General features: G+C 63.6%; 103 protein-coding genes, 3 pseudogenes and 1 riboswitch. Of the genes and pseudogenes, 54 read left to right on the forward strand and 52 right to left on the reverse strand.

Annotated features, from left to right (window positions below):
• Window positions 1-34: 34 nt before the first annotated feature.
• On the reverse strand, window positions 35-634 hold the full coding sequence (locus tag LB523_RS24320) for a sulfotransferase family protein (protein WP_224607727.1): 600 nt from the start codon (window positions 632-634) through the stop codon (window positions 35-37).
• Between the two features lie 34 nt (window positions 635-668).
• Window positions 669-1,568: a VOC family protein gene (locus LB523_RS24325; protein WP_224607730.1), complete on the reverse strand. Its 900-nt coding sequence runs from the start codon at window positions 1,566-1,568 to the stop codon at window positions 669-671.
• A 145-nt stretch (window positions 1,569-1,713) separates the two neighbouring features.
• Here LB523_RS24325 and LB523_RS24330 point away from each other — a divergent pair, with 145 nt between their 5' ends.
• The gene (locus LB523_RS24330; RefSeq protein ID WP_095768322.1) at window positions 1,714-2,013 is read left to right on the forward strand and encodes a hypothetical protein; all 300 of its coding nucleotides are present in this window, start codon (window positions 1,714-1,716) and stop codon (window positions 2,011-2,013) included.
• 549 nt (window positions 2,014-2,562) lie between these two features.
• The gene (locus tag LB523_RS24335; protein WP_224607733.1) at window positions 2,563-4,158 is read left to right on the forward strand and encodes an alpha/beta fold hydrolase; all 1,596 of its coding nucleotides are present in this window, start codon (window positions 2,563-2,565) and stop codon (window positions 4,156-4,158) included.
• Window positions 4,159-4,246: 88 nt separating this feature from the next.
• On the opposite strand, the gene LB523_RS24340 is transcribed toward LB523_RS24335, so the two are convergent.
• On the reverse strand, window positions 4,247-5,077 hold the full coding sequence (locus tag LB523_RS24340) for an aldo/keto reductase (RefSeq protein WP_224607736.1): 831 nt from the start codon (window positions 5,075-5,077) through the stop codon (window positions 4,247-4,249).
• A 145-nt stretch (window positions 5,078-5,222) separates the two neighbouring features.
• Window positions 5,223-5,819 carry a TetR/AcrR family transcriptional regulator gene (locus LB523_RS24345; protein WP_224607909.1) on the reverse strand — a complete coding sequence of 199 codons (597 nt, stop codon included), beginning with the start codon at window positions 5,817-5,819 and terminating at the stop codon, window positions 5,223-5,225.
• A 580-nt stretch (window positions 5,820-6,399) separates the two neighbouring features.
• Here LB523_RS24345 and LB523_RS24350 point away from each other — a divergent pair.
• From LB523_RS24350 to LB523_RS24360, 3 genes are read left to right on the forward strand one after another with little or no spacing between them, the layout of a single operon-like run.
• On the forward strand, window positions 6,400-6,852 hold the full coding sequence (locus LB523_RS24350) for a (2Fe-2S)-binding protein (RefSeq protein ID WP_318011996.1): 453 nt from the start codon (window positions 6,400-6,402) through the stop codon (window positions 6,850-6,852).
• On the forward strand, window positions 6,849-7,832 hold the full coding sequence (locus LB523_RS24355) for an FAD binding domain-containing protein (RefSeq protein ID WP_224607739.1): 984 nt from the start codon (window positions 6,849-6,851) through the stop codon (window positions 7,830-7,832). The genes LB523_RS24350 and LB523_RS24355 overlap by 4 nt, the downstream gene beginning before the upstream one ends.
• On the forward strand, window positions 7,829-10,123 hold the full coding sequence (locus tag LB523_RS24360) for a xanthine dehydrogenase family protein molybdopterin-binding subunit (protein ID WP_224607742.1): 2,295 nt from the start codon (window positions 7,829-7,831) through the stop codon (window positions 10,121-10,123). The genes LB523_RS24355 and LB523_RS24360 overlap by 4 nt, the downstream gene beginning before the upstream one ends.
• A 161-nt stretch (window positions 10,124-10,284) precedes the next feature.
• Here the strand turns inward: LB523_RS24360 and LB523_RS24365 are convergent, their stop codons facing one another.
• Together LB523_RS24365 and LB523_RS24370 are read right to left on the reverse strand one after the other, a co-directional pair.
• A complete protein-coding gene (locus tag LB523_RS24365; RefSeq protein ID WP_095768316.1) occupies window positions 10,285-10,974 on the reverse strand; it encodes an outer membrane protein in 690 nt (229 codons plus the stop codon).
• 251 nt (window positions 10,975-11,225) lie between these two features.
• Window positions 11,226-12,398 carry a helix-turn-helix transcriptional regulator gene (locus LB523_RS24370; RefSeq protein WP_224529526.1) on the reverse strand — a complete coding sequence of 391 codons (1,173 nt, stop codon included), beginning with the start codon at window positions 12,396-12,398 and terminating at the stop codon, window positions 11,226-11,228.
• Between the two features lie 256 nt (window positions 12,399-12,654).
• On the opposite strand from LB523_RS24370, the gene LB523_RS24375 reads away from it, so the two are divergent.
• From LB523_RS24375 to LB523_RS29300, 3 genes are all read left to right on the forward strand, one after another.
• Window positions 12,655-13,617 carry an AraC family transcriptional regulator gene (locus LB523_RS24375; RefSeq protein ID WP_224607746.1) on the forward strand — a complete coding sequence of 321 codons (963 nt, stop codon included), beginning with the start codon at window positions 12,655-12,657 and terminating at the stop codon, window positions 13,615-13,617.
• 225 nt (window positions 13,618-13,842) lie between these two features.
• Complete coding sequence (locus LB523_RS24380; protein ID WP_263493168.1) at window positions 13,843-17,577, forward strand: autotransporter outer membrane beta-barrel domain-containing protein; 3,735 nt, start codon at window positions 13,843-13,845, stop codon at window positions 17,575-17,577.
• A gap of 20 nt (window positions 17,578-17,597) precedes the next feature.
• A complete protein-coding gene (locus LB523_RS29300; RefSeq protein WP_318011997.1) occupies window positions 17,598-17,855 on the forward strand; it encodes an autotransporter domain-containing protein in 258 nt (85 codons plus the stop codon).
• A gap of 181 nt (window positions 17,856-18,036) precedes the next feature.
• Here the strand turns inward: LB523_RS29300 and LB523_RS24385 are convergent, their stop codons facing one another.
• On the reverse strand, window positions 18,037-19,047 hold the full coding sequence (locus tag LB523_RS24385) for a zinc-dependent alcohol dehydrogenase family protein (RefSeq protein WP_224607750.1): 1,011 nt from the start codon (window positions 19,045-19,047) through the stop codon (window positions 18,037-18,039).
• Window positions 19,048-19,144: 97 nt separating this feature from the next.
• Here LB523_RS24385 and LB523_RS24390 point away from each other — a divergent pair, with 97 nt between their 5' ends.
• A complete protein-coding gene (locus LB523_RS24390) occupies window positions 19,145-20,074 on the forward strand; it encodes a LysR family transcriptional regulator (RefSeq protein WP_224529533.1) in 930 nt (309 codons plus the stop codon).
• Between the two features lie 101 nt (window positions 20,075-20,175).
• Here the strand turns inward: LB523_RS24390 and LB523_RS24395 are convergent, their stop codons facing one another.
• Window positions 20,176-20,559, reverse strand: a complete 384-nt coding sequence (locus LB523_RS24395; protein ID WP_224607753.1) for an SgcJ/EcaC family oxidoreductase — start codon at window positions 20,557-20,559, stop codon at window positions 20,176-20,178.
• A gap of 116 nt (window positions 20,560-20,675) precedes the next feature.
• On the opposite strand from LB523_RS24395, the pseudogene LB523_RS24400 reads away from it, so the two are divergent.
• Both LB523_RS24400 and LB523_RS24405 read left to right on the forward strand, forming a co-directional pair.
• Window positions 20,676-20,807 (forward strand): annotated as a pseudogene (locus tag LB523_RS24400) (VOC family protein); the annotation flags it as partial.
• Window positions 20,808-20,889: 82 nt separating this feature from the next.
• Window positions 20,890-21,375, forward strand: coding sequence for a hypothetical protein (locus tag LB523_RS24405; RefSeq protein ID WP_224607756.1), 486 nt, complete (start codon window positions 20,890-20,892; stop codon window positions 21,373-21,375).
• Between the two features lie 36 nt (window positions 21,376-21,411).
• Here the strand turns inward: LB523_RS24405 and LB523_RS24410 are convergent, their stop codons facing one another.
• From LB523_RS24410 to LB523_RS24425, 4 genes are all read right to left on the reverse strand, one after another.
• Complete coding sequence (locus LB523_RS24410) at window positions 21,412-22,170, reverse strand: slipin family protein (RefSeq protein WP_224607759.1); 759 nt, start codon at window positions 22,168-22,170, stop codon at window positions 21,412-21,414.
• Window positions 22,167-23,531 carry an NfeD family protein gene (locus LB523_RS24415; protein WP_224607762.1) on the reverse strand — a complete coding sequence of 455 codons (1,365 nt, stop codon included), beginning with the start codon at window positions 23,529-23,531 and terminating at the stop codon, window positions 22,167-22,169. Before LB523_RS24415 ends, LB523_RS24410 begins: the two co-directional genes overlap by 4 nt.
• A 215-nt stretch (window positions 23,532-23,746) precedes the next feature.
• The gene (locus LB523_RS24420; protein ID WP_224607765.1) at window positions 23,747-24,052 is read right to left on the reverse strand and encodes a hypothetical protein; all 306 of its coding nucleotides are present in this window, start codon (window positions 24,050-24,052) and stop codon (window positions 23,747-23,749) included.
• A gap of 284 nt (window positions 24,053-24,336) precedes the next feature.
• Window positions 24,337-25,767, reverse strand: coding sequence for an MFS transporter (locus LB523_RS24425; protein ID WP_224607770.1), 1,431 nt, complete (start codon window positions 25,765-25,767; stop codon window positions 24,337-24,339).
• Window positions 25,768-25,899: 132 nt separating this feature from the next.
• On the opposite strand from LB523_RS24425, the gene LB523_RS24430 reads away from it, so the two are divergent.
• Window positions 25,900-26,829: a LysR family transcriptional regulator gene (locus LB523_RS24430; RefSeq protein ID WP_224607773.1), complete on the forward strand. Its 930-nt coding sequence runs from the start codon at window positions 25,900-25,902 to the stop codon at window positions 26,827-26,829.
• 469 nt (window positions 26,830-27,298) lie between these two features.
• The gene (locus LB523_RS24435; protein WP_095768306.1) at window positions 27,299-27,526 is read left to right on the forward strand and encodes a hypothetical protein; all 228 of its coding nucleotides are present in this window, start codon (window positions 27,299-27,301) and stop codon (window positions 27,524-27,526) included.
• An 81-nt stretch (window positions 27,527-27,607) separates the two neighbouring features.
• Here the strand turns inward: LB523_RS24435 and LB523_RS29305 are convergent, their stop codons facing one another.
• Window positions 27,608-27,730, reverse strand: coding sequence for a hypothetical protein (locus tag LB523_RS29305; protein ID WP_263483512.1), 123 nt, complete (start codon window positions 27,728-27,730; stop codon window positions 27,608-27,610).
• Window positions 27,731-28,563: 833 nt separating this feature from the next.
• On the opposite strand from LB523_RS29305, the pseudogene LB523_RS24440 reads away from it, so the two are divergent.
• Window positions 28,564-30,544, forward strand: a pseudogene (locus LB523_RS24440) (acyltransferase family protein).
• Between the two features lie 381 nt (window positions 30,545-30,925).
• Here the strand turns inward: LB523_RS24440 and LB523_RS24445 are convergent.
• Entirely contained in the window at window positions 30,926-31,279 is a 354-nt protein-coding gene (locus LB523_RS24445; RefSeq protein ID WP_095768304.1) for a cupin domain-containing protein, read from the reverse strand.
• Window positions 31,280-31,529: 250 nt separating this feature from the next.
• Between LB523_RS24445 and LB523_RS24450 the strand changes: the two genes are divergently transcribed.
• From LB523_RS24450 to LB523_RS24465, 4 genes are all read left to right on the forward strand, one after another.
• Complete coding sequence (locus LB523_RS24450; RefSeq protein ID WP_224607776.1) at window positions 31,530-31,841, forward strand: hypothetical protein; 312 nt, start codon at window positions 31,530-31,532, stop codon at window positions 31,839-31,841.
• A gap of 151 nt (window positions 31,842-31,992) precedes the next feature.
• Window positions 31,993-32,319, forward strand: a complete 327-nt coding sequence (locus tag LB523_RS24455) for a hypothetical protein (protein WP_224607779.1) — start codon at window positions 31,993-31,995, stop codon at window positions 32,317-32,319.
• A 145-nt stretch (window positions 32,320-32,464) separates the two neighbouring features.
• Entirely contained in the window at window positions 32,465-32,797 is a 333-nt protein-coding gene (locus LB523_RS24460; protein ID WP_224529568.1) for a hypothetical protein, read from the forward strand.
• Window positions 32,798-32,903: 106 nt separating this feature from the next.
• Window positions 32,904-34,184: a DUF763 domain-containing protein gene (locus LB523_RS24465; protein WP_224607783.1), complete on the forward strand. Its 1,281-nt coding sequence runs from the start codon at window positions 32,904-32,906 to the stop codon at window positions 34,182-34,184.
• A gap of 226 nt (window positions 34,185-34,410) precedes the next feature.
• Here LB523_RS24465 and LB523_RS24470 read toward each other — a convergent pair whose 3' ends face one another.
• The 3 genes from LB523_RS24470 to LB523_RS24480 all read right to left on the reverse strand — a co-directional run bounded on the left by LB523_RS24470 (window position 34,411) and on the right by LB523_RS24480 (window position 36,465).
• Window positions 34,411-35,010 (reverse strand): DUF6456 domain-containing protein, encoded by a 600-nt coding sequence (locus tag LB523_RS24470; RefSeq protein WP_224607786.1) that lies wholly within the window; start codon window positions 35,008-35,010, stop codon window positions 34,411-34,413.
• 121 nt (window positions 35,011-35,131) lie between these two features.
• Window positions 35,132-35,953 carry a GcrA cell cycle regulator gene (locus LB523_RS24475; RefSeq protein ID WP_224607789.1) on the reverse strand — a complete coding sequence of 274 codons (822 nt, stop codon included), beginning with the start codon at window positions 35,951-35,953 and terminating at the stop codon, window positions 35,132-35,134.
• A 113-nt stretch (window positions 35,954-36,066) separates the two neighbouring features.
• Window positions 36,067-36,465, reverse strand: coding sequence for a hypothetical protein (locus LB523_RS24480; protein WP_141245380.1), 399 nt, complete (start codon window positions 36,463-36,465; stop codon window positions 36,067-36,069).
• A gap of 204 nt (window positions 36,466-36,669) precedes the next feature.
• On the opposite strand from LB523_RS24480, the gene LB523_RS24485 reads away from it, so the two are divergent.
• Both LB523_RS24485 and LB523_RS24490 read left to right on the forward strand, forming a co-directional pair.
• Complete coding sequence (locus LB523_RS24485; RefSeq protein ID WP_095768299.1) at window positions 36,670-37,302, forward strand: helix-turn-helix transcriptional regulator; 633 nt, start codon at window positions 36,670-36,672, stop codon at window positions 37,300-37,302.
• 149 nt (window positions 37,303-37,451) lie between these two features.
• Window positions 37,452-38,324: a DUF2167 domain-containing protein gene (locus tag LB523_RS24490; protein ID WP_176477074.1), complete on the forward strand. Its 873-nt coding sequence runs from the start codon at window positions 37,452-37,454 to the stop codon at window positions 38,322-38,324.
• Between the two features lie 58 nt (window positions 38,325-38,382).
• On the opposite strand, the gene LB523_RS24495 is transcribed toward LB523_RS24490, so the two are convergent.
• The 4 genes from LB523_RS24495 to LB523_RS24510 all read right to left on the reverse strand — a co-directional run bounded on the left by LB523_RS24495 (window position 38,383) and on the right by LB523_RS24510 (window position 41,890).
• Entirely contained in the window at window positions 38,383-39,393 is a 1,011-nt protein-coding gene (locus tag LB523_RS24495) for an ABC transporter substrate-binding protein (protein ID WP_224607792.1), read from the reverse strand.
• On the reverse strand, window positions 39,390-40,163 hold the full coding sequence (locus tag LB523_RS24500) for an ABC transporter ATP-binding protein (RefSeq protein ID WP_095768296.1): 774 nt from the start codon (window positions 40,161-40,163) through the stop codon (window positions 39,390-39,392). Before LB523_RS24500 ends, LB523_RS24495 begins: the two co-directional genes overlap by 4 nt.
• The gene (locus LB523_RS24505) at window positions 40,160-40,945 is read right to left on the reverse strand and encodes an ABC transporter permease (RefSeq protein ID WP_224607911.1); all 786 of its coding nucleotides are present in this window, start codon (window positions 40,943-40,945) and stop codon (window positions 40,160-40,162) included. The genes LB523_RS24500 and LB523_RS24505 overlap by 4 nt, the downstream gene beginning before the upstream one ends.
• A gap of 336 nt (window positions 40,946-41,281) precedes the next feature.
• Entirely contained in the window at window positions 41,282-41,890 is a 609-nt protein-coding gene (locus tag LB523_RS24510; RefSeq protein WP_224607795.1) for a Ykof family thiamine-binding protein, read from the reverse strand.
• Window positions 41,881-41,993: riboswitch (TPP riboswitch) on the reverse strand. Its footprint overlaps the gene before it by 10 nt.
• Before the next feature lie 195 nt (window positions 41,994-42,188).
• Here LB523_RS24510 and LB523_RS24515 point away from each other — a divergent pair.
• Entirely contained in the window at window positions 42,189-42,533 is a 345-nt protein-coding gene (locus LB523_RS24515) for a hypothetical protein (RefSeq protein WP_224548528.1), read from the forward strand.
• Between the two features lie 543 nt (window positions 42,534-43,076).
• Here the strand turns inward: LB523_RS24515 and LB523_RS24520 are convergent.
• From LB523_RS24520 to LB523_RS24535, 4 genes are all read right to left on the reverse strand, one after another.
• Window positions 43,077-43,619, reverse strand: a complete 543-nt coding sequence (locus LB523_RS24520) for a dihydrofolate reductase family protein (protein WP_224607798.1) — start codon at window positions 43,617-43,619, stop codon at window positions 43,077-43,079.
• A gap of 87 nt (window positions 43,620-43,706) precedes the next feature.
• On the reverse strand, window positions 43,707-43,961 hold the full coding sequence (locus tag LB523_RS24525) for a DUF2934 domain-containing protein (RefSeq protein ID WP_140845423.1): 255 nt from the start codon (window positions 43,959-43,961) through the stop codon (window positions 43,707-43,709).
• A gap of 108 nt (window positions 43,962-44,069) precedes the next feature.
• Window positions 44,070-44,279: a hypothetical protein gene (locus tag LB523_RS24530; RefSeq protein ID WP_095768291.1), complete on the reverse strand. Its 210-nt coding sequence runs from the start codon at window positions 44,277-44,279 to the stop codon at window positions 44,070-44,072.
• 128 nt (window positions 44,280-44,407) lie between these two features.
• Complete coding sequence (locus LB523_RS24535) at window positions 44,408-44,707, reverse strand: DUF1236 domain-containing protein (RefSeq protein WP_140541659.1); 300 nt, start codon at window positions 44,705-44,707, stop codon at window positions 44,408-44,410.
• Between the two features lie 214 nt (window positions 44,708-44,921).
• On the opposite strand from LB523_RS24535, the gene LB523_RS24540 reads away from it, so the two are divergent.
• Complete coding sequence (locus LB523_RS24540) at window positions 44,922-45,272, forward strand: DUF982 domain-containing protein (RefSeq protein ID WP_095768289.1); 351 nt, start codon at window positions 44,922-44,924, stop codon at window positions 45,270-45,272.
• Between the two features lie 181 nt (window positions 45,273-45,453).
• Here the strand turns inward: LB523_RS24540 and LB523_RS24545 are convergent, their stop codons facing one another.
• On the reverse strand, window positions 45,454-45,675 hold the full coding sequence (locus LB523_RS24545) for a hypothetical protein (protein ID WP_140541743.1): 222 nt from the start codon (window positions 45,673-45,675) through the stop codon (window positions 45,454-45,456).
• A 215-nt stretch (window positions 45,676-45,890) separates the two neighbouring features.
• A complete protein-coding gene (locus LB523_RS24550) occupies window positions 45,891-46,190 on the reverse strand; it encodes a DUF1236 domain-containing protein (RefSeq protein WP_224529617.1) in 300 nt (99 codons plus the stop codon).
• Window positions 46,191-46,440: 250 nt separating this feature from the next.
• On the opposite strand from LB523_RS24550, the gene LB523_RS24555 reads away from it, so the two are divergent.
• Together LB523_RS24555 and LB523_RS24560 are read left to right on the forward strand one after the other, a co-directional pair.
• Window positions 46,441-47,334 carry a DUF1236 domain-containing protein gene (locus LB523_RS24555; protein ID WP_224607801.1) on the forward strand — a complete coding sequence of 298 codons (894 nt, stop codon included), beginning with the start codon at window positions 46,441-46,443 and terminating at the stop codon, window positions 47,332-47,334.
• Window positions 47,335-47,619: 285 nt separating this feature from the next.
• Window positions 47,620-47,967: an exopolysaccharide production repressor protein gene (locus tag LB523_RS24560; protein ID WP_224529620.1), complete on the forward strand. Its 348-nt coding sequence runs from the start codon at window positions 47,620-47,622 to the stop codon at window positions 47,965-47,967.
• Window positions 47,968-48,264: 297 nt separating this feature from the next.
• On the opposite strand, the gene LB523_RS24565 is transcribed toward LB523_RS24560, so the two are convergent.
• Window positions 48,265-48,672, reverse strand: coding sequence for a hypothetical protein (locus LB523_RS24565; RefSeq protein WP_140845421.1), 408 nt, complete (start codon window positions 48,670-48,672; stop codon window positions 48,265-48,267).
• Window positions 48,673-49,020: 348 nt separating this feature from the next.
• Window positions 49,021-49,515, reverse strand: coding sequence for a cytochrome b (locus LB523_RS24570; RefSeq protein WP_224607803.1), 495 nt, complete (start codon window positions 49,513-49,515; stop codon window positions 49,021-49,023).
• A 243-nt stretch (window positions 49,516-49,758) separates the two neighbouring features.
• Here LB523_RS24570 and LB523_RS24575 point away from each other — a divergent pair, with 243 nt between their 5' ends.
• Window positions 49,759-50,301: a J domain-containing protein gene (locus tag LB523_RS24575; RefSeq protein ID WP_224529647.1), complete on the forward strand. Its 543-nt coding sequence runs from the start codon at window positions 49,759-49,761 to the stop codon at window positions 50,299-50,301.
• Window positions 50,302-50,936: 635 nt separating this feature from the next.
• On the opposite strand, the gene LB523_RS24580 is transcribed toward LB523_RS24575, so the two are convergent.
• From LB523_RS24580 to LB523_RS24605, 6 genes are all read right to left on the reverse strand, one after another.
• The gene (locus LB523_RS24580) at window positions 50,937-51,779 is read right to left on the reverse strand and encodes a hypothetical protein (RefSeq protein ID WP_224607806.1); all 843 of its coding nucleotides are present in this window, start codon (window positions 51,777-51,779) and stop codon (window positions 50,937-50,939) included.
• Window positions 51,780-52,102: 323 nt separating this feature from the next.
• Window positions 52,103-52,354 carry a hypothetical protein gene (locus LB523_RS24585; RefSeq protein WP_224548515.1) on the reverse strand — a complete coding sequence of 84 codons (252 nt, stop codon included), beginning with the start codon at window positions 52,352-52,354 and terminating at the stop codon, window positions 52,103-52,105.
• A gap of 119 nt (window positions 52,355-52,473) precedes the next feature.
• The gene (locus tag LB523_RS24590) at window positions 52,474-52,773 is read right to left on the reverse strand and encodes a hypothetical protein (protein ID WP_224607809.1); all 300 of its coding nucleotides are present in this window, start codon (window positions 52,771-52,773) and stop codon (window positions 52,474-52,476) included.
• Window positions 52,774-52,875: 102 nt separating this feature from the next.
• Window positions 52,876-53,292 carry a TadE/TadG family type IV pilus assembly protein gene (locus tag LB523_RS24595; protein ID WP_224529651.1) on the reverse strand — a complete coding sequence of 139 codons (417 nt, stop codon included), beginning with the start codon at window positions 53,290-53,292 and terminating at the stop codon, window positions 52,876-52,878.
• Entirely contained in the window at window positions 53,282-53,731 is a 450-nt protein-coding gene (locus tag LB523_RS24600; RefSeq protein WP_224548500.1) for a TadE/TadG family type IV pilus assembly protein, read from the reverse strand. Before LB523_RS24600 ends, LB523_RS24595 begins: the two co-directional genes overlap by 11 nt.
• Window positions 53,728-54,978 (reverse strand): pilus assembly protein TadG-related protein, encoded by a 1,251-nt coding sequence (locus LB523_RS24605; RefSeq protein ID WP_224607810.1) that lies wholly within the window; start codon window positions 54,976-54,978, stop codon window positions 53,728-53,730. The genes LB523_RS24600 and LB523_RS24605 overlap by 4 nt, the downstream gene beginning before the upstream one ends.
• 280 nt (window positions 54,979-55,258) lie before the next feature.
• Between LB523_RS24605 and LB523_RS24610 the strand changes: the two genes are divergently transcribed.
• Window positions 55,259-56,476 carry a TadE/TadG family type IV pilus assembly protein gene (locus LB523_RS24610; protein ID WP_224607815.1) on the forward strand — a complete coding sequence of 406 codons (1,218 nt, stop codon included), beginning with the start codon at window positions 55,259-55,261 and terminating at the stop codon, window positions 56,474-56,476.
• Window positions 56,477-56,515: 39 nt separating this feature from the next.
• On the opposite strand, the gene LB523_RS24615 is transcribed toward LB523_RS24610, so the two are convergent.
• Window positions 56,516-56,746, reverse strand: coding sequence for a hypothetical protein (locus tag LB523_RS24615; RefSeq protein WP_140845461.1), 231 nt, complete (start codon window positions 56,744-56,746; stop codon window positions 56,516-56,518).
• Between the two features lie 72 nt (window positions 56,747-56,818).
• Window positions 56,819-57,052 (reverse strand): polymerase, encoded by a 234-nt coding sequence (locus tag LB523_RS24620; RefSeq protein ID WP_140845413.1) that lies wholly within the window; start codon window positions 57,050-57,052, stop codon window positions 56,819-56,821.
• 380 nt (window positions 57,053-57,432) lie between these two features.
• Between LB523_RS24620 and LB523_RS24625 the strand changes: the two genes are divergently transcribed.
• The 5 genes from LB523_RS24625 (at window position 57,433) to LB523_RS24645 (ending at window position 62,330) form a co-directional block, all read left to right on the forward strand.
• Window positions 57,433-57,813, forward strand: a complete 381-nt coding sequence (locus LB523_RS24625; protein ID WP_224607817.1) for a cupin domain-containing protein — start codon at window positions 57,433-57,435, stop codon at window positions 57,811-57,813.
• A gap of 269 nt (window positions 57,814-58,082) precedes the next feature.
• Window positions 58,083-59,345 (forward strand): DNA polymerase IV, encoded by a 1,263-nt coding sequence (dinB, locus tag LB523_RS24630; RefSeq protein WP_224607820.1) that lies wholly within the window; start codon window positions 58,083-58,085, stop codon window positions 59,343-59,345.
• A gap of 224 nt (window positions 59,346-59,569) precedes the next feature.
• Window positions 59,570-60,808 (forward strand): patatin-like phospholipase family protein, encoded by a 1,239-nt coding sequence (locus tag LB523_RS24635; protein ID WP_224607823.1) that lies wholly within the window; start codon window positions 59,570-59,572, stop codon window positions 60,806-60,808.
• Window positions 60,809-60,933: 125 nt separating this feature from the next.
• A complete protein-coding gene (locus LB523_RS24640) occupies window positions 60,934-61,593 on the forward strand; it encodes an outer membrane protein (RefSeq protein WP_224607825.1) in 660 nt (219 codons plus the stop codon).
• 296 nt (window positions 61,594-61,889) lie between these two features.
• A complete protein-coding gene (locus tag LB523_RS24645; protein WP_224607829.1) occupies window positions 61,890-62,330 on the forward strand; it encodes a GFA family protein in 441 nt (146 codons plus the stop codon).
• 323 nt (window positions 62,331-62,653) lie between these two features.
• On the opposite strand, the gene LB523_RS24650 is transcribed toward LB523_RS24645, so the two are convergent.
• Window positions 62,654-63,715: an IS4 family transposase gene (locus tag LB523_RS24650; protein ID WP_224607832.1), complete on the reverse strand. Its 1,062-nt coding sequence runs from the start codon at window positions 63,713-63,715 to the stop codon at window positions 62,654-62,656.
• A gap of 195 nt (window positions 63,716-63,910) precedes the next feature.
• Between LB523_RS24650 and LB523_RS24655 the strand changes: the two genes are divergently transcribed.
• Window positions 63,911-64,615, forward strand: a complete 705-nt coding sequence (locus LB523_RS24655; RefSeq protein WP_224607835.1) for an SDR family oxidoreductase — start codon at window positions 63,911-63,913, stop codon at window positions 64,613-64,615.
• Window positions 64,616-64,653: 38 nt separating this feature from the next.
• On the opposite strand, the gene LB523_RS24660 is transcribed toward LB523_RS24655, so the two are convergent.
• Together LB523_RS24660 and LB523_RS24665 are read right to left on the reverse strand one after the other, a co-directional pair.
• Complete coding sequence (locus tag LB523_RS24660; RefSeq protein WP_095768274.1) at window positions 64,654-64,884, reverse strand: hypothetical protein; 231 nt, start codon at window positions 64,882-64,884, stop codon at window positions 64,654-64,656.
• A 157-nt stretch (window positions 64,885-65,041) separates the two neighbouring features.
• Entirely contained in the window at window positions 65,042-65,485 is a 444-nt protein-coding gene (locus tag LB523_RS24665; protein WP_095768273.1) for an SRPBCC family protein, read from the reverse strand.
• Between the two features lie 574 nt (window positions 65,486-66,059).
• On the opposite strand from LB523_RS24665, the gene LB523_RS24670 reads away from it, so the two are divergent.
• From LB523_RS24670 to LB523_RS24680, 3 genes are read left to right on the forward strand one after another with little or no spacing between them, the layout of a single operon-like run.
• Window positions 66,060-67,484: a family 16 glycosylhydrolase gene (locus LB523_RS24670; protein WP_224607838.1), complete on the forward strand. Its 1,425-nt coding sequence runs from the start codon at window positions 66,060-66,062 to the stop codon at window positions 67,482-67,484.
• A 12-nt stretch (window positions 67,485-67,496) separates the two neighbouring features.
• Window positions 67,497-69,242, forward strand: coding sequence for a type I secretion system permease/ATPase (locus tag LB523_RS24675; protein WP_224607841.1), 1,746 nt, complete (start codon window positions 67,497-67,499; stop codon window positions 69,240-69,242).
• Window positions 69,239-70,555: an HlyD family type I secretion periplasmic adaptor subunit gene (locus LB523_RS24680; protein ID WP_224607844.1), complete on the forward strand. Its 1,317-nt coding sequence runs from the start codon at window positions 69,239-69,241 to the stop codon at window positions 70,553-70,555. Before LB523_RS24675 ends, LB523_RS24680 begins: the two co-directional genes overlap by 4 nt.
• A 116-nt stretch (window positions 70,556-70,671) precedes the next feature.
• Here the strand turns inward: LB523_RS24680 and LB523_RS24685 are convergent, their stop codons facing one another.
• From LB523_RS24685 to LB523_RS24700, 4 genes are read right to left on the reverse strand one after another with little or no spacing between them, the layout of a single operon-like run.
• Window positions 70,672-72,450, reverse strand: coding sequence for an ABC transporter ATP-binding protein (locus LB523_RS24685; protein WP_224607848.1), 1,779 nt, complete (start codon window positions 72,448-72,450; stop codon window positions 70,672-70,674).
• Window positions 72,447-73,466, reverse strand: a complete 1,020-nt coding sequence (locus LB523_RS24690) for a glycosyltransferase family 2 protein (protein WP_140845403.1) — start codon at window positions 73,464-73,466, stop codon at window positions 72,447-72,449. Before LB523_RS24690 ends, LB523_RS24685 begins: the two co-directional genes overlap by 4 nt.
• Window positions 73,463-74,572, reverse strand: a complete 1,110-nt coding sequence (locus LB523_RS24695; RefSeq protein ID WP_140845402.1) for a glycosyltransferase family 2 protein — start codon at window positions 74,570-74,572, stop codon at window positions 73,463-73,465. Before LB523_RS24695 ends, LB523_RS24690 begins: the two co-directional genes overlap by 4 nt.
• 2 nt (window positions 74,573-74,574) lie before the next feature.
• Complete coding sequence (locus LB523_RS24700; protein WP_224607914.1) at window positions 74,575-75,729, reverse strand: acyltransferase family protein; 1,155 nt, start codon at window positions 75,727-75,729, stop codon at window positions 74,575-74,577.
• Between the two features lie 457 nt (window positions 75,730-76,186).
• Between LB523_RS24700 and LB523_RS24705 the strand changes: the two genes are divergently transcribed.
• The 4 genes from LB523_RS24705 to LB523_RS24720 are packed head-to-tail and all read left to right on the forward strand — an operon-like array spanning window position 76,187 to window position 80,193.
• Window positions 76,187-77,065 (forward strand): ABC transporter permease, encoded by an 879-nt coding sequence (locus LB523_RS24705; RefSeq protein WP_224607851.1) that lies wholly within the window; start codon window positions 76,187-76,189, stop codon window positions 77,063-77,065.
• A complete protein-coding gene (locus LB523_RS24710) occupies window positions 77,062-77,904 on the forward strand; it encodes an ABC transporter permease (protein WP_224607854.1) in 843 nt (280 codons plus the stop codon). The genes LB523_RS24705 and LB523_RS24710 overlap by 4 nt, the downstream gene beginning before the upstream one ends.
• Window positions 77,901-79,043 (forward strand): ABC transporter substrate-binding protein, encoded by a 1,143-nt coding sequence (locus LB523_RS24715; protein WP_224607857.1) that lies wholly within the window; start codon window positions 77,901-77,903, stop codon window positions 79,041-79,043. Before LB523_RS24710 ends, LB523_RS24715 begins: the two co-directional genes overlap by 4 nt.
• Window positions 79,036-80,193, forward strand: coding sequence for an ABC transporter ATP-binding protein (locus tag LB523_RS24720; RefSeq protein WP_224607860.1), 1,158 nt, complete (start codon window positions 79,036-79,038; stop codon window positions 80,191-80,193). Before LB523_RS24715 ends, LB523_RS24720 begins: the two co-directional genes overlap by 8 nt.
• A 32-nt stretch (window positions 80,194-80,225) precedes the next feature.
• Here the strand turns inward: LB523_RS24720 and LB523_RS24725 are convergent, their stop codons facing one another.
• Window positions 80,226-80,567, reverse strand: a complete 342-nt coding sequence (locus LB523_RS24725; protein WP_224607864.1) for a hypothetical protein — start codon at window positions 80,565-80,567, stop codon at window positions 80,226-80,228.
• A 188-nt stretch (window positions 80,568-80,755) separates the two neighbouring features.
• On the opposite strand from LB523_RS24725, the gene LB523_RS24730 reads away from it, so the two are divergent.
• The 5 genes from LB523_RS24730 (at window position 80,756) to LB523_RS24750 (ending at window position 84,843) form a co-directional block, all read left to right on the forward strand.
• Window positions 80,756-81,001 (forward strand): DUF1127 domain-containing protein, encoded by a 246-nt coding sequence (locus LB523_RS24730; protein WP_181174876.1) that lies wholly within the window; start codon window positions 80,756-80,758, stop codon window positions 80,999-81,001.
• Window positions 81,002-81,238: 237 nt separating this feature from the next.
• Window positions 81,239-81,817: an OsmC family protein gene (locus tag LB523_RS24735; RefSeq protein WP_224529713.1), complete on the forward strand. Its 579-nt coding sequence runs from the start codon at window positions 81,239-81,241 to the stop codon at window positions 81,815-81,817.
• A gap of 59 nt (window positions 81,818-81,876) precedes the next feature.
• The gene (locus LB523_RS24740) at window positions 81,877-83,103 is read left to right on the forward strand and encodes a flavin-containing monooxygenase (RefSeq protein ID WP_224607867.1); all 1,227 of its coding nucleotides are present in this window, start codon (window positions 81,877-81,879) and stop codon (window positions 83,101-83,103) included.
• 10 nt (window positions 83,104-83,113) lie between these two features.
• Window positions 83,114-84,391, forward strand: a complete 1,278-nt coding sequence (locus tag LB523_RS24745) for an NAD(P)/FAD-dependent oxidoreductase (protein ID WP_224607869.1) — start codon at window positions 83,114-83,116, stop codon at window positions 84,389-84,391.
• Window positions 84,388-84,843: a MaoC family dehydratase gene (locus LB523_RS24750; RefSeq protein WP_224548433.1), complete on the forward strand. Its 456-nt coding sequence runs from the start codon at window positions 84,388-84,390 to the stop codon at window positions 84,841-84,843. The genes LB523_RS24745 and LB523_RS24750 overlap by 4 nt, the downstream gene beginning before the upstream one ends.
• A 19-nt stretch (window positions 84,844-84,862) precedes the next feature.
• Here LB523_RS24750 and LB523_RS24755 read toward each other — a convergent pair whose 3' ends face one another.
• From LB523_RS24755 to LB523_RS24775, 5 genes are all read right to left on the reverse strand, one after another.
• Window positions 84,863-86,407: an alpha/beta fold hydrolase gene (locus tag LB523_RS24755; RefSeq protein ID WP_224607872.1), complete on the reverse strand. Its 1,545-nt coding sequence runs from the start codon at window positions 86,405-86,407 to the stop codon at window positions 84,863-84,865.
• Between the two features lie 184 nt (window positions 86,408-86,591).
• Entirely contained in the window at window positions 86,592-87,548 is a 957-nt protein-coding gene (locus LB523_RS24760) for a DMT family transporter (protein ID WP_224548411.1), read from the reverse strand.
• Window positions 87,549-87,652: 104 nt separating this feature from the next.
• Window positions 87,653-87,934, reverse strand: a complete 282-nt coding sequence (locus LB523_RS24765) for a hypothetical protein (RefSeq protein WP_095768257.1) — start codon at window positions 87,932-87,934, stop codon at window positions 87,653-87,655.
• 212 nt (window positions 87,935-88,146) lie between these two features.
• Window positions 88,147-89,319, reverse strand: coding sequence for an NAD(P)/FAD-dependent oxidoreductase (locus tag LB523_RS24770; RefSeq protein WP_224607875.1), 1,173 nt, complete (start codon window positions 89,317-89,319; stop codon window positions 88,147-88,149).
• Window positions 89,320-89,336: 17 nt separating this feature from the next.
• Window positions 89,337-90,656, reverse strand: coding sequence for an aspartate aminotransferase family protein (locus LB523_RS24775; RefSeq protein ID WP_224607879.1), 1,320 nt, complete (start codon window positions 90,654-90,656; stop codon window positions 89,337-89,339).
• A 556-nt stretch (window positions 90,657-91,212) separates the two neighbouring features.
• Between LB523_RS24775 and LB523_RS24780 the strand changes: the two genes are divergently transcribed.
• Window positions 91,213-92,094 (forward strand): hypothetical protein, encoded by an 882-nt coding sequence (locus tag LB523_RS24780; protein WP_224607882.1) that lies wholly within the window; start codon window positions 91,213-91,215, stop codon window positions 92,092-92,094.
• A 57-nt stretch (window positions 92,095-92,151) separates the two neighbouring features.
• Window positions 92,152-92,922: a hypothetical protein gene (locus LB523_RS24785; protein ID WP_224607885.1), complete on the forward strand. Its 771-nt coding sequence runs from the start codon at window positions 92,152-92,154 to the stop codon at window positions 92,920-92,922.
• A 33-nt stretch (window positions 92,923-92,955) separates the two neighbouring features.
• Here the strand turns inward: LB523_RS24785 and LB523_RS24790 are convergent, their stop codons facing one another.
• Window positions 92,956-93,936 (reverse strand): GlxA family transcriptional regulator, encoded by a 981-nt coding sequence (locus LB523_RS24790; protein ID WP_224607889.1) that lies wholly within the window; start codon window positions 93,934-93,936, stop codon window positions 92,956-92,958.
• Window positions 93,937-94,237: 301 nt separating this feature from the next.
• Between LB523_RS24790 and LB523_RS24795 the strand changes: the two genes are divergently transcribed.
• The 8 genes and pseudogenes from LB523_RS24795 to LB523_RS24830 all read left to right on the forward strand — a co-directional run bounded on the left by LB523_RS24795 (window position 94,238) and on the right by LB523_RS24830 (window position 105,519).
• The gene (locus LB523_RS24795; protein WP_224607893.1) at window positions 94,238-95,098 is read left to right on the forward strand and encodes an FAD binding domain-containing protein; all 861 of its coding nucleotides are present in this window, start codon (window positions 94,238-94,240) and stop codon (window positions 95,096-95,098) included.
• Window positions 95,098-95,574, forward strand: coding sequence for a (2Fe-2S)-binding protein (locus LB523_RS24800; protein ID WP_140631856.1), 477 nt, complete (start codon window positions 95,098-95,100; stop codon window positions 95,572-95,574). The genes LB523_RS24795 and LB523_RS24800 overlap by 1 nt, the downstream gene beginning before the upstream one ends.
• Before the next feature lie 2 nt (window positions 95,575-95,576).
• Complete coding sequence (locus LB523_RS24805; RefSeq protein WP_224607897.1) at window positions 95,577-97,841, forward strand: xanthine dehydrogenase family protein molybdopterin-binding subunit; 2,265 nt, start codon at window positions 95,577-95,579, stop codon at window positions 97,839-97,841.
• Window positions 97,842-98,076: 235 nt separating this feature from the next.
• Complete coding sequence (locus LB523_RS24810) at window positions 98,077-98,322, forward strand: MoaD/ThiS family protein (protein WP_095768248.1); 246 nt, start codon at window positions 98,077-98,079, stop codon at window positions 98,320-98,322.
• Window positions 98,323-99,329: 1,007 nt separating this feature from the next.
• Window positions 99,330-99,506 (forward strand): hypothetical protein, encoded by a 177-nt coding sequence (locus LB523_RS24815; protein ID WP_224548393.1) that lies wholly within the window; start codon window positions 99,330-99,332, stop codon window positions 99,504-99,506.
• 283 nt (window positions 99,507-99,789) lie between these two features.
• Window positions 99,790-99,978, forward strand: a complete 189-nt coding sequence (locus LB523_RS24820; RefSeq protein ID WP_224607900.1) for a hypothetical protein — start codon at window positions 99,790-99,792, stop codon at window positions 99,976-99,978.
• Window positions 99,979-100,052: 74 nt separating this feature from the next.
• A pseudogene (locus tag LB523_RS24825) lies at window positions 100,053-100,274 on the forward strand (MoaD/ThiS family protein); the annotation flags it as partial.
• A gap of 331 nt (window positions 100,275-100,605) precedes the next feature.
• Window positions 100,606-105,519 carry an NACHT domain-containing protein gene (locus LB523_RS24830; protein ID WP_224607903.1) on the forward strand — a complete coding sequence of 1,638 codons (4,914 nt, stop codon included), beginning with the start codon at window positions 100,606-100,608 and terminating at the stop codon, window positions 105,517-105,519.
• Between the two features lie 57 nt (window positions 105,520-105,576).
• Here LB523_RS24830 and LB523_RS24835 read toward each other — a convergent pair whose 3' ends face one another.
• The gene (locus tag LB523_RS24835; RefSeq protein WP_224607906.1) at window positions 105,577-105,999 is read right to left on the reverse strand and encodes a DOPA 4,5-dioxygenase family protein; all 423 of its coding nucleotides are present in this window, start codon (window positions 105,997-105,999) and stop codon (window positions 105,577-105,579) included.
• Window positions 106,000-106,428 lie beyond the last annotated feature (429 nt).

A 106,428-nucleotide genomic window follows, 5' to 3' on the forward strand; every position in this document is an offset into this window, starting at 1 on the left:
ACTCCCCTACTCCCCTACTCCCCTACTCCCTCACCTACAGCGACAGCGCCGTCCGAAACTCCTGGGTCGAATTGCGGGCGGGATAGGGCTCGTCCGGCACCGGGACGCCAAGGTGGGCGCAAAGCGGTGCCCAGCCGTCGCCGAGCTTGTGGATCAGCAGGCGCTCGGCCGGCACGGTGGTGAGCACCGCCTCGACATTGGCCTCGTAAACGGCAATTGCATGCGCGCGGTCCTGCGGGCGGCCGCCGAAGACCTGTTTCGAGACGAGGGCGACGCCGAGCGACTCTTGATCTTCGCTGTTGGCAATGGCGGGCAGAATCGTCTTGGCAAAACTCTCCCACCAGCTTTCAGGCGAGCGCCAGGTCAGGATGACGCGCGCCTGGGGATAGATTTCGATCAGCTCGCGCCAGTAATGCGCCGAGGGCCAGTCGACGCAGGATCTATAACCGGCAAAGAGCCTGTCCCAGTCGGGCGCGGCGCCCTTGGCCAGCGCCCGCCAGAGCAGCTTCTGCTCCTCATGCGCCATCACCTCCCACATATGATGGCAAGGGCCGAAACCCAGCATGGTCAGCGCCTCGCGCATCGAATCCGTCCCGGTCCGGCCGAAGCCGGTTCCAATTACCTTGAGCGACATTTCCCCTCCTCCTCCCGTCTTCAAGCGGCTGCGATCAATCTCCCTGTACCACGAGCCGCAGGCGGTTGCCTTCCGGATCGGCGGTCGAGACAACGCGACCGTCCCTTTTCACCGGTATGTCGGCCGCTTCGAGCCTGCGCGCCACGGCGGCGAGCTCCTGCGCGGAGCCAAGCTCGATGGTGAAATGGTCGAGGCCGGCTGCACCCGGCGGCGGCTCGCGCAGCTCGTCGCGCGCCCAGATGTTGAAGGCCACCATATGGGCGCGGCGCTCCGTGCCGCAGTCGAACATGCCGAAGGTCCGGGATTGGATATGCGGCCGGAAGCCGAGCACGCCGAGATAGAATTTCATCAGCATCTCGGGCGCGCGGGCGCGCAAATGGATGTGGCCGATAAAGGCATCCTGCGCCATCTTCGGCTCGATATAGCCGGAGTTGCCGAGGTCGCGCAGCAGGCCCGATACGTCCAGCGGCTCGAGCCCCGAATGCGCGCTGCCGTCGGTGGCAATCAGCGTCACGCGGCCATTGGGCGACACTTCGCGGCGCAGCAAGCGCTCCGGCGTGTCGAAGCAGATCTCGATGCCGTTACCGGAGGGGTCGGAGACATAGAGCGATTCCGAAACCAGGTGATCCTGGGCGCTGAACCGTAGGCCAGATGCCTTGAGGCGGGCGGCTGTATGCGCGAGATCGCGGCGACTGGTGATATGGATGGCGACATGGAAGAGATCGCGCGACTTCTGCGGCAGCGGTGCCTCCGCGCCGGCATGGAGCACGATCAGCGTCCGGCCGCCGGCGCCAAGCTCCGCCATGGTGGCGTCCTCGCCAAGCAGCGCCAACCCAAGCGCGTCGCGCCAGACATTCAGGGCCGCCGGCACGTCGGTCACCTTGAGATGGACCGGCCCGAGACGGGTCACCGGAGACAGCAATCCATTATCCATCGTCGTCTGTCCGATTGCGGCCAATGACATATTAGCTTCGAATGAATTGCCTGTCGCGCTTCAAGTTCGGGTTGACCCCTTCCCGGCGGACGGCGACTATTGCGACGGCCGGTTTTCTGGAATTGGTTCAGCAGGAGGAGATCGCATGGACGAGACCGAACAGTGGCGCAACATGGCGAGCGCGCCGCGGGACGGCAGCCGCATCCTGGTGACGGTGCGTTCCTCCGAGCAGGGACCGGCCGAGGTCGACATGGCCTACTGGTCGCGCGCCGACCAGTTCGGCGAGGAAGGCTGGCGGGCGTCGGACTCCTCGCCCGGCCGCATCGTCGAATATGCAGAACCGGAACTCAGATGCTGGATGCCGCTGCCGACCGCAGGACGCGGGACGATGCCCAGCCCGTGGGAGGGAGATGACGTGCCGTTGGTGGACGGGGAGGGAATTTAAGGTCAAGCCCGCCGTGGCTCGGAAGGCCGGCTTTCAAAGCCGAAACGAGGCGGGTCCTCGCCCGGCACGCCGGCGAGAGAGCGCTGCACGGGCCGACGCTGCCACGGCAAGAAGCCTGCTCACGAGCACTGGTAGACTTATCCCGGGAGCGCCGGGAAACCGTTGAGCTAACTGCTGCTCCAAGTACCGCGCCTGGGCGATGTCGTGACGAAAGATTGCGGGTGGGCCTTGGAGCCGGTAGAAACCGTCATCTTGGCGGAAGGGCCAGTCGGTCGGGCTGAATGGCAGCATTGAGGTTCTCCCACGTTTCAGGTTCGGCCAACTCTCTGGCGCGACCGTGATAAAGCTGGAGAAGGCAGCGTGATCGAAACGTGAAAAAGACCGCTTGGGACAGATAGCGGTTGAATTACCAGGGGCGAAGCGAAAGAATTGCCATAATCGTGGCCGGGGCCGAACTCAATGAAAGGGCCTCATCTTTATCTTCTGGGCGGATTTGATCTCGCCGGTACTGGCGCGGCTGCTCCAACCTTGAGTCGCAAGGCACGGGCGATGATGGCCTATCTCGCCCTGCAAGCCGGACAGGCACAATCGCGCGAGAAGCTGGCCGCCCTGCTCTGGAGCCTGAATGGCGAAACCCAGGCCCGGATGAGCCTCAGGCAAGCCGTTTCGGCCATCCGAAAGGCCATGCGCAAGTGCGACAGCGGACGGTTTCTGACCGACGGCGTCAGTGTCGGCCTGCATCTGGACGAGATCGACTTCGATGTCGCCCGGTTCGAGACGCTTGCGACAGGATCGTCGCCCGAACACCTCGAGCAGGCACTTGCCGTCTACCGCGGCGACCTGCTCGACGGTCTTGGCGTGAAAGAGGAGCCGTTCGAAGATTGGCTTCGAATTGAACGCGAGCGGCTGAGAACGATCGCGGTTGCAGCGCTGGACAGGCTGGTGGCGCATTACAGCGCGTCGAAGGACCTTTCATCCTGTGCGCGGACGGCTGCGCGACTGCTCGCAATGGAGCCTCTGCGCGAAGATATCCACCGGGCATTGATGAGGGCCTATGCCGCGCAGGGCCGCATCAACCTTGCTCTTAAACAGTATGAGCTCTGCCGTGAGGCGCTGGAGAGAGATCTTGGGCTGCAGCCAGAATTGGAAACGCGCCAACTGTACGAGGCTCTGCGGACACGCCGGATGAGTTCATCGCCTCACTCAACACGTCCGGTTGCGGCCGCCGAGCCGGCGGCCGGTTCGGGGGCAAATGCCGGTGGGAGCCTTTCCGGCGGCGAGCCGATGCCACCGACCACCCACTACGTCAAATCGGCAGGAATCAACATCGCCTATCAGGTGACCGGCGAAGGGCCGATTGACCTCATATACGTGCCCGGCTGGGTTTCCAATCTCGACCTTGCCTGGGGCTCGCCGCGCTTCGCGCATGTGCTCAAGCGGCTCGGCACCTTTTCACGCCTGGTCCGATTCGACAAACGCGGCACCGGTCTATCCGACCGCAATGTCGGCCTGCCGACGCTGGAAGAGCGCATGGAGGATGTGCGTGCGGTGCTGGACGCAGTCGGCTCCACCCGAGCGGTGCTGTTCGGCAGCTCGGAGGGCGGTCCGATGTGCATGCTTTTCGCCGCCACCTATCCCGAGCGTACGTCCGCGCTGGTGCTTAACGGAACCTACGCCAAGGGCACTTGGTCAAAAGAGTATCCCTGGGCCAGAACTGTGGCGCAGGTGGACGACGACATAGCGGCCGTCGAGAGACAATGGGGCAAGCCAGCCGACATGAGCAACGCAGCGCCGAGCCTGACCGAAAACATGGTCGAACGCGAATGGTTCGCCGCCTATCTCAGGAATTCGGCCTCGCCCGCCGATGCAATCGCGCTCTGGCGCTGGGGTACCGAAGTCGACGTTCGCGACATCCTGCCGGCGATCCGCGTGCCGACGCTGATCGTGCAGAGGACGGGCGATCGCTGGGTGCGCCCCGAGGAAGGGCGTTACTTGGCAACCCACATCCAAGGCGCCAGATACGTCGAGCTGGCCGGCAGAGACCACGTGATCTGGGGTGAAGATTGCGACAGTCTGGTTGACGAGATACGAAGCTTCGTCACCGGATCGACATCCCGAAAGACCGTCTCTGCGCTCACCGGATGAGCGGCGGCATGTCGTCGGCAGAACTGCTCATTTCCCCATTCGTGGGAAGATTGGCGGTTCCGACGCCGCGCCAAAAGGGGTGCAGCCCTCAGAACAAGAACGCCGCCGTGGCCGGATCGGGTCCCGTCCGGCCGTCGGCCGAATCCAGACCGTGAACGGTCTGCATGTCGTCCGCGTCCAGCTCGAAGCCGAAGACGTCGAAATTGCCGGCGATGCGCTCCCGGTGGATCGACTTCGGAATGACGACCAGCCCTTCCTGCAGGTGCCAGCGGATGATGATCTGCGCCACCGACTTGCCGTGCTTCTTCGCGATCTTCTCCAGCGTCGGATCGGCCAGCAGCCGGCCGCTGCCCAGCGGGCTCCAGCTCTCGATACGGATGTTGTGCCTGGCGTGAAAATCGCGCTTGTCACGCTGCTGGAAGCGCGGATGCAATTCGATCTGGTTGACGACCGGCGTCACGCCGGTCTCGCCGATGATGCGCTCCAGATGGTCCTGGTTGAAGTTCGAGACGCCGACAGACTTGATACGGCCGGCCTTCCGCAGTTCGACCAGCGTCTTCCAGGCCTCGACATATTTGTTCTGGCTGGGCACCGGCCAGTGGATGAGGAAAAGGTCGATCTGGTCAATGCCGAGCTTCTGCATCGTATCGTCGAAGGCGCGCAGCGCCGCGTCACGCTGATGCGCGCCGTTGCGCAGCTTGGAGGTAATGAACAGCTCCGCGCGCGGGACGCCGGCAGCACGGATCGCCTCGCCGACGCCTTCCTCGTTGCGATAACCCTCGGCGGTGTCGATCAGCCGGTAGCCGGCCTCGATGCCCCAGCGCACAACCTTGGCCGTGATCTCCGGATCGACCTGCCAGACGCCCAGCCCGATCTGCGGGATGGTGGCGCCGTCGTTCAATTTGAGCTGTTCGGGCATGGGAGGTTCCTTTTGGAAGGGAGGGTGGTGCCGCCTATGTAGGCCACGGGTCGGGGAATGCCAGTCAGGGAAAGGTTGGCGAGACAGCAATCCCTCTGTCCTGCCGGACATCTCCCCACGAGGGGAGATTAGCAGCTGCGGAGGCTCAGCCCCTCGCCCCGAACCGCAGCCCATCCATCAAGAGCTTCACCAGCCGCCCCGACCGCTCGCGCCAGTCTGGCGTGTTCGGTGCCGAGTAGATGCCGCCCAGCGCATGCATCACATCGGAGGCGTCGACGTCGGCGCGGATTTTTCCCGAGGCGGCGGCGGCCTCGATCAGGCTTCGCATGGCGCCCGAGACGCGGCCGGACGTGTCGGAGAACAGCGTCGAGTTGGTGGTGAGCAACAGGCGCAGGCTGGTGGCGAGGCCGCGCTTGGTGGCGATGTAGTCGACGAAGCGCTGCATCCAGAGCTCCAGTGCGACATCGGCAGTGTGCTGCCGGGCGAGTTCCTCGGCGGCGTGGCAAAGTCCTTCCACCTCGCGGCGATAGACGACCTCGACCAGATGCTCGCGGGTTGGAAAATGGCGGTAGAGCGTGCCGATGCCGACCCCTGCCCGCCTGGCGATCTCCTCCAGCGAGGCGTCGACGCCATCGGTGGCGAAAGCCTGCGCCGCCACCTCGACCAGCCTGTCGCGGTTGCGTTGCGCATCGGCGCGCAGCGGCTTTGGCGCATGCGCGTCGCGCTTCGCTTCAGCGGTCATTTCCTGGTCAGGCACTTTTTTCTCCACCGAACGCAATATGGGGTTGAACCATGACCGGCCAGACCCCACGTAAATAAACGGAGGCGCCTCCGCTTTGGTGGAGTGCTTTTATCATATAACCAGGGGAAGCGGTATGTCACGTAGAGAAGGACGGGAAACGCACCCTGGTTGGTGGAGCGCGGCGATGAGGCTGCTGATCTCCCCCCTTGCGGGGTCCGGCAGGACAGAGGGGGGTGCTGTCCCGCCAACGTCTCGGCAAGTGACAGGCGCTTCCTTCCTGGCGCTATCTAGCGGATCGCAGAAACGGCAAACGCCCCGTTCCGTCACACCCCCCTCTGCCCTGCCGGGCATCTCCCCCGCAAGGGGGGAGATTAGTCTCCCCGCCGACGGCGCCTTCCTCAAACGTTGCCCTTGCCCCTCCCCTGCCAAGTCCCATTTCCATCCCTAGCGTCCAGCAATCGGAGCCCGACGCCCCATGACCAGCCAGACCATCATCGATCCTCCCGAAGACGGCCATTTCAGGAACGGTCTTGCCGCCAACGGTTCAACCCTTAGTCCCACCACGCTTTCACTCCACCTCATCATCAATGGCCAAGCCCACGCGCTGGAAATCGAACCGCGCGTGACGCTCCTCGATGCGCTGCGCGAACGGCTCCACCTCACCGGCACCAAGAAAGGCTGCGACCAGGGTCAGTGCGGCGCCTGCACCGTGCACGTCGACGGCGAGCGCGTGCTGGCCTGCCTGACGCTCGCGGCCCAAGTCGAAGGGCGCTCGATCACCACTATCGAGGGCCTTGCCGGCGAGGACGGCACGCTGCATGCCGTGCAGGCCGCCTTCCTAGAACAGGATGCCTTCCAGTGCGGTTATTGCACGCCGGGACAGATCATGTCGGCGGTGGCCTGCATCCGCGAGGGCCATGCCGGTTCCGACGATGAGATCCGTGAATACATGGCCGGCAATCTGTGCCGCTGCGGCGCCTATCCGCACATCGTCGCCGCCGTCCGCCAAGCCGCACAGGAGCTGCGCTCGTGAGAGATTTTTCCTATATACGCGCCGACAGCGTCGAGGCCGCGCGCAACGCCGCCGCTCTTCCCGGCGCCATGCTGCTTGCAGGCGGCACCACGCTCATCGACCTCGCCAAATGCGGCGTCGCCGAACCCTCGACCGTCATCGACATCAGCCACATCGAAGGGCTCAACGCCATCGATGTCACCGCCGACCGCGCCGTGATCGGCGCGCTGGCCAGGATGAGCCATGTCGCCGACCATACTTCCGTGAAGAGTTGCTTCCCGGCCGTATCGGAAGCCCTGTGGCAGGCGGCCTCGGCGCAGTTGCGCAATATGGCGACCATCGGCGGCAACCTGATGCAGCGCACGCGCTGCCCCTATTTCCGCGATCCGCAAAACTTCCCGGCCTGCAACAAGCGCGCGCCCGGCAGCGGCTGCTCGGCGATCGGCGGCGCGACGCGCGGCCATGCGGTACTCGGCGTGAGCGAGGCCTGCATCGCCACCTATCCGGGCGATCTCGCCGTGGCACTCGTCGCCTTCGACGCCGAGGTCGATCTCGGCGGGCGCAAGCTGAAGGTCGAGGACTTCTTCCTTGCGCCGGGCGCCACCGCCGAGCAGGAGCACGACATCCGCCCCGGTGAAGTGATCACCGCAGTAGAGATCCCAGGCTCGGCCGCGGCCAGACGCTCGACCTACATCAAGGTGCGCGACCGCCAGTCCTATGAGTTCGCGGCGGCAAGCGCGGCGGTCGGACTGGAGCTTGAAGGCGACGGCCGCATCATCCGCGACATCCGCGTCGCGCTTGGCGGCGTCGCCACGAAACCGTGGCGGGCGCGCGCCGTCGAAGAGGCGCTGAAAGGCAAGCCGCTCGACGATGCCACGATCCGCAAGGCGAGCGAGCTCGCCATGGAGGGCGCCGTCGATCATGGCGCCAACCACTACAAGATCGCGCTGGCGCCGCGCGTGATCGCGCGCGCCATCCTCAAATTGGGAGAGACGGCATGACCGTTCATGACATGAAACACGCCGCGTCCGACAGCGCGCGTCTCGAAGCGGTCGGCGGGCGGCTGTCGCGCGTCGACGGCCCGGCCAAGATCACGGGCGCAGCGAAATATGCCTTCGAGCAGCAGCTCGAAGGGCTGACGCATGCGGTGCTGGTCGGCGCAACGATTGCCGCCGGCAAGGTGACGGCGATCGACGCCCGCGCGGCCGAGACCGCGCCCGGCGTGCTCGCCGTGCTGACGCCCGACACCATCATGGAATTGAGGGGCGCATCGGACTGGCTCGGCAACCCGCCGTCGCAGCCGACCTACGCGCCGCTCGTGCGCGAGGTCACCTTTTCCGGCCAGCATATCGCGGCGGTGGTGGCCGAGACATTCGAGCAGGCGGTCGCTGCCGCGGCGCTGGTCAAGGTGTGGTATGACGAGAGGCCGGCCATCGTCGACCTGAGCGACGGCAAGGCGGGCGACGGCATCCCGATCGACGCCATGACCAAGGAATGGGGCGACGCTGAAGCCGCCTTCGCCGAAGCGCCTGTGCGCATCTGCGCGGCCTACAACACGCCGCGCGAATTCCAAGCCGCGATGGAGCCGCATGGGCTGATCGCGCGCTGGGAGGGCGACGAGCTGACCATCTGGGAGCCCAGCCAATGGCTCGACGGCATGGCGCGCACCTATGCCGAGTGGTTCGGCCTGCCGTTCGAGAATGTGCGGCTGATCTCGCCCTACATCGGCGGCGGCTTCGGCTCCAAAGCGCTGGCGCTGGCGCACAGCGCGGTGGCGGCGGCTGCCGCCAGGATGCTCGACCGGCCGGTGAAGCTGGTGCTCACCCGCCCGCAGAATTTTACGTCCTATGGCGGTCGCGCGGCGACGCGTCAGACCATTGCGATCGGCGCCGACAGGGATGGTAAAATCCAGTCGATCGTGCATCGCGGCGTCAACGAGACAGCGGTCGACGGCATGTGGGTTGAGCCGCTCGGGTCGGTCACCTCGATCATGTATGCCACGCCCAACTTCTCCTCGAAGCAGAATGTCGTGCGGGTCAATACGGTGGTGCCGGGCGCAAAACGCGCGCCGGGCGAGAACCCGAGCGCCTTCGGCATCGAAAGCGCCATCGACGAGCTTGCCTATGAGCTCGGTATCGATCCGCTGGAGATGCGGCTGATCAATTATGCCGTGCAGGACCCGCATGCGAAGAAGGCGTGGTCGACACGCCAGTTGCGCGAGGCCTTTGCCGCCGGCGCGGAAGCGTTCGGCTGGGCGAAGCGCAGCAACGCGCCGCGCTCGATGCGCGACGGCCGCCAGCTCATCGGCTGGGGTGTCGCGGCGGGCACCTATCCGGTGCGACGCGCGCATGGCGAGGCGGTGGTGAAGCTGCTTTCCGACGGTTCGGTCGAAGTCGAAAGCTCGTCCATCGACATGGGCCAAGGCACTTACACGATCCTGGCGCAGACCGCGGCCGAGACGCTTGGCGTGCCGGTGGAGCGGGTGTCGGTGAAGCTCGGCGACTCGCATTTCGCCCGCGCCGGCGTCACCGGCGGCTCGCGACTTGCCGGCGTCATGACCGGCGCCGTCCACAAGGCGGCAGGCCAGGCGCTGGACGAGTTGATCGGGCTGGCGCTTTCCGACCCGCGCTCGCCGTTCCAGAAGCTGCAGGCGAACACGCTGCAAGTGAGGGATGGCCGCATCGCCTCGCCGCGCGGCGAAGGGCCGGACCTGTCGATCGCTGACTTCATGATGGCGATCGGCCGCGACCAAATCGAAGCCAAGGGCGACACGCTGCCGGCCAGCACGACGCCGGAAGAGCGCTACAAGAACTACACCACTATAGCCATGTCGATCCCGCACACCGAGGGCGACTATTCGCGCCATTCCTGGTGCGCGCATTTCGTCGAGGTGCGCGTCGACGAGGATTTCGGCACGGTGCGCGTGTCACGCGTGGTGTCGGCGCTGGATTCGGGCCGGCTCTACAACCCGAAGCTGGCGGAGAGCCAGTGGAAGGGCGGCATCATCATGGGCATCGGCCAGGCGCTGCTCGAGGAAGGCATCGTCGATCGTCGCCACGGCCGCATCGTCAACGGCAATTTCGCCGACTACATGCTGCCGACCAATGCCGATATCCCAGACATCCAGACCATCTCGGTCGGCATCCCCGACCCGCACTCCTCCGCCCTTGGGGGCAAGGGCGTGGGCGAACTGGCAATCGTCGGCATCGCGCCGGCGATTGCCAACGCAGTGTTCCACGCGACAGGGAAAAGGGTGCGGGATCTGCCGATCACGCTGGAGAAGCTGATCTGAGGTCGACGCCAGGGACGGCCTCCGCCCTGGCCGGCGGCACGTGTCGCGCCGACGGGCCGAGCGCGCGTCGTCATCGTCTCGGCCCGCGCCGGCGGACGTGAATGCCTTTACGACACGAGCAAAACCCCGGCGCGAGGCCGGGGTTTGTTCGGTCTGTCAGATCAGAACTTGTAGCTGAGGCCGACCCGCAGATCGTGCGTCTTGAGATCGATGTTCGCAACCGTGCCAGGACCGAACAGCGGCACCGAAACATCCTTTTTGCCGAAGTCGGAGTAGCGATATTCGACGCGCGCGATCCACCTGTCGGTGAAAGCGTGCTCGACGCCGGCTCCAACCGTCCAGCCAAGATGGGTTTCGTCGTGGATCGGTATTGAACCGCTGGTGGCGATCACAGTCATTTCATACTTGGCCGCGGCCACGCCCGCGGTGATGTAAGGCAAGGTCCGATCGAAAGCGTAGCCGGCCCGCAGCCGCGCCGAACCCGACCACTTGAGTTCGGTCTTGAGCAACGCACCGGCACCGGTGAAGGTCCCCACCCCATCCACATTGCTGTAAGCAATGTCCGCCTCGGCGCCGAGCACGAAGCGGTTCGCCATTTCCTGATCGAAGCCGATATGGATGCCGCCAATGAACCCATCCGGGTCGAGGGGCGCGTTAACGTCGGCACCCCCAGGGCCAGCGTCGGCGATGAAGAGATTGGACTTTCCGGCGACGTAGCCGAAGTGAGCGCCAGCATAGAGGCCGGACCAGTCGTAGTCGGCGGCAACGGGCAAGGTTTCATTGATGTCCGCCGCCGACGCGATGCCGACAGGCGCCAGAATGAAGGCTGTGGCGAGAAGAACCGTTTTCACTGTTTGCTACCCCAATGTTGCTTCCCCAGCCGCGAAATGCTCGGCGGCGATCCGGGTGTCGTCGAGGTTTTGCATTGTTCGCCAGCGGCGTCTTGGGCTGGACCGCACCTGAATTGTCCTGGAGAGCGCCGCAACGCTTTCCCGGTCGGTGTGGCCATACAGCCTCAGTCGATTGCCGGTCTGGACGCAGCGATTGGGTGTGAGTCTACCTGGCACCGCCCGGCGCCGACGAGGAATTCGGCGCGGTCAGCTCAGCGGCGGGCGGCAGCCTGATCAGTTACGAAAGGCATGCCTATGTCCGAAATCAGTTTGACGAGATCTGCTTGGCGCCTCGTGCCGGTCTTGGCGAATATCCGGTTGAGATGGGTCTTCAACGTGTTTTCACTGATGCCGAGCAACGAGGCGCTCCTGGACGCGGGCAATCCGCTGCCGATCCGCAGGAGGACCCGTGCCTCCGCGGGAGTAAGATCGAACAGCGTCGTGAGAACGGCCTCCGGCAGCGGAGAAGAGGACGTCGTGGTCGATACGAAGACGGCAGCGCAGGCGGGCCGGAAAGCCGCGCGCGCAGTTCCTTCGGTCAGCGGCAACACATAGGCTACGGCGGGCGGTTGACCCGGCGCTGAAACGGGCAGCCCTATGCCGCGAGAGCCAAGCGAAGCATCTGCGCCGGCAGCGCTTGCTAATGCTTCCGCCAAAGCGCGGGCGACCACGGGGTTCTGCGGTTGGAGCAGGCCCTTCCTGGAAAGAATGGGACCCTGCCCGGAAAACATCCGGTCGGCAGCCCCATTCGCATGGAGGATTGCTCCGTCGGCGCCGGCAAAAACGATAGGCACGGCGAGATGGTCGAGCGCTTCGCGATAGAAATTGGCGGTAATGCGGGTCTGATCGAGCAGATCTCCAATCAGGGAAGCGCGACGCAGATGCGGCGAGAGCAATGCCAGGAACCGCTGCTCTTCAACGGTTATGATACCCCTGTTGGCACGCGTGGTGCAGCCCATGAGACCAATCCGGTCCGGCGTGTGAACGAATTTGGTGATGCAAGCCTCGCGCAATCCCTGCGGTCCGGCCCAATTCTGGAAGAACGGCGTTTGCTGGAGCTCGGCCTCGCTCATATGCGACAGCGTCGCAACAGGCGTGTCGATGTCGCCAACGACCGCGGCCTTCAATCCAGGAATTTCGTCAAAGTCATAATCTTCCTGGAGCGCGCGCATTTGCACCGGATCCCAAGCTGATTGAGCCGCGAAACGGCCCTGATTGTCAGCGGTGCTGGCCAGCGCGACAGTGGTATAGGCAGCGTCGACAGCTTCGGTGACCCGGGTCATCACTCCGGTCCAGCCTTCCGGATTCAAAACGCAATCATAAATTTCACCGATAATCGAATAAAGGACTTCGCTGCCCAGCCTCTCCACCACGCCCCCTGACATGCCCTGCCCCGCATGAGGGATGAGCGAAAAAAGATGAATACAGCAACAAATTGACAGCCGCCCGGCGCAAAAACGCCGATCCGTCTGGAAGGATTTCGCGACGTCATACTTTGGGGTGACGCCACGCCTGGATGAACTCGATTAAGGGTCTAATGCGATCGGTCGAACGCCGAGCGATCAATGTCGCTTGTTATTCCCGGATTGGAAAGCATCGCGTTCGACAATTTTTGAAGCTGTAGCTTTTCGAGGTGTTCGATTGTCGCGAAAGACGGTGTTTTCATCGGCTCTGTTGCCCTCGCATCTCAATGAACGCGATCGGTTTTCCCTCTGGCAGGATATCCATGTCGCGGAGATATGGTCGGTTGAATACGGCATATCCGCAGACCTGCCTTTCGAGGCGGCGATAGAAGCCACGGCTGTCGGATCACTGGTTCTCGGCCAGATGTCCGGAACGATCAGGCATGCAACGAGGAAAGCAAGCAACATTGGCGACGACGGCAATGACGGATATCTCCTTCTGATCAATAAGGCCGACACCGTTTTGACCGGGGCGCAGGTCGGCCGCGAGTACGGCGTCGGCAAGGGAGAAGCGGTCCTGGTCACGGCATCGGAAGCACTGAAGATGGTCGGTGCCGACCGGAATGTGTGGTCGAACGTGGTGGTCCCACGCGCCGTCCTCGTACAGGCCTTCCCACAGATCGATGACAGGCTGGCGTTGAAGATCGATGCCGACAACGAGGCTCTCGATCTTCTCAAGCGTTATTCCCAACTTCTCGAGACCGGCCCGCCCCTCGTCTCGGCCGACCTCAGCATGCACGCAACGGACGTGATCGTCGATCTGATCGGTCTGGTGACGGGCGCGAAAGGTGAGGCTGCCGAATTGGCCGGCCTGCGCGGCCTGCGAGCGGCTAGGCTGCGGGCGGTCCTGGCCAACATCGCAGACAATTTCGCCCATCCTGGCATCTCCGCGCAGGGCGTCGCAAAGGAACTCCGTCTGTCGACGCGCTATATTCACGACATCCTCCAGGAGACGGGTATCAGCTTCTCCGAGCGTGTGCTCGAGCTGCGCTTGCAAAGCGCACATAAGATGCTCGCCCAAAGACACAATGACGGTATGCGGGTCAGCGAAATTGCGATGATGAGCGGTTTCAGCGACGTGTCCTACTTCAATCGCTGCTTCCGCCGTCGCTTCGGCTACACGCCAACAAGTGCCAGATAGATGCGGACGGCTCCGGCAATGGCCAGGCGACGCGATTCAGGTTCCCTCTGCGCCGAGGCAATAGGCGACGCTGACGCGATCGATGATGCAGAACCACCACGACGCGCAGAAAGTCCATGGCACTTCTCTTCAGTCCAATTCCGGTGCTGTCCCGCCCAAGACAGTATCCTGGCTCCAATGACATATCGACCTCAGGGCGAAACAACAGTCATCTCAGGGGATTGAATGCTGCGGAATACATTTGCCGGCCGCAAGGCCACGCCAACTTCGACCGCGCTGACGAGTTACCTCAATCCTTTACGCAATCCTCAGCATATGGCCAGCGTCAGTTCGCTCGCGCTGATGATCGCCACCGCGGGAGCGATGCTGCCGGCAGCGGCGGCGGACGCGGTCTGGAGCGGCGCAACGTCGAGCGATTGGTCCGATCCCGGCAACTGGACTCCGAATGGGGTGCCCGACGCAGCTACTTGGGTTACGCTCGGCACGCTCACGCCGAACTCCACCGTGATAAGCGGGCTTAGCGCCAATGGGCTCGTGGTTTTCGTGGGGAGGAATGCCGGTGACGTCGGTTTGCTGACAATCACCAACGGCGGAACTCTTAGTGATTCACAAGGGGCCGTTGCCCGATTCGCAGGCTCTACCGGTACGGTCATGGTGGACGGCGCTGGATCGGCATGGCTGCATGCCGACGATTTCTATGTCGGGGCCGAAGGCACCGGGACGGTCTCCATTCTCAATGGTGGCTTGATCAGCAATGTAGGAGGCATCCTGGGCGACAGCGACGACGCCGTTGCGGTCCTGTCCGTCGACGGCGCGGGTTCGACCTGGACCAACAGCTCAACCTTGGCGGTTGCGCGTTTCGGCACCGGCACGCTCAACATTTCCAATGGCGGAACGGTCAGCGACACCGATGGGTCCATCGGCAAGGGCATTGCTTCGAACGGCACGGTCTCGATCGACGGCGCCGGCTCCACCTGGACCAACAGCGGCTCGCTGACCGTGGGCGACAACGGCATTGGCCATCTGACAATCACCAACGCCGGTTCAGCCACCACCGCGATCGGTACGATTGGTTGGCATGAAGGCTCCACCGGCACGGCGACGGTCGATGGCGCCGGTTCGACCTGGACAAACAGCTCCAAGCTGATTGTGGGCGATTTCGGTAAAGGCGCCCTGGCGATCAGCCAAGGCGGCGCCGTCAGCAACGACACGGCCTACGTCGGCAACTCGGCGGGCTCGACCGGCACGGTGTTCGTCGATGGCTCAGGCTCGAGCTGGACAAACAATTTCGACCTGTTCGTCGGCAACCAAGGCACAGGCACCTTGGCGATCTCGCATGGCGGCACGGTCAACAATGTCTCTGGGACTATTGGCGCGGAGGCAGGCTCGACCGGTATGGTGTTTGTCGACAACGCGGGCTCTACTTGGACAAACAGCGGATCGCTGACCGTCGGCGATTTGGGCACGGGCACGCTGGGGATCTCGCACGGCGCCGTCAGCAACGGCTCTGGGGTTATTGGCGCGAATGCCGGCTCGACCGGCATGGTGTTCGTCGACGGTGCCGGCTCGACCTGGACCAACAACTTGAGCCTCACTGTCGGCTATGCCGGCGCTGGCACGCTGAATGTCTCGAACGGCGCTGGGGTGACTAGCGACTCGGGCTATGTTGGCTTTTCCTTAGGTTCTGCTGGCGCTGTGACGGTAAGCGGCCTGGGCTCGACCTGGACCGCCGGCTTGGAGCTTCTGGTCGGCGGCTCCGGCACCGGTGCGCTAACGATTTCGAACGGCGGGGCGGTAAGCAGTGGCGGTGGCTTTGTGGCGTTCGGCAACGGCGTTGGCACGGCGACGGTCGACGGCGCTGGCTCGACCTGGACCAACACCGGCGACCTTGATGTCGGCGAATTCGGCACGGGCACGCTGACGATTTCGAACGGTGGCACAGTCAGTAATGACTCTGGAACTATTGGCGCGCAAGCGGGCTCGATCGGTGCGGTGACCGTGGATGGCACGGGCTCGACCTGGACAAACAGCTTGAGTCTCGCTGTCGGGTCTGCTGGCGCTGGCACGCTGAACGTCTTGAACGGCGGTGGGGTGAGTGGCGACTCAGGCTATATTGGCTTTTCCTTAGGTTCTGCTGGCGCGGTAACGGTAAGCGGCGCCGGCTCGACCTGGACCGCCGGCTTGGAGCTTTTAATCGGCGGCTCCGGCACCGGAGCGCTAACGATTTCGAACGGCGGGGCGGTAAGCAGTGGCGGTGGCTTTGTGGCGTTCGGCAACGGCGTTGGCACGGCGACGGTCGACGGCGCTGGCTCGACCTGGACCAACACCGGCAACCTTGATGTCGGCGAATTCGGCACGGGCACGCTGACGATTTCGAACGGCGGTGCGGTTTCGGTCGGCGGCATCGTGACCATTGCCAGCCAGGCAGGCTCAATCGGCACGCTCAATTTCGGTGGCGTAGCCGGAGCGGCGGCATCGGCGACCGGCATACTCAATGCTGCGGCTGTCCAGTTCGGCGCAGGCACCGGTACGATCAACTTCAACCACACCGACACGAACTACACCTTCGCGTCGGCGATCGGCGGTGCCGGCACGATCAACCAGATCGCCGGCAACACGAATCTCACCGCCGATTCTAGCGCCTTCACCGGCGCGACCAATGTGAGCGGCGGGCGGCTGGCCGTGAACGGTTCGCTGGCAGATTCGCTGGTGACGATCTCGGGCGGCATACTTGGCGGCAACGGCACGGTGGGCGGCATCGCGGCGCACTCGGGAGGCATCATCGCGCCGGGCAATTCGATCGGCACGTTCAACGTCGCGGGCAACATCGACCAGGCGGCCGGTTCGATCTACCAGGTCGAACTGACTTCGACCGGCCAGTCCGATCTTCTCCACGCGACCGGCATGGCGACGATCGCCGCCGGATCGGTCGTCGACGTGGTCAAGACGGATGCCGCGCCTTACGTAGCGGGCACGCATTACACGGTGTTGCAAGCCGATGGTGGCGTCGCCGGAAACTACTCGCTCACCGGCGATATCGGCACGGCTTTCCTCGGCCTCGTCGACAGCTATGACGCCAATCACGTCTATCTCGATGTGGTCCAAAAGACCTTCGCTCAGGTTGGCCTGACGCCGAACCAGATCGCCACCGGCGGTGGCGCCGAAAGCCTGGGGGCTGGCAATCCGCTCTACGACGCAATCGCCGTGCTGCCGACAGAGGCAACCGCCCAGGACGCCTTCGACCAGCTCTCGGGAGAGATCCATGCCTCGGCCAAGGGCATGCTCCTCGAGGACAGCCGCTTCATCCGCGACGCCGCCACCAAGCGGATCAGCGCTGCGTTCGGCGATGCCGACGCAGCCGCATTGCCGGTCATGGCCTATGGTGAGGGCGGCCCGGAAATGGTCGCGGCCGACACCGATCGCTTCGCCGTCTGGGGCCAAGCCTTCGGCTCGTGGGGACATACCGGCAGCGACGGCAATGCCGCCGCCTTCGATCGTTCGACCGGCGGCCTCCTGGTCGGCGCCGATAGCCTGGTAGGGGACTGGCGCGTCGGTGCCATAGGCGGCTACAGCCATTCGACTTTCGACGCTGACGCTCGCCGTTCCAGCGGCGCCGGCGACAATTACCATCTCGGGCTCTACGGGGGCACTAACTGGGGCGCCATCGCCTTCCGCACCGGCGCCGCCTACAGCTGGAACAGCATCTCGACAAAGCGCGCGGTTGCCTTCAATGGCTTCGCCGATCAACTGTCGGCCGACTACGATGCCGGCACGGCACAGGTGTTCGGCGAACTCGCTTACAAGGCCGATGCTGGGCGCTTCAAGTTCGAGCCCTTCGCCAATCTCGCCTACGTCAGCGTTCACACCGACGGCTTCACCGAGAAAGGTGGCGGTGCAGCCCTGACCAGCGCAAGTTCAACCCTCAACGCGACCTTCACCACGCTCGGGCTGCGCGCCTGACCGACCTGACGCTTGGCAGCATCGAGGCGACCGCGCGCGGCACGCTCAGCTGGCGCCATGCCTTCGGCGATGTCACGCCGACTTCGACTTTCGCCTTCGCCGGCGGCGATGCCTTTACAATCGCCGGCGTACCTGTCGCCAGGGACAGGGTGGTGATCGATGCCGGTTTCGACCTGCCGATCTCGGCCAATGCCACGCTCGGCCTGTCCTACACCGGTTGGTTCGGCTCCCATAACGCCGACAACGGCGTCAAGGCCAACCTCGACCTCAAGTTCTGACGGCGAAAGGTGAGAAGGATCGGGAGTAGCGTGAGAACGCTCGGTCGACGGAGCCCGGCCGAATACGGCAAGGGCTCGGGCGGCGAGGCGGATTGAAGCTCCCACATCTTCCTGTCAGGGAAGTCGGCTTCAGGGAGACCGAGAGATTCATCGCTTTCGCCCACTCCAGCGCCGGCTCTTCCTACCAATCCAAGCCGAATACCAGCTTGCCGAAATGCAGGCCGCCGGCGGCCATGTAGGTGTAGGCTTCGGTCGCCTCGTTTTGTGAAAACACCTTGTCGACGACCGGCTCGATCCGGGCGGCGCCGATGGCACGGGCAGCGTCGCGCAGGTCCGAGACCGATCCGGTGTTGTTGCCCACCACCTTCAGCGCCTTGATGATGATCGGCAGCAGATTGACCGTGGCCTCGGCGCCGGTGACGAAGCCGATGGTGAACAGCGTGCCGCCGGGCGCGGTGGCGTTGACGGCGCGCGCGAAGGTGGCGGTGCCGCCGGTCTCGACGACGAGGTCGGCGCCGAGGCCATCGGTCAGTTCCAGCACCTTGCCGTCCCAATCCGGTGTCGCGCGGTAATTGATTAGGTGATCGGCGCCGAGCGCCTTGGCCCGGTCGAGCTTCTCGTCCGAGGACGACGTGATGATGACGGTGGCCCCGGCCGCCTTGGCAAGCTGCAGGGTGAAGATCGAGACGCCGCCCGTGCCGAGCAGCACGACGACGGAGCCCGGCCCGACATCGGCGGCGCGGATGGCGTTCCACGCGGTGGTGCCGGCGATAGGCAAGGTCGAGGCCGCCCCGAAGGAGAGATGCGCCGGGACCGGCACGACCGAGTTGGCTGGCAGCGCGACATATTCGGCCAGCGACCCGGGCAATGAGATGCCGCGCATCTGCGTCATCTCGTGGGGACGCGGCCGGCCGCCGATCCAGCGCGGCTTGGCGTGGGCAACAACGCGGTCGCCAGTTTTGAATGTCGTCACGCCCTCGCCCAGCGCGACGATCTCGCCGGCGCCGTCGGCCACGGGAACGAGCGGAAACACCGGGCCGGGATAATTGCCGCTCGCAACGGCGACATCGACGAAGTTCAGGCTCGCCGCACGCTGGCGGATCAGCACCTCGCCGCGTTGCGGTTCGGGCGTGGCGATGCTGGTGGCGCGGAAGGCGTCGAGCCTGGGTTGGCTGAGTTCGATGGCTTTCATGGTTCACTCCGTGCGTGGTCGATGGACGATTGAGCGAACCTAGCTGCTGCGCTAATACTCGATAATCGTCGGTCTTTGCATTTGAGTATTGCAAATCATGCAGCAATCAGTTGAGCCTTCCGCCCTTGCCGAAATGGCGGCCTTCGCGGCCGTCGCCGAGGCGTGCTCCTTCACCAGGGCGGCAGCGAGAGTCGGGCGCGACGCGACCATCCTGTCGCGCCGTCTCCAATCGCTGGAAGAGCGGCTGGGGGTGCGGCTGCTCCACCGCACCACGCGCAGCGTGTCGCTTACCGAGGCGGGCGCGGAATTCCTGTTGCGCGTGCGCGCCATCCTTGCCTCGGTCGACGAGGCCGAGGCGGCCGCATCGGCGCATGCCGCCGGCGGGCCGCGCGGCCTGCTCAAGCTGGCGCTGCCGGGGACCTTCGGGCGCATGTGGATCGGGCCGCTCTTGCCGCAATTCCTGGCGGAGTTCCCCGAGGTCCACATCGAGGCAGAGTTCTCCAACCGCTTCGCCGATCTCGTCGCCGAGAATTTCGACGTCGCCGTACGGCTGGGCAGCCTGGAGGACTCGCGCCTGGTGGCGCGCAAGGTGGCGACGCGGCGCCGGCTGCTCTGCGCCGCGCCCTCCTACCTCGCCAGAAGGGGCAGGCCGGAAACGCCGCAGGCGCTGCTGGAGCACAGCTGCCTGGGCTTCTCCGGCTTCCAGACCTTTCCGGCCTGGGAGATGACCGACCGCGAGGGCCGGCGCGTGCGCGTCGAGGTTTCGGGGCCGTTGGTCAGCGACGACGCCGAGGTGCTGGTCGAGGCCGCAGTGCAGGGTGTCGGCCTGATGATGAGCACCGACTGGCTGGTCGGGCGCGAGCTCGCCGACGGCCGGCTGGTGCCGATCCTGGAGGACTGGACGCTGGCCGACGAGGGCGCGGTCTATGTCGTCATGCCCTCGGCCAAGGGCCAAGCCGCCAAGACCCGCGCCTTCGCCGACTGGATCGGCAAGCGCTTCGCGCCTGAGCCGCCGTGGCGAAAGTAAGGGCGAGATAGCGGGCATTCGCGCCGGCGATCGCGAACGCCGCGTTCGCAGGACAAGGTTCCTCGCCTCAGAAGGGGATAGGCAGTTCCGGCGACCGCGCCCTACCCTTTTGCCGCCAGCAAATTCGCATCCCGCGCCAGCCGCCAGCGGCCGTCATTCTCCTTGCGCAGCAGCGTCAGCGTATAGCCGGACCGCCGCACCGGCTCGCCGCCGGGCGGTGTCGCCGTCATATCGATGCGGTTGCGGATATAGGCCCAGTCGCCGAGCAGTTTGAGCTCGACGATCTCGCTGTCACCGTCGATCCTGGTCTCGCCCATGTTCCTGGAGGCCGCGGCGAAGGCTTCCTTGCCGAAGGGCTCCTTGCCGGGAACCATGAAGACGACATCGTCCGTCATCAGACCAAGCACGGTCTCCAGATCGCCTTTCCGGCTCGCCGCCATCCAGGTCTCGACCACCTGGCGGATCGCGGTTGCGTCATCGGTCATCGGTTTACTCCTTGCAATCGTCGGCAGTCGGATTGTCGTCAATACCTGGTGCAATCGCCGTCGCCGGCAACGCCGCGGACGAACCCGAGCGCTATCGCGCGCGTCTTGCGACGAAGGAGGTCGCCCGGTTGCGCGCGGGCCTCAACTTCCGCAATGAAATCGTGACGGGACCGGGCGGCTCGCAGATCTTGCTGGACGATCCTTCCGGCAATCTGCTGGAATTGTTCGAGCCGGCCAAGAGCACTTAAGCGAGATCCATTCAGGAGAGATTGGCCGCTCGCCGGCTTTCGCCAATCTCTATATGATGCCCGCCACGAAGGGGGATCGACTATGAAAAGCGCACTGGCAATCGTCACACTTGCCCTTCTAGCCACCCCTTCCGCCCATGCCGCGCCTTGCGCCTGGTCCGCCCGGATGGAGGAGGACGAAGGCGGCAGGGTGATGACGGCTTCGGTGCGCGGCGGGCCGAAGGGCGATGCGCATCTGATGCTGGCCTGCTTCGATAAGCCGGTGCTGAGCTATGATCTCGGCGCCGCGGGCGGGCAGCTGGAGCCCGGCATCGGCGGATCCTTCACCTTCAAGGCCGGCGGCAAGAGCGTGACCAAAAAGCTCGAGCTCGAGGCGATGTACAATTACTTCACGGCAGACCTGTCCGGCCCTTCCGACCCGTTGCTGGCGCTGCTGCGGGGAAAGGGCGAGGTGACGATCTCGGCCGACAAATACGGCACGGCGAGCTTTCCGCTGAAAGGCTCCGGAGCCGCGATCGGCAAGGTGCTGGCAGAATGCGGCAAGGATTCGGACGGCGAGGCTGATTGACTCTGCCGACGAGGGAAGACCGGCAGCGTCAATGGCTCATTTGCCCTGCCCTTTCATGAACTGCCCGAGCAGTTCCACCGGCAGCGGGAACACTACCGTGGACGAGCGCTCGCCGGCGATGTCGTGCAGAGCCTCGAAATAGCGCAGCTGCATGGCTTGCGGCTCGGCCGCAAGCATGCGGCCGGCCTCGACCAGCTTCGCCGCCGCCTGCTGCTCGCCGTCAGCGTTGATCACCTTGGCGCGGCGCAGCCGCTCGGCCTCGGCCTGCTTGGCGATGGCGCGGATCATGCTCTCGTTCAGGTCGACATGCTTGATCTCGATATTGGAGACCTTGATGCCCCAGGCGTCGGTGCGCTGGTCGAGGATCTCCTGGATGTCGCTGTTGAGCTTGTCGCGTTCGGCCAGCATCTCGTCGAGCTCGTGCTTGCCGAGCACCGAGCGCAGCGTGGTCTGCGCCAGCTGGTTGGTCGCGGCCATGAAATCCTCGACCTGGATGATTGCCCGCTCGGCGTCGACGATGCGGAAATAGAGCACGGCGTTGACCTTGACCGAGACGTTGTCGCGCGAGATGACATCCTGCGGCGGCACATCCTGGACGACCACGCGCAGATCGACCCGCACCATCTGCTGGACGAAAGGGATGAGGATGATGAGGCCAGGGCCCTTGACCCCGGTGAAGCGGCCGAGCGTGAAGACCACGCCGCGTTCATATTCCCTCAGGATGCGGATGGCGGCCGCCAGGAAGATGACCACCAGCAGCGCAATGATGAGATAGGCCACGTAACCGACCATCATTTCACTCCGTTGTTGCTCGCATCACGACGCCGCACGGTCAGCACGAGGTCGCTGACGTCGATCACCTCAACGCTGTCGCCGGGTGCGACCGGTTCGTCGGCCCTCGCCCGCCAACGCTCGCCCAAAGCCAGCACATGGCCCTCACCGCCCTGCCAGTCGACGATCTCGACGGGCAGGCCGCGCATCGCCTCGCCGCCGACGCGCGGCGGTTTCCTGCGCGCCGCCCAGACATAGGTTCCGGTGAGCAGCGCCAGCCCGAGCGTCAGCACGGCGGCGGGGCCGATGACCGCCCACGACATGGCAAAGCCCGGCCCTTCGATCCTGAGCAGCATGGCCGAGCCGAGCAGGAAAGCGGCGACGCCGCCCAACCCCAGAACCACGGTGGGGTTGAAGGCCTCGATGATCAGGACGGCGATGCCGAGCACCATCAGCGCCAGGCCGGTATAGTTGATCGGCAAGAGGTTGAGCGCATAGAGCCCGAGCACCAGGCAGATGGTGCCAATGACGCCGGGCGCCACGGCGCCCGGGCTGGTGAACTCGAAGACGAGGCCATAGACGCCGACCAGCATCAGGATGACGGCGGTGTTCGGGTCGGTGATGACGGAGAGCAGCCGTATGAACCAGCCAGGCTCAAGCGTCTCGACCGGCAGCCCTTTCGTCGCCAGCACTTTCTTGGCGCTGGCGACATCGACGGTGCGCCCGTCGGCAAGCTGCAGCAACTCGGTAGTGTCGCGGGCGACGAAGTCGATGACATGCTCCTGCAGGGCGGCGTTGGCCGACAAGCTCGCTGCCTCGCGCACCGCCTTCTCGCCCCAGTCGCCGTTGCGGCCGCGCATCTCGGCAAGCGAGCGGATGAGCGCGACCGCGTCATTGGTCACCTTGGCCATCATCTCGTCGCCGGGCGGCTCGGCGACACCCTTCTGGTTCTTGTCCTTGTCGCCGCCCGGCAGCGACGGCAGCCCGCCCATCTCGACCGGCGTCGCCGCGCCCAGATTGGTGCCCGGCGCCATGGCCGCGACATGGGTTGCGTAAAGAATGTAGGTGCCGGCGCTCGCCGCATGGCCGCCGGCCGGCGCGACGTAGCCGATGACGGGCACGGGCGAGGCCAGAATGTCGGCGATCATCTCGCGCATCGAGGTGACCAGGCCGCCCGGCGTGTCGAGCTGAAGGACGAGCACTTCGGCGTTGCGTTGAGCAGCAGTATCGAGCGCCTCCTCGAGCTGCCTGGTGCTGGCCGGCCCGATAGCGCCGTCAATGGCAACGCTCAACGCGACCTTCCCGCTCCCGGTCGAGGAGAAGGAAGAAACGGCAGCCGCCGCCAGGAGGGCAACGGCGAAAAGGGCCACCCGCGCGAAGGTCACGCTCGAAGCTCCATGAGCTCAAATATGGGTTGTGCCGTGGCGAAGTCCAATGGGCGTCGAAGGGCGCCTGCGCCAATCGTCGGCGGCTGCGGTTGGGCGCCATGGTTCAGGCCAGCGAGCTGAAAGCGCTGCGCAGCGGAATCGGTCCTGAAGAGACAAATCGGAAAAAAGCGCTCCCGGCCCGTGTCTGATCGCACGAGCCGGGGCGCGGGGCGTCAATAGTCGGAGCCGCCCTCGACGACGACCCGACGATGATGGTGCCGGTGGATCGAACTCGTGACGACCACGTCCTGACGACGGTGATGGCGATAACGCCAGCTACGCTTGCCATTGTCATAGAAGGCGACCGTGCCGTGATGGCGGTGATGCAAGCGATGGCCCTCGTCATTGATGACGATGGCGGGGCGGTGATGGTAATGATGCCTGTGATGCGTCCTGATGACGACATCGGCCTCGGCCGCCGAAGCGACGGCGGGTGCGGCGACGCAGAGCGCCAGGGCAGCAAGAAGCACTGTTTTCATTGCTTTATTCCTGATTCCTGAATCATCCCTTCGGCTGGGTAAACCGCTGCCTGTCGCTTTGGTTCCGGGGAGGACGACATGCGCCATCCGCTCCGGCGCGCGGTCGAGATCGGGTGGGAAGATGGGCCGGCGCCGCAGTGGGCGGGGGTTCGTTGGGGGTAGCTGAGGCACCGGCCGAAGGCGGAATGGGCACCGCCGCGTGTCAGAATATGCTCCCCGTGCGGTGACGAAATTGCGCGATCGCGGAAGGAAGGGCGCGGCGCCGAGCTGCCGCTCTCCCCAAATCATGCGATCCGGCCTCTCCGCCCAGCCACCGCTATCGCGGCCGCCAACGCCACCACCCCCGTGGCCGCCGCGAAGGTGAACACCATGCCGCCGGCGACCGCTGCCGGCGCTGCCGTCGCGACATCCTTGGTGCCCACGGCGAAGGCGAACACCGCGCCCATCACCGCCGTGCCGGTGACAAGGCCGAGATTGCGCGACAGGCTCAGCATGCCCGACACCACGCCGCGCTCGGAGCTGTCGACGTCGGCCATGACGGCGGTGTTGTTGGCCGCCTGGAAGAGCTGGTAGCCGGGCGTCAGCAGGATGATCGCCGCCACGTAGCCGACGACACCGAAGACGCCCGGCAGCACGGCGAGCGCGACGCAGCCGGCGAGCATCAGCACCAGCCCGGCCATGATCATCGCGGCCGCGCCGAGGCGGTCGACGACACGCCCGGCAATGATGCCGCAGAACGCCGAGACCACGGGCCCGATCGACATCACGGCTCCGGTCGCAGCGTCGCCGAGGCTCAGCGCACGCGACAGGAAAAACGGGCCGACGACCAGCGTGGCCATCATCACCGTGGAGACCAGCGCGTTCATGGCGAGGCTCGGCGCCAGCACCGGGTCGCGCAACAGCGCGAGCTTGACCAGCGGCGACGCCACCTTGGCCTCGGCGACGACGAACAGCGCCGCGCCAACAATTGCCCCGCCGAGCAGCGCCATGTTCAGACCACCGAAATGACCGCGCCCCATAGTCATGGCCAGCGCGTAGGCGGCAAGCGTGGCGGCAAGCAGCAGCGTCCCCAGCATATCGAAACGCGCGGCTCCCTTCGCCTCTGCGCGGTCGATGCCCGACCCTTTGTCGCCCGGTAAAAAGCGCCAGGCGGCCAGCAGCGCGACGGCGCCGAGCGCGGCATTGATGAGGAAGATCGAGCGCCAGCCGAGAGCTGCGATCAGCACGCCGCCGAGCGAGGGGCCAAGCGCAGTGCCGATCGCCGACATGGTGCCGAGCAGGCCCATGGCGCTGCCGATGCGTTGCTTCGGCACCGTCTCGCCGACGAGGGCTAACGTCAGCGCCATCATCACCGCGGCGCCCAGGCCTTGCACGGCGCGGGCTGCGATCAGCATCGCCAGCGACGGCGCGAGCGCGGCGGCAAACGAAGCGGCGCTGAAAAGCGTCAGGCCGGCGATCAGCAGCAGCCGGCGGCCGACGACATCGCCGAGACGCCCGACGCTGACGATCAGCGCCGTGATGGCGAGCAGATAGGCAAGCACCACCCATTGCACCGCCGCAAACGACGCGGCGAAGGCCGCGCTCAGCGTCGGCAGCGCGACATTGGCGATGCTGGTGCCGAGCGAGGAGACGAGCATGGCAAGCGACAGGCTGGCCAACGCGCCCGCCGTCGAATGGCGCAGGGGCGCAGCGCGGGTTTGGGCAATGTCGGCCATGATTTCTTCTCCGTCGGTTGAACTTGCGGGGAAGATAGGAGCGCGCATGACATGGCGGAACACGCAGCGTATGCACTTGAATAGTGCATCAGACGCCATGCCGCGTTGACGAATCCGTGCTATGGTCGCGCCATGTCGCGACCCGATCTCAACCTGCTCGTCACGCTTGACGTGCTGCTTGCCGAAGGCAGCGTCGCCAAAGCCGCACGGCGCATGAAGCTCAGCCCTTCGGCAATGAGCCGGGCCCTGGCGAGGCTGCGCGAGGCGACCGGCGACCCGCTTCTGGTGCGTGCCGGGCGCGGCCTGGTGCCGACGCCGCGCGCTGTCGAGCTCGGCGGGCAGGTCGGGCGGCTGGTGAAGGAGGCGGAAGCGGTGCTGCGGCCTGCCGAGCGGCTCGACCTCGCGCGGCTTGGCCGCAGCTTCACGCTGCGAAACAGCGATGGTTTCGTCGAGAATTTCGGCCCGGCGCTGCTCGCCCGCGTGGCTGAGGAAGCGCCGGGCGTGCAACTGCGTTTCGTGCCCAAGCCCGACAAGGACAGCGGCCCGATGCGCGAGGGCGCGGTCGATCTGGAGACCGGCGTGGTGGGCGGTTCGACCGGGCCGGAGGTGCGCGCGCAGGCGCTGTTCCGCGACCGCTTTGTCGGCGTCGCGCGGGCCGGCCATCCTTTGTGCGAAGGCCGGATCACCGCCGCGCGCTTCGCCGCCGGCCGGCACATATTGATCTCGCGCCGCGGCCTCGACCGCGGCCCGGTGGATGACGCCTTGCAACTCGCCGGGCTGACGCGGACCGTCGCGACCGTGGTCGGCGGCTTCGCCGAGGCGCTGGCGCTAGCGCGTGGCTCCGACCTCATCGCCACGGTGCCGGAACGCTATACCGGAACGCTGCGCGAGGGCCTGTTCACCTTCACGCTGCCGGTGAAGCTCGCCGCGCTGACGGTCTCGCTCTTGTGGCACCCGAGGCTCGACGCCGATCCGGCGCATCGCTGGTTGCGCGGGCTGGTGAAAGAGGTGTGCCGCCTTTCCTCTCCGCCGTTTCGCGAGGGCGAGGAACCCATGCCCTGATACGCCGCGGCACCGCGGAACCAACCGCGCGTTGCAGGCGATGCCTTTATCATATTAGCCATTACTAACATGTACTATCGTGCGCAGGACTAACCGTGTCTGTCATGGAACCCGCGGCATAGTCAGCGCGTTGCCGGGCGCGCGTGAAACAGCCGGAGGCTCGCTTGAGCGAATTCAGGAAGTTCGCCTGCCCCCGGTGCCTGGGCGCCGGCAAGGTGTTCGAGTGCGAGAAACAGGTGGCGTCGAACGGCGCATGCTGTCCCTCTGGCGCGTTGCGCCACAATTGCCCTGGACAACGGGCTTCCTGCCAAGCCTGCAACGGAACCGGCCTGCGCGGCTACGGCGCGCCCTCTACTATAGAGGACTAAACCCGGCCGGCTTCGCTTTCGCTACACCCGGGAGTCTTGCCTTTCATTCGTAACTTCTAATAAAATGTATAAGGGCGAGAGCGGAGCGACGGGCGCCCCGCATGACAATCTATCGTGTCGAGGAAATGGACGGCGAAGCCGTCGTCGCGGTCCATTCGGCCGCAGCAAAGACGCCTTTCGAGGCGGCTGAGAAGGCGCTTGGCCAGAAAGTCACTTTGCGCGCCGGCGCCGACAGATGGGTCCGCGTCGTCGATCTCACCGAGCGGCCGAAACCGGTCAGGCTCAGGCCCACGACATTCGAATTCAAGGCTATAGGCCAAAGGAAATAGCGCGCTCCGTTTTGCACTGGCGCCAGTGTGCAAGAAGGGCGGCGAAGTCGCCGAGCAAACCGCCACGCACTTTTCCTGGCTTTAAGTGCTGGCGCCGCCCATCAGCGCGGCGACCAGGGTCGCCAGGAACACGAGCAGCCCCAAAGCGACCCGGTCCAGCCATGACCGCCGTCTGGCAAGAACCTCGAACAACCGTTTGGCCATCGCAACTTCCCCCATTCGGCGACACTCTATCACGTCTTTCATGAGCGGTCATGAAACGGCTCACAGATAGATTCGATGCCGCTTTCAAGCGGAATCCCGTCGTCGCCGGGCATCAATGCTGTACTGCCGAATTGCACCCAAAAAAAGTCGGGGTCGAAGCGATATGCCGGCCGGCGAAAAATCAGCCTATTCAAGCGGATAGGATATGCGCGGGGCTGCTTGGTGGATGTCTGAAAAGCCCGGAATTCTGCCATTTCGTGGCTTTCGCCGTGTCCCCGGCACGGCTGCAAAGCGTGCTTCGAGGACGAAAAGGCGGCTAAAAAGACGCTTCCGGGGCGCTGTCCGGCGGCGTTGACAGGGCACCGCGCCAATGGCACTCGGCAAGCACTGGTCACGCCATGACCGTTGCTGTTGGGGACGGACGGGGTTTCAGCAGCTTGGCGGCGGCGCCGGACGGGCGGGCATCTTCGAGGTGTACCGCCCGCTCCTGGCCAGCCTCAATTTTCAAGCCGGATGTCGCGGGACCAAGCCGGAGCGTCACCGCCTCGATTCAACGCTTGACCGACAACGGCACCACGGCTGCCAATTCCCGGCGCCTGTCCGGCATCGGCCTCAAATATCGCCCAACCAGGCCTACCGACGGCATCGGCGCGTGATCGGATCGGATCTCAGAACGTGAAGTCCGAGGATGGCACTGCGGCCGTCACCGCCGAAAGCCTGTCACGCCCTCCCTTTATGTTGCACCGCGTTAGATTTGTTGCATTGCGATATGAGCCCGCAGGCGCAAGTCTTCCCCAAGGCGGGATACGAACGAGCTTGCGAGGTTCGTATTCGTGTCAGCATCAGCGCAGGATTTCCGGCCCGACATAGAAGGGTTGCGCGCGGTGGCCGTGGCGGGCGTCATCGCCTACCATTTCGGCCTGACCGCGCTGCCCGGCGGCTTTGCCGGGGTCGACATCTTCTTCGTCATCTCGGGCTATCTGATCACCCGCCATCTGGTCGCCGAGATTTCCGGCACCGGCCGGCTCGACCTTCTGCGTTTCTACGCCCGGCGCGCGCGGCGCCTGCTGCCGGCGGCACTTTTCGTCATCGTCACCACACTTGCCGCCGGCGCGGTCATCCTGTCGCCGGAAGAACAGGCGCTCTATTCCAAGGGCGCCATGTTCGCCTCGGCCTACATGATCAATCTGTGGCTGATCCGCTGGTCGTTCGACTATTTCGCCAATGACGCCGCGAGCAACCCGTTCATCCATTACTGGTCGCTGTCGGTCGAGGAACAATTCTACCTCGCCTGGCCGGCGCTGCTGATGCTGGCCGCCTGGCTGAAGCCGGGCAAACGCTCGATCGTCATTGCAATCGCCGCGGCCGGCTTCGTCTCCTTTGTCCTCTGCGCCTGGCTGACGAGCGTATCGCCACCCTGGGCGTTCTACTTTTCGCCGCTGCGCGCATGGGAATTTGCCGCCGGCGGCCTCGCATCGATGGTGCCGGCGCGGCTGTTGCAGGAGCGTCCGCGGCTGGGGCGGGCGTTGAGCCTGGCCGGACTGGCGATGATCGGGGCCGCTTATCTCACCTTCAGCGAGGACGCTCCCTTCCCCGGCTTTCTGGCGCTTCTGCCGGTGGCCGGCACAGTCCTTCTGCTCAAGGCGGGAGCGGCCGGCGTCAGGGACGGCACTCCTCGTTTGCGCAATTCCGAACGGAACTGCGTGAACGCCGCCCTGGCGCTGCCGCCTTTGCAATGGATCGGCAGGCTCTCCTATTCGCTTTATCTCTGGCATTGGCCGATCATCGTCTATGCCGGCATGCTGGCGCCGGAGCTGACGCCCGCCGAGCGGCTCTGTTGCCTTGCGCTGACACTCGCGCTGTCCATCCTCAGCTACCACCTCATCGAGAACCCGATCCGTCGCAGCGGCTGGCTGATGGCCAATGCGGCGCGGGCGCTGGTGCCGGCCCTCCTCCTGACCGGCACCGGCGTCGCAGCCGCCTATGGCAACGCCAGGCTCGCCGCGCATGATCTCGACCCGCGGCAGCGCATCATCGCCGCGAGCGCCGCCGAACCCTCCACGGCCCGCGCCAAAGCAGGCTGCGTGCTGGACTACGAGACGGTCACGCCGATCCCCTGTGTGTTCGGCGACGGCGGGCGCACCATAGCCCTGTTCGGCGACTCCCACGCCGACCACTGGTCGACGCCGCTGATCGAGGCGGGCCGGAAAAACCGCTACCGGGTGATGACTTGGCTGAAAAACTCCTGCCGCGCCTCGCGCATCAGCGTCTGGTCGTCAGAGCTGAAGCGCGCCTACGCAGAATGCGACCGCTGGCGCGAGCAGGCGATCAAGGAGATCATCGAGGCGAGACCGGCGCTGGTGGTCATATCGGAACTGGCGCTGAGCAGCGGGCGCAAGATGGCGGGGCGCGACGGCGACACGGACGGTCAGGACGCCGACTGGCGGGCCGGCCTGCGCTCCACGCTCACCAGTCTGAGCCAAGCCGGCCATCCGCGACGTGCCATTCAATAACGCGAATGTCGACACCTGCGTGGCGCGGGCGCTTTGGCGGAACGAAACACCCTCGCGCTGCGACCAGACGCGGGCCTATGCCGCCAACGACAAGATGGCGGCGGTGGAGCGCGATATTGTCGACAGCATCCCCAACGCTGCTTACGTCGACCTCACCGACCGCTTCTGCAGCGCCACCATTTGCCACGTCTTCATCGACGGCAAGCTCGCCTTCCGCGACCGGCACCATATGGCGACACCCTTCGCGAAATCGCTGGAGCCGGACGTGGAGAAGAGGGTGATTTCCAAAGTGGGAAGGTGATGCTGCCAATCTCCCCCTTGTGGGCTACGGCATGCACACATTTCCAACCGGCTGGCCTTTGGCGATAGCGTGCATGGCAGCTTGGCGCATGCATTGGCTAATGTAGCGCTGGTCGACCCCCACTCCGTCTCGGCTTCGCCGAGCCACCTTTCCCCCGATCGACGGGGGGTAGAGGAAAGGCGCCAAGCTTTTGCCGTCAACGTCCGTCCAGCAACGCTCCCTTCCTTTCCCTCCGGAGGGGGGAAAGGTGGCGCTGCGAAGCAGCGACGGATTGGGGGAACCACCTGGCAATCAAGCCTCGGCCTGATCAGTCACGCCAGTCACAGAGGTTGTGTGCGTAGCGTAGTCGTTGTGGGGAGAGATCAGCAGCTCATGCCCCCCTCACCCCACCACAACGACAAAATGCTTCGTCACCGGCTCGAGGATCTTCCACGTCCCTTTGAAATCGGCTTCGACCACGAAAGCATCGCCAGGACCGACCTCGACCGGCTCGCCGCCGTCGGGCGTGATGATGATGCGGCCGGCGATCATGTGGACGAATTCATAGTCGGTGTAGGTGGCGTGATAGGTGCCGGGCGAAGCGCGCCAGGTGCCGGACATCACCTTGCCGTCCCCGGTGGTGTGCTGCACGGCCGTCTGCATGGTCGGCCTACCCTCCACGACGATCCAGCCCGGCAGGTCGCCGGCCTCGGCATGCTCGACGGCGCCGAATTTGAGAATGGTCTGCTTGGTCATGGGAGCTCCTGCGGTTGAGATTTACGTCAGGTGTGGCATAGCCGATGGCGCCAAGGTGCGCGAGTGATGCTGCGACATCGCGCAACGCGCTATTCCCCCTGGTCCGTGCAGCCTTGCGGGCGAAGCGAGCGTTTTCCCGCATTGCGAATGGGCTCGTCCCCGAGATAGGGCCGCGCATTTCCTCGGAACACCGGCCCCGTCGAAACCGTTTATCCCCTGAAGGGGCGTCCTGCAACTCAAGGAGGCAGCGATGAAAAAGCTTCTGCTTGCTTCGATGATCGCCATCGCCTCGGCGTTCGCGATTGCGCCGGCCAGCGCCGGCAGCGTGCAACTCGGTATCGGCGTCGGTCCAGGCTATGACGACGACTATTATGGCGGATACTACCCTCACCGCTATTACCGGCATGTCTACGATGATGACGACTACTATGTCCCGGATCGTGAGCGTTATGTGGTCCGCTATCATAGCCGGTATTATGGCGACAAATGCCGGGTCAGGATCGTGAAGCACTGGCGCCATCACCACCGCGTCATCGAAAAAATCCGCATCTGCGAGCGTTGACCGAGCGGTGCCCATGATTGGCTGATCTCCTACTCGCGAGGGAGATGGCCGCCCGCCCATCCCAGGGATGGGCGGGCGAATATTAGCGATTTGGAACATAACCTCCCTCCGGCGCGTTTATGGGGTGATCAACTCCAGGGAGGAGGTAGTCATGAAAACGCTCCTGCTCGCCTCCGTGATAGCCATAGCGTCGGCATTCGCCGTGATCGGCCCGGCCAATGCCGGACGCCTAGAATTCGGGATCGGCATCGGGGACGGTTATTACGACGACGATTACGACGATTACAGTCCATACTACGGTGACTATTATGGTGACCGCTACCTGTATCGGCCGTATTACAACCAATATTACAGCTACAGGCCGCATTACCAGCGGAATTACTATTTCCGGCATCACAGGCGCTGCCAAGTCGAATATGTGAGACACTGGCGTCATCACCACCGGGTCTACGAGGCGATCCGCGTCTGCAGGTATTGAATCTCGCTGGCAACGAGGGGCTGGCTTGTTAGCCGTTTTTGCGACCTATCCTCGAAGGTGACCACGCGCTGCGAATATTAGTGATCGGGAACATACGCTTGCAGCGACCGTTTATTTGGTAATCGGCCTTCAGGAGGAGGTTGCCATGAGAAAACTCTTACTTGCTTCGGCGATTGCCATCGCCTCCGCCGCAGCCACGGTCGCGCCTGCGGATGCACAGTTCTTCGGGCCGTTCGGCGGCTTCAGCCCGTTCTTCGGTGTCCCGTTCTACGGCGGCGGCCCGTTCTACGATTACGGCGGCCGCTATTACGGCCCGCGCTACTACGATGACTACTATCCCGGCTACGTGGTCCGCTATCCGCACTACCGGTACCATCGGTATTACAGGCACTACTACATCTATCCCCATCGGTACCACCACAGGCATCATCATCGGCACCATCACAGGCATCACCACGGGTATTATTACCGGTATTAGCGGGCCGGCGGACTGATCTCCCTCCTCGTGGGGGGAGATCGTGTCGGCGCCTTGCAAATTCCCGGCAAAATGCCATCTAATTCTCCGGCATCCACGGAGAACATCCTTGACGCAGCGAAGCGGCAGCGCCGACCTGCCGCTGCATGGCGGGCGGGTCCCGAAGTGGCTGGGCGATCGGATGACGAAGCTCGGCGCAGTGCTGTGCGAGGCGATCATCCACCACCACGGCCGCGATGAGCTTTTGCGGCGTCTGGCGCATCCCTTCTGGTTCCAGTCCTTCGGCGCCGTGATGGGCATGGACTGGCATTCCTCCGGCATCACCACCTCCGTCATCGGCGCGCTGAAGCGGGGGCTCAATCCGCTCAGCAATGAGCTCGGCATCCATGTCTGCGGCGGGCGCGGCGCGCATTCGCGCAAGACGCCCGGCGAGTTGCTGGCGATCGGCGAGCGCGTCGGGCTGGACGGCGATGCCCTGGCCACCGCCAGTCGGCTCGTCGCCAAGGTGGACAGCGCCGCCGTGCAGGACGGCTACGACCTCTATCTGCACGGCTTCATTGTCACCGATGACGGGCGCTGGGTGGTGGTGCAGCAAGGCATGAATGGCGATGCTCGCCAGGCACGCCGCTACCACTGGCTGTCGGAGGGGCTCAAAAGCTTCGTCGACCAACCGCATGCGGCGATCGAAGGCGAGCGCCAGGGCGAGATCGTCAACCTGACCGACCGTCGCGCCGAGAAAGCCCGCGGCGGCCAGATCGCGCTACTCAAGACGATGAGCCCGGAAAATATCCTGACCGAGCTGGCCGCGCTGGAACCGCGGTCGGAGCCTGAACCGGCCGCGCAGCCGCTGCTGCCCAACCTCGTCATGCCGGCGCATCACGACGTGCGCGAAAGCGACATCGTCATGCGCCGCCTGCATGGTAACATCGCCTCGGCCATCGAAAGCGGCCCGAAGGATTTTCCTGAATTGCTGCTGGTCCCCGGCGTCGGCCCGCGCACGGTGCGGGCTCTGGCCATGGTGTCGGAAGTGGTGCACGGCGCGCCCTATCGCTTCTCCGACCCGGCCCGCTTCTCCCTCGCCCACGGCGGCAAGGACCGCCACCCCTTCCCCGTCCCGCTGAAAGTCTATGACGAGACGATCACCGTGCTGAAATCGGCGGTGGGCAAGGCCAAGCTCGGAAGAACCGAAGAGTTGGAGGCGCTGAGGCGGCTGGACGGCGAGTCGCGCAGGATGGAGCGCTATGTGACGGGGCCGAGTCTGAAGGAGATTGTCGCCGGCGAGATGGACCAGTCGCATTTGCTGGGCGGACGGAGCGTGTTCGGGTGGGAGGGGAAGCCTGAGGGTGGCGAGGAGCCAACCTCCAAAACGCACACCGGACTCCGCAAATAACGTTGAAGGTCAGCGCTGCCCCTCATTGCCCTGCCCGGCAATTTCTCCCCGTGAACTGGGAGAAAGCGACCGTCGCCGATGCCGCGCTTCTCCTTCGCCCCGTTTACGGGGAGAAGGTGCCCGAAGGGCGGATGAGGGGCAGCGCCGAGCCTCTGCAAGTTCGCGTCAGCCACCTCACATCGTGATTCACTTTGCTTTGCTAAGTGGCCGCGTCCATGCCGCCCCCCTACCCAACCTTCTTCCCCATCATCATCCCGTAGTGCACCGCCAGCAGATCCAACCCCACCTTCAGCAGCTTCACCACCACGTCGCGGCCGTCGCCGCTGCGCTCGGCGATGGCCTTCACCGACTGGCCTTCGAGGCAGATTTTTCGGGCCACTTCCGCCACTTCCCAATGGGCGAGCGCAGCGGCAGCGTGGGCATACGCCCGGCCGGCTGAGAGCACCCGGTCCGGGACGCCGCCGCCGATCCGGCCGCTATCGACGCGCTCGCTCCAGGATTGCGGCTGCAGGCCTTCGCGCTGGCTACGCTCGAAATCGTCGCGGAAGCGCTGGCCGGCCTCGCGCTGCTGGCGGCTAAGCGAGGTGATGCCGGTGAGCGGATCGACATTGCGCAGGCGCACGACGCCGCCGGTGGAGGTGTAGCCGCCGTTCGACACCTCGTAGATGCGGCGCGCTTCCGCCGTGCCGGTGGTGAGGCGCTGGCGGCCGAAGCCGTCGGGCTTCAGCGCGAAGTCGTGACCGACGTCGCGGCGGATGCGCACCTGCTCGGCCTCGCCCTTGGGTAGCTTTGGCGGCTGGGGTTTCTTGGCGGCTTTGCGGGGCATGGTGCGGTCCTTGGGTTGGAATTCTAGAAATGTTGGCGCGAGACACCCTCATCCGGCTCGGCGCAGAGCGCCGAGCCGGATGCTCCCACAAGGGGAGAAGGGAGAGCCTGGCGCCCTCACATCACCTGCCGCGATGGCCGTGAAACCTTGCATGGTGATGGGCGCAGTAGGAGCGCGTGGCCGACGTCGGCAGACCGCAGCAGAGCATGTCCGGTCCCGGGCGCACGCCTTGCGGGTCGGCTTCGGCATCCTCGCGCAGCGCGAGATCGAGCGGTGCGCGGCAGCGGCCGAACAGGCAATCGAGAAAGCGCATGGCCGCGACATGCGGCTGGCGGCCGGGGTTCACCGGAGGCGGCGGCGCCGGGAGCTTGTAAAGATGCGCTTCGGATTTTTCGCGGGTGCCGGGGGCGAGCCAGGCGGGCGGCAGGGTGCGCGCGGGTTTGCGCGGCTTGGGATTTTTGAGCTTGGGCGGAATGCGGGCAGTGACGACATTCGCTTGCGTGACGGTTCCATCGACGGACAGGTCTGCGGGACAGCACCCCCTCCGTTCTGCCCGTCCTCCGCAGCAGCTGCGGAGGGTGGACCGGACATCTCCCCCGCAAGGGGGGAGATTGGCTGTGGCAGCGTCGGTGTCTTCCACTTGCCGCGCAAGCGCAGCCGGCTCGGAGAGCGTCACGCCTCCGGCCGCCGCCCTGCCCCGCCTGCCCGGACGATCCGGCCGGGCGTGCTTCCTCGGCCTGCCGCCGGCGCGGCCGCCTTTGGGATTGGCGAAGCCGATGGCGCTCAAACCGGCGTTGCGGTGGACGATGCCGATGATGGCGTTGCGCGAGACCGGGCTGCCGCGCAGCGCGCTGAAGCGGCCGGCGATGCGCGAGGCCGACAGCCCCTCCTTCAGCAAAGCGGCGATCTCGTCGATTTCCTTCTCGGTGTAGGCGGCTGCCATCTGCTCATTCCGTTGATTGCGAAGCGCTTGGGGCGAAGCGCCAGGCTTCAGGCCAGGCGCCAGGGTTCGGCCGCGAGGCCGTTTGGTGGTCAGGTCAGCGAAGGCGTTGAAGGTCAGGCGGCGCCGGCAGCGTTGTCTTGGCGCAATTCCGGACGGAAAACCGCTTCGCACTTTTCCTGGAATTGCTCTGGCGCCGCGCCGGTCAGTCGGAGAAGAGCGGCCTCGGCCGCAGCCCGCGTCAGGCCCGACACCGCGCGGCCCGTCTTCCGGTCGAACAGGATGACGGTGCCGTCCTCTGTGCGGATGCAGCTTATGCCCGAATTGGGGGCCGGAGCCGGGGGAGGAACGGCTCCGGCCGTTCCGGTGAACCGGGGTGCGGGCGGTTCAGCCGGATCCGGGGCAAGCGCCCCGGAATGCGCCCGGACCGGGGAGGAGGACGGCCCGGACGATTGGAATTCGACAGGCGATTCGAACGGGAAAGACGGTTCGAATTGGAAAGGCAACGCGTTCATGCCGCCTCCTTTTGCGTGGCGGCGAACGCGTCGATGCTCCGCCAGGAATCGATAAGCCCTGAGATGCTCGTCGGCGGCACCGGATCACCGGCTGTGCGGAAATGCTTGCGGGATGTTCATTCATGCGCTAAGCGTACGTTATGTACGAAATACGCGCAAGCGAAATCGTACACTTTGGACGATAATTTTCAGGCATTTTGTACGATGATGGATTCTCGGCACAGATTGCAGCAGGCGCGGGCCCAGGCCGGCTATGCCTCGCCCAGCGATGCGGCGCGGGCCTTGCGCGACATCAACAAGAACACGCTGATCAGCCACGAGAACGGCAACCGGCCGCTGTCGCGCAAGGCGGCGGAGAAGTACGGCCGGCTGTTCGGCGTCGATCCCGGCTGGCTCTTGTTCAACGGGGATGGCGCAGAGGCGGCGCCGGTCAATTTCGCCCCCTCGCCCGTCACCATCGATGTGCCGATCGTGTCGTGGATCAGCGCCGGCGAGCTCGGCAGCCAGGACAGCGTCGTCAACCTCTCCGACTATCCGACCATCCCCACCGCCGACCTCGAGGAAGGCGAGTGGATCGCGCTGCGTGTCGACGGGCCGTCGATGAACAAGATCTCGCCGCCGGATTCGATCATCTTCGTCAACCTGCGCGACAAGCGGCTGGTGACCAATGGCTGCTACGTGATTTCAGACGAGACGGGACGCGCCACCTACAAGCGCTGGCGCCCGAACGACAACCCGCCCTTCCAGCCGGCATCCTACCTCGACATTCCGCCGCCGGAGCTGGAGGGGGCGATCACGATCATCGGACGGGTGAAGCGGTCGATGATCGATATGTGAGGGCTGGGCGGCGGCATGTCGCCTCAAGAGCAGTGCGGCAGGGCTATGGTTGAGGCAAAGAACAAAAAGAGAACTTTTCGTCTTGTGCTTGTCCTCGAAATACTCTTATATCACGGATGCGTGAGGTTGGGTCCATAGGGGAGGGGGTAATGAACAAGTCGGTCAGGGAAAACCTGATATTCATTATGGTGGCGCATGCCTGCTTCCTGGCGCAGCCGGCCATCGTGCATGCCGAGGATACGGACTATCATCCGCAAAATTTTATCCAGCCTCTGAGCGCCGCCAGAGGCACAATCACTCCGGCTGGCGGCGCCGCCTTCTACCTGAAGCCGGAGGACCGCTGCAACCTGGTGGTGAAGGAGTTCGGCTGGGACCGCGACCAGTGCGGTACGATCGACCAGTTGATCTTCGGCTTCACGCCGGAGATCGATAATCTCACCGTCGAAAAGCCCGTGTCGGACGGCTATGTCAGCCTAGCGGACTGGGACAGCGCCGACCGCAACGAAGAAATTAGTTCCCTGGAGGAGAGCTTCAAAGAGTCGGTCAAAGCGCAGTCGCAACGGCTTGGACAGGACATCCGCTTCGACGGCTGGCTCCTTTATCCGCAAATCGATAAGGGTAAGAATATCCTTTACTACGCCAACATCCTGAACTGGGCCGGCGACAGGACGATCAACATCTCGGTCTCGGTCTTCGACCGCCAGGGCTATGTCCCAATCAAGATCGTGCCGGTGAACGGCAACATCACGAGCGATGCCGTGCAAAAGATCGTCGAGGCGTCGGCCGACGCCTACAAGCCAAAGGCCGGCAGTTCCTATTTCGAATTCTCCAGCGGCGACAAGGTGGCCGGTTACGGCGCGCTGGGCGTCTTGGCGACGATGCTCGGGGTCAAATACGGCAAGGCCGCCGGCGTCGGGCTGATCGCGCTGGCGCTGCTGGTGCTGAAGAAGGGCGCCTTCCTCGTGCTGTTGCCGCTGGTGTGGCTGAGAAGGCTGTTCAGCCGCAAGAAGGCCGATAGTTGAAGTGAACTTGCGGGCCTCCTGAGACATTGAGTTCCTTCGTGCCCACTCAGGGGTGGCCCTACCCCACAAACTCATTCGTGAAATAGGCCCCGAGATTCGGCCGCTCCTTTAGCACCTTGCCGTCGCCATCAAGCAATATTCCCGAGGCGAACAGATACCCGCCCATCGCCTCCATCTTGGCCTTGTCCATCGTGCCGATGGCGCCGTCCGCGCTTTTCAGGAAGTGCCCGTCGTTCAGCGCCTTGAGCGAGGCGTGCACCAGCGCCGGGTTGGTCAGCGTATCCTTGTTCGCGGCGATCAGCAGCTCGCCCGCCTGCTGCGCATGATCGACGGCGAATGCGTAGCCGCGCCGCGTCGCCTGGACGAAGGCCGCGGCCGCCTGTCGGTTGGCGGCGAGGAAGGCGTTGCTGGAGACGATCAACGTGGTGTGCTCGTCCGGCACGCCATAATCGGCATAGCGGAAGCTGCGCTGCTTGAGGCCTTTCAGTCCGGCCTCGACGCCTTCCCAGGTCGAGACTTCCAGCGTGAAATCGACCGCGCCGCTGGCCAATGCCTCATAAGCCGAGGTACCCAGCGTCACAGTGGAAAACTCACCTTTGCCGCCGTCATGGCGGATGATGGTCGATATCAGCGCGTTCTCCCAGGCGCTGCCGAAGCCGCCATAGGTCAGGCCGTCGAGATTTTTCGGAGTCTTGATGGCGGCGCGGTCGGCGTTGAAGACGACGCGGCCGGTCTCCGACTGGACGACGGCATAGACGGCCTTCAAATCCGCGCCTGCGCTCTTTTGCGTGAACAGGCCGAGCGAGCCAGAAATGCCGAAATCGGCGACCTGGCTGGCCACCAGCGTGCCCGAGCCGGTGTCGGCATAGGGCAGGATTTCGACCTCGATGCCCGCATCGCGGTAAAAGCCCTTGTCGCGGGCGACGAACAGGCCGATGTGATTGGTGTTGACGGTCCAGTCAAGCGCGACGGTGATTTTTTGCGCGGCGGCCCGGGCACGTGCAGCAGTCCCGGCAAATGGCAGGCTGGCGGCCAGAAGCATCACTTGGCGGCGGGTGAAATCGGTCATCGGTTTTCTCCATCGGATGGTCGGGAAATCGGTTCGGCGGCGCCGAGCAAAATGTCGAGGATGCCGGCCTCGATCGCGGCCGCCTTGCGGGCAAACGCCGTGCTCTCGGTGCGCGGGCGCGGCAGCGGCACAGCCACCTCACGCACCACGCGCGCGGGCCGCGCCGACAGCACATAGATACGGTCGGACAGAAGCACCGCCTCGCGCACGTCATGGGTGATGAGCAGCGCCGTCCAGCGATGGTTTCGCCACATCGTCTCCAGCCAGCGCTGCATGGCCGCGCGGGTGAGCGCGTCGAGCGCGCCGAACGGCTCGTCGAGGAGCAGCATGTCGCGCTGCTGCACGACGGTGCGCAGCAATGCCGCGCGCTGGCGCATGCCGCCGGACAGCTCGGCCGGCCAGGCGCGCTCGAAGCCGGCAAGGCCGAACTCGGCGAACAACGGGGCCACGCGCTCGCGCGCCGCGCGGCGCTTCATGCCCTGCACCTCTAGCCCCAGCGTCGCATTGTCGATGACGCGCCGCCACGGCATCAGCGCATCGCGCTGCGGCATGAAGGCGAAGCGGGCGCCATCGAGCGGCGCGCCGTCGAAGCGCATCTCGCCCTCGCCCCGGATCGCGCCGGTGAGTAACTGGAACAGTGTCGACTTGCCCGCGCCGGAGGGGCCGAGGATCGAGACGAACTCGCCCTCTTCGACATGCAGCGAAATGCCTGCCAGAACCTCTAGCGCGCCGAAGTTTTTTCGCATGTTGCGGAGCTCGAGCCGGGTCATGGCCGGCCCTCCCGGGAAGGCTTGTCGCCATAGCGCCCCGCCCTTTCGCTCTTTGCATTTTCCCAGGGCATGGCGAGACGCTGGGCGAGCACGGCGAGGCCGAACAGCGTGAGCGTCAGCGCCGAGCTGACCGCGACGGCGGCGAGCACCAGGTCGGGGCGGAAATTGTTCTTGGCGCTGAGCATATAGATGCCGAGCCCTTTGGCGGCACCCGCATATTCGGCGAAGATGGCGCCGACCACCGCATAGGTGATGGAGATGCGCAGTCCAGCGAAGAAATAGGTCAGCGCCGACGGCAACCGAGCGAGCCAGAAGATGCGCCGGCGCCCTGCTCCCATGGCGGCGAGCATCTGACTGATTTCCTTGGCTGTGGCGGCATAGCCCTCGACCAATGCCACCATCATCGGAAAGAAGGTGACCAGCGCCACGAGCAGGATCTTCGGCAACAGCCCGAAGCCGAACCAAAGCACCACCAGCGGCGCGATCGCCACCAGCGGCAAGGTCTGGCTGGCGATCAGGAGCGGGAACAGCGCGCGGCGCAAGGGGGCAAAGAAGTCAACCAGCGCCGAGAGGATGAAGGCGGCAACGAGCGAGCATGCAAAGCCCGCCAGCGTGGCGCAGATGGTGGGAAGCGTGTTGTCGGCCAGTGCCGCTCGGTTCTCCCAGGCCTGCGCCAGCACGCGCGAGGGTGCAGGGAGCACGGTGGGGGCGATGCCGCCGAGGCGTGCGCAGAGTTCCCAAGCGACGAGAAGGAGAGCGAAAGCCAGCGCAGCGGGGAAGATCTTCGCGACGGTCGTGGTGAAGGCTGATCTCCCCCCTAGAGGGGGAGATGGCCGGCAGGCCAGAGGGGGGCGCGAAGGAACGCCGGCTTTCGAAACTTGTGCGAAAGCAATTAGCGAACGCCGCGCGCGCAACCAGTTGAGAGGCCGGCGGGACAGCACCCCCCTTTGCCCTGCCGGGCATCTCCCCCGCAAGGGGGGAGATTGGCCGTCACCTCGGGTTTCGCCAATCGCCGAAGGTTCCCCTCTCTCCTGCGAGATGGGACTGGGGGCATCTCCCCCACGCGATGGATCAAGCCAAACAGCCACGACATCTACCTCGATAGATCGAGCTTGCGCTCAAGCCGCGGTCGGGCTGTTCGCCGAAATGGTGATGTCGAGCGTCACGTGACCGGCGCCCGGCCCGAAGCGGCAGAAGGCTTCGTTCAGCGTGGCGAACACCGCGCCGGCGTCACCGCGCAGCTTGGTGCAAAAATGCTTGGAGCGTTCGAAGACGCCCGACCGTTTCAGGAAGTCGATGCAGCCATAGATCTCGTCCATGTGGTCGCCGGTGCCCATCACATAGAGCGAGAATTGCGCCGCCACCGGCTGGTTGGTCGAAAGCGTGGCCCCGACGGCGCGCAGCGCGGCGCGCTTGCGTTCGTCGAGCGGGATCGCCGGGCCGCCGATCTCCTCGGAGCGGCAGATCGGGTCATCCGGCTCGCCGGGGCAGCCGCGCGAGACGGCGGCCGACAGCACACAGTGCCTGCCGCTTTTGGCGGCCGCCACGAACAGGTCGCGCATGGCTGGGAACAGCACCTCGGGCGGCCCGACCAGCAGCGTCGAGATATCGTCGGTTTCGATCCTCAGCCTGTCGCGGTAAGGATCGAGCGCGCCAAGCGCGCCAAGGATCACGCCGACGAAATCGTCGGCCATGGGATAAAGGGAAATCTGTGCGCCGGAAAACATGGCCCGCCTCGCTCCGCTGGTATTATCCAGATCAGCTTTAGGGTCCGGAGGCTTGCCGCCACCATCTCAGCCCCGACCGTACGGAGCACCCCTGTGGATGGCGGGGTTAAAGCACTGTTTGCGGTGCTGGGAAAGCGGTTTCTTGCGGTGTCAGTTGGGCCAGGCGCCCATCTCCCTATGGGAGATGCCGGTTATAACCGTTTTATCTAACCTATTTTGTCGTTCAAATTGTACGAATCTCGCTTGATTGCGTTTCGTACGTAAAGTACGATACTTGCCTTCCTTTGAGGGAATTTGCTTGAACACCGCGAACCATGCCGCTTTTGCCGACCTCTCCCATCCGTTGTTGTCGCCTTTGCCGCTCGCCGAGCGCGAACGCCTTGCCGGTGCCTGGCGCATGGCCAGCCAGGACATCGCCGACGACATCCGCTTCATCCGGCAATATCTGAAGGTGATCGCCGAAAAGGAGGAGCGGCTTTCGACCGGCACGCTGGTGCATGGCCGCGCCTATGTCGAGGCGTGCGCGGCCTGGCTGCCGGAGACGGCGGCGCGGTATTTGCGCAACCTCAGGCTGATCAGCGAATGCGAAAGCGCGATGATCGCCGCGGGGGTCAGGTTTGCCCGATCGAGCGATGCGTGGTGAGAGCGTTCTGACCTCTTCCGTTAGAGAAGGGAGGAACTCCAAGGCCGCCAGCGACGCGAACAATCATGCCGCTGCAACCCTCGGCTCTGGGCCTCGAAAAATGCATCGTTTCACACAATCGCCAATTGGTGGACGCGGGCGAGCGGCCGGGCGTTAATTCTGCGCAGGCGAAGGAGGGTAAAGCCGTATACCAGGGAGGAATTTCGCTTTGATGGACCAACAAATCGACATCGGCATACAGCCTGACGATCAGCCCTACGAAGTCACTTCATTCGCCCGCAAGCATGGCCTGACGGTCCCGGTTGCCGACGCGGTCCTTTTCGCCAAAGGTCCGTCGCCGTCACGCGCAGCTTGCGACATGGCAGCGCTTGCCTTCCTCTGCGCGGTCGCGCGATACGCCGGAAAGCAAGGGACGCGATAGCCTCCTCTTATAGCTTAATTGCAACCCGCATGCCGCCGGCGTGGCTGCTGGCGGCGGCGATGCCGAGCGTGCCGGTCAGCCGGTCGCCATGGTCGAAGCCTTCGCTCAGAGGTCGTGACGGTTCAGCGGGGAGCGTAGATGCGAAGCATGGTGCCGTTATCGTAAGCGGCCGTCACGAGGACGTTTAGCTTGAGCGCGTCCGTCAAACCGCTGAATAGCGGTTTGCCACCGCCATAGGCGATCGGCCGAGTCAGGATGACATACTCATCAATCAGACCTGCCTTCGACAGCGCCTGAGCGAACTCTGCGCCGCCCCATGCAATAATTTCGCCGCCGGGTTGCTTTTTCAATTTAGCGATTTCCTCGTGCAGGTCACCTTTCGCAATAGTGGACTCTGGCCAAGTCGCCTCTTTCAGCGTTTTCGAAAACACGACCTTGGGGATGTCGTTCATCGGCGCGGCATAGGCATCCTCGGATTTTTGCCAGTACGGCCCCATTTCCTCGTAACTCACGCGGCCCATGATGTGTGTGCCAGCGCGACTGATGCGATCGAGTTTCCACCACTTGAGCTCTGCCGGTTCAGGAAAACCGCCCGTCGACATTCCCACCGGCCCTACGACATATCCGTCGACCGACATGGTCATGATCAAGACGACTTTGCGCATGGTCGGTATAGCCTCCGGGCACAGTTCTCACACGGAGCGTCGCACCGTCACATGATCGGTGAAAAGGGGGCAGGCCTTGGCTGGCGGTCAGCCCTTGGTCTTCCTGGCGGGGGACTTTGCCTTGGCCGGGCCCTTGGCGGGCTTCTCCGCCTTGGCCGCTTTCGGCTTGTCGGCCTTGGCGGCGGCGGCCTTTTTCGGGCTCTTGGCTTTCGGCTTGCCGGCCGCATCGACTTCGGCCGTCGCCTGGTCCCAATGCTCCTTATGAGCGCCTTCGGGCCGGCCGGCCTGCTCCCAGATCTCGTGCGCGCGCTGGCGAATGCGTTCGTGCCTGTCGTCCGTCACTGTCGCCTCCTGATGTTGGGACGGTTCCCCGGCGCGAACATTAGCCGAATTTTCGCGTGTCGTCTTCGGTATCACGAACAAGCGACCCGACCTGGACGGCAATTTCGCTCAGTGTCCGTCGGTAACGACCGCGATGCCCAGATGCGCTGCCTTTTTTGTAATCAATCCGGCTAAATCCGCGTCAGAGCGGTCGGTCCCCGTGCGCTGGCGTAGCAGGGTAATCGCCTCGTGCATCGACAGCAGGCCAGTCCTATGCTCGGCCAAAAGCTTGTCGACTTGGCGTGCGATGTCAGGTGATTCGACGTGTGGATGATGCATGGCAACGACTCCTTCCGCGCTTCGTTGCCTCCCAAACCACTGCCCTATCTTAGGCCTTATGCCCGGATGCGAAAAGAGCCCGATCCTTGCCCAGTGCTTCGGAGGATCGGGCTCTTCCAGGGCTGGATCTACTCGATCACCTGAACAACGCGGCGCGTGCCGGGATCGATCAGCACCGTATGGTCGTTGACGACCGCATAGCGGTACTGGACGTCCGGAACCTGCTGCAACTCGACGGTGTCAGGCACGGTCGAGCCGACGCCAAGCTCAAGGCCGAGCACATTGACCGAGGCGATCGGATGCTTGTGGACATATTCCTTGACCACGGTCTGCTGCTCGGGGGTGACGATCACCTCGTCCGCGGCCGCGATGCCGATGCCGGCCATCAGAGCCAAGCCGGCGACAGCTGGAATGAGGGTGGTTTTCATCGTTTCTCTCCTGTTGCGTTGGTGAGCTCCGCCCTGCCTCCGCAGGGGCGGAAACACGAGCAGGTCGAACATGGGAGCTCCCGGGGCAAACGCCGCCGGCAGGGTGTTGTTCCGTCAGCGGCGACTAATTGATTTGGCGGAACCTTCGCATCGGCTCCGCATTGGAAGGCATTGAAACTGCCCAAGTCTTTGAAATCCTAAGGATGCCGCAGTCATGCAGGAAGGCTCCATCAGAAGCGACATCGAACTTCGCCCCCCCGTCGCCATCGCGGTGGGTGCCGGCTTCAAGCGCGAGATCGCCTCTCTTACCGCTATGCAGAACTTTCTCAAGGAATGGCCCCAGGCCATGCGGGGCGGCAGCTACGCCAACGCATTCCGCGCCTGTGAGGCGGCGCGGAGCGGAGAGATCGATCTCGACAAGGCGCGACAGGCGTTCCTGGTCTTCGCGCGGAAGGCCGGGATCGAATGGACGGGCGCCGATCCCGTCGCGGTGCTGCGCGAAGCAAAGATCAGGCGAATCCGGGCACGCGAAAGCCGGGCACCAAACCGGCACGTGCCTGGCTAGGCCCAGCCTCGACGCGTTCGGCACACCATGTGATCGGCGTTGTCCTGCAAGTTTTGGGATTTGGCCGGCCGATCCTGGGAGCAAGCTCGGCGCCTCCTGACGTCCATCTTGCCTGCCGACCGCCGCCTTCCCGGCTGACGGTCGGGCTGAAACGATCCGGGATCTCGACTGGTAGCCGCTGTCAGTTCGGCGCCGATTCGCCCAGCGCCTCGGCAACGAAGGACGCGGCGATCAGATCGTCGGCCTCAATGCGTAGGGAGCCCTCGCCGCCCCCCATGATCGCCGCGACCTTCTGGAAAGCCTTCATCTCATGCTCGGTGATCCGGGCGTCTTGCATCCTGGCCTTGAGATGGGCGACACGCATCCCGAGCGAACGGGATGTTCCGATTTCTCGTTTCGACATGTTGGTCAAACTCCTCCTCGCCCCGCCCGTACTTGTTCGCCACCGCCCGTATCACGTTGCCATTGGTTTGTGTTGTCTATGAGACAACGTGAACCAGAGCCGCTAACTCAAGCGCTGAGGGAAGGTTCCGTTAGCACATGGTAACAAAATAATAATCGGTTAATGGCCCGTCGCCGTAACCAGGCGGCGGGCCATCCGATTTGATGCGCTATCGATCAATCGAGGACCTTGACGATCTTGCGGGTACCGGGGTCGACGATCACCGTCCGGTTATCGACGACGACGTAACGGTATTTGACGTTGGGCACTTCATGTAATTCGACCGTGTCGGGAAGCGTGCTGCCGATATTCAGCTCGACGCCCGGAACCTTGACCGAGGCCAACGGCTGTTTATGCACGTATTCCTTGATGACGGTTTCCTGCTCCGGCGCGATCACGACATCCTGCGCGGCAGCCGCGCCGATACCAGCAAGCAGCAGGAAGCCAGCGGCGGCGGAGGTGAGGTGCATTTTCATTGGTCGTCTCTCCTATGTGGATCTGAATCGAATCGCCTGAATGCTGCGCCTGCGATTTTCCACAGCGGGTCGGCATTGCCGTAACGCCGTTCGCCTACCCTTGTTCCTGCAAAACTGGACCGGCGCCTGCAAAAACAACTGCCGCCGTGTTCCGCGACCATCGCCTCCGACCGTGGCAACAATTTCGGAACAATGCGTTTCGGGCTGGGTTACCCATCCGAAGGGACCGACTTTCCGAGGAGAAAATCCAATGAAACATCTGCTGATCACAAGCATGATCGCGCTCGGCGTCGGTTGCGGCGCCGCGATGGCGCAGACCGAATCCGCGCAGCCGAGCGGCGGCGACAATAATTGCACGGCCGGCACGGCCGATTGCCAAAAGGGCGGCAAGGCGGGCGGCCAGGCCCAGGGTGAGATGAAGTCGCAAACCCAGCAGAACGCCCAGGGCAAGGCCGGCGCAAACACCGAAGAGCAGGCTCAAGGCAAGACCAAGATGAAGACCGAAGAGCAGGCTCAGGGTCAGTCAGGCGCCAACACTGACCAGAACGCCCAGGACAACACACAGCTGAAGAAGAAGCAGCAGGCGCAGGGCAAGACTGGCACCAGCACCGAACAGAACGCCCAGGGCACCACCAAGATGCAGACTGAGCAGAACGCCCAGAGCAAGACCGGTACGACGACCCAGCAGAATGCCCAGAACAAGACGAAGACCCAAACCGATCAGCAGGCTCAGGGTAAGACCGGCACGACCACCGAGCAGAACGCTCAGGGCACCACCAAGATGCAGACTGAGCAGAACGCCCAGGGCAAGACCGGCACGACCACCCAGCAGAACGCCCAGGGCAACACCAACGTCGAGACCGACCAGAACAAGACGGCGTCGATCAATAACGTGACGGTGGAACAGAGGACGCAGATCACGCAGGTCATTCATGAGAGTCATGTCGAACCGGTTCGCGACGTCAGCTTCGACATCTCCGTCGGCGTCGAGGTGCCGCGCCACAAGGTGCGTCTGCACCGTCTGCCGGCCCGGATCGTCAAGATCGTTCCGGCTTATGAAAACTATGAGTATTTCGTCTTGGCCGATGGACGCATCGTCATCGTCGACCCGGACACCTACAAGATCGTAGTGATCCTGAGCTGATCCGGTCAGCATAGCGGATAAGGGCCCGCCCAGGCGGCGGGCCTTTCTGCGTGGAGAGGCATCTTAAACCCGGCAGGCAGTCGCCCGCATGCGCTGCGGTCCATTAGGCATGACTTGAATGTCGCCGGCTCGGGAACGATCCGGCGCAATTGCCAGTTGTCACAGCGGAAGTCCTGCGTCCGTGGTCCCTGTCGGGGCCGGACGAAAGGGCAATGGGGCCGCCGGCAAACCGTTCAAGCTTGCGGTCCACCCGGAAAAGGTGCATGGGTCAAAATGGGTAGAGATATGGGCGAGATCGCTGATGGCCGAATATGGTCGCGGCGCTCGGTTGGGCAAATGTATTTTCCGCAGTTTCTTGTGGGAATGGTTGGCACGCTTCTAGTGATCCTCGGCTGGACCTTCATGTCCACGGGATCTGTCTGGATGGCGATCGGTTGGACATTCCTGGCGGCCGTGGCTCTGCAGGCCGGCTATTTCGTGGCCGTGCTCTGGCTCGTGCACAGTGAGACCCGCGTAACCGACGAAGGCAAAGCGGACGTAAGCGCGGCACCCGCCAAGATGCCCGGACCGTTCGAGCGCGATGGCATCATCCACGCCCTCATCTTGCGGCTGTTCCCGAAACTGCTTCCCTGATCGCTTTGCGTCAGTTCCGGGCCGCGGACCGATCATCTATTGCTTGTCCACAGGCATCCACGCCGCGATAGCCCGGCACGTTGCCTCTTCAATTCGACCGCAAAGGCCATGCTACACCTCGGCGCCAGGGCCCGAGGCGCCATCCGTTGCATCGGAGCCGATAGACCGCCACTAGCTTTGCATCGGCGATGGGCTGCCATCAACAAAATCGATGCGGCGCAACCAAACGCCGGCTGCAGCTCTCCTTGATCGGAGGCTGTAGCCGGCGCGCCTGAAATCCCTGCTCGGTTCGCTCAGCTAGCGCGCGGTGGCCGGTGAGGCCGAGCGCACCGTTTCCGTCGACGAGAAGACGACGAAGCCGAAGACCAGCACCGCGGCGGCCACGATCAGCGAGCCGATTGCCACGACCGGCTCGATCTCCGGGTGGCCTCCCGCCAGCATCCAGTAGAGCGCCGGCAGCATGATCACGATGCCGACCGTATAGAGGCCGTAATGGATCATGGCGATGCGGCGCTCGGCCTTGGCCGGGTTGAGCGCATAGTAGCCGCCGAAAATGGCGCTGGTGACCCAGCCAAGAAGGTTGATGTGAGCATGCGCCGGAAAGGCACCGTGATCGCCCGAAATCGCCATCTGTAGTCCGGCGGCGACGCCCAGGACGAGAAAGACGATGGCCGTCTTGAAGAAGAGTTCCGATACCCGTGGCATTTGTTGTCCTCCCAATGCCTTTGTAAACCCGACTCTGCGCAGTCTACATCGTGCGAGCGATATTAGCCATGACGCACCTAAGTCGGTGCGGCCTTCGGGCGAAAGCCGCGAGGTTTGGCGGCGGTTTTGCAAAAAAATGGCTCGCCTCTTTCGAAGCGAGCCGAAAAGGGAGCCGGGCTTGAGGTCGGCTCCATCCAGGTTGCCACCTGAATTCCAAGCAGAGCTAGCGTAACAAAGCCCGGAATTTATTCCACCGCAACGGGGCAAAGGTTTTTCCGACACGCGGCCGCTAGCCTTTGCCGATCGGCCATCGCACAGAAGACGCCGCCGGCCAGCATATCTCCCCAATCAGCCGGCGGGCGAAAGCATGCGCTTCAGCGTCCCGTCCCTCAGCCAGAACTGATGGTAGAGCGCCGCCACGACGTGGACGGCGATCAGCACGATGAATGCCGGCTTGGCAAGCGAATGAATGTCACCCCAAGGGTCGCCCAGATAGAACGCCAGAAGCCCGATTGCCGGCGTCGCCAGCAACAGCACATAGAACAGGCCGTGCGATACATGCGCGGCGACCCGCATCCATCTCGATCCATGACCGGCGGGGGCCGGCGCGCCGGATACCAGCCTGAGGACCAGTCGAACAAGCACAAGCGCAAGAACGGACAGGCCGACCCAGTAATGAGCTGAGCCCAGCGCCTGGTCGGTGGCCGATGCCGGCTGGCCGTCTTCGGCGGCGTCCACGACGACCGTCATGCTCTCACCGAAGAAGAGCTGAAATAAAACCAGCGCTGCAATCAGCCAATGCAGCGCGATCTGAAAAATTGAATATCCACGTCTGGTTTCCATCGCGACCGTTCCCTGAATACAAGGCGTCCCACGCCTTAACGTTGTTGAATAGTCGCGAGGACGATGGCCGAATTTGGCTCGAAAGCTCCCGCAATTGTGGCCACAATCTTACATTTTCGTATGGCGAACATTCGCGCCGGCCTTGGCGGTTCGAGACTGGGACCGGCACCTTGCAAGCGCGCAGCATTTGGGCAATGCTTGGGCTTGGGGGAATGGTTTCCGTAATTTCGGAAGCGCGATTACATGTTCATCGACTACTACGAAGTTCTGGAAATAAGCCCGAACGCCAATTCCGAGACCATCGAGCGGATCTTCCGCTACTTTGCCATGCGCTATCACCCCGACAATCGGGAAACCGGCAATGAATCGCGCTTCAGCGAGATCGTTGAAGCCAACAATACACTCCGCGACCCCGTCAAGCGGGCTCAATACGATATCCTTTACCGCGAGCATCTGGGTCTTCGTCATGAACTCACCGAGGGAGCGCGCGACGGCGGCGGCATGGAGCGAGATTCCGTCATCCAGGCCAATCTGCTGTCGCTTCTCTATGTGAGGCGCCGGCGGGACGTCAACAATCCGGGCATCGGCGACGACGAACTCGAGCGCCTGTCCGGTTGCCCGCGCGAGCACCTGGAGTTCCACCTGTGGTACCTCAAGTCGAAGGGCTTCATCGGCAGGACGGAGAACGGCACGTTCGCGATCACCGTGGAAGGCATAGATCACGCCGGGGTCAAGCAGGGCCGGAATCGCCCTGACGCCACCCGCCTGCTCGATCACGCCGAATGAGCCGGTTTGCGTCGCCCTGATCGTCAAAGGTCCGCCTGCTGGCCTGAACCAGCGGCGGGCACGACGAAGGAACAGCTACATCCCGCAGGAATCGACCGTCCTCTCCTCACCTCCCCGTATCTGGGCGGTTCCACCGGGCCGCGGAGCATGCCATGCGCCTTGGAGGGCAGAACAGCGTCGGTGACTTAGGCGCTGTGCGCCCTCGAATACAAGGCGACTGAGGTCTGGCGCACTGCCGCAGTTGGCACGGCTTGCGACGGCAAAGGCAGTCGCGAATGAAGGCACCGCTGGAGCTTGCTCTTGTGTAATGCAGTCCGTTCCTGGCCGGTGCGAGATCAAAGGGATTGCCTGCCCGCCGTGCCGGCGATAAACATGTCGTAGCACGATATATTATCCCGCGGCGCGCAGTAGAGCGTCCGCAAGCCGGCGTCTCGGTTTCGACCGCCGGCCACCCGGAAAACAGGTGGCAACCTGGTGCGGGATCAGCACCCGGCAATAGGGCTCCCGCTTTGGCTCGTCTCGACTGAGGCGAGCCATTTTTCTGCCGGAGACGGCGCGCCCGTCGCCCTGTCAACAAAAAACCGCCGGGCGAGGCCCGGCGGCTTTCGCTCGCCCTCCGGTCGGTTCGTCCGGCCTTATGGGGTTGTTGTGGTTGTCGCCGTGGCCGCGGCTTGCACGTCGATCTTGCCCGCCAAAGTATCCTTGGCCCAGGCGGTGACGTCGGCGTCGACTGGCTTGTTGGCCATGTCGGCAAGGGCAGCGTCCAGCGACGCATCGGTGGGAGGCGGCGCGTTGTCAACCGCGGCCTGCGCATCGGCGATCGCCTGGGCATCAGTGGTGCTGATCGCGGCGTTCTGGGCGTCAATCTGTCCCTGAACGTCGGCGATCTGCGCATCGAGAGCCGCCTGCTGTTCGGGCGTGAAGCCGGTTGTGTCGGTCGCGTTGAGGTCGGCGAGTTGCTGAGTGAGGTCGGCCAGCTTGCTCTGGTCTGCGGCCAGTTGGGCGTTTGCCGCGTCGAGGTTGGCCTGGGCGTTCTTGGCTGCCGCGGCCTGCGTCACGTAAGCCTGGACGCCGGCGAACTTCTTGCTCTTGGAATTCATATAAGCGTTGATGTTGCGCTGCAGCGAGTTCAGCCGGCCGAGCTTGGCGTGAATGTTCTTGTCCTTGGGCGTGGCAGACGTGGTCGTATCGTCAGTCGTCGCGTCATCGGTCGAGTTGTCATCCGACGCGCTGGCATCGGCGCTCTTGTTGTGGCCCGGAGCCGAGGCCGAGTTGCCGTGCGAGGCGCCGCTCTTGCCGCTGCCCCCGCCATTTCCATGACCGCCACCGTTACCGTTACCGCCGCCGTTTCCGTTGCCGCCGCCATGGCTGCCGCCATTGCCGTGGCCGCCGCCGTTACCGCCGGCGCCGGCAAGCGCGGGGGCGGTCGCAAGCGCGAGAATGGCCAGGGATGCCAGAAGTGTCTTTCGCAATGTCATTGTGCTTCTCCGCAGATGAATCGTCACTATGGCCCAACCGCTAGGCAGCCTCTTATGAGAATTTCCTAATGGCGTCGGATAAACTTTAAGCAACTGCGGTCGCGAAATGAGAGCATAGCCGCGGCCTCTCCGCAATTTTCCCAAAACACCAGGTTAACCCGTTGAAATTTAACGTAAATACAAAGGGCTTAGCATCTGTGGGCCGTTTGGAACAAAGAAGGCCCTTGTCTCGCCAGACCATGGTCCCAAGAGGCAATTGCCGCCGCGACAATCCCCTGCAATCGGATCACCTGCGCCTTTGGAACCCTGCCGAAAGGTCGGGGTTAAACAAGCGAAGGGACATTGCCTAAAAGGACAGTCACCATGAAACGAATTCTTCTCGTTGCCGCCTTTGTTGCTTTGTCCGGTGGTCTGGCGACGGCGCAGTCGGGCACGACATCGGGTAGCTCATCGACATCGTCATCCACCACAACGACGATGCCCAGCAGCCAGGGCACAGACACGACCACGACGAACTCGACCAATTCGAATTCAGCGAAGGACTGCGCGCCTGGGCAACAGACCGGCAGTGCCAAGCAGGCGGCCCCTGGCCAACAGGATACGAGCGCCAAATCCAACGCTCCCGGCCAGATGAAAACCACAACGGAAGGCTGCTAGCCACCAGGCACAAGCGGGCCTGGCTTTTTGCCGGCCATCAAGCGGAAGGATTTGGATCTTCCGTGCCATCAGTCTCGGTCGGCGTGTCGGTTGCCGTCTCCGGCTCCTGACCTTCGCCTGAACCGGTCGGGGAAAGCACGGTCAGGTCCATCCGGGCGATCCGGGACGCGGATTTTCCTTGGGCATTCGGCTCGCCGATGTCCGCCTCGAAGACCGAGGCTTTCGCGAGGTGGCCGACGCTTTCGGCGCGCTTGCCCGGGAAAGTTTCCGACGCCTGGGGTCTGCTCGCTTGATGCACGGCGCCTGGGCCGTGCTGGCTTCCAACAAGCGAGGTCATGGCTGCGCTCCTGATATTGGATGAAAGCAAATCCCTAGCATTCCTGGCTGGCGCCAGCCTTGCAGCTTTTTAGAGAATCCTAAGGTACATCCGTTCGTCCCTCTAGCTGCTGACCAGGGGCACGGCTACCGAGGTAGTGTAGCTGATCGGGTAATTGCTGAAATAGGGAAAGCTGATGACAAAGGCATAGCTGGCGTTGACGTGTGCCATGCGGAACCCGCCGCTCGCCGGATCGGTGGTGATGGTGACGTTCACATTCCGCAGGCCAAGCGCCTGAAGCTTCTGTGTGGCGATGGCCTGGATGTCGGCCTGCGTCAGCGTGTTGTTGAGCTGCAGGGAGCGCGCCGAGGCTTCGAGCGCGTAGCGCACGCTGGATACGCTGTTCATCGACCAGCCGAAGGCGAAGATGCCGAACAGGAGCATGATGAGAAAAGGCGCGACCAGGGCGAATTCGAGACCGGCGCCGCCCGCCTCATTAGCCGCAAATGCCGAAAGCCGGAGCCTTTGTTTAGCGCACACGGACCACCTGCACATGGCCGATCGCGGTATTGTCTGGGTATGGACCAAAGGTGAAGGGCGGGATCCAGGTGCCGGATGCCTGAATCTGGACGTAGACGGACGGCGCTTTCGGTCCACTGCATAAGGTCGACGCATCGACCACGGTGGTCCCACACTTATAGATGCGACTAATCGTAACCTGCGCGTCGGAAGGCTTGTTCTCCCAGCTCGCCAGCGCGACAGTCTGGGTCGCGCTGTCGTCAGCGGAGCCAGCCATCACGAGGTTGGCCGCCGTTTTCACACCGGCGCGCATCGACAGCGAACCCGCGACATAGGACCAGCCGTCCATGATTCCGAGCAAGGCCGCGCACAAGACAGGCAAGACAAACGCGAGTTCCACCGCGGCGATGCCCGATTCATCGCGAATGGCCGGCATCAGTCGACGGGCAGCGGATTTCACTCTACCACCGCAACCGCCTGAGCGGCCGGGATGTCCTTCATCCCGAGGCTCGAGCAGTCCTGGTTGATGGTCGAGTTGCCCGACCACTGGATGGTATCGGCAACGACCTGGGTGCAGCCATTCACGCCCGAGAAATTGCCGAGATAGTTGACCTGTTGCCTGGGGAAGTAGATCGCGCCGGTCAAAAGCGAAGTCGCGGTGCCGTTGAAGGTGCTCTGCGCGGCGGTCCCCGTCCGGTCGCCATAGAACAGCACGCCGGAATAGGTGCCCGTAGTCGGGGCGGCCAGCGTCACGGTGGCGTTGCCGTTCATGCTGACAGTGTTGCTGCCGGCCATGAAGATCGTAACGTCGCTGCCTTGGATGACGGCACCCGCATTGATCTTCAAGTCGCCCTGGAGGACATAGACACCGGGGGAAAGCGTGATGTTGCCGTTGAGGCTCATGCCGCTGCAGTAGGTCCCGGGCTGGATCGTTTGCGTCGTCTTGTTGCCGTTGATCTTTTGGCATGGGGTCGTGGTCGCGGGAGCCGGCAAGCTGGCGAACGGATCGGCCGCCGGCAGCGCCTGGGTGATCGGGGCCTTGCAGACCATCGGCACCGGATTGCTCAGTACGACGCCTCCCCCCGAGATCAAGCAATCAGCCTGAAGACCCGCCGATCCCTGCACTTTGATGGCGTCGTTGGCGATCGAATTCGCCATGATGACGCAGCCGGCCAGTTTGACGCTGGTGCTGCCGGAGAAAAGTGCCGCCTGGGAGGCCGACGGATTGAGCGCTTCGATGCAAGCTTTGGAGGCGTCGGTGATCAGCGCCACCGCCCTCGCCCGCTCCGGTACTTTTGTCTGAGTGAAGATGGACGTGAAGATCCGGTCGAGATCCTGGTTGAGGATGACCTCGACCGCCTTCTTGGCCGTGTTCGGTCCCGACGCCGGCGGGGTGTTGACGACAATGGTGCCCGCACCAAGGCCATTCGAGGCGGCCGATGACGCGGCGGCGGCGGTGATGGCATCCGTGTTGGATCCGGCGATCTTTTCCAACGCGCCGGCATAGGCGGCCGCGTCGGCGATCGCCTGCAGCTTCAGGCTCGAATAGTACCAGTAGGAGGTCTCGACGCCGAGCCCGGCGCCGCCGACGACGACCGGCAGGGTGAGCGCGAAAATGGTGGCGACATTGCCGCTCTTGCCTTCGCAAAAGCGTCGAGAGCCGCGTCGAGAAAAAAGATTTCTGATGAACCGACCTGAAAAGGCCATGGCCGAGCGCACCCAAGCTATCCCAGCCGTTACGTCATCATTGCCGTATGAACGAATGCCTAATTATTTCGCTCGATTTTTGCCGGTGGGACCCTAGCGCTCCGCTGCCCCCGCCTTGCGCCGCACACACTAAGACTTAAGGCCTATAAAGCCTCGGACTTAAGGTTTAAGCGTCGGTAAAACCGTGCATTTTAGCTCTCTCTGCATTTTATCTATTTTGGAAATCGACCGTAGAGACGGCGCGCATATCACTCTTGGACATATGACGAGGGCGAGCTCCATGTTGGGACGTTTTTTGGCATCGAGGCGCGGCAACTTTGCGATCGCAGCCGCGGTCGCCATGGTGCCGCTTATGCTTGGCGTGGCGGCATCCATCGACCTGATAGGCACGAGCGACGACGCCGCGCAGTTGCAGAACTCGCTGGACGCGGCCGGCTTGGCGATCGGCACGAAATACCTGCCAGGCATGTCGGCAAGCGACGTGCAGCAACTCGGCCAGACCTTCTTCGCCGCCAATATGAGCGCAGCCGACGCGCAGGAACTATCGGGCAGCCTCGCCGCCTTCCAGGCCAGCGCGAGCGGCGATCCGGGCGCCTATTTCATTTCGCTGTCGTCGAGCATCAGCCGGCCGGCCTTCATCAGCGGCATGCCGGCCTGGCAGGCGACGCGCACCGCCTCGGTCAAGCTCAAGCCCGGCGCGCAAGCCTGCGTGCTCGCGCTCGATCAGCACGCCGACGGCGCGGTCAACCTGCAGGGCTCGACCAATGTGGCGATGAACGGCTGCGTGATCGCGGCCAATTCAGACGCGCCCGACGCCGTCAATCGGGGCGGCTCGGCGATCGTCAGCGCCGGCTGCGTCTCGACAGTCGGCGGCACGCAAGGGCTGACGCCGCCGAACGCCACGCTTTCCTGCGGCGCGCCGCATGAGAACCAGTATGCTTCGTTCGATCCGCTGGCCGACGTCGTTCCTCCCGCCTATACGCTGTGCCTGCCGGTGCCCAATGGCAAAACGGTGACGCTCTCGCCGGGTACCTATTGCGACAAGACCTTGTCGGGAAAGATCACCCTCAATCCGGGCACCTACATCATGCGCAATGTCACCATAAAGCCGGGCGGCAACGGCAGCCTGAGCGGCCAGGGCGTGACGATCTTCCTGATGGAGAACTCACAGCTCTATATCAACGCCAACGAACAGGTGAACCTGTCGCCGCCCACCAGCGGCCCCTACGCCGGAATCACCGTCTACCAGGCTCACGGCAACACCCAGGCGCTGACGCTGAACGGCGGATCGGGCTCCGTGGTCAGCGGCTTTATCTACGCCCCGGACGCCGTCATCACCTATGCCGGAAATTCGGACATGAACGCCCAGGGCAGTTGCCTGCGGCTGGTCGGCGATACCATCTCGATGACGGGGAACTCGGCCGTGAAGTCGGATTGCACGGCCGAACTCGGAGGCCGGGCGGCGTATGCGGGCCGGATGATCACCCTGGCGAAATGAGCACCAACCTCCTCCGCCAGGAGGAGGACGAGATTGCGCCTAGCCGACAATATCCGCGCCCGCTCGCTCGTCGAAGAGCACGGCGCAGCCGCGCTTGAGCGCGACCTGTGTCAAGGCGTTGGCCGCGTCCTCATCCGACGAGACGAAATCGCCGGTCAGGACGCGCAACTCCTCGACGGCCCTCGACATCGGCACGATACGGCCGGCCGAACGGTCGCTCACGCAGGCGTCGATGACGCACAGAAGATCGATGAGTTCGAAATTGTCCATGGCGGCCTCCGCCAGCGCCATCCCTTCGCTCCGTCAACGGCCCGGGGCGCGGACTGGTTCCCGCGCCCGGCTTCATCCGCGCGGCCTGGCGGGCGCGAGCTTGAGATCGAAGCGGGCCGGCAGGCATGGCTCGAGGCAGGCTCGGCGCAGCGATCCGGTCGCAATCGTATCGACCGGGAGAAGGATCACCATACGGGCCTGGCGCTCGGGCCAGAGCGGCCTGCCGAAGACGAAGAAGACGCCGCCGACCAGGCCGGCCAGAAGCAGTGCGGCAAACAGATTGGCGATCATCTTACCGGGTTGCACGGCTGGCAACTCCAGGAGCGGTTTCAGGGGAAAGGCGTGCCCGCCATATCGCAGGAATAGCGGGCACGCCGTGGTCAACCGCCGATGAAGGGACTTTGTCCGGCGGCTTGCTAGCCAATGATTTTGGTGCCGTCGTTGTTTCCTGAAAATAGGCGTGTCGGGCCTCTGCGTTCGTGCGATGGGACTTCGGTCCGAAGATGGCCCGGGACCGTCGCCCGAGGGTCTGGAATATCCGCCTTCCACGACAATGCGCCAAGCGTTCGGCTGAGCTCGCGGTCACCTCAATTAATTAGCAATCGCTCATAATAAGGCTTATGAATACACTCGCGGTCGCCGACGATCGCAACGTCAGGCGCCGCTTCACACATGGGAGGGATACCATGGCCGAAGTTGCAATGAAGGTGACGAAACTCGAATCCAAATCGCACAACAATCCCGACGAGGTCCGCGCGCCCGCAAAGACGCGTGTCGAGATCGTCCGGCTCCCAGGCTATACGCTCGGGCGGATGAACATGCAGCCGGGCTGGAGATGGTCCGAATGCGTGAAGCCGGTGGTCAAGACCGACAGCTGCCAGGTCTCGCATGTTGGTTATGCCGTGTCCGGCTCGATCACCGTACGGATGACCGACGGCACGCAAAAGACCATCGAGGCCGGCACTTCCTACACCATCCCGCCCGGCCACGACGCCTGGGTGGAAGGCAACCAGCCGTTCCAATGCATCGAGGTGCTGAGCGCCGAAGAATACGCCAAGCCGGCATAGCGCAGACAGTCGCAATTTACGTTCAGAGGCGAAGGAGGGATCGCCTCGCGAGGCGATCCCTCCTCAGCCTGCGGCGGCATGTCCCGCGCAAAGGTCATGCGCACAACCGGCGTTCTATCTGTGGCTGCGCCCCAGTTGTGGAAACCTGCACGGCCAAGCGTGGTGGCTTGACAGAGAGCTTCTTTTGTTCTCTTTATGTTCCGTTAATTCCCCTTACAAAAGACGCAGCTAATGCTGCAATGCCACACAAATGGCCATGGGAGCGCGCGATGGCCGCCACGAACACCGCCGCGGCCGCCACCATCCTGCATGCCGACCTCGACGCCTTCTACGCCTCGGTCGAGCAACTGCTCGATCCGTCATTGCGTGGCAAGCCGATCGCCGTCGGCGGGGGCGTGGTGCTGGCGGCCTCCTATGAGGCGAAAATCTTTGGCGTGCGCGGCGGCATGCCGGGCCGCAAAGCGCGCGAGCTCTGCCCACAGCTCATCTTCGTCGGCGGTCATTTTTCCGAATACCAGCGCCTCGGCGACGCGGCGATCAAGGTGCTCGGCGATTTCACCCCGCTGGTCGAGCGCATCTCGATCGACGAGGCTTTTGCCGACGTCGCCGGCTGCACGCATCTGTTCGGATCGCCGAAAGAGATCGCGCGAAAAATCCGCGAGCGGGTGAAGGCCGAGCTCGGCCTGCCGATCTCGATCGGTGTGGCGCGGACCAAGCATCTGGCCAAGATCGCCTCGCAGGTGGCCAAGCCCGACGGGCTGGTAGTGGTCGAGCCCGGCACCGAGCTCGCCTTCCTGCACGACCTGCCTGTCACGCTGATGTGGGGTGTCGGCCCGGCGACCAAGGCCAGGCTGGCCGAGATCGGTGTCGAGACGATCGGGCAATTGGCGCGCACCCATAGCGGCGCGCTGGAGCGGCTGATCGGCCATGCCGCCGGCCAGAAGCTTGCCGCGCTCGCCTGGAACCGCGACCCGCGAAAACTCGAGGCACACCGCCGCGCGCATTCTGCCGGCGCGCAATCGGCGCTCGGCAGGAAGCCGGCAGTGCCGCGCGTCTTCGTGCCGACGCTCCTGCATCTGGCCGACCGCGTGGCCAGCCGGTTGCGCGCCAAGGACCGGCCCGGGCGCACAGTGACGGTGCGGGTTCGCTTCGCTGATCTGCGCGCTGTGAGCCGCTCGATCACGCTCGACCACCCGATCCAGGCGACCGCGATGCTGGCGGAGATCGCCGAGGAACTGGTGCGCGGCGTGCTTGCCGCCCATCCGGGCGAGAGGGACATCTCGCTGCTCGCCATCTCTGTCTCGCATCTGGAGGAGCGTGCCGAGCTGCAGCTCGAACTGCCGCTCGGGCTGGCGGACGAGAAGCTGAGGCCCGGCAGCTGCAAAGGCCTGGCGCGCTTCGGCGCCGACCGGGCGGTGGACAAGATCCGCCAGCGCTTCGGCAAGGAGGCGGTCGGCTACGGCACGGTAGCGCTGGAAGGTCCGCGCTCGGTGCCGGATGGGTTTAGGGAATTGGCCGAGAAGGAGCTGTGAGTGGCTGAGGCATCTCCTCTGACGCCATTGGAGATTGACGAAAGCCTACGCGCCGTCCGTGCGCTGCGTACCAACCGCTTCGGGTAATCTCCCCGTCCGTCGGCGCGGGCCGATTTCCAATCTGTGAAGGTACGCGTTCCCCCCACTTGCAAGAATGTCGGTGCTGGGCTCGATTGCGCAAAGCCAGGCTTAAGGACGCCGGACGGACAGGCAAGGGGGCCGCGATGGAGCCGATTGCGGCTGGATCACCACCGGACGCGGATGGCAGCGCGCCCGAACGCTATGATCTCGGCCTCTGCCTGTCGGGCGGCGGCTACCGCGCCATGCTGTTTCATGCCGGCGCGCTATGCCGCCTCAACGAGGCCGGGCTGCTCCAGAAACTCGACATGGTAAGCTCGGTCTCGGGCGGCTCGATAGCCGCCGGGCTGCTGGCGGTGCTTTGGCCGCGTTTCGCCTTCGTCAACGGTGTCGCCGCCAATTTCGATATCTATCTGGACAGGATACTGGAGTTCTCGCAAGTCTTCCTCGACGCGCCGTCGATCTTCAAGGGCCTGCTCAACCCGTTTTCCGGCGCGGCGCGCGAAGTCGCCGCCTGCTACGAGAGACATTTGTTCGACGGCTCAAGGCCGATGCTGAAGAGCCTGCCGGAAAAACCCTGGTTCGTGTTCTGCTCCAGCAATCTCGGCACCGGCTCGCTGTTCCGGCTGTCGCGGCGCTACATCGCCGACTATCGCATCGGCGTCGCCTACCAGGCCGACCTGCCGGTGGCTCTCGCGATTGCCGCCTCCTCGGCCTTCCCGCCTTTCCTGTCGCCGCTGCGGCTCGAGCTCACGCCCTTCGCGTGGAAGAATGACAAGCTCGACCCGAGCGTCGGCCCGCCGGTGCCGCCTTCGCGCGCCGTGCTCACCGATGGCGGCGTCTACGACAATCACGGCATCGAGCCGGCGCTGAAACGCTGCCGCTGGCTGCTGGTCAGCGACGCCGGCGCGCCCTGGCAGGCTTCGAGCGCCGGCTATCGGAACTGGTTCTCGCAGTTGAAACGCGTGCTCGACACCACCGACAACCAGGTGCGCTCGCTCAGGCGCCGGGATCTGGTGGCGCGCTTCCAGGCGGCCAAGGACGCCGACGATCGTGGCCTGGCCAATGACGCGACCCGGCCCGGCTATGCAGCGACGCGCGGCGTCTTCTGGTCGATCGCCAGCAAGCCCGACACGGCCGAGCCGGCCTTCGTGCAAACCGCCGCCACCGCACCTGCCGATATCGGCACCTCGCTGCATTTCCTGGGCAGCGAAGAGACGGTCGATTTGGTGAACTGGGGCTATTGCGCCGCCGACCAGGCGCTGCGGGGCTGGTACGAGCCGGCAGTGGCTGCTGGCAAGGGCGTGCCGCTGAAAGCGGGCGACGTGAAGCCCGGCCGCTGCGCGCGAGTGTCGAGGATGATGATGAATGGCCTCAAGGTTTGAGCGGCTTTTCCTCGCCCCCGGGTTCCGCCGCCCGCCGTTTGAATCCGGGCAGAACTGTGGCAAAAATGCGACTGCACGTATCGGCGAGCTCTGCTACACAACGGTAGGTTACGAGGAGATCACCTATGAAGAAGCTGCTTCTTGCTTTGTCGTTGTCTCTGCTGGCGTCGTCGGCCTTTGCTGCCGATGCCATCGTTGCAGAACCTGCGCCGGTCTTTAGCTGGACAGGCGGGTATATCGGCCTACAGGCAGGCTATGCTTGGGGTAAAGGCAATATAGACCAGATCGGCGGACCGGGCTTTGTCGACACAGACCCTGACGGATTCCTTGGAGGCGTTTACGGCGGTTACAACTATCAGATGTCCAACAACATCGTGATTGGTGCGGAACTGGACGTCGTATATGCAAATGTTGATGGCAGCGGCGAAATATTCACCGCTCCTGGTGTCCCAACGGGCTTCGACGCAACCGAAGAACTCAAATGGAGCGGGGCGGCAAGACTTCGTCTAGGATATGCCGTTGATCGTTTTCTTCCTTACATTGCGGGCGGTGTTGCGTTTGGTGATGTCGACATTAGTGCTAATGTCCCCGGCGGAACTTCGTCCGATAAAACATTCACAGGATGGACGATAGGCGTCGGCTTGGATTATGCCATGACCGACAATCTGCTGCTGCGAGGCGAATATCGCTATACTGACTTCGGCTCAGAGTCCTTTGGAAATGCCAATGCCGATGTTGATCTGAAGACCAACGAGGTTCGCCTCGGCATCGCCTACAAATTCTAGTTCTCTGAAGTTCCAAATAGAGAGCCTGTCGCTTACCGCGACAGGCTTTTTTTCTGCAGGAAAAACCTCCGTCGTTGCGGCGGTAACTTCCGTGAGATAATCCCATAGCCGCGTAGAGGGGCGACGGACATGTCGTTGTAGCGTTGCAGTGGCGCTGGCCGATCACCGATGCTGTTGAATCACCAGGCTACAACGCGTAACAATACGGCGGCGCCTCGCGCCAACCTCATCCCGAAAATCTGAGCATGCCGACCGCCGCATAGCGGCGAGGAACTCATTCAACCATGAGGCAGCCCATGCGAACCGCATCCTGTGCCTGCGGGCAACTGAAGATCTCCTGTGACGGCGAGCCGCGCCTGGTCGCGCTGTGCCACTGCCTCGACTGCCAGAGGCGGACCGGCAGCACTTACGGCATTGCCGGATTCTTCGCCCGCGCGGCGGTCAGGGCCGAAGGGACCGCCAGCACCTACAGGCGATTGTCCGACGGCGGTCATGCGGTCACCTTCCATTTTTGCCCGGAGTGCGGCTCCAGCGTTTACTGGGAGCCGGAGCGCAAGCCGGACGCCATTGCGGTGGCGGTGGGCTGTTTCGCCGATCCGGCGTTCCCCGCGCCGACGCGGATTGCCTGGGAGGCGAGAAGGCATGCGTGGGTGGGCAGAGAGGCGACGGCGGAACTACCAATCTCCCCCCTTGTGGGGGAGATGTCCGGCAGGACAGAGGGGGGCGCGAAGGAATGAGGCGTTGTTCGAGCTTGGATCGCTCGCCAGATCAAAAGGCACGGCGGCGTGGATAACGGCTGATGCGCCGGCGGGACAGCGCCCCCCTCTGCCCTGCCGGGCATCTCCCCCACGAGGGCATATGCGCTAAGGTAGCTTTGGCATGGCTTGAAACTTGCGTTTTCGCGGTGGCTCACGCCATCGATGTCGCAAGGCATGGAGCTTTCGGCGCAGGGCTGCCAGGGGTGGCTGGGTAAAGATCGCTGCGATCAGGGAGGCGACGATCTGGCGGGTAGCACGCCACAACAGCGGTCGCCCGTCGCTCAAGGGGGAGAGACACCCAACTACTGCGAGAGGGGTTCGGTCACAAGCGCGATGAGGAAGTGGGCAAGTATCCAAGGCTTTGCGATCCTTGGGTCTTTGGCGGGAGGCGCGCGCAGCCCGATCAGGCTCTTCAGGCGCTTGAAGGCGAGCTCGATGCGCCAGCGCATGCGATAGAGCTGGAGAACCGTGCCGGCGGGAAACTCCTCCCGACCCAGCGAGGTCACAAGGATGACGAAGCCGGCTGCAATCAGCGTCTGCGGTTGAACCTTGTTGCCCTTGGCCCTGGCTTCCTTGTTGATTTTGCGCCGCGCTTCTTGTGCCGCGGCCTCGGATTTGCGCAAGGCGATCAGGCGCATCTTCACCGACTCACCTTTCTTGAGGCCCAGCCGGACAGGCGTTTCGAAGACCTCCTCGCGGCAGCTCTCCAGATGGCCGATGAGATCGAACGCCTCGCCGTTGGCGTCGAGCCATCGCGCATTCTTCCACGACGCGCGCACGACAACGTCGCCGCCTTGCGCTATGACCTTTGCGATCCGCTCGGCCTGCAGATAGACGCGGTCGCCGATGCGGATCTCGCCCGCCACCACCGGCACGCGGTCGATCAGCTCGGCCTCGCTCTGGTCGGTGATCTCGAGGAAATCGAACTGCTCGCGCTCAAGCTCGAAGGCGCAGTGCATGCGCCAAAGGCCATTGTTCTTCTTCTCATGCGCACCGGCCTTGGCAACTGACGTCGCATCGAGGATGCGGATCAGCCGGCCCTTGGTCAGGTCTTTCTCTTCGCGCTGCAAAAGATGCCCGATCAACTGCTGCAGCCATGGCCCTGCGTTGCGCAGCCGGCCGAGCAAGGCCACGTCCGAAATGTCGGCGATTCCGCTCGCCGCCGCCCAGGCCACGACGCCCCGCATGCCTACCTTGCCAAGGCAATAAGCCAGCGTCAGGCGCAACAGATCGCTCGCCGACCTGATGCCGCGCGGGCGCAGGAATGCCTTCGTCTCACGCGCACTTTCTGCGATCAACTCTTCGCCGCCGAGAAGCTCAAGTGTCTCGGCCCAGCCGTCATCAACAAGCGATTCGTGTGTCATCCCCAGCGTAGAATCACAATCGATTCCGCGCCGCAATCCCTATCTTAGCGCTTATGCCCACGAGGGGGGGAGATTGGCAGTTCCGCGGCTTTCGCCAATCGCGGACGCCTTGGCGCAATCCAATCCGGTTCATCCCGTGCCCTGCGCATGCTAACAGGATCGCTTTCAACCTAAACATCCGGGATGGACAGCGATATGGCAGGCGAGAAAGTAGCTTTGGTGACGGCGGGCGGCAGCGGCATAGGGGCCGCGGCGGCCAGGCGCCTGGCGGCGGACGGATTCAAGGTCGGCGTGCTGTCCTCCTCCGGCAAAGGCGAAGCGCTGGGCAAGGAGCTCGGCGGCTTCGGCGTCACCGGCTCCAACCAGTCGAATGAGGATCTGAAGCGCCTTACCGATGGCGCGGTGGAACGCTGGGGCCGCATCGACGTGCTGGTCAACAGCGCCGGCCACGGGCCACGTGCGCAGATCATCGAGATCAGCGACGAGGACTGGCACAAGGGCATCGACACCTATTTCCTCAACGCCGTGCGCCCGACCCGGCTGGTGACGCCGGTGATGCAGAAGCAGAAGGGTGGCGTTATCATCAATATCTCGACCGCGTGGACGTTCGAGCCGAGCGCGATGTTCCCGACGTCGGCCGTGGCGCGCGCCGGGCTTGCCGCCTACACCAAGATCTTCGCCGACACTTATGCCCCCGACAACATCCGCATGAACAATGTGCTGCCGGGCTGGATCGACAGCTTGCCGGCGACGAACGAGCGCCGCGACAGCGTACCGATGAAGCGCTACGGCACTTCGGATGAGATCGCCGCGACGATCTCCTTCCTGGCCTCGGACGGAGCCGCCTACATCACCGGACAGAACATCCGCGTCGATGGCGGCATCACAAGAGCAGTGTGAAAGGAGCGGTGTGAGGCAAAGAGGACGCCGCCCCTAAATCATCCGGGCCTGCGGGAATTGAGAACCCACAGAAAGACTATCGAGGCGACCAGGACGATCGAATTGCCGACCACGATGTTCCAAAAACGTGTCGGATCGTCCGCCAGAGCGACCCAATGCAACTTGCCGCGGACTTCGCCTGTCTTGATGCCGCAGGCAATGTTGTAGATCGCGATGGCGGCGAGCGCCGCCATCAGGACAAACAGGTCATTGTTCTTGTTGCGATCCATGGAAGCGGCTTTTAACAGCACTTGGTGAAATTTTGCTTACGTTGGGTAAGGCGGCGGCCGGAAGACCGACCGCCGCCCGCTCTCATCTTGACGCAATTCCAGAAGGTTACGGCGAAGGCGCCGGAACCTACGCACTTTTCCTGGAATAGCTCCGACCTTACTGGTTGATCTCGGGCTCGACGAGCTTGGCCAGGTTGCGCAGCGATTCCTGCCAGCCGAGATAGCAGGCCTCGGCGGGGATGGCGTCCGGGATGCCGGCCTGGGTGATGTTGACCTCGGTGCCTACCGAAACCTTCTTAAGGATCACGGTCACCTCTATCTGGCCCGGCAGGTTGGGATCGTCGAAGCGGTCCGTGTAGCGCAGGCGCTCGCTCGGAACGAGCTCGACAAATTCGCCGCCGAAGGAATGGCTGTCGCCGGTGGTGAAGTTGCGGAAGGACATCTTGTAGGCGCCGCCCACCTTGCCCTCGAACTCGTGGACCGTGCAAGTAAAACCGTTTGGCGGCAGCCATTTCGCCAGTGCATCGGCCTCGACGAACGCGCGGTAAACCTTCTCCGGCTTGGTCGCCAGGACGCGGTGCAGTTGAATGGTGCTCGGCATGTCTCGATATCCTCTCTTCGTTGATCGAAGCCCCAAGGACGGGCAGCCCTCAGCCGATCCGACAGAGGCTGTCAAATTTTGTGGCCCGCGGCTACCCTGCCACCCTTGCGGCGGAGGCTGCGGACGTGAGCGCTTCGATCAGGTTGGGCATCGTCGGTGGCGCGGGCTGGCTGGGCGCAATGTGACGCGATGTGCGACGTCGTTGGCCATCGCTGTTCGTTCGGTCGATCGCTTTTGTCGAGCAAACCGAAATCGGATTCCGGCTCGAATATCCAACGTCGAACATATGGCGACTCAGCCCTTGCTCACCGCGCGCAGCCGCGCTGGTCGATGGCGGTCACGCGCGGCATCTTGCCCATATTTCAGCATGAGCCTCGCAATATTGAGTAAAATTGAGTAATTCGGGGTGTAATTATCGCGCATAAATTGTATTAGAAACCCCTTGTTATGTCTATTTCTAATCATTATCGATCAGCGGTAATTTTTTATCTGTACTGTGACGCGAATCCTTGGAACCATAGGCCGGCTTGCAGGTTGGCCTGAAAATCAGCCGCCACCAAGAAAGGAGTGTCCGATGAGTTTCGTCGTCAACGCGGTAGGCGTTCCTCTTTATTACAGCGGCGCTTCCAACCATTGGTTTTCGGCAACGTCCGGACCGACATTCAACGGCAGCAGCGGCAACGACTCAATCTGGGCCTCCAGCGGCGTCAACGTCACCATGTATGGCGGCCAAGGCGACGACATTTATTACCTCTATTCGGCGGGCAACAAGGTGGTCGAGTACGCCGGACAGGGCATCGACACGATCAACACATGGATGAGCTACACGCTGCCGGACAATGTCGAGAACCTCGTCGTCACCAACGCCCACAACTATGCCTTCGGCAATGCGCTGGACAACATCATCACCGCCAAGGCGGGCGGCCAGACGATCGACGGCGGGGCGGGCAACGATGTGCTGATCGATGGCGGCGGCGGCGCGGATGTTTTCATCATCGCGAAGGGCAACGGCAGCGACTCGATCGTCAATTTCGCCTCGAACGATGCTGTGCGGCTCGATGGTTACGGATTCACTTCGTTCGCCGCCGTCCACAACGCCATGATCCAGGCGGGGCCCAATGTGGTGCTGAACCTCGGATCGGGCGAAATTCTCGAATTCAAGAACACCACGATCGACAAATTCCAGCCCAACCAGTTCCAGTTGCCGATCGACAAATCCGGCATGACGCTGTCTTTCAGCGACGAGTTCAACACGCTGAACCTGCACAACAGCCAGGGCGGCACCTGGGATACCAACTTCTGGTGGGGGGCGCCGAACGGCAGCACGTTAACGCGCAATGGCGAGCTGCAGTGGTATATCGACGCCAATTACGCCCCGACCAGCTCGGTGCATCCGTTCAGCGTGCAGGACGGGGTCCTCACCATTACCGCGGCGCAGGCGCCGGCCGACATCAAGCCGCTGATCAACAATTACGAATACACCTCCGGCATCCTGACCACGCATGACTCCTTCTCGCAGACCTATGGCTATTTCGAAATGAGGGCCGACTTGCCGGAACACGCCGGCGCCTGGCCGGCCTTCTGGCTGCTGCCGGAAGACGGCTCCTGGCCGCCGGAGCTGGACGTGATGGAGATGTACGGACAGAAACCGAATTCGCTGCTGATGACCGCGCACACCAACCAGACGGGCCAGCACACCACGGTCGGATCAACCGTGAACGTCATGGACACCGCCGGCTTCCATACCTATGGTCTGCTGTGGACCCCGGACAAGCTGGTCTGGACCTATGACGGCGTGCAGGTCGCGCAAGCGGCGACGCCGTCCGACATGAACAAGCCGATGTACATGCTGGTCGATCTCGCGATCGGCGGACAAGCCGGCGCGCCGCCCGACCATCTCGCCACGTCGGCCCAGATGAAGATCGACTATATCCACGCCTATACGCTGGATGAGCTGCAGCAGAGCCATTTGAACGTCACGGGCGAACACACAGCCTAGGCGGTCGAGCCAATGTCACAGGAGAGCGCTCCGGGTGCGATCAGGCAGGCCGGCCTGCGGCCGATGTTCCTGCGCGCCATCGCCGATGTCGGGCTGTTCTCGCTGCTCATCAACCTTCTGCTCCTGGTCATCCCGCTCTACCTGCTCCAGGTCTATGACCGGGTGCTGCCCTCCTCCAGCGTCGAGACGCTCGTTTATCTGTCGGTCATCGCGGTCGCGGCGCTCGGTTTCCTCGGCTTTCTCGACGCCGTCCGAGCCGTCTACACGCAGCGCGTCGCGGCGATGGTCAATGAGAGGCTTGGCGCCAGAGCGTTCGCCGCTTCGTTCGGTTCCGGCAATGCGCCGTCGCCGCTCACCGACCTTGCCTCGGTCTGCGCCTTCATCCGCTCGCGCGGTGTCTCGGTGCTGTTCGACCTGCCCTTTGCGCCGGTCTTCCTCGCCCTGCTCTACCTGATCCATCCGCTGTTGTTCTGGGTGACGCTCGGCGGCGAGGCGCTGCTCGTCGTGCTGGTCTTCGCCAACCAGCTTGCCATCGGCAGGAACGATGCGCTCTCGGCGGAGCGTTCGGCCTTGGCCAGCCGGGCCGAGCAGGTCTTTGCCCGCAACGCCGACACGCTGCGCGCCATGGGCATGGTGGAAAACGCCGCGCGCGCCTGGGGCCGGCATGTGGCGGAAGCGCTTGTCCTGCACGACCGTTCGGCCGGCGCCAACGCCGTCTTCAGCGGCGCTTCGAGAGCGCTGCGCATGATGCTCCAGCTGGCGATCCTCGGCACCGGCGCCTGGCTGGTGCTCAAGGGCGAGATGACGGCCGGCATGATCTTCGCCTCCTCGCTCGTGTCGTCGCGCGCGCTGCAGCCGCTCGACCAATTGATCGGCTCCTGGCGGCAGCTCGGTGAGGCGAGGCGTGCCTGGACGCGGCTGGGGACCGCGCTCGCGGCGCAACCGGCAGAGACGCGCAAGCTCGTCTTGCCCGACCCGACCGGTGCGATTTCGGCGCAGGATCTTTTCTTCATTGCGCCAAATGCCGCCTTTGGCGTCGAACCGATTCTCAAGCGATTGAGTTTCGCGATTCAGGCCGGCGAAGCGGTGGCGATCGTCGGCCCGAGCGGTGCCGGAAAGTCGACGCTGGCGCGCCTGCTCGTCGGGGCCGCCCAGCCGAGCGGCGGTACGATCAGGATCGACGGCGCGGAGCTCAGGACGTGGGACGAAAACCAGCTCGGCCGGCATATCGGCTATCTGGCGCAGGAGATCGAGCTTTTCCCCGGCTCGATCGCCGACAACATCGCCCGCTTCGACGCGCAGGCCGATGACGCCGCGATCGTGGAGGCGGCAAAGCGCGCTGAGGCGCATGAGCTGATCCTTTCGCTGCGTGACGGCTATCAGACGACGATCGCCGGGACGCTGTCGGGCGGCGAACGGCAGCGGATCGGACTGGCGCGCGCTTTCTACGGCAATCCGCGCATCCTGGTGCTGGATGAGCCGAGCACGCATCTCGACGGCGCCGGAGAGACGGCACTGGAAACGGTGCTCGCGGCGGCCCGCGCCGCGGGCGTGACCACGATCGTGATCACGCATCGCCCCTCGATTGCCACGGCTTGCGACCGTGTGATGGTCTTGCGCGGCGGCGCGATCGAGGCGTTCGGACCGAGCGCCGAGGTGCTGCGCCAGCCGGGCAAGCAGCGGAACACGGTGGTCACAGGATCGTTCGCGCCGACCATCCGCGCCTCGCACGGCATCGCCACGGGTCCTGGACGATGACGCAGAGCCTCATCCTCGAAAGCCGCCCGCGCACCGACTTCCGGCGCACGGCCTTCGCCGGCTATGCGGCGATCGCGCTGATGGTCGGCGCCTTCGGTTATTGGGCGGCGAGTGCGCCGCTGGCAGGCGCGGTGATCACGCAAGGCACGATCGCGGCGACCAGCGGCAACATCCTCATCCAGCATCGCGAGGGCGGCATCATCAGGCAGTTGCTGGTGCATGAAGGCGACCGCGTGCGGGGGGGCCAGGACCTCATCCTGCTCGACCGGACCGCCGCGGAAGCCGATCTCAACCGGCTGACAAGACAATGGATCGCGCTCAAGGCAAGCGCGGCGCGGCTGGAGGCCGAGCGCGACGGCCTCGCCACGCTGGCGCCGATCGCCGATCCCGCGCCGGCGCCGTTCCAGCAGGAATTCGAAAACCTCATCCGCGAGCAGCAGAAGGAATTCGACGCCAGGCTTGCGCGATTCCGGTCGGAGCAGTCGATCCTGGCGCAGCGCGTCGCCATGCATCGCGAGTCGGTCAAAGGGCTGAACGCGCAGAAGGCCGCAATCGAGCAGCAGGCCGAGGTGGTGAAGAAGGAGCTCGGCATCAAGACCGACCTTCTGAACCGGGGCCTTACCGACCGCAGGGAATATTCGCAGCTTTTGCGCTCGGAGGCCGACCTCGTCGGCCAAGCCGGCGCGCTCGAGGCGGACCTCGCCTCGGCCAGCACGCAGATCGTGGAAGCGGAGGCGCAGACCGAGCGCGCCACGACGCAGCGCGTCGAGGAAGCGCTGACGAAGCTCGACGATGTGCGCATCAACCTCGCCGACATCGAGGAGCGGATGCGCGCCGCGCAATCGGTGCTGAAGCGCACGACAATCACCGCGCCGGCGGCGGGCATCGTCGTCTCCTCGACCTACAATTCGCAAGGCAGCGTGGTCGCGCCCGGCGAAAAGATCATGGAGATCCTGCCCACGACCTCGGGCCTGGTGGTCGACGCCAGGCTGCGGCCGAAGGACATCGACCAGGTGCATGTCGGCCAGCAGGCAAAGCTCCGGCTGTCGGCGCTCAACGCGCGCCTGACGCCGGAAGTCCTGGCCACGGTGAGCGAGATCTCTGCCGACCGGTTGATCGACGAGGCCACCCACGAACCCTATTTCCGTGCCAGGCTGAAAATCGCTGATGCCCTGCCCCCCGGCGTGAAGGCAGACCAGCTCTATCCCGGCACCCCGGTCGACACTTTCATCAGCACCGGCAACCGGACCTTCTTCGAATATCTGGTACGCCCGATGATGGACTCGTTCGCACGGGCGTTCAGGGAAAGGTAGGGCAGCGCTTCCGGCCGCCTCGGAACGCCGCTTTGCACCAGAACCGTCCTCGCTTCGGCACATAGGAGGAGGAAGTGATGACGAAGAAGATGCGGGCGAGCCCGTGCTCGGGCTCCTCACTCCGGCCGATACAACTCATCCATACTAAGCTTCGCCATCTCAGTGAACGGCGCCTGTTTCTTCACTCTACCATGCTCCAGGATCACCAGGTCGTCGCAGAACGAGATGGTGCTGCGGTGGTGGCTGATGACGATCGTGGTGCGGCGGCCGGCGCGCGACTTCAGCGTCTCGACGATCGCCGCTTCCGAAAGCCCATCCACCGCGTTGGTGGCCTCGTCGAGGATCAATATGTCGGGGTCGCGTACAAGAGCGCGGGCGAGCGCGATGCGCTGCCTTTGCCCGGCCGAAAGGTTCACCCCGCGATAGCCGACCACCGTCTGGTAGCCTTGCGGTAGCGTTTCGATGAAGCTGTGCGCCTCGGCAAGCTCGGCAGCGCGGCGGGCCTCCTCGAACGTCGCAGTGTCCTTGCCATAGGTGATGTTGTCGAGGATCGTACCGTCGACCAGCTCCAGCTCCTGGCTGGCCAGAGCGATGTGGCGGCGCCAGTCGACCGGGTCGATCTCGCCGAGCGGCGCGCCGTCGACAAGGATCTTGCCTGCATCCGGCTCGACGAAGCGACAGAGCAGGTTGACGATCGTCGTTTTGCCGGCGCCGGAGCGGCCGATCAACGCCGTCGAGTGCCCGCTCACGATGTCGAAGCTCGCCGCGTGCAGCACCGCCGCGCGCTGCTCCTCATTGGCATAGCTGAAGCTCACGCCCTCGAAGGCGATTTTTTTGGTTAAGGTGACGAACTGCCGGCTGCCCTCGGGCGGCGCGGGCTTGCCATCGGGATCGAGCAGCCAGGTCACCTCTTCCAGCGAGCCGGAAAGACCCTGCAACTGGCTCCAGGTCATCTGCAAGGCTCTGACATGCGGCTGCAGGCGGTAGAGCAGGATGAGGAAGGCGGCGACCAGCGGGAAACTCAAGCCCGCAAGCCAGGCGCCGATCACCACCGCCAGGAACAGCATGGCGTGCAGAACTTCGGTCAGCGGCCCCAGCGCGCCCTGGCGGTTTGAGAGCAGGAAGGCCGCGCGCCGCACGCCGTCGGATGCCTTTTCGAACGCCGCCTTCTCACGCGCCTCCTGGCCGAAGATGCGGATCAGCCGGCCAGCATGGACGAGATGCAGCATTTGCGAGGCCAAGGCGCTGTTGCGCGCCGAAACATTGCGGCTGGGTGCCCTGAGATGCGCCGACAGCGCCATATGCGCCGCTTGCACCAGCGCCAGCCCCAGCGTCACCAGGAGCGTCATCGGCCACGAGAGCAGCAACAGAAAGGCGAGCAGGATGAGCGCCGCCGAGGCGCTGACGATCGCGCTGAGCATACCCTGGATGGCATCCGACGCCCGCCAGGATTCGCTGGAGATGATGTTGAGCAAGCGGCCCGGGCTTTGCCTGAGAAAGAAGGGATAGCCGACATTGAGCAGCCGCTCGGCCAGGGCGCCGCGTATCGCTTGGCTCGCCTTGCCGTAGATATGAGCGGTCAGCACCGAATTGGCGAAGGCGAGGAGGTTCTTGAGCAGGATCGAGCCGAGGATCGCGGCCGAAATCGCAATCAGCCGCTCACGCTCGCCTAGCCCGGCGCCGACCTTCTGCAGGAGGGCGGAGAGGCCGGCCATGCCGGTCGTCTCGCCATGGCCCATGATGATGCCAAGCAGCGGGATGATCAGCCCGATGCCGAGCCCTTCGAGCGCGGCACTTGCAAGTCCGAGCACGACGACGAGGGGCATCAGGCCGAGCTGACGCCGTTCGAGCGCGCGCTGCAATATCGACAAGATAGGGGCTTTGGGTTCGATCATCGCGCGCCGGCCTCGGCCCTGGCCTCGGTGGTTTCCTGGGCGGGCCGCTCCTGCCGGTCAGGCCGCCCGGCCAGCACCAGGGCCATGAACTTCGCCGCGCCCGCCAGGTTCATCAGCACGATCGGCCAGTGCGACAGGCTGAGCTCCTGGTCGAAGCGCGGACCGCCGAAGAGCTCGCGCGTGGCCGCCCGCGTTGCCCAGTAAAAGTGACGAAGCAGCCACGGGGCGCGGCGCATATGTTTCAGGCAGAGCGCACCGTTGCCGAAATGATAGTCGCGGTGCAGCCGTTCGATCGCCCCGCGGTCGCGCCTTCCATGATGGTGGAAGATCGTCATATCCGGCACATACTCCACCGCCATGCCGGCCAGCATGGCGCGCACCAGGTAATCCGTATCCTCGGCCGAGCGCAGCGCTCCGCCGGCGCCGAAGCGTTCGTCGAAGGGACCGATCAAAGCGGCAACATCGCGATGCATGGTCATGTTGCAGCCGAGCACGAAGCCGCCCGGATGGACGGCGCGCGTCAGCCGCTTGCGCTTTTCGCAGCGATTGATGGTGAAGGGCAGGTCCCCGGCGTCGCCGATCTCGACGCGGCCGCCGCGGATCAGCCATTTCTCGCCGCTCGCATAATGCCGCTCGAGGTCGACGAGATAGTCGCGGTCGAGCCGGCAATCGTCGTCGACGAAGACCAGCACGCGCCCGCGCGCCCGCGCCATCCCGGCATTGCGCGCCGCCGCCAGTCCGGGCCGTGGCTCACAGATAGCCGTCAGCGCTATATCGGACGCCGTGGCGATCCGCGAGAGATAGTCGGCCGTACCGTCGCGCGAGCCATTGTCGACCACCACCAGCTCGGCGGCGAAGGCAGGATGCGTCCGGCAGGCGGCGCGGATCGAATCGATGCAGGACTTCAGCACCGCCGCGCGATCACGCGTGCAGACGATGAAGGAGACCTCAGGCCGCTGGTTCGGGCCGGGGGGCGAGCGTAGATGCTGCAGCAGCGGATGGCGATCGGCGTTCATGCCGCCCCCATCCGATAAGGCGCAAGCACGGACGCCGCTGGCGCGGATTTGAGGCGATAGGCGACCCAGTCCGCGCGTTTGCCAGCCCATATCGAAGCCTGGCTCAGCCAGGGCGCCCAGGCGCCGGCGCGCAGCGCGTATTTCTCGCGGCGGCGGATGACGTCCCACTTCGCCGTCAGCGTCAGCAACTCATGCGCCAACGCCGGCCGCTGCTGGTCGTTGACGAGCTGGTAGAGGAAATAGAACAGGTTCAGCGCGCCGGCCTCGAAGCTCGGCCGCGATGCGGCCGGCAACTCGGCGACCCGCTCCTCCAGGCTGCGGATGAACGCGGCCGCGCGGCGCACAGTGTCGAACGAAACACTGTCGCCAATGGCGCGCAGATCCTGCGTTTCGTCCGCCAGCCCCTCGCGCTCGAGATTTTCGCCGACAATCCGGAGGTGCGTGCGCCGCATCTCGCTTGTATGCAAGCTGGTCACGCTGCCGGGATGCAGGCGGTAGACGAGCAGGCTTTCCGGCATCAGCGCCGCCGGATAGCGGTCGGCCAGCCGCCGGAAGAGATCGAAATCCTCGGCATGCCGGTAGCGGCCATCGTAATACAGGTCTGCCTCGCCGATGACCCGGCGGTTGTAGACCACCGTCGGGTGCATGAAGATCGTGAAGAACTTCGACAGCACCGGGAGGAGACCGAGGCGGAACACCGGATCCACCCTGCCCCGTGCGACGCGGCCGTGCAGCAGCGTGTCGACAAGCGAGCCGCAGAAGCCGAGTTCGGGCCGCGCGGCAAACAGCGCCGCCTGGCGCGACAGGCGCCAAGGATAGGCAAAATCGTCGGCATCCATCCGCGCCACCAACTCGCCCCGGGCGATTGACAGCCCCTCGTTGAGGCTGGCGACGAGGCCGCGATTCTCGCGCGAGATTATGGCTACGCGGCCGTCCGCCTTGCGGAAGCGCTCCAGGATTTCCAGCGACCTGTCGGTCGATCCGTCATTGATGGCGATGATTTCGAGCCGGTCGTAGTCCTGCCGCAGGATCGATTGGATTGCAGCGCCGACATAGAGCTCGGCATTGTAGATCGGCAGCACGACGGAGATGAGCGGGCGTATCATTGTCAGCTCCGGTCCGTCGGCTGCAGATCGAGCGCCGCTTCTGCGCCGGGATATGTGGCGCCGAACCGCCGGGTCTCGCTCGGCGCACGAGCGCGTGGCCGCGCGATGTAGGGGAAATAGCGCTTGAAGCTGTTGAGCGGCTTTTCGAACAGCACCCAGGACAGCGAGGCGACAATCAGCGTGGCGGCGCCCGCGACCAGGAAGCGGCCCGGCCCCTCCTCCGAGACGTTGAGCGGGAGCCACGGCTGCGCCTTTACGGTGTAAGCGAGGAGGATCGCGTGATAGAGATAGACGCCGTAGCTGATGCGGCCGAGGAAAAGCAGCGGAGGCAGTTCGGCCAGCCAGCCGAGCGTGCCGGGAAGGCCGTTCGAGCACATCGAGACGATCGCCACCAACGGCACCAGCGGCAGCACCTGCACCAGGAGCCAGCGCGGCCATTCCCATGTCGAGTTCGCCGGCCCCGGATCGGACAAGACGACGAGTAGGAAGAGCGCCACTAAGGCCGGCCAGCCGAACCGCATCCAACGCGGCACGCCGGCGCCCCTGGCGCGACGTACGGCAAGCAGCGCGCCGCAGGCAAGCGCATCCATCGAGGCCGGCGGCAACAGGTCTCGGGCCAGCGCCGGGCTGGCGGCGATCGGCCAGTAGAAGCGGTAGGCGAGCGAGAAGCAGATGAGGCCAATGGTGATCGCCTCGATGCGCCTGCGCGGCGCCAGGAGCACGATCAGCGGCCAGGCGATGTAGAACTGCTCCTCGATGCTGAGGCTCCAGAAATGGCAAAGCAGCCAGGGCGTCCAGTCGTTGCGATGCGCGTACCAGAAGTTCGACAGATAGAGCGCGTGCCAGACGAGCGACGATCCAGCCTGCTCAAGATCGGTAAACCAGACGAAGGCCAGTACCGCGAAATAGGGCGGGAATATTCGGATCGCGCGCCTGGCATAGAAGGAGCGCAGCGCCGATCCAGCCGCGAATTGGTCGGCGTCGCGCGCCTCCAGCAAAAGCCTGGTGATCAGGAAGCCGGAAAGCACGAAGAACAGCCGCACTCCGAGATGACCAAGGAAGGACGTGCCGCCGGGCGCGAAGAAATGCGAATAAAGCACAAGCGTGACGGCAGCAGCCCGGAGCGCGTCAAGCTGGAGGTCGCGACCGCCGGGCATCATTCGCAGCCGCTGGTGCTGACGACATGGCCCGGGCCGGCGGCCGCAACATCCGTGCCGGTCAACGGAAAACGCAAGCGTGCCGACTCCCTAAACCGTATATTCGCCTACGCTAAAGGACTGCGGCACAAAATGGTGCGGTGCAACACAGAATAGTTATCAGCCTGAATGAAAACGTGACCGTTCGTTCCAGGAAATGACACGTCTATGCCGCTATTCTGCCTTTTTTGGCGAAGCGGCAGGCTCCAACCAATGCGGATGCATCAAGCTCTTCGAAGCTTTTGGAGAACCGCTCAGACAACGCCACAATGTAGCCCGGCGACATACCAAAAGGGGTTACCCTCCTCGGTTCCATCTCTCTGGCTCAATCACCGCCTGTAGACATCGCGGCGGCAATGAAACAATCTTCACGCGGGAACAAAAGCGCTTCGAAGAAAGCGCGGACCTTCGGGTGCGCATGAAAAATCGATGGACCTTGTACGATCCACGCCTGGCCTGGATGCTCGTTGCACCGGTGCTTCTGCTGCTGATCTTCTTCCTGGTGCTGCCGATCGCGGTGATGGCGGCCTATACGTTCTTCACCTTCGTCACTGCCGGCGTCGAAACCAGCGCGCTGACCACCGCCAACTGGCAGGAATTCTTCAGCGACAGTTATTATTCCGGCTTCCTGCTGAAGACGTTGAGGGTCGGCGCCATCACCGCCCTGCTCTGCGGCGTATTCGGCTATTTCCCCGCCTATTTCATCTGGGCGACGAGCTTCAGGCACAAATGGCTGCTCTTGCTCCTGCTCATCGTGCCGTTCTGGATCAGCTTCACCATCCGCACCTTTTCCTGGATCAACATCCTGGGCGAACAGGGCGTCATCAACGTCGCGCTGCTCAAGATGGGCATCATCAACGAGCCGTTGCCGATGCTCTACAATGAGGGCGCGGTTATCCTCGGGCTGCTGCACTTCCTGCTGCCCTACATGATCCTCAACGTCTATGTGAGCCTGGAGGGCATCGACCGCACGCTTATCTCGGCGGCCCGCTCGATGGGCTGCACCAGCGCGCAGGCGTTCCGCGAGGTGACGTTGCCGCTCTCGCTGCCGGGTCTCGCGGCGGGCCTGCTGCTCTGCTTCGTGCTGGCGGCCGGCAGCTATGTGACGCCGCAGCTGCTCGGTTCGGGCCGCGACGCGCTGTTCGGCAATTTGATCTACGACACCATCATGAGCGAATTGAACTGGCCGATGGGCGCAACGCTGTCGATAGTGCTGTTCCTCGTGCTCGGCTTCTTCGCCGCCATCTACACCCGCTACATGGGCATGTCGCAGATCGTGAAGGGGTTGGGCGGATGAAGGCTGCGCGGCCGAACAAGGAGGGCAAATGGGCCTGGCGGCTGACCGGCTTCGTCACGCTTTGCGTCTACATCTTCATGTTCGCGCCGATCGCGGCGACCGTCATCCTGTCGTTCAACGCCTCGATGTTCGGCGGCTTCCCGATGACCGGCTTTTCGCTGCAATGGTACGCCAAGCTGATGAATAATGACGCGGTGCTGACGGCCTTCCGCACCTCGCTGTGGATTGCGCTGGTGACGGCGGCCGTCACCACGGCCATAGGTGTCGTCACGGCCTTCGCGCTGGCGCGCTTCGACTTCCGCGGCAAGCAGGCCCTGAGCACGCTTGTGATCCTGCCGGCGCTGGTGCCGGAAACCATTCTCGGCGTCGGCCTTCTGGTGCTGATCAAGGCGATCGACCAGCCGCGCACCATGCTGCTCCTCGTGCTCGGCCACATCCTGCTTGCGGTGCCTTATGTGGTGCTGATCGCGCAGGCGCGCATGGTGGGCATAAGGCGCGTCTATGAGGAGGCGGCGCTTTCGCTCGGCGCCTCGCGCTTCTCGTCCTTCCGCGAGATCACGCTGCCGCTGCTCATCCCGGCGGTCGTCGGCGGCGCGCTGCTCGCCTTCACCATTTCGTTCGACAACACGTCGGCCAGCCTGTTCTGGCGGCCGGCAGGTGTCGAGACCATGCCCACCCAAATCCTTTCGATGCTGAAAATTTCGATCAGCCCGGAGATCAACGCGCTCGGCACTGTGATGATTGTGGTGACCGTCGGCATCCCGCTGATCGGCGGGGTGCTAATGCAAGGCCTGACAAAACTGAGAAGACGCGGCGAACCCAAGGAGGAAGCACGATGAAACTGACCACCACCAAGCGGCTGGAGCGGCTGCACGACCGCTATGTCAACGGCGATCTCAGCCGACGGGCGTTCCTGAGCCTGACGGCGGCTGCCGCGGCCTCGGCCGGCCTATCCATGCCATGGATGAGTCGGGCGCTTGCCGCGGTCGAGCAGGTGCGCTTCGACGGCTGGGGCGGAACGGTGCAGGACGCGATCGACAAATATGCCTTCCAGCCCTACACGACCAAGACCAAGATCAAGGTGGTGCAAGGCACGTTCGGCGACGAGAACGAGATCATCACCAAGATCAAGACGGCCAAGCCCGGCGACTTCCAGATCGTCCACTCGTCCGGCGTCAACTACTACATCAAATATATCAATGCCGGGATGAACTCGGAGATCAACGAGGCCAACATTCCCAACATGGCGAATGTGCTGCAGCCGATGATCGAGCCGTTCCGCAAGCTGACGCCGAAGCTGTCGGCCGTGCCTTACGACTACGGCACCACCGGCATCGCCTACAACACCAAGGTGATCTCGCCGGAAGAAGCCAAGGAAAAGGGCGCCGCACTTCTGCTCGATAAGAAATATGCCGGCAAGGTCGGCGGCTATTCCGACATGACCACCCGCGTCTGGTACGCGGCTCTCGCCACCGGACAAGATCCCAACAATCTCAAGGACATGGACGCGATCTGGGCCAAGGTGCGCGAGACGCGCGATCTCGCCAAGAAGTTCTGGAGCTCCGGCGCGGAGTTGATGGACCTGCTCTCCAAGGGCGAGATCGTGGTGACCGACGCCTGGTCGGGCCGCGTCGCGGCGCTGCAGGACCAGGGCCACCCGATCGGCTATCTCGATCCGGCCGGCTCCTATGCCTGGATGGAGGACATGCTGATCCTGAAAGGCTCGCCGATGGCCGAGTGCGAGGAGCTGATCAACTTCATGCTCGATCCGGCGACCTCGATCGCGGTGGCCGAAGGCCAGAGCTATCCGCCGTCGCTCGACCCGAACAAGGTCAAGCTCACCGACAAGATCGCGAAGCTGCCGGCTTTCGATCCGACCGGCACGATGAAGGCGTTGACCTTCGCCGATCCGGTCTATTGGGCGACCAACGAGGACGCCTGGACCAAGCAGTGGAACAGGATCTCGAAAGGTGCCTGACAGCCAGGGCACGACACTCAATCCCCGGCCGGCCTCGGCCGGGGCGGAAGGCGCGAGCGCGGGCCCCGGGGCGAGCAGCCCGGCGGTCGAGTTCCGCAACATCGACATCGCCTACGGCAAGTTCGTCGCGGTACGCGATTTCTCGCTGTCGATCGGCAAGGGCAGCTTCGTCACGCTGCTCGGCCCTTCGGGCTGCGGCAAGACGACGATCCTGCGCTCCATCGCCGGGTTGGTCGATATTTCTGCCGGCCAGATCATGATCGGCGGCCGGCGGGTCGACGACGTGCCGATCTACAAGCGCAATATCGGGCTGGTGTTCCAGAGCTATGCGCTGTTTCCGCACAAGAGCGTGTTCGACAATGTCGCCTTCGGGCTGAAATACCGCAACGTCGCCAAGCCCGAGATCAAGCGCAAGGTCGGCCTGGCGCTCGAGATGGTGCGGCTGCCGGGCAGCGAGAAGAAACTGCCCTCGCAATTGTCGGGCGGCCAGCAGCAGCGCATTGCGCTGGCGCGCGCCATCGTCTTCGAGCCGCAGGTGCTTCTGCTCGACGAGCCGCTCTCGGCCCTCGACGCCAACATGCGCGAGGAGATGCGCGTCGAGATCAAGAAGATCCAGAAGGAAACCGGCATCACCGCCATCTTCGTCACGCACGACCAGGAAGAAGCACTGTCGATGTCGGACCGCATCGTGGTGATGAATGCCGGCTCGGCCGAGCAGGTCGGCACGCCGGAAGAGGTCTATGAGCGGCCGGCCACCGCCTTCGTCGCCGACTTCCTCGGCAAGGCCAACATGCTGTCAGGCACGGTGAGCCGATCCGACGGGCCGACCATTGTCACGCTCGCCGGCGGCCAGACGATCAATGTCCTGTCACCCAGGCCGCTGCCGCAGGGAAGCGCCGTCACCGTGGTGGTGCGGCCGCAGAAACTGTCGGTCGGTGGAGCGAGCGCCAACCGATTGCCCGGCCGGATCGTGTCGGCCTCCTATCTCGGCGGCAGCGCGATCTATGAGGTCGAGATAGGCGGCAAGGCGAACATCCGCGCCAACGCCCCGATCGACGGCCGCGTGCTGCGCGAAGGCGAAGCGATCGAACTGGGCTTCGACGCTGACGACTGCGTCTTGCTGGACCAGGCTGGGCTGCGGATTTCCTGAGGGCCGCGACTGCTGCTGCCCCGCAAAGTGCCTCAGTTTGAATTTTCAGGGAACAACACAATAGATCGGTCGCCATGACCAACATGCAGGCGACCGGTCGCGTGGTTCAGCCTCAAGCGACACAAATAAGGCACCGACATCCCCTCGGGAAGCGCGCCGGCTTGTTCCATTCGTCCGAGTTCGGCCATGGATTTTCGCAAAGTCTTCTGGATCTCGGACGTGCGGCGGCTGCGCTCGGCGAATAGAAACCGTTCGAGCAACTCGGGGCGGCGGTTGGCCACGGCTGCGAACAGTACTCTGAGATCGTCATAAGATCGGCCATCAAGTTGCTCCAACGCGGCAACAAACGGCTCAAGCAGGCGATGCCGCCTCATTCCTCGCGCTCTCTTCTATACGACCCGCGCGTCCCAGCCGCGCCTAGCTCGATGTTCCTGCAAGCCTACAAAATCTCTATTTCCACGGCAATTTCGACGCCCGCTCCAACGCTCGTTCCCCCGGTCGTAAGCCACAAGTCCGGCCATCGACGACGCGAACGGTCGCGCCGCAAAAGATGGAGACGACGATGACGACTTTGGAACACACCCCCCATGAAACCAGCCGATCGGGTCTCGGCCCGATCAATTTTGCCGGCCGTGCGCTGCGCCTTGTCTACCGTGCAATGAGGATGCGCAGCGACCGCGCCGCCATGCAGGCCATGCCCGACTATCTGCTGAAGGACATGGGTATCGCCCGTTCTGAAATCGATCATTACACCTCGATGCGCTACGCCTCCGACGCCGGCGGGATGGACATCCGCAACGCCCATTGATCGCCGATGGCGATCGTCGCCACGCCGTCGACAGGCCCCGGGCTTCCGCACGCCCGGGGCTTTTGCGTTCCGGCGCATTCGGGTCAAGACACTTCGTTACAAACGATACGTCCAACGCAATTTCCACGGTAGGCGTATGAAAAATTCCACGGTCGCATCCACTCTCGTTCAAACGCTCCATCGGCAAACAGAGGCCGTCACGGCAACCAAGCCGCAAACGAACCTTTGGAGATGAAGATGCAACCCAACACCAAACCTGCACGGCTTCCGCTCAATGGCGTCGACACGCCGAACCTTTTGGCGACGATCAATTTCGTCGCCGGGCAGCCGGAGCTCGCCAAGTTCCAGTTCCGCGCTCACAACGAGTGGATCGAGGGCACGCACAGCAAGACCGTCATGAACGGCTTCTTCGGCGCCGGCCAGGAGCAGAAGCACGAGAAGCCGCATTATGCCGATGCCGATCATCCGGCGATCTTGTGCGGCGCCGACAACGCGCCGACCCCGGTCGAGTGGCTGCTGCACGGGCTGGCGGGGTGCCTGATGGCGGGCGTCGCCAACATCGCCGCCGCGCGCGGCATCAAGCTCACCAAGGTGAAATGCTCGGTCGACGGCGACATCGACCTGCGCGGTATTCTCGGCATCTCCGACGAGGTCCGCAATGGTTTCCAGAACATCCAGGTGTCGTTCGAGATCGAAGGCGACGCGCCGGCCGAGAAGCTCCAGCAGTTGGTCGAGCAGTCGCGCGCCCGCTCGGCCGTGTTCGACGTACTTACCAAGGGGGTGCCGGTCACCGTCGGCATCAAGACCATCCAGTAAGCCTGCAGGCGGCCCGGAGCCGATCCAGGCCGCCTCCCCTCCTATCGACGGAATGAACCATGAGACGCTCGGACGTGGTCATCATCGGCGCGGGCCAGGCCGGGCTTGCGCTCAGCCATTGCCTCGGCCAGGCCGGCATCGACCATGCCGTGCTGGAGCGCGGCCGCATCGGCGAGCGCTGGCGTTCGCAGAGCTGGCGCTCGCTCAGACTGCTCACGCCGAACTGGCTGAACGCCCTGCCCGGCTCGCCCTACGAGGGCGGGGATCCGGACGGCTTCATGACCAAGGAGGCTTTCGTGGAAAGCCTGGAACGCTACGCCTGGCAATGGAATGCACCCGTCGAGACCAACGTCGAGGTCCTCGCCGCCAAGCGAACCGGCGACGGCTTCGCCTTGCGCACCAGCGCCGGCGAGCTGTTGGCTCGAGCGGTCGTCGTCGCGACGGGACATTGCGACCGGGCGGTCATCCCTTTTTCGGCTGAGATGCTTCGCGGGCCGCTCAGCATCCACGCTTCGCAATATCGCTCGCCTGGCGAGCTGCCGGGCGGCGGTGTGCTGGTTGTCGGCGCCTCGTCCTCCGGCGTGCAGATTGCCGACGAGCTCGTCCGCGCCGGGCGGCGCGTGGTGCTTTCGGTCGGCAAGCATACACGCCTGCCCAGAACATGGCGCGGCCAGGATATCTTCTTCTGGCTTTGCGAAATGGGCTTGATGGCACAGCGCCAGGAAGACCTCGCCGATCCGGAAGGCGCCCGGCGCCAGCCATCGCTGCAGCTCGCCGGCCGACCGGACAGGGCAGATGTCGATCTCGCCACGCTGCAGGCGCTCGGCGTGGAACTCACCGGGCGGGTGCATGGCGTCGGCGACCGCGAGATCGGCTTCGCCGGCGATCTTGGCCAGCACATCGCGGCAGCCGAAGCGAAGCAAGCGCGCCTACTCGACCAGATCGATCGCTTCGCGGGTATGACGACACCGTACCGGCCCGAGCCGGTGGCGAGGCCGGCGACGTGCGCGGCGCGGCTTTCGCTGACGGACGGATCGATCCGCAGCATCGTCTGGGCAACCGGCTATGCGCGCTCGTTCGGCTGGCTGGAGCCGCTGGCGCTCGGCGCCGATGGCGAGCTGGCGCATCAGGGCGGCGTCACCAGCGTGCCGGGTCTCTACGCGCTCGGCTTCCGCTTTCTGCGCAAACGCGATTCCAACTTCATCGGCGGCGTCGGCGCGGATGCCGAGGCGATCGCCGCTGAAATCTCCCGTTATCTCGATTGCAACGCCCGCAAGGCGGCCTAAGGACTTGAACATGGCAAACAACCTCATCTCCCTGATGGCCGCTCCGAAGCATGGCCATTACGACGCTATCGTCGTCGGCGCGCGCTGCGCGGGCGCGGCGACGGCGATGCTGCTTGCGCGCGCCGGCCTCAAGGTGCTTGCGATCGACCGCAAGCCTTATGGATCCGACATGCTGTCGACGCATGCGCTGATGCGACCGGCCGTGTTGCAGCTTTGGCGCTGGGGTCTGCTCAAGCCGCTGCTCAAGGCCGGCACGCCGCTCATCGAGACGACGACCTTCCATTATGGCGACGAGGAGATCACCATCCCCCTTGCCGCTAGCTCGGACCTCCCCGGCCTCATCGCGCCGCGGCGCACCGTGCTCGACCGCATCCTGGTCGATGCGGCGCGCAAGGCCGGCGCGGAGATCCTGCACGAGGTCGCGGTCGGCGGTCTTTTTGCCGACACGCGTGGCCGCGTGCGCGGCATCGAGATCCGCGCCGCCGGCCGTACTGCCGTGCGGGTCAGCGCCGATATCGTCGTCGGCGCCGATGGCATCGGCTCGCTGGTGGCAAAATGCGTCGACGCCCAGCCCTTGCGGCGCGGCGCGGTGTCGGCTGCCCATGTCTATGGCTATGCGCCAGTCGAGCCGGGCGCCGGCTATCACTGGTACTTCCGCGACGGGATCGCCGGCTCGTTAATCCCGACCAATGACAGCCTCGCCTGCATCGTCGCTTCGGTGCCGACAGGCCTGTTCGACCAGCGCTTCCGCCTCGGCCACGCCCGCGCCCGGATGGATGTGCTCGAGGCGCTTTCCCCGGCACTGGCAGCACAGGCGGCCCGGGCACCCAAGGATGCGCGCCTGCAGGCGTTCCGCGGCGTGCCGGGCTATATCCGCCAGCCGCACGGCCCGGGCTGGGCGCTGGTGGGCGACGCCGGCTTCTTCCGCGATCCGATCACCTCGCACGGCATTTCCGACGCGCTGCGCGACGCCGAGAGCCTCGCGCGGGCAATCCTCAGTGGGTCCGAGGCAGCATTCGCGGTCTGGCAGCAGCAGCGCGACATGATCGCCAACCAGATCCTCGACACCACGGACGCCATCGCCGGCTTCGATTGGACGCTTGACGATCTCGGCGAGCGGCATCGCCGATTCAGCGCCGTCCTGAAGGCCGAGGTGCAGGCGCTGGCCGGGCAACCCATGCCGGCCCGCCGCGCTACCGCATCGAAGCCCTCGACCTATCGAGCGCCGGCCAACCAGGACGGGCCGCCGGCCGATTTTTCCCGCAACCGAACTGGAGCAAGACCATGACTGTGCATGTGATGAAGGACGGGTGGATCGGTGTCATCAAGGGCCGGCCAAGGGTGGGCGCCTTTGCCGAACGCTCGCGGCGCACGCAGCCGCAGGATATCGACGCCTTTGCCGAGATGACCGGCGATCGTAATCCGCTGCATTACGACAAGGCGCTGGCCGAGGCTTCGGTCTTCGGCAAGCTCATCGTGCAGGGCGGCGTCACGTCCGGCATCCTGAACGCGGTGGTCGCGGAAGACCTCCCCGGCCCCGGCTCGGTGTTCCTCGAAGTCTCGTGGAAATTCGTCAAGGCGGTCGGCGTCGGCGAAATGATCACCGGCCGCGTCGAGGTCAAGGACGTGCGCGCCGACAAGCCGATCACGAAGCTGGAGACATCGGTGCGCAACGAAGCGGGCGAGCTTTGCCTCACCGGCACGGCGACGGTGTTCACCGTGCCGCTCATCGGCGGCTGAGGGCTTCGCGAGTGCCCGGTTACCCGCCCGCCGTCTCGGCGATGAAGGCGCGGACGTGGTCTATGAACTCCTCGAAGGCGGGCTCGCCTTCGAGGAGGATGTGGTTCTGGCTATCGAGCTCGATGAAGCGCGCGCCGGGAATGCCGGCGGCCATGGTGCGGCCCGACTCCACCGGCGCCACGTTGTCGTCCCGCGCATGCAACACCAGGGTCGGCACGCGCACCTTGTCCAGCAAGTCGCTGACATCGATCACCGAAAAGGCGTTCTGAAGACGCCAGGCATCGTCGGGCGAGACGGTGCGCAGCATCAAATCGTCCATCCAGGCGAAATGCTCGTGCGTGGCGCCGGGGATGAACATGGAACAGAAGGCCTGGCGAAACATCGGGTTCGACTTGCCCCAGCTCTCGCGCATCAGCGTCGCCACGGCCTCGCGCGTCGCGATCTCGCCGGCATCGCCGCGCGCCCGCCAGCCTTTGACGTAGCCGCCGTAGAGGATCATGCCCGACACTCTCTCGGGGTGGCGGATGGCATAGGCGATCGAAACCGCGCAGCTCTGCGACAGGCCGAGCAAGGTAAAGCGGTCGAGCCCGGTTGCCTCGACCACGCATTCGAGGTCCGACACCATGGTTTCGAACGAGATGTCGACGACGTGCCTTTGCGACAGGCCATTGCAGCGCTCGTCATAGCGCACCAGCCGGTTGTGACGTGACAATTCCCGCATCCAATGCCGCCAGATCGGGCTGTCCCAGTCGAAGGTGAGATGCGACATCCAGTGCGCGGCGCGCAGGATCGCCGGCCCGCTGCCGGTGCTGGCATGGGCGAGCCTGGTGCCGTCGAGAGCCCGACAGAACTGCACGGCGCGGCCGGAATCCTGCGGCGACGCGGCAGGCTTCGACGGCGGCGCGAGGGGAGCGGACTGCGGCGCGCGTCCCGTGGCTTGAGCGGCGGCCGACCGAACCTTGTCCTCCAGCGCCTCGATCTCGGCGGCGATGCTGGCGTCGTCGGGCGTCAGGCGGCGCAGACGCTGGGCGAACGGCAGCGCACGTCGCGGCTCATTCCCCAGGCGCTCGACCAGCTCGCGCAGGATGCCAAGCTCGACGATCTCGACCTCGCTGGCGATGGCCTGCCGCCAGGCTTCATAGTCGAAGCAGCGTTCGAGCGAGAGATCGGCGAGAAAGCCGCCTCGGATCGAGGCCAGGACCGCTTCGAGCTCCTCGGTCGAGCGTGATGAAAGATCGGCCTTCACCAGCGGCGCCAGCCGCGTATAGTCCGTTTCGACATTGAGCGCGACAGCATTGCGATCGGCGGCAAGAACGGATTCGTCGGCGCCCAGCACCTGGCGGATCTTCGACAGGCTCCAGCGCAAGGCGCCGCGCGGATCGTCCGGGATGTCCCAAAATATCTCGCACAGCCGCTCGCGCTGGTGCTGCCTGGCGGTGACGGCGAGGTAGGCGAGCAGCGCCCGCGTCTTGCGCGATGGCGGCAGGTGAAGCGGCTCGCCGTCGCGCGTGACCTGAAAATCGCCAAGCACGCGCAGTTCCAGCATGTGCTGACCGCCGTTCATGCGTCCACGCGCTTGTCGATCGCCATGATCCCCTTCGGCCTTGGCCGACGCTGCGAAGGGGCAGCCAATAGCAAAATTGGCTAATTTAGGAAAGCTTGGTCCGGACGGCTCACCGCCCGAGGAACCAGATCGACCTGGCGGCTCGGGCAGCCGCATATGTCGATCAAGGCACGTGGCCGCTCGTTCACGCCTTTGCCGGAACCGGCCTCGACTTGATCGCCGTCGCCAGCACGACCCCGACCACGATGAAGGCCGCGCCGAGCAGATCGTAATCGTGCAGGCTCTCGCCGAGCAGCAGGTAGGCGAGCACGGCGACGAACAGGGTCTGCAGATAGAGCAACATGCTTGCCCGGCTAGCGCCGAGGGTCTCCACGCTTTGGTTATAGAGATAGTACATCAGCGCGCCGCCGGGACCCGCCAGATAGGCAAGCGCGAGAAGGCCGTCGGCATTCAAGGCGGAGCGCTCGTCGTTGAAGATTTCCCAAAGGTGGAACGGCAGCGCCACCAGCGCGCCGGCGCCAAGCAGAAGGACCACCAGCGGCAGGAGCTCGAGGCCGAATTTTGAGCGGCGCAGCAGCACCGTATAGAGCGCCCAGCAGAAGGCGCTGCCGACGATCCACAATTCGCCGATGTTGAAGCGCAGTTGCACCAGCGCGTCCAGCTTGCCATGCGCGACGATCACCAGCATGCCGGCAAGTGCTGCAACCGCGCCGAGCGACTTCCAGAGCCCGAGCGGCTCGCCCAGCACGAGACGCGCCAGCACCATGGTCATGATCGGCGACATCGCCATGATGATGCCGGCCGTGGTGGCGTCGGTGTCGTTCAGTCCATGGTAGATCATCCCTTGGCAGAGCGTCAGGCCGATGGCGCCGACGGCAACGATCTCCAGCGGCCGCGATTTGAGCAGCGCCAACATCGCGCCGTGATGGCGGTGCACGATCGGCAAAAGAATGAGGCAGGCGAGCGCCAGCCGCCAGAAGCATAGCCCCCAGGGCGGCATTTCCGGCGCCACCCACTTTGCCGCGATATAGACGCCGGCCGAAAGCAGCCAGCACAACACGGCGGCGGGATAACCAGCCAGCGACGGTATCGCTCGAGCGACCGGCGCTTCCGCCGGATGCGCTATCGGTATCGCCTGCATCGCATGTCCCCCACTCCATGAAGGTCATCTCAGTCGCAGCCGACAGTCTACCTCATGACGGGAGTGTTACATAGTCGGCCCGGCAAAAGCGTACGCGGCAGGGATCAATGCGACGTGTCGCCGGCCATATGCAGAAGATCCCAGGCCGAGCCGACGCGCCCATGGAACTGCGATGCGAAGCGTTTGGCTTCGATGTCCTCGAGGCCGTCCTCGACAAGGGCCTCGATGCTCCGCCGCAGCAAGGCGAGCTGCATCTGCCGTGCATGTCTTGCGTCGGTTTCGCGCATGATGGCCGTGACGTGATATGCCACGACCGGCTGGCCAAGACAGGACAGGAGCGCGCTCGACCCCGCCGTCGCTGCAGTAACTGCTTCCTCGATATTCATTCCGGCGCTCCTCATCAAAAGATGCTGGGCGCCTCCCCGGCAGAATGGCGACGGTGTCAGTCGCTTCTTTTCTCATTTCGGCCGTCGTGAATTCTTCGCTCGCGGCCGAAATCAGTATCCTCCAGAACCCTATTAAAGGCGACCGGATAGTTAATCGATGGTTAACGGGGACGCTCGCATCTTACGCGTCAGGGGCCAGCTTGATGCATCGGTCAGTGACCGAGGACGTTGCGCTCGGCCGACGGCGCCAGGCTCTGCGAACCGGGCACCGAAACCGGCGCACCCTGAAGCACCCAGTCGGCCGCGATCTGGCCAATCACAGGGGCGAGCTGGATGCCATAGCCGCCGGCGCCGGCAGCGGTGATCAGCGTCGGCTCCGAGGCATCGAATGGTCCGACGACGGGGCGATGGTCGGCGGTGACGGGATAAAGGCCCGCCCACCCCCGGCCGAGTCGCGCGCCCGGCAGGTCGGGCACGCGTTCCAAAAGCAGCTCGGCCAGATCGACCTTCGACTGCTCCTCGCACTGGTCGTTGTAATTGTCGGGGTCCTCCGGCGCGATCGAATTCACTTTGTGGATTTCGGCGATCAGCTCGCCTGGTTTTTCGTGGCGGAAGTTGAGCCCGCTGCCTTCGCCGTTCACGAGGTCCATCACCATCGGCATCGTGTAGCCGAGCGGCTCGTCAAGATGGATGACGACGGCCTCGTGGCGCTCGGGCCAGATGTGGAGGCGCTGGCCGAAAAGCGCGGCGACTTGCGGCGCCCAGGCGCCGCCCGCATTGACCACGACATCGCAATCGATCAGTCGTCGCTCGCGATCGACCGGGCCGCCATCGGTTTCCAGCATGTAGCCGCCCGGGCGCCGTTGCACCCCGACCAGCTTGCGGTACTGACGGATTTCGCCGCCCTTGGCGCGGACGATGCCCGCAAGGAAATTGCACATCTCATGTGGATCGAGAAAACCGTTGTCGGGCCCGAACAATCCGCCTTCGAGCCCGTCAGGATTGATGTGCGGAACAAGATCCCTGAGCTCGTTCGCGCGGACGAGACGCGACCTCAGCCCCGCCTCGGCCTGGATTTCGACCGATCTCGCGAAGAGCTCCATCTGACTGGTCGTACGCGCCAGCCGCAGATAGCCGATATGGTTGAACCGAAGCCCCTCGCCTTCCCATTCGCGGAACCGGCGCAGCGAATGGACGCGCAGCATGATCTCGAACGGGTCGGTGAATTGCGATCCGACGACGCCGACGGACCGGCCGCTCGACCCCGAGGCAATCGAGTGCGCTTCAAGCACGGTCACGCGCGCGCCCTGCTCGACGAGGTTGAGCGCCGTGCACATGCCCAGCGTGCCCGCGCCGATCACCACGACATGAGGAGAAGCTGTCATCTGTGGTCCGCCTGCTTTCACGGCTGCGCGGCGACGTCGCCCAGGGTCTCGTCGATCGCTTGAAGAATGGCGCTGGCATCTTCCTCGGTCATCGGCGTCGACAGCGCGAACAGGCCGTAGCTGGCGGACAGAACGCCGCGGCCAAGCAAACCCTTGTGGAAGGTGTCGAACTTCCTGTGCTCGACCGGCCCTGGGTAGATCGAGCGGTAATCCCTGACGGGATGCGACGTGAAATGAACCTTGAACAGCGAGCCAAGGCCGACGCATTGGCCGGCAAGCCCATGCTTTTCGAATGAGGCGGTAATCCCTTCGCGCAACGATGCGCCAAGCCGATCAAGATGGGCAAAACTTTCTTTCGTCAGCGCCCGCATCGAGGCAAGGCCGGCGCGCATGGTCACCGGATTGGCGGTGAAGGTGCCGCCATGCGGCAGTGCGGGCTTGCCTCCGGTCGGATCGAACACCGCCATGATATCGGCGCGCCCGCCGACGGCGCCGACCGGAAAGCCGCCGCCAATGATCTTGCCCAGCGCCGTCAGGTCGGGCTCAATGCCCCACAAGCCTTGCGCGCCAGACCATCCCAGTCGAAACGAGATCACCTCGTCGAAGATGACGAGCGCACCTGCGGCATGGGCGATCTCGACCATGGCGCTGAGGTAATCCCGCCGCGCCGGTATGAGGCCGGCACGGTTGGGCATCGGGTCGATCAGCACCGCTGCGATATTGTCGCCCTCGGCGGCGAAGACGGCGCGCAGCGCCTCGCTGTCGTTGAAGGGCACGGCGATCACGTCCTCCAGCACGCCGCGTGGCGTGCCCTTGGCATAGGGCGTCGATCTGGGCAGGTCGCCCCAGTTCGCCGGTGAGGAGTCCAGGCTCACTTCGGCGAAATCGTAAGATCCGTGATAGGCGCCCTCGATCTTGACGATCTTCGGCCGCGCGGTGAAGGCGCGCGCAGCCTTGATCGCCATCATCATACCCTCGGTGCCGGAGTTGGTGAAGCGGATCTGGTCGACGGAGGGCAGCCGCTCGACCAGCAGCTCGGCAAGCTCGATCTCGCTCAGCGTCGGGGCGCCGAAAGCGGTGCCGAAGGGCAGCTGCTCGACGACGGCCGCGGTGACATCGGGATGCGCGTAGCCATGGATCATCGCGGTGAAATTGTTGATGCAGTCGTAATAGGCATTGCCGTCGACGTCCCAGACCCTGCACCCCTCGCCGCGCGCGGCGTAGATCGGAAACGGATCGACGAAAACCGTAGTGCGCGTATTGCCGCCCGGCATCACCTTCCTGGCGCGCTCGAACAGGGTTTTCGATCCAAGCATGGCGTCGGGATAATGCGGCATGGCGTTCCGAAGGCGAATTCGACTGTTAAAACAGCGGCGCGCTGCTCGTCACGAAGCTACGGCTCGTTTGCGCGCCGGCGCAATCGGCCAGACCGGTCATGCGACCCGACCAGGGTCATCGCGGACCCTCATCATTTTGCGCAGCAGCAACCGCGCGCTTAGACTGCCCGACATTGATCAGCTCGCCATCGAGAAGTTCTGCTCCGAGACGATCAATCATGACATCTAGTCCATTTGGATGATGCATCCTGCCCCTAAAGGCGTACCTGGTATAAGCAGCCCGTCAACTGCGCAAAATACAAGTTGTCCAAACTGTAGATGGAGTTCAACACGGAGCGAACCGCCAAGACCGAAAATCTTAATTTTGCGCACGCACAGCCGCTATGACGTGTTTGTTTCTTGAGCATCGCGAAGAATACCGGCAGACAGAGGACCGTGGCCAGTGACGTCCATACATGGATCCTACGAGGAGTTCGAAGATGACCCGCGCCCGGCGTGGGTTCGCTTCAGCATGCGCCACTGGAGGTGGAGCGCCATTCCCGGATGCATCCTCCTCTTGGCGGCGGTATCTCCCCCAGACAACGGCGCCGAAATCCAGCAACAGATCGCGGCAGCGCGAGGCGAACTGGCGTCGACAAAAGCGCAACTGGGCCTGAGTCAGGATGCCGAGCGCACAGCAAGCGCCCAGGCAAGGCTGTTGGCCAGCACCTCCGCAGAGCAGACAAAGGCCCTGAAAGAGGCGAACCAAAGCAACGGAACCCTCAAACTCGATCTGGAAGCGGCGCAGCGCGTCATCAAAGACCTGAAGGCACAATTGATTTCTGCAAACGAAGCACGCAACGCTGTGGAAGCGTCCCTGGCCGAGGCAAATCAATCGGTTGCCGAAGAGCGCCATGAGATCGAACAATTCGAGCACGAACTCGCCATGGCCCGCCAGGCCGGCGAGGCCGATCAGAAACGCGCAAATCTGGCTGCGGCCGAGCGGGCCACCGCCCTGAAGGACCTCCAGCTCGCGGTTACTGCCGCAAAGCATGTCAACCAGGCATTGGATCTGGAACACGCGCGCGCGGTTTCGGCCGCAAGCGATGCCGATGACGCCCGTCGGGAAAGAGACGCCGCGAAGCAGGCGTCTGCCGACTTGAGTGCAGCGCTTGAGCAGGAGCGTCAAAAGCTGACCGACATGTCCGTGTCCCTTACCGCTGCGCGAAAGGCGATCGATCTCGTCAAGGCGCAAAGCGCGCGCCGCACAGCGCAGATGGAGCGTGCACCCGGGACGCGTTCCGCCGCGGTTCCACTTGCCAGCCAGAATGGCCAAGCTGTCCGCCGAACAGGCTTGCAGGATAAGAACAGAGCGAAGATCCCAAGATCCCCGAAACGGGTTCTGGTGGCGACGACGATCACTCTCCCCGACGCGTTGCTTCCGACCCCGCCTCCATGATGATGGTCGGCAGTACATTTGGATTGGCACGAACGCATGCCCAGGAGGGGTCCTGAAATGGGCAAATACGTGGCGGTCGCCTTGATGATCGCAGCCGCTACCGGACCGGCGGCCGCCCTTGATGTCGGCGGTGGCGGCAAGGTCGGCGGCATTGGCGTCGGCGCTGGCGTGAGCGCCGGATCACAAGGTGTCTCCGCTGGCTTGGGGGCAAATGTCGGCGGCTTGGGCGGCGCAAGCGTTGGCGCGTCGGTGAGCTCAGGCGGCGTCAGCCTTGGCGCGTCGGCAGGCGCAGGAGGGGCGAGCCTTGGCGCGTCCGCGAATGCTGGTACCGGGTCCATCGGCGCCAGCGTTTCGACGGGTGACGCTGCAGGCAGCGCAAGCGCCGGCGTGTCGACGGATGCCGGCACCGCAACATCAGGCACCGGGGACACCGCGCCCCCCGACAACCCCACCGTTTTCTCCGCCAGAAGCGCGACAACCGCGATCAGCCTGCCATCCATCCTCAAACCCTCCAGCACCGGTGGCGGGGAGTTCGGGCGGTTTAGAGCGGGCTATCCTTTTGCGCCCCTTGTATCGTTGAAAGCGAAGCCAGGCACGCCGCCCAAAATCGTGAGCGCTTGCCGCGCGGCGATCATGTCGGCCACGACGCCGCTTGGTGCTGTGCGCGTATACGCGGTTAGTGCCGGTCCGATGCGCCAACACAAAGCCGGTCTGGCGGCGCCGATCGAGGTGCGAATAAACTATGCGCTTCCAGGCGGCATCCAAGTGCGACAAGCGAAGGTCCTGTGTCGCCTTAGTGCGACGGGGAAGGTCATCGCTGTGACATAGAAACCAGCTTGCCGAAGTCGTGCACAGGGACCGCTATCTGGCGATGTCACTCGCCGCTGCCCGGTTCGGGTGCCTGAGATTGGTCGGCGTGATGCCGGCCTGTTGGCGGAAGACGCGGCTGAAATGGCCGGCATTGGCAAAGCCGCAGCGATAGGCGATCTCGCCGATCGCGAGGTCGCTGCCTTCCAGCAGCGATCTGGCATAGTGAACCCTGAGCGCCAGATAGGCGGCCATCGGGCCGATGCCGAGCTCGGCGCCGAACAGGCGCTCGAGCTGGCGACGCGAGCAGTTCTGCCTGGCGGCGATCTCGGCGATCGGGATCGGCTCCTGAAGATTGCTTTCCATCAGGAGCAGCGCCCGCTTCACCGCGCGGCTCGCGGCCGCTGGAAAAAGATCGCCGACCGGCTGCACGTCGCGGCTGGAGCGGATGCGGTCGAGCACGAGGATCTTGGCCGCCTTCTCCGCCGCCTTCCGGCCGATGAATTGCGAGACGAAATAGCCGGCAAGGTCGGCCGCGCCCGTGCCGCCGGCGCAAGTGGCGCGGCCGCGGTCGACGGAATAGAGGCTGTCGGCATGGGCGTTCACATCGGGGAACTCGGCGCGAAAATCCTTGATGTGAAACCAGCTGACCGCGGCGCTGTAGCCGTCGAGCAGGCCGTAGCGCGCCAGCACGAAGCTGCCGGTGCAGAGCGCGGTGAGCGGCACGCCCTTCTGCGCGGCGCGCAACAGGAACGCCTCCTTTTCCGAACTCAGCTTGCGGCTGGTGTCGAGCAGGCCGCCGACCACCACGACATTATCGAAATCCTCCGGATTGCCCATAGCTCTCGTTGGCAGCAATTCGACGCCGCAGCTGGCGCGGATCGGCAGGCCGCGCTCGCCGACGATCTCCCAGTCGAACTCGATCCTGCGGCTGCGGTCGCCCTCGTCGCCGGCCAGCCTGAGCGTGTCGATAAACAGCGACAGCGGCGACAAGGTGAAATCGCGCACCAAAAGAAATGCGAATTTCTTGGCCATGTTTTTGCGAGTCGACGCCCCTGCATTCTCTCAAAGCCATCTTCGACCATTCCGCACGGTCGGCGCTGCTTCGCCAACGCCGCCACGCAGGCAATAGGCGACGCGCGGGGCGTTAATCGCATGAATGGCTCCGCCTGGGCGATTTGCCGCATCCGGCTCTGTCGCGCGGCCTGCCCTGGCCCGCCCTCTGGGCGCATCTGGAACAGGGCTCTGGCCCAACCCGGACATGCACGAACGGGATGGCCATTATAACCAGACGCTTTATAACGGGCGATCCGATTATGACCACCAAGGGGAGACGATGCGTTACATACGTCCGCTTTCAATCGAAGATGCCGTTGGCGAGCTCGCCAAGGCAGTAGGCCCTGCCGCGATCCTGGCCGGGGGCAGCGACCTTTTGGTGAGGATGAAGGGCGGCTTCATCGAGCCCGAGCTGATCGTCGACATCAAGGCAATCGGCGGCCTGGCCGACATCACCGAAACGGCCGACGGTTTCCGGATCGGCGCCGCGGTGCCCTGCGCGGTGCTGGGCGAGAACAAGGCGCTCAAGCAGGCATGGCCTGGCGTCGTCGAGGCGGCCAACCTGATCGGCTCCAAGCAGGTGCAGGGACGCTGCACCATCACCGGCAATCTGTGCAACGCCTCGCCCGCCGCCGACAGCGTGCCGGCGCTGGTCGCGGCCGCGGCACAAGCGATCGTCGCCGGACCTTCGGGCAAGCGCACGATTGCCGTGGAAACGGTGCCGACCGGACCCGGCCGCACGTCTCTCGCCAAGGGCGAGATGATCGAAGCGATCCTGCTCGACAAGCGGCCTGAGCACGCAGGCGACGCCTATCTGCGCTTCATTCCGCGCACCGAGATGGACATCGCGGTGGTGAGCGCCGGCGTCAACCTGACGCTAGACGAGAAGGGCGCGATCAAGACCGCGCGGGTGGCGCTGGGCGCCGCCGCACCCACGGTGCTTCTGGTCGAGGAAGCCGGGCAAGTGCTGGTCGGCTCGAAGCTCGACGAAGAGACGCTGGAGCGGCTGGCGAAGATCTGCTCCGGCGCCTGCCGCCCGATCGACGACAAGCGCGGCACCATCGAATTCAGACGGAAAGTCGCGGGCGTGCTGGCACAGAGAGCCGCAACGACCGCCTACAAGCGTGCGGGAGGCAAATAATGGCCGGTATAGCTGTATCAACCACGATCAACGGCGACGCCGTCGAATATCTGTGCCAGCCCGATGAGACGCTGCTGGACGTGCTGCGCGACCGGCTGGGGCTCACCGGCGCCAAGGAAGGCTGCGGCACCGGCGACTGCGGCGCCTGCAGCGTCATCGTCGACGGCAGGCTGGTCTGCTCCTGCCTGGTGCTGGGCGCAGAAGCCGAGGGCCGCAAGGTCGAGACCATCGAAGGCATGGCGCATGGCGACCAGCTGCATCCGCTGCAGCAGAAGTTTCTGGAGCATGCGGCCTTGCAATGCGGCATCTGCACGCCGGGCTTCCTGATCGCGGCCAAGGACCTGCTGGAGAAGAACCCCTCGCCCACCGAGGAGGAAATCCGCTTCGGGCTGGCCGGCAATCTCTGCCGCTGCACCGGCTATGATAAGATCGTGCGCGCCGTCCAGGATGCGGCCCAAGTGATGAAGGGAGCCTGATCATGAACTTCGATCCGCGCTACTCCGGACGCAATTTCTCCTCGGTCGGCACGCGACCGGTCCGCCCCGACGGCGTCGACAAGGTGACGGGACGCGCCCGCTACGGCGCCGACTTCAACATGGCTGGCCAGCTGGTCGGCCGGATCCTGCGCAGCCCGCACGCGCATGCGGTGATCAAAAGCATCGATACGTCGAAGGCGGAAAGGCTCGCCGGGGTGAAGGCGGTGATCACGGCCAAGGACCTGCCCGACCTCACCGACGGCGATGCCGCCATGTACGACATCCTCGACAACTGCATGGCGCGCAAGAAGGCCCTCTATGACGGCCATGCGGTGGCCGCGGTGGCGGCGATCGACGCCCGCACCGCCCGCCAGGCGCTGAAGCTGATCGAGGTCGACTATGAGGTGCTGCCGCATGTCACCGATGTCGACGAGGCGGCCCAGCATCACGCACCGCTGATCAACGACCAGGTCTATACCGAGGGCCTGGAGGAAAAGCCGGCGAAACCCTCCAACGTCACCAAGCGCACCCAGTTCGGCCATGGCGATGTCCACAAGGGTTTCGCCGAGGCCGATTTCATCGTCGAGCGCTCGTTCAAGACCGAGCAGACGCATCAGGGCTATATCGAGCCGCATGCCTGCGTGGCGAGCGTCAACCCGGACGGCACGGCGGATCTGTGGGTCTGCACGCAGGGCCATTTCGTCTATCGCCAGCATTGCGCCCAGTTGCTTGGGCTCGAAGCCTCGAAGCTGCGCGTCACCTCGTCGGAGATCGGCGGCGGTTTCGGCGGCAAGACCCATGTCTGGGCCGAGCCGGTGGCGCTGGCGCTGTCGCGCAAGGCCGGCCGTCCCGTAAAACTGGTGATGACCCGCGACGAGGTTTTTCGCGCCTCGGGCCCGACCAGCGCCACTTCGATCGACGTCAAGATCGGCGCCAGGAAGGACGGCACCATCACCGCGGCGGAAGCGACGCTGCGCTATAGCTGCGGCCCCTATGCCGGCTCCTGGGCCGAGATCGGCGCCATGACGGCCTTCGCCTGCTACAAGCTCGAGAACGTCAAGACGGTCGGCTACGAAGTGCTGGTCAACCGGCCGAAGACCGCGGCCTATCGCGCGCCCTCCGCGCCGATGGCCGCCTTTGCCGTGGAAAGCGCGGTGGACGAGCTCGCCAAGGAGCTCGGCATGGATGCGGTGGACTTCCGCATCAAGAACGCCGCGCAGGAAGGCACGCGCTCGTCCTACGGCCCGGTCTACGGACCGATCGGCATCGGGCCGACGCTGGAGGCGGTGAAGAGCCATCCGCACATGAAGGCGCCGCTGAAAGCCAACCAGGGACGCGGCATGGCCTGCGGCTTCTGGTTCAACTTCGGCGGCCAGACCTGCACGGATCTGAACATCGGCATGGACGGCACGGTGTCGCTGGCCGTCGGCACCGTCGATGTCGGCGGCTCCCGCGCCTCGCTGTCGCTGGTGGCGGCGGAGGAGCTCGGCATCGACTACTCCAACGTCAAGGCGATCGTCGCCGACACGTCCTCGCTGGGCTACAACGACATGACCGACGGCAGCCGCGGCACCTTCTCCTCTTCGATGGCGACGATCTCGGCCGCGCGCAACGCGATCAAGATCCTCAAGGATCGCGCCGCGCAGATGTGGGACATCCCGGTGGAGGACGTGACCTGGGAAAAGGGCCACGCCATCGCCAAGGGCGAGAAATACGGCAACCTTTCGCCGCTGTCGCTGAAGGACATCGCGGCCAAGTCGGGCACCACCGGCGGGCCGATCGCCGGCCACAGCGAGCTCGTCGCCGACGGCGCCGGCGTCTCCTTCGCCACCCATATCTGCGACATCGAGGTCGACCCCGAGACCGGCGCGACCCGCGTGATCCGCTACACAGTGGTGCAGGACGCCGGCAAGGCGGTGCACCCGACCTATGTCGAGGGCCAGTACCAGGGCGGTGCCGCGCAAGGCATCGGCTGGGCGCTCAACGAGGAGTATATCTACGGCAAGGACGGACGGCTGCAGAACCCCGGCTTCCTCGACTACCGCATCCCGGTCTGCTCCGACCTGCCGATGATCGACACGCAGATCCTGGAAATTCCCAACCCCAACCACCCCTATGGCGTGCGCGGCGTGGGCGAAACCTCGATCGTGCCGCCGCTGGCGGCGATCGCCAACGCGGTGTCGAACGCGGTCGGCGTGCGCATGACCCACATCCCGATGTCGCCGCCGCGCATCCTGGCGGCGCTGGAGGCGGAGCGGGAGGGCTGAGAGGTATCCAAGCTAGGGCAAGGTGTGTTGAGATTCAGGTCAGGCCGAGCCGAGAATGATGGCTTCCGAGAACCGGAGCGGAGCGTACTTGAAGTGCGTGAGCACCGGCCTGCGCCGGCCGTAGCCTTGGCTGCGCGGCGTCTTACGAGCGCTTCAGCCGGCGAAGGCCGGAAGCGCAGGAAGCCGTCATTCGCAGGCCGGCCTCACCTGAATATCGACGCACCTTGAGGCGCTGATGGTCGAGGTCACCCTTTGGGGCTCGCTCAGCGCCGTCGCCGGCGGCAAGGCCAAGCACGAGATCGAGGCCAAGGACATAAGGGAGCTGTTCCGCAAGCTGGCGGAACAGTATCCCGGAATCGAGCCGTGGATCGATCGGGGAATTGCCGTGGCGATCGACGGCACGATCTATCGGGATACGTGGAGCAAGGAACTGCCGGAGGGGGCGGAGATTTTCCTGCTGCCGCGACTGGCTGGAGGGTGAGTGAACCGGCGGCTGGCCGTCACAACGCCTGCCACTGGCTGTCGAGCCGCTCACGCAGTTCCCGCTGACGTTTGATTTCGGCAACGGGCGGCGACGAGTGCATCGACAGATACCAAACTGCTGCAGCACGCAGGCTTCCCAGACACAGGCGAAGATATCCGCAGCCACCTCCAGCCGCGGGTTTCCTTGACTGGCGCCATGATATTGGCACTGTCGAATTTGAAACCGGCATGTCTGGCGACCGTGCCGGCCGCTTTGGGTTGCCCTTACCGTCTAAGCCCGAAAAAGCTCAGGATGGCGAGAATGACGACGACGAGGCCGATGAGATAGATAATGCTGTTCATGGCAGATCCTCCTATGGAGGACTAATAATTAGCGTTCTCTAATGTTCCCGGCAGGGCGGTTGCTCCAAGCGTCCTTCGTTCGGCAGGCGCCCTGTCTCCAGTCCGTGCCCGCCGCCGGTCAGGCCCGTGGGCACCATCCGCTTTCGAGCCGGGCCGCTCATGATTATCGGGCTGGTTATCGGTTTGGCCGGTCTTCCCGCACGACGTTGTAAAGAAGAAGCCCCGCGGTCAAAGACACGACCGCACCCAGCATGTCGGGTCCGGTCAGCCCCGAATAGTACACAAAAGCGAATGCCAACTCGGCCATGGTTCCACCTGGGTGTGCGATCCTTGCTGAGAGAACCCTTAGGGCGCGCTAATGTTCCTATGGTTCGGAATGGATCTGAGAAGTTCAGACCCGCCCGCCCATGATAGGCGCCGAAGAACGTTGGGTTCCACAGATGGGCCCTCTCTCCGACTGAGGTCCCATTCGCCAGCGCATTGGTCCATCGCGCGAAACATAATCCCTGCGATCTCATTAGGGCTGCGCTGACGAGCAATCAGTCCCTTCATCGTCAGTTGGCTGGATCGCCCGCCACCTGCTCCCAGGTGGTGGGCATCCGAAGAAAGAACAGGGGCTGGGGACAGAGGTGGACAATGTCGATTTCCGAGGAGTTGCGGGACGTGAGTCTCCGCTATGAATGCCCGAATTGCCGCCGGCCGATCATCAGGAACGGTTCATGGTTCAAGTCGGTGAGCACCTTCCGGTGCGATGCCTGCAAGACCAAGCTCAGGCTTGGCTATTCGGCCAAGCTGGCGCTTTTCGAACGCCACGGCAAGGCGGCGTTTTCGGGGGTGTGACCTATGCGCATGAGTGCCCGCGAACCTTTTGGCGAGCAGCAGCTTCCTTTCCGAGAGCGGTGGGAGATGCCCCCGACGGCCGTAAACGACAACAGCGCGCTCCATCACCGCGATCTTTCCATCCTCGTCCCGGCCGATGACGGCTTTGCAAGGATCGCCACGAAAGCGGAGCGGATGGGCATTGCGGCGGCCGTGGCGATCGGCCTTTTCATCGGGCCGGTCGTGTTCACGTGCCTGATGCTGAGCGTGTGGAACGCGGCGTTGGACAGCAACGGAGGCAAGCATGATCGAGACTTCCAGGATCCTGGAAACCAAGGTGGCGGGCTTACAAGACAGGCTGAGGGAAGCCAAGCTCAGCATGGATGACATGCTGGCCTTTCAAAAGGTCGCGGAAGTGCTGGACAATGGCCATGGCGGCATCGACGTCGACGACCTGATCGCGCTTTCCTTTGTGGTGGAGGAGGAAGGTTGAAGGGCGTTGCGGCCGCTCGACTGGTCGAAGACACCTTTTGAGGCCCGCCCGTCGCCTGAGGCAAGGCCAGGCACGAGATCGAGGCCAAGGACATCAGGGAACTGTTCCGCAAGCTAGCGGAACAGTATCCCGGGATCGAGCCTTGGATCGACCGCGGGATTGCGGTGGCGATCGACGGGACGATCTATCGGGACACGTGGAGCAAGGAACTGCCGGAAGGGGCGGAGATTTTTCTGCTGCCGAGGTTGGCGGGGGTGAGAGCAGAAATTGGGATAATGGCGGTGACGCAGGTCTGAGAATAACACCTGGCTAGCCCGGCCAGCGGTAATCCCAATGTTCCTTCCTGGTCAGAAGATTCTATCTCTTCCGCATTCTAATAGATGCAGCACTCCGGGCGGTTGGGTAATGGAACTATCCTGTTTGGGCACTCAGCTTAAAATCGATTCACCACTCAGGCCTACCGCTATGTGGAAGATGATCATTCGGCATCGTGCTCGAGTGACCTAGATCATTTATTTTTTGTGGCGGCGATTGCACATCTGCAATTCGGCATTGCTAGATTGGAATTCACCTAAGAATCAACTATTTAGCCTCGAGCTGGCGTTATAGGACAGCGTGGAGGGTTACGTGGCCAATTTGACTGGCGCCATCGTCGTTTTGGAAGAGAATCCTGAATGGCTCCGGCTTCCAGCTTCATCTACGCCCGGATCAACGCCGGTGCAAACCAATAAGCAAGATCTGCCTTATGGCGAATTGACTTGGGAGGACTATGAGCGGCTCTGCTTTCGGCTAGCTCAGGAGGACGCTGAGGTAGAATATTGCGCTCTATACGGCAGACAGGGGCAACCTCAAGAAGGCATCGACGTGTTCTCGCGAAAATCAGGCGGCTTGAAGTATTCTTGCTGGCAAGCGAAGAGACATAAGAGCGTTACAGCCGCCAAAATCAAAACGATCGTGAAGGAATTTCTGAAGGGTGGTTGGGTCGAAAAAACAGATTGCTTTTACGTCTGCTTCCAAGCGCCCATACAAGACACCAAAATACAAAAAGAGATCGAAGAGCAATCAACGATTTTGAAGAACCGCGAGATTACCTTTATTCCCATCGGCTCTGTCGAAATGTCGCTTCGTCTAAAAAGGCGCTGCGATCTGGTTCTAGACTTCTTCGGCCGAGAATGGGCCATTGCGTTCTGTGGGATAGATGCGGTTTCGCTATTGGGAGAGCGACTGGATGGATTCTCCATTGCGAAATTGCGCGCCGAGTTACTGAGCATCTACTCGGGATGCTTTCAGGCGCTTGATCCAGGCGTAGGCTCGATTCCGATAGCAGGCACATACCGGCCACTATCATTATTAAACCGATTCATCGAGCCGGATGTTGCCTATAGCGAGAGCTTGGTTTCCATCGAGACTGAAAAACAAGGGACAAGAAATCACCCTTACGGCAGAGATGTCTTACCGGAAAGCCAGCCAATTCAATCTTCAATTCAATCGATCTCACCCACACTAATTCGCCGCCCACTTTCCAACTGGGTGTCGGAAGGTAATCAAGTGGCAATACTTGCCCCCGGGGGATTTGGGAAAAGCTCCTTTCTCAGGGCTTTGGCGCTCGACTTGCTCACCCAAGGCAAGCTGTTTCCGGAGCTAACCCGCCGATGGGGCGATCGGATTCCCATCTATCTGCCCTTCGCGACGTGGACTCGTCTTTTCAGTGATGGAACCGCCGATGTGTCCCTATCGGACGCCATCAAACATTGGTTTAAACGCTTTGAGCCGTCCGAAGAGCTTCAGCGCCTGATCCTGGACAGTCTCAAGGATAACCGTCTTTTGCTCTTGCTGGATGGCTTGGACGAAGGCACTAATCCGCAAGCCTCTCGCTCGGCACGGACGCTGCTCGACGCCTTTGTCAAAACACACGCAATCGATGCTGTGCTGACGTCTCGACCTAGCGGGATAGACAGGCTTGGCGCACTGGATCCGATGTGGCGTGTGGGCCGGGTCGCGGAACTCACGAAGGCCCAGCAGAAAAAGCTCGCGCAGGTCTGGTTCACACACCTGAAGCCGCCTGCTGGATTGGGCTCTAAAACGAACGATGAAGCGTATGAACATTTGATCCATCGCGAGGTAGAGGATTTCTTTAGAACGTTGAGCGGACGAGGCATACTGGAACCGCTCGCCGGAATTCCGCTGTTGCTGACCGGATTGACGGCACTTGCACTAAGGCAGGTCAGCCTTCCTCGGAGCCGCTTCGAAGCATATGACGAGTTGGTCAAACTGCTTCTCGACGAGCACCCAAAGCGCCGAGCCAGCGCCGCTCAGCACGGGATCGCTCGATCGATAGTTTTGGCCGAGCCGGCGCTAGTTAGGGGAGCGCTTAGTTATCTCGCATATAAATGTCGCGAGACGGGTGCCACCCCGGGAATTGGCACTTTGGAAGCGAGAAGGCATCTTGTCGAGTATCTCCAAAGCATGGACGGCGCAGGTTTACCGTCGCAATCCGCCATCTCTGCTGCGAGTGAACTACTGACCATAGACGCCGAAACTACAGGATTGCTGGTCCAACGGTCTCCCGACGAGATCGGCTTTCTTCATGGTGTCTTCGAGGAATATCTTGCGGGATGCCATGCCGCAACTCTCGTCTTGGATGATCAGAAAAAGCTCATCATCGAAAAGTCAGGAGACGAGCGCTGGTCGAATGTTCTGCTCTCAATGCTGCGGAGCATACGTCGGCGCAGTGAAGTCGAAATGCTCGTTGCAGCGGCCAGGAAAGCAGCCACTGATCCGGTGGGGCGAATGCTGACGCTACGACTTGCCACGGAAGTGGCCTTCGGAGACTTTAGCTGCCCCGCGAGCTACGCACAGGAACTGGCCACGGAAACGTTTGACGTGATTGAGATGGGCAGTTGGCTTTCAGAAAGATCCACTCTTCTGTCAATAGTTCTTGAATTGGGTTGGAATAGCCCAAACAGTGCCCGCCTCAAGGAGAAACTGGAGCAATGGTTCCCCAACTCTATCCAATACCGCCAAAACGTCTATCTCGGGATGGCAGATTGGCCTCATGATAACGAGTTGAAGCATTGCCTATGGCGAGGTTTGTTTGCGGATGACCTCGCCAACAAGCGCGCGGCCTCTGTTGCGCTTTCGCGCACCTTCAACAATGATGAATCGCTGGGGGACAGACTTGCGACGTTGGTTCGCTCGCCGGTCGATCCCGAGACTGCCTCCGCTGCATTGTTGGCCCTTCAGAATGGTTGGAGAGGCCAGAGTTCACTCCCGGCCCTTACGGCAGAGGCTAAGGCATCTGCAAGCATTCCGATACTTCTGACTGGGCTTCGGTGCTCAGTCGCTCAAAAGAGCCACACCGACGCAGATCTCGATTTGCTTATCGACCTCGCCAAGCGGGTCCCGGGACGTTATCAATGGGTCGGTGATATCATCCCCGCCCTCATCGAGGGTTGGCCCAACGATGACCGGATCTACAGCCTGGTTGCTCAGACGATCCGTACAGATACGCACAGCGGGCCGTTGGACAAAGACATTGCAAATTCGTACGCGCTCCATGCCGCTCAGTTCGATGATATCAAAGATGCTGAAGTCTCTGAGGCGATCAAGCGCGACAAGTTCTTTTTGCGGGGCCTTGGAGAAAGTCGCCTTAGGCCGGGCAACTATCGCAAGCACGTTCTGGCCGCTATCGATTACCGCATCGAAAACACTGACGTGCATTTTAACAACGATGTCGCCCACATGGCAGTTATTGCGAAAACTCCAGCTGCTAAGGCAAGGCTTCTCAACGATCTTCAAGAAAAGGACCGGTGGATATTTTGGCCCGTTTGGGGCTTGCTTCAAGGATGGGGCATGACCGACTTTGACGTAGCGGCAGCCCTTACTTCGCTTCTTGTCAAACCGATTGAAGAGCAGGCTCTTTTTGCGCATTACATCCCTGATATTGAATTCGACCGCGCGAAAGCCAAGCAGAGGCTTGTTGAAATCGCAAAACTTCCAGAACTGGGGCGACCAGACATTTTAGTCAGAGGATTTAAGAAGCTCGGTGCCACTTATGCTGACAACGACGTCGTTGAGCTCCTACTAAAACATAGCTTCGCCCAACGAGGAGTGTTTGACGCGACTGGTGACCTCATCTCTGGATTTGGACTGCATCCGAAGGTTAAAGAACTGGCCCGCCAGAGAATAGAGGAAATTGATTGTCCCTGGGCTTCACTGGTCGAAGCCTACGGCAACGATCCCGAGTTCCGCGCTCTCATTTTTAGTCGGCTGGGAGCCTTACCAGCTTCTTTGCGCAGCCATTTTGTATCGATCGCATCAATGAAAACGGCAGACAACATATATCTGGAGCGATTGGCGCGATGGCCGCTCGAAGAAGATCGTGAGATCCGAACTCAAGCTTCGATCGCTTACAACGGCGCAATAAAGCTCGACCAACAACGACTTCCGTCAGCTATCAAATATCTGAAGAAGGAAACTACATCTATTGGCCCGTGGATGGATCAAAGGCGCCAAGCCGGGCTTGTTGGGCTGATAGCGCTTGGCAGGGAAGATATTTTCGCGACCCTCCAGCCGGATCACGGACAGAGCAGTGTCGATGTCGAGCTTTATTATCCTGAAAATAGAATAGCTGTTGCATATCTGGCTCGGAACTGGAAAAGCCTTTCTGAAGCACTCTCGGATCAGCTGTTCGATCGACTAAGCAGGCATGGCTCCAACGAATGGCACGTCTGGCAATTGTTTGCGCCCTATATTTCAGAGTCTAGCGCAGTAAGAGATGCATTCGTATCTTATTGCACGCAAGAGACGAAGCTGTTGTCCAGCCAGGCTTTTGAGGCTTTAAGCCGGGTATCACCTAGGTCGGCCCTGCTACAGGAGCATTGCGAGCGACTGCTCGCCGATAACGGTCCTATTGACGTGAATTCAACCTCTCTCGATGTAGAGCGTCGAAATATCATTCTCGGCCAGGTTATTGCTCGTCAATTCCAGAGCAATATTAACTACCGATTAGACCTCGAAAGATTAAGCACACGCGGAAATACGGCTGGTATCCTGGGGCTATGTCAGGGATGGCCTGAATTACCTATTTTAAAAGACCTACTGGAAAAGACAATGGAAATGAAGTGGAGGAGTCATTATTTCAGCCATGTTTCTGCGCTTTACCTTACAGGAACGGTGGGAACTACGGCTCAATTCAAATTGGTTCTTTCGTCCTTGCTCCAGACATCTGAGGGCGACCCTTGGAGCTTTCTCGAATATTGCGTGCCGCCAACGGTGGACAGATTGAAGAGAGATCCTCAGCTTGTCAGCGACAGCCTGAGGGCGATAAGCGGGCCGAATGCCGATTTCAAAGCGAGTATGCCTAGACTGCTATCGTCGGCAATCGGATTGACCGACGAATTGCGCGATCTCTGCGGTCGAGAAGTGACGATTCAACACTCGCGGAAGTCAATCCCGCTTTGCGGTCTTGATATTGTTTCAGGAAAGATACGTCCGGTATCGGATGCCTTGATGGACACCCTTGTTCCCGCTGGTACGTAATTATCAAATGTTGATGCAATTTATTAATTCGGCAGTCAGGTTGACCCTGCTGCCCCCTCACACCCCCAGCGTCGGCGCCGTATTCACCTCCAGCGCCTCTTCCGCCTCGTCCTCCTCCCCCAGCACTTCCCCATGCACGCCGAGGGCCTGCCCTATCCAGATCGGGTCGACCAGGTGGTCGCGCTTGGGGTTGGTGGTGTTGGGGTGGATGAGGATGCTCAGGCCGCCATGGTTCAGCATCAGCCAGGGGACGAGCGTGGCGAAGATCTCGGTGGCGAAGGAGACCTGGTACATGGCCTGCTCGTGCGGGCCCACCGGCTCGTCGCGCCAGTTGCCGAGGCGCACACGAAAACGCTCGCCGATGCGCTGGCGCAGCCATTCGGCCTGCCGGCGCTGCGCCTCATCGCCGTAATAGATGTGGGCGTGATAGCTGGCGATTTCCGAAAGCGGTCTCGGATCGTACAGCCTGGCTTCGTTCATTGCGCTGCTCCCCTCCCCGATGGTTCCAATCTGTCGTGCGGAACTCTAGGCGGTTCTTCGGTTCATGGAAACGGCGAGCAGCTCTACAGACTGTTCAGTGTGTTTGGCCGTAATCGCAAACGCCGGCCCCGCCCCGCTCCGTCTCGGCTTCGCCGAGCCAGCTCTCCCCACTTCGTCTACGGCATGCATATTTCCAAGCGGCTGGCCTTGGCGATAGCGTGCATGGCAGCTTGGCGCATGCATTGGCTAATGTAGCGCTGGTCGACCCCCACTCCGTCTCGGCTTCGCCGAGCCACCTCTCCCCCGATCGACGGGGGAGAGGAAAGGCGCCAAGCTCTTTTCCGTTAACGCCCGTCCAGCGAGGCTCCCTTCCTTTCCCTCCGGAGGGGGGAAAGGTGGCGCTGCGAAGCAGCGACGGATTGGGGGAAC

Source organism: Mesorhizobium sp. ESP-6-4 (assembly GCF_020164735.1).
In the GTDB taxonomy this organism is placed as follows: Bacteria; Pseudomonadota; Alphaproteobacteria; order Rhizobiales; family Rhizobiaceae; genus Mesorhizobium.

Coding starts and splice junctions, on each gene's coding strand:
- LB523_RS24750 (WP_224548433.1), top strand. CDS start 84,388: ATGACTGTGCATGTGATGAAGGACGGGTGGATCGGTGTCATCAAGGGC.
- LB523_RS24490 (WP_176477074.1), top strand. CDS start 37,452: ATGAACAAGTCGGTCAGGGAAAACCTGATATTCATTATGGTGGCGCAT.
- LB523_RS24540 (WP_095768289.1), top strand. CDS start 44,922: ATGCAGGAAGGCTCCATCAGAAGCGACATCGAACTTCGCCCCCCCGTC.
- LB523_RS24335 (WP_224607733.1), top strand. CDS start 2,563: ATGATGGCCTATCTCGCCCTGCAAGCCGGACAGGCACAATCGCGCGAG.
- LB523_RS24760 (WP_224548411.1), bottom strand. CDS start 87,548: ATGCAGGCGATACCGATAGCGCATCCGGCGGAAGCGCCGGTCGCTCGA.
- LB523_RS24475 (WP_224607789.1), bottom strand. CDS start 35,953: ATGGCAGCCGCCTACACCGAGAAGGAAATCGACGAGATCGCCGCTTTG.
- LB523_RS24325 (WP_224607730.1), bottom strand. CDS start 1,568: ATGGATAATGGATTGCTGTCTCCGGTGACCCGTCTCGGGCCGGTCCAT.
- LB523_RS24370 (WP_224529526.1), bottom strand. CDS start 12,398: ATGTCAGGGGGCGTGGTGGAGAGGCTGGGCAGCGAAGTCCTTTATTCG.
- LB523_RS24680 (WP_224607844.1), top strand. CDS start 69,239: ATGACGCAGAGCCTCATCCTCGAAAGCCGCCCGCGCACCGACTTCCGG.
- LB523_RS24735 (WP_224529713.1), top strand. CDS start 81,239: ATGCAACCCAACACCAAACCTGCACGGCTTCCGCTCAATGGCGTCGAC.
- LB523_RS24665 (WP_095768273.1), bottom strand. CDS start 65,485: ATGCCGAGCACCATTCAACTGCACCGCGTCCTGGCGACCAAGCCGGAG.
- LB523_RS24570 (WP_224607803.1), bottom strand. CDS start 49,515: ATGGAAACCAGACGTGGATATTCAATTTTTCAGATCGCGCTGCATTGG.
- LB523_RS24755 (WP_224607872.1), bottom strand. CDS start 86,407: ATGAACGGCGGTCAGCACATGCTGGAACTGCGCGTGCTTGGCGATTTT.
- LB523_RS24810 (WP_095768248.1), top strand. CDS start 98,077: ATGGTCGAGGTCACCCTTTGGGGCTCGCTCAGCGCCGTCGCCGGCGGC.
- LB523_RS24690 (WP_140845403.1), bottom strand. CDS start 73,466: ATGAACGCCGATCGCCATCCGCTGCTGCAGCATCTACGCTCGCCCCCC.
- LB523_RS24655 (WP_224607835.1), top strand. CDS start 63,911: ATGGCAGGCGAGAAAGTAGCTTTGGTGACGGCGGGCGGCAGCGGCATA.
- LB523_RS24785 (WP_224607885.1), top strand. CDS start 92,152: ATGGGCAAATACGTGGCGGTCGCCTTGATGATCGCAGCCGCTACCGGA.
- LB523_RS24805 (WP_224607897.1), top strand. CDS start 95,577: ATGAACTTCGATCCGCGCTACTCCGGACGCAATTTCTCCTCGGTCGGC.
- LB523_RS24580 (WP_224607806.1), bottom strand. CDS start 51,779: ATGACATTGCGAAAGACACTTCTGGCATCCCTGGCCATTCTCGCGCTT.
- LB523_RS24670 (WP_224607838.1), top strand. CDS start 66,060: ATGAGTTTCGTCGTCAACGCGGTAGGCGTTCCTCTTTATTACAGCGGC.
- LB523_RS24450 (WP_224607776.1), top strand. CDS start 31,530: ATGAAAAAGCTTCTGCTTGCTTCGATGATCGCCATCGCCTCGGCGTTC.
- LB523_RS24730 (WP_181174876.1), top strand. CDS start 80,756: ATGACGACTTTGGAACACACCCCCCATGAAACCAGCCGATCGGGTCTC.
- LB523_RS24700 (WP_224607914.1), bottom strand. CDS start 75,729: ATGCCCGGCGGTCGCGACCTCCAGCTTGACGCGCTCCGGGCTGCTGCC.
- LB523_RS24565 (WP_140845421.1), bottom strand. CDS start 48,672: ATGCCACGGGTATCGGAACTCTTCTTCAAGACGGCCATCGTCTTTCTC.
- LB523_RS24470 (WP_224607786.1), bottom strand. CDS start 35,010: ATGCCCCGCAAAGCCGCCAAGAAACCCCAGCCGCCAAAGCTACCCAAG.
- LB523_RS24550 (WP_224529617.1), bottom strand. CDS start 46,190: ATGAAAATGCACCTCACCTCCGCCGCCGCTGGCTTCCTGCTGCTTGCT.
- LB523_RS24345 (WP_224607909.1), bottom strand. CDS start 5,819: ATGACCGCTGAAGCGAAGCGCGACGCGCATGCGCCAAAGCCGCTGCGC.
- LB523_RS24420 (WP_224607765.1), bottom strand. CDS start 24,052: ATGAAAACAGTGCTTCTTGCTGCCCTGGCGCTCTGCGTCGCCGCACCC.
- dinB (WP_224607820.1), top strand. CDS start 58,083: ATGGCCGCCACGAACACCGCCGCGGCCGCCACCATCCTGCATGCCGAC.
- LB523_RS24430 (WP_224607773.1), top strand. CDS start 25,900: ATGTCGCGACCCGATCTCAACCTGCTCGTCACGCTTGACGTGCTGCTT.
- LB523_RS24745 (WP_224607869.1), top strand. CDS start 83,114: ATGGCAAACAACCTCATCTCCCTGATGGCCGCTCCGAAGCATGGCCAT.
- LB523_RS24385 (WP_224607750.1), bottom strand. CDS start 19,047: ATGAAAGCCATCGAACTCAGCCAACCCAGGCTCGACGCCTTCCGCGCC.
- LB523_RS24640 (WP_224607825.1), top strand. CDS start 60,934: ATGAAGAAGCTGCTTCTTGCTTTGTCGTTGTCTCTGCTGGCGTCGTCG.
- LB523_RS24635 (WP_224607823.1), top strand. CDS start 59,570: ATGGAGCCGATTGCGGCTGGATCACCACCGGACGCGGATGGCAGCGCG.
- LB523_RS24675 (WP_224607841.1), top strand. CDS start 67,497: ATGTCACAGGAGAGCGCTCCGGGTGCGATCAGGCAGGCCGGCCTGCGG.
- LB523_RS24800 (WP_140631856.1), top strand. CDS start 95,098: ATGGCCGGTATAGCTGTATCAACCACGATCAACGGCGACGCCGTCGAA.
- LB523_RS24650 (WP_224607832.1), bottom strand. CDS start 63,715: ATGACACACGAATCGCTTGTTGATGACGGCTGGGCCGAGACACTTGAG.
- LB523_RS24555 (WP_224607801.1), top strand. CDS start 46,441: ATGAAACATCTGCTGATCACAAGCATGATCGCGCTCGGCGTCGGTTGC.
- LB523_RS24380 (WP_263493168.1), top strand. CDS start 13,843: ATGCTGCGGAATACATTTGCCGGCCGCAAGGCCACGCCAACTTCGACC.
- LB523_RS24395 (WP_224607753.1), bottom strand. CDS start 20,559: ATGACCGATGACGCAACCGCGATCCGCCAGGTGGTCGAGACCTGGATG.
- LB523_RS24520 (WP_224607798.1), bottom strand. CDS start 43,619: ATGCGCAAAGTCGTCTTGATCATGACCATGTCGGTCGACGGATATGTC.
- LB523_RS24320 (WP_224607727.1), bottom strand. CDS start 634: ATGTCGCTCAAGGTAATTGGAACCGGCTTCGGCCGGACCGGGACGGAT.
- LB523_RS24740 (WP_224607867.1), top strand. CDS start 81,877: ATGAGACGCTCGGACGTGGTCATCATCGGCGCGGGCCAGGCCGGGCTT.
- LB523_RS24605 (WP_224607810.1), bottom strand. CDS start 54,978: ATGGCCTTTTCAGGTCGGTTCATCAGAAATCTTTTTTCTCGACGCGGC.
- LB523_RS24705 (WP_224607851.1), top strand. CDS start 76,187: ATGAAAAATCGATGGACCTTGTACGATCCACGCCTGGCCTGGATGCTC.
- LB523_RS24820 (WP_224607900.1), top strand. CDS start 99,790: ATGATCGAGACTTCCAGGATCCTGGAAACCAAGGTGGCGGGCTTACAA.
- LB523_RS24545 (WP_140541743.1), bottom strand. CDS start 45,675: ATGTCGAAACGAGAAATCGGAACATCCCGTTCGCTCGGGATGCGTGTC.
- LB523_RS24485 (WP_095768299.1), top strand. CDS start 36,670: ATGATGGATTCTCGGCACAGATTGCAGCAGGCGCGGGCCCAGGCCGGC.
- LB523_RS24455 (WP_224607779.1), top strand. CDS start 31,993: ATGAAAACGCTCCTGCTCGCCTCCGTGATAGCCATAGCGTCGGCATTC.
- LB523_RS24770 (WP_224607875.1), bottom strand. CDS start 89,319: ATGACAGCTTCTCCTCATGTCGTGGTGATCGGCGCGGGCACGCTGGGC.
- LB523_RS24535 (WP_140541659.1), bottom strand. CDS start 44,707: ATGAAAACCACCCTCATTCCAGCTGTCGCCGGCTTGGCTCTGATGGCC.
- LB523_RS24390 (WP_224529533.1), top strand. CDS start 19,145: ATGCAGCAATCAGTTGAGCCTTCCGCCCTTGCCGAAATGGCGGCCTTC.
- LB523_RS24685 (WP_224607848.1), bottom strand. CDS start 72,450: ATGATCGAACCCAAAGCCCCTATCTTGTCGATATTGCAGCGCGCGCTC.
- LB523_RS24660 (WP_095768274.1), bottom strand. CDS start 64,884: ATGGATCGCAACAAGAACAATGACCTGTTTGTCCTGATGGCGGCGCTC.
- LB523_RS24330 (WP_095768322.1), top strand. CDS start 1,714: ATGGACGAGACCGAACAGTGGCGCAACATGGCGAGCGCGCCGCGGGAC.
- LB523_RS24510 (WP_224607795.1), bottom strand. CDS start 41,890: ATGTTTTCCGGCGCACAGATTTCCCTTTATCCCATGGCCGACGATTTC.
- LB523_RS24480 (WP_141245380.1), bottom strand. CDS start 36,465: ATGAACGCGTTGCCTTTCCAATTCGAACCGTCTTTCCCGTTCGAATCG.
- LB523_RS24615 (WP_140845461.1), bottom strand. CDS start 56,746: ATGGACAATTTCGAACTCATCGATCTTCTGTGCGTCATCGACGCCTGC.
- LB523_RS24495 (WP_224607792.1), bottom strand. CDS start 39,393: ATGACCGATTTCACCCGCCGCCAAGTGATGCTTCTGGCCGCCAGCCTG.
- LB523_RS24775 (WP_224607879.1), bottom strand. CDS start 90,656: ATGCCGCATTATCCCGACGCCATGCTTGGATCGAAAACCCTGTTCGAG.
- LB523_RS24425 (WP_224607770.1), bottom strand. CDS start 25,767: ATGGCCGACATTGCCCAAACCCGCGCTGCGCCCCTGCGCCATTCGACG.
- LB523_RS24460 (WP_224529568.1), top strand. CDS start 32,465: ATGAGAAAACTCTTACTTGCTTCGGCGATTGCCATCGCCTCCGCCGCA.
- LB523_RS24500 (WP_095768296.1), bottom strand. CDS start 40,163: ATGACCCGGCTCGAGCTCCGCAACATGCGAAAAAACTTCGGCGCGCTA.
- LB523_RS24610 (WP_224607815.1), top strand. CDS start 55,259: ATGTTGGGACGTTTTTTGGCATCGAGGCGCGGCAACTTTGCGATCGCA.
- LB523_RS24710 (WP_224607854.1), top strand. CDS start 77,062: ATGAAGGCTGCGCGGCCGAACAAGGAGGGCAAATGGGCCTGGCGGCTG.
- LB523_RS24790 (WP_224607889.1), bottom strand. CDS start 93,936: ATGGCCAAGAAATTCGCATTTCTTTTGGTGCGCGATTTCACCTTGTCG.
- LB523_RS24695 (WP_140845402.1), bottom strand. CDS start 74,572: ATGATACGCCCGCTCATCTCCGTCGTGCTGCCGATCTACAATGCCGAG.
- LB523_RS24340 (WP_224607736.1), bottom strand. CDS start 5,077: ATGCCCGAACAGCTCAAATTGAACGACGGCGCCACCATCCCGCAGATC.
- LB523_RS24625 (WP_224607817.1), top strand. CDS start 57,433: ATGGCCGAAGTTGCAATGAAGGTGACGAAACTCGAATCCAAATCGCAC.
- LB523_RS24435 (WP_095768306.1), top strand. CDS start 27,299: ATGACAATCTATCGTGTCGAGGAAATGGACGGCGAAGCCGTCGTCGCG.
- LB523_RS24530 (WP_095768291.1), bottom strand. CDS start 44,279: ATGCATCATCCACACGTCGAATCACCTGACATCGCACGCCAAGTCGAC.
- LB523_RS24835 (WP_224607906.1), bottom strand. CDS start 105,999: ATGAACGAAGCCAGGCTGTACGATCCGAGACCGCTTTCGGAAATCGCC.
- LB523_RS24575 (WP_224529647.1), top strand. CDS start 49,759: ATGTTCATCGACTACTACGAAGTTCTGGAAATAAGCCCGAACGCCAAT.
- LB523_RS24560 (WP_224529620.1), top strand. CDS start 47,620: ATGGGCGAGATCGCTGATGGCCGAATATGGTCGCGGCGCTCGGTTGGG.
- LB523_RS24360 (WP_224607742.1), top strand. CDS start 7,829: ATGACCGTTCATGACATGAAACACGCCGCGTCCGACAGCGCGCGTCTC.
- LB523_RS24645 (WP_224607829.1), top strand. CDS start 61,890: ATGCGAACCGCATCCTGTGCCTGCGGGCAACTGAAGATCTCCTGTGAC.
- LB523_RS24715 (WP_224607857.1), top strand. CDS start 77,901: ATGAAACTGACCACCACCAAGCGGCTGGAGCGGCTGCACGACCGCTAT.
- LB523_RS24590 (WP_224607809.1), bottom strand. CDS start 52,773: ATGACCTCGCTTGTTGGAAGCCAGCACGGCCCAGGCGCCGTGCATCAA.
- LB523_RS24765 (WP_095768257.1), bottom strand. CDS start 87,934: ATGAATATCGAGGAAGCAGTTACTGCAGCGACGGCGGGGTCGAGCGCG.
- LB523_RS24405 (WP_224607756.1), top strand. CDS start 20,890: ATGAAAAGCGCACTGGCAATCGTCACACTTGCCCTTCTAGCCACCCCT.
- LB523_RS24795 (WP_224607893.1), top strand. CDS start 94,238: ATGCGTTACATACGTCCGCTTTCAATCGAAGATGCCGTTGGCGAGCTC.
- LB523_RS24445 (WP_095768304.1), bottom strand. CDS start 31,279: ATGACCAAGCAGACCATTCTCAAATTCGGCGCCGTCGAGCATGCCGAG.
- LB523_RS29305 (WP_263483512.1), bottom strand. CDS start 27,730: ATGGCCAAACGGTTGTTCGAGGTTCTTGCCAGACGGCGGTCATGGCTG.
- LB523_RS24725 (WP_224607864.1), bottom strand. CDS start 80,567: ATGAGGCGGCATCGCCTGCTTGAGCCGTTTGTTGCCGCGTTGGAGCAA.
- LB523_RS24410 (WP_224607759.1), bottom strand. CDS start 22,170: ATGATGGTCGGTTACGTGGCCTATCTCATCATTGCGCTGCTGGTGGTC.